This is a genomic window from Leptolyngbya sp. CCNP1308, from assembly GCF_034932455.1.
GTDB lineage: Bacteria > Cyanobacteriota > Cyanobacteriia > Phormidesmidales > Phormidesmidaceae > Nodosilinea.
On the sequence record NZ_JAYGIH010000079.1, the window covers coordinates 1 to 101,036 of the forward strand.

Sequence of the window (101,036 nt, forward strand, 5' to 3'; positions counted from 1 at the left end):
ACGCCCTCGACGAGTAAATACAGGATGGCGTTGAGAATCTCCCATAAATCCACGCTTCGCGGACGGCCACCGGGCTTGGCGGCGGGCAGTAAATCACTCAGAAGTTCGTACTGGGCTCGGGTTAAGTCGCTGGGGTAGTCTTTACTCATAGCCTCACTCCGGCGTTGCTGACATTCATCTGCAACCTACACGGAGTGAGCTTTTTTACTCAAGCCCTAACTTTTCAAACACCCTCTAAGCAATTCCGCAGCGGTAGTGGAAGAGATATTGCCGAACTGCCCGCGCAAACTTAGATTGATCAAATCGTTTAAAAACCACCTACGATCGCTGCAAAGCCAGCACCTGCTCTGAGGTCATGGGTTCGGCAGTCATGGTGTAAAGCACACCCTCCCGCACGGAGACAAGATTTAAGTAGTATTCGGCCTCGCCGGGCTTGCTGACGGCATACACCCGCACCCCCGAGTCAATCGATAACACTTCACCCGTGACGTTGCTCACGGTGTAGCCCTGGGACTCTAGCCGCGCTTGCAGATCGCCTGCGGCACTGCGCCAGCTGCTGCTGACGGGGCTTCGCCAGCAGTCGGCCAGCCCTTCACAGGCGGCCCGGGCACCATCTAAATGGGGAAAGTTGGCGTAGAGAGCGGGAGGTGGCGGTTCGTCGGCAGCAGAGGACTCGGGGGGGGTAAAAGGCGCAGGCTCGGGGGCCGCTGCCACGGGCTGAGGCTGGGATGGTGCCGCCTCAGACTGAGCGGTGGGAATAGGCGCAGTCGGGGCCTGGGGGGCAGTTTGGGGGGCAGGTGCAGCAGGCGCACTTGCCACAGGCGCTGCCGGAACGACGGCGGTCGGAGCCTCGACGGTAGACTTGGGAAGCACCGTGACGGCCACATCATCGAGTGGTGGCGACGCTTCGGCTAAATCTTCTACCAGCGCAGGGGTCTGGTTTGAGCTGGGCACGACCATGGCCAACAGGGCACCGTGGGCGGCGAGGGAAGCGATCGCACATATCGCCCCCAGCCAAGACCGCGATCGCCCCTTGGGTTGTGGCGCGGATTCTGGCGCGGGGCGGCTTAGGGAAAATGGTGGGGTAGTGAGTCTGGGAGTCATTGTCGAAAGGTTGCGATCGCAGATGCGGTTAAGCTAACAGGACTTATTCCTCATTGGTTATTCTAAAGCTATTTTTTCCTGGCCTCAAGCCCTTGTGGCCAGGGCAATGCTGCATTAGCAGAGGGGGCGACCTACGGCAAGGGTATTGAAACTATTTGCCCCAGTGCCCAGCTTAAATGCGGCATTATCAGGAGAAGGTCGCAATAAGCGATACAATGCAATCTGATTTCTAAACGTCTGAGGTTTCTCAGCGGTTTAATTTTTTTGAGGTAATGCCCTATGAAATTAGGAAGACGCGCATTTTTGGGGGCTAGTGCCGCCGCCACCGCCGTAGCCGCGGGCTATCTGCGCCAGCGCCCCGCCAGTGCCCAGTTTGGCTTTGGCCGTGGCCCCGTGGTCAATCTCTATTCTTCCCGCCACTATGACACCGACGACCAGCTCTACGATGGCTTCCGGGAAGCCACGGGCATTCGCGTCAACGTGGTTGAGGCCGAGGCCGACCAGCTGATCGAGCGCATCAAGAGCGAAGGGCAAAACAGCCCCGCCGACATTCTCATGACCGTCGATGCCGGTCGCCTGTGGCGCGCCGAGCAAGAAGACATGTTCCAGCCGGTCACCTCCTCGGTGCTGAGCGAGGCGATTCCCGAAAATCTGCGCCACCCCGACGGGCTGTGGTTTGGCCTCACCCAGCGGGCGCGGGTGATTGTCTACAACAAAGACACCGTAGACCCGTCTGAGCTATCGACCTACGAAGACCTGGCCGACCCCAAATGGCGCGGTCGCATTCTTGTGCGCAGCTCGACCAATATCTACAACCAGTCGCTGGTGGGCTCAATGATTGCCGCCCACGGGGCCGAAGAGACCGAAGAGTGGGCGCGGGGCCTGGTGGCCAACCTGGCCCGCGACCCCGAAGGGGGCGACACCGACCAAATCAAGGCCGCTGCCGCTGGGCTGGGCGACATTGCGATCGCCAACACCTACTACTTCGCCCGCCTGGTCAAGTCTGACAGTGCTGAAGACCAGGCGGTGGCCAACGCGCTAGGCGTGTTTTTCCCCAACCAGGGCGATGGCCCCAACGGGCGCGGCACCCATGTCAACATCAGCGGGGCTGGGGTAGTGAAGACAGCGCCAAATGCTGAGGCCGCTGTGCAGTTTCTAGAATACCTGGCCAGCCCCGAGGCCCAGGAGATTTTTGCCCAGAGCAACAACGAGTACCCCGTAGTTGAGGGTGTTGCGGTTGACTCGGTGGTGGCAGGCTTCGGCGAATTTAAAGCCGACCCCCTCAACGCCGCTGTCTTTGGCAGCAACAACCCCGAGGCCCTGCGCATCACCGATCGCGCCGGCTGGGCCTAAGGGGTCTCGCTTTAGGGGTCGGGTGCCTAGCTGTGTTCTGGAGGCTTGGCTTCTAGGTCAGCAGGCACCCGACTCCTAATAGAGGCTTTTTTAGATGCTTTTCTTGCACTTACCCTGGCTCAAGAAGGAAGACTTGCTCACCTAACGGCATCCTCCTTTTCATACACCTGAAACGACTTGCAGTCGGCTCTAGTCAGTCGAGCACCGCCTAGCAAAGACGAATATATTTCCATATAAGAATCTGACGGCGCCTCAAATAAAATACGCTCTTTTGCGTAGACAATGCGCTCAAAACGGCAAACGGCGGCATTCATAACGCGAATGACCTGAGTGTTGGCTGTATTGTTAATGTAGTAGCAGAGAATGAGCGGCAGATCTTGGGCTGACGATTCTGCTGTCAAAAGGGAAAGCATATAAGGCATATTTTTAGCGAATGTAGATTCGTGGATAAAAAATGGGCATTTAAAAACTGCCTACAACCGTCCCATAGAATCGTTTAACTAAACGTTCAATTTGTATGAGATGCATGAGAATGTATAAAAATTTAAGGCTGACCTAGATCACACCGCCCGCAAGTCGGTTTCATTGAGCAGTACGGTGGTTTCTCCGCCAATTCGGCCAAAATCGGGCTCTGGCCCCAGAGTCATCTCGACAATATAGGTCCAGGTCTCAGATTCGTACTTGAAGCTCTTTATAGAGCCTTCGCCACCCAAAAAGCATACGTACTGGGCATGGCAAAACTTAGGAGACCCGATAAATATCTCAGGCATAGGCATTGCCCCCATAATTTTGCTACACAGGCACGTTAGGTAATTTTATAGGGCGGCATCATCTCTAGAATCTAGGCCAAGCTAATTTCAGCAGTCTGGTGTTTTTCCCAAGTTTTATGATTAGCCACCCAATCTTGAATATGGGGCTGAAAAAACGTTTTCGATAGGTGAACTAAATTCCAGACTTCATCGACTAAAGATTCGACATCAAAGGGTTTTAGCAGATGAGATTCAGCATTGGCGATAAAATCTTGGGCAAAACTGGCTCGGCAGTAGGCAGAGGCAAGCAGAATAGGGATGATATGGCTACGACTTAGGGAAACAGCCCTGATCTGGTGAATCAATGGCCAAATGTCTTCATCCATAATTCTGATTTCGCAAACCAAAATATCTGGGGTGAAGCTATCTAGGAGGGTTAGGGCATCGGCAACAAATTCGGTGGTTGTTACCGTTGCACCGTAGCTCTCAAACAAAATTTTGCAGAGATACCGGCTATCGGCATCGTTATCTACCACAAAAATCTGCATATCTTTGAGAATAGCAGGGTTGGACAGAGGCTGATGTATGTTTGACATGTTAGTAGCACCGCTAAAATAACTGTCTGACTTGCAAAAACCGCTTTGAGACTCTGTCTAGACTAGGTCGTAAACGTAACGCTTCCCTCCAGGATGGGCATAGTTTGATAGCAATGACCACAGCGCCAGTACAGCTGGTTTGCCTGGATATGGCGCAGTAAAATATGCGAGCAGCAGGGGCATAACTGTCTGCCCCCTACGGCTCGTTTCTGATCGATTGAGCCGGGTTGCCAGCATTGTTGAAGCATAGAAAAAGCTGGCCGTACCGCTGTAAAAATCATAAAATCTGGATGCAAATTGCCTGTCGGTGGCTTACTGCAATGCCTGAATCAGGTAATCAAAGTAAGTGCCTACGTCACTGGCATCTTCTGCTGACAGCAGTGCCATGGTTACAGACTTCATGGCGCGCACGCTTTCGGCTACGGCCTCTAGGGGGGTGCCGAGAGAACTGTACATTTGGCGCACCCCAATGACGCCAATATTTTCAATGGGGGTTGTTTCTCCAGCCGCTACACCGTAGGTAACGAGGCGCAGGTAGTAGTCCATATCGCGGAGGCAAGTGGCGGTCATTTCGGTGCCGTAGGCGTTGCCGCCTGGGGCGACTAAGCTGGGGCGAGTTTTAAACAGCTGATTGGCAGCCTGCTTAATGATGCGATCGCGCCCTTCCCCCAGAGCCTTAACCAGTTGCAGGCGGCGATCGCCACTGGCCACAAAAAGTTTGATCTGATCGACCTCCCCAGGGGTGAGGTAGCGACAGTCGGCGTCGGCCTGGGTAATTAACGTTTGGATAATGCTCATTGGGATAATTAGCCATTGGGTTTCACGATCTTTGTCTTCACCTTAGAAAATCGCTGGTTTATTTCCTGAATGAATTGATTAAGTAAGATACGAAATGCAAGTCAGCCGAGGAAAAAGACGGCGCGATCGCCCCCAGTCATTTTGCAAGTCGAGGCTAGCTGCCCTGACTGCTGATGCCATCGGTTGTCCGCCCCGTCATTTCGTCAGGATGGATGCGGTAAAGGGCCATTTCCTCTGCCCGGCCCCAGGCGTCTATCCAGGTGCGATTAATGGCGGGCGACAGAGCTGGGTTGCGGGTTTTAACAAATTCCATCACGCGATCGATATCGCCCTGTTCTGTGATGTGCTCGGCCCGGCCTGTCACCGTAACGCTGCGCCAGTGCTGAAGGTTTTGGACATCTTCAACCTGCAAGCACACCTCTGGGTTGACATCCATATATTTAGTTTTCATCCCCACCGTGGTGAAGATATAAATAGCTGGCTCGTCAAAATAGTAGTGCATCGGCACCACGTAGGGATGCCCCTCAAGGGCGCAGCCTAGATGGCCATGGCCCACTTCTCGCAGCAGTTCATTGATCTCTTTTGTGCTCATCTCATCGATATCTAACACAGATTTTTTCCTTGATGATTACTTGATGATTAGAGGATTGGAGTCGATGCTTTATGCAGAGAGCATTAACCAAACGGCCCGGCTAATGACGGCCTCAATCGACGAGCGTAGGTTGGCAAAGCGAAGGAAAACTCCCGAGCATTCAGGCTAGTTCAGCCATGGGCCATTACAGTGCAGCGATCCCCGCCTGGGGTGCCCGCGCCTTTTCTAAAGAGAGCTGTGGTTTGCCCGTGTAAACCGAGTTGAGTAGCACATCAAGCACCAGGGCCTGGCGGGCGCTGGCAATGGCCCGGTGGGTAATCAACTCGCCCACATTGAGAATGACCTCATCCTGCTGACCCAAAATAACGCGGGTGACGGGCCGCCCCAGGGCATGTTTAATTTGCTGGTCTTCGATCGCCCGGGTGCTGCGCTGCTGAAGGGCAATGGTGGTCTCTTGCACCTGGCTCCAAAGGCTCCTAGCTCCAGCTTGGAACTGATCGGCGGCGGTGGTGCTCTGAAGGCGATCGCTCGCGGCAGTCATGGCGCTATCGGTGCGCTGGGCAGCACCGGCAGACAGCCCGACGGCCTCTAGCAGCAGGCGATCGCGGTGGTGAGCCTTGGCCCGGTCAATCACCTGGGGGGTGACAATTTGGCCCGGTGCCGCCAAGATTGAGCCCGCTTCGGTGCGCACCAGGTGCCGCACCCGCCTGCCCCGAGCCTGCTCGACGGTTAACCCAGCCACCGCCTGCTCAACCCGCGCCCCTAAGGGTACTGACCAACTGCCCCCAGCAGCTCGGTAGAGGTCATCTAAAACGCCAAGGGCTTCGGCAGCATCGGCAATTTCGTGGGTGATGGTTTGCCCTTGCAAGGCCAGCAGACTGCCGGTGGGGGTAATCACATCGCGCTCCAGAGTGCTGCCCGTGACGTAGGCTTTTTGCCCCGCCGGGTCGATAATGGCGTTGGTCAGCGTGTGGGTGGTGGCGCGGCTGAGGCCGTGAAGCTGAGTTTCGGCGACCGCGGCGGTTGCCAGAGCTTTTTCGCTGGCGTAGTGACCCAGATTTTGGAAGTGCTCGTTGGTGAGCTGGGCCGTCTCTTGGACGCGATCGCCCACAGTTTGACCCAGTTCTTGCAGGCGATCGCCCGTCACCTGGGCGCTGGATTGGACGCGATCGCTCACCGTCTGCATAGCCCCCCTCAACCCGCCCACCTGCTCTTCCATCAGCTGGGCCGTCTGGCTGGGCACAAAGGCCACATCGCGGCCAATCTTGAGGGTTTGGATGGCGGGCACAAAGGAGCGCCCCGAGTAGGCATCGGCAAACAGCCCCCCCGACACCTCGTAGCCCTCTACCTGGCCGGTAGTCTCATCAAAATAGAGGTCCACGATCACCCCCAGATTGCGGCCATCCAGGGTCAAAATGCGGGTGCCCCTGAGAATCGTGTTGTGGTCAAGGATTTGTCTGACGGCGGGGAGACAGCTATCCGGCCCGTTGGTCTCCCTACGCCAGTTTTTGACGATCGCCTCCTGGGAGGCAGTAATCACCGCATCGGTGCCGATCGCCTGCACATCGCTGAGCAGCAGCACCTGGGCAGGCCTAAACCAGCCCGCCTCCTGCACCAAAAACCCCAGCAGTTGATGGCTCTCTTGGTCAAAAATTAAGTCTTCAACCACGTCAAACTTTTTGCCATCGTCGTAGGAGACAACGGGCTTGCCGATAACGTCTCTACCTTTAAACATGATCTAAAAAATCCTTTTATTAAACGAACTATCTTTTCCCTGTTTGAAGAGGTGCCTTAGGGAAAATTTTGACTCAGGCAAAGCGGGGGATCGGATCTATTCCATGGGCTCCCTTGCTTGCGGCTAAAATTTGCCGTGGAGATCTCAGCTGTCCTCCCTAAAAAGGAGTGATGGCTGAGGCTAATCGATCTTGTCATTATTAAGCGGTAGAGAAGATCGCTCATTTAGCGATCGCTCTCCGCCAAAACTGGGTATCACGTCGATCACACCGAGGTATTCGAGCGACCCGGCAGCGGCGATCGCGGCGATCAAAACCAGCGTCACATACCAGCTATTATTTGACTGTTTCCCAATCAGGCGCGGCATAATTTTATCTCCATCAGCAGGGTCACGGTTGACGAATTTACTGATTTTGGTTACTGGTTAAATCATGCCGCAGCGACGATTGAACTGCGGTCTAAGCCAGGGTTTGAATCGGTTGATTTGTCTAAGAACGTAGCAATTTCCTTTAATTACCCTGCCATTCTCGGTCTTCCAGTTCGTTTTGGGGTAGCAGCAGGGTAGCCTCAATTTCCTGGCGAATGCTGGCCGTGACTTCGCAGTTGCTATTCAAACAATCCACCAGCAGCTGATTGGCGTCGTAGTAGCGCTTGAGCACCTGCTCTTGCTCAGGGCTAAACTGCCAGGGGTGATGAATGTTGCGGTACTGGGCAATGGAGTCTTTGAGTTGGTTAACCCAGGCTGGGTAGTTGTCTTGCCACCAGCTTTGCAGCCGCTCTTGGCCCTGGTGAGAGGCGGGCAGCTGGTCCTTGAGCTGTTGCAGCGATTTATAAAATCCAGCGTCGAGCACCATCACCAAAATGTTGTTGAGCGCCTCGCTACAGGCATTGGCGTAGGCAAAATCTTGGCTGTGGTCAATGGCAAACTCTAGCAGCAGGTTTTCTAGGGCCGCATCTAAAAAGATGCCCTGATCTAGGGTGCTGGCCAGGGCAAACTGGTCGGCGGTGTGGGGGCTTTGGGCCAGGGCTAGGTAAAACGCGCGGGTCGTAGCCAGCTTAGGCTCAGCGGGAATCGTCTGAGATTTTTGGCTGGCCCACATTAAAAAGTTTTGCAGATGGGGGTCTTGGGCCACCAGGGCATCAATTTCCTGCTTCATGAGCTGCACCAGGGAGTCGGCGCTGCGCAGCATGGCGGCGGTGAGCAAAAACACCTCGTGCCAGTGGGGGTCGGTAATGTGGCTAACTAGCCCGCCCAGAGCCTGCTCTAGGGCACTCAGGTTGTGGGTAGCAACGATCTTTCGCGCCGTCAGATATTCTTGAAACGCCAGATAAGAGAAGGAAAAAATGCCTCGGGCGCGCTCGATTAGCAGCCCGTGCTGGGCCTCGATCGCCTTGAGCATCGCCTCACTTTCTAGCTGAAGCTCCTCGGGTTCTAGGGTCGCCCCCGGCAAATTTTGGAGGTAATCTTCGATGTATTGTTCAATAATGCGCTGCTCAAAAAAGTACTGCCCCTGCTCAAAGGTGACGGCGGCTAGCTGACTCAGCAGCTTCATTTTTTGGGGCAGCAAAAACCCGCGATAGACATCGTCGCGCTCTACGCCTTTGGTTTCATCCCACTTGCCCAGCAGCAGATCTAGCCCCTGCTTATAAAACGCCGTGCGCTTGCTGGGAAACCGCCCTTCCCCCTGAAACACCCAGCAGGCGAGATGGAGAAAGAGCGGCGTGACCACCAGCTGGCGAAACTGCCAGTTTTCGGGCAGGTCGAGTCTGGCGACAAACTCTGCGGCCTGGGTTTGGCCCAGGGGTCTTGCGGTTCTGCCCAGGGCCACAAACCACTTTTGGGCAAAGGTGGCGATTTGAGCCTGGCTAAAGGGGGCGATTTCGACATCGGTAAAGCCCCGCAGCGCCAGCTTTTGGGCAGCGGTGCGGCAGGATACCACAAACCGATTGCGGTGATATTTGTCTGAAAAGGCGCGAATTTCGCGAATCACAGCGGTGATGTCCTGGTTGAGCACTTCATCCATGCCGTCCATTAGCACCAGCATGCGCCCCTCGTTCAGCAGGGTTTCCAGCTGGGCGGGGCTGGTGAGGCCAGCGGGAATCAGGCTCTGGTGAATGGTGTTAAACAGGCTGAAGTCATTCTGATGACGGCAGGCTTCGGCAAACTCTCGCAGGGCAATAAAGATGGGCACCTGCTCTGGGGCAAATTCGCCGTTGTTGCACTGCACGGCCAGGTGCTGCAAAAAGGTGGTTTTGCCCACCCCCGGCTTGCCCAGCACCCGCAGCTTGCCGTGGATTTTTACCGCCTCAAGGCCGGGTATTTGCGGGTAGTCAATATCTCCTAGCCCGACTCGGTCAAACTCGTTGGGGGCGAGGTTGTTGAGGTCGGTCACCTCGAGCCACTGCTGGTTGGCGACGGCTTCTAAAATATTGACATCCACATAGATGTCGTCAATGTTGACGGGGTGGCTGATGTCGAGCAGCTGCAGAATGCCGCACTGGTGCTGAATGGTGTCTCGGTGCTGCGATCGCACCTCATCCACCAGTTCATCTACGGTCATTGGGTGCGGCTCAAGGCTCTCGCCGGGGTCTAAAAAATCGGCGGGCGGATCTTTGGCAACCTCTCGCCACTCAATATCGAGCACCTGGCAAATTTCCATAAAAATCTGCCGGTCTACGGGCTGGCCGGTGAACAGTCGCCAAATTGGCTGTCGGGTCTTGAGGTTGACCTCAGCTGCTAGGTTGTCTTGGGTCCACCCCTTGAGGGCGAACGCGCGTTTGGCCCGCTGAATACCAGCGGGGGACGCCCGAAGTGATCGCTTGACCATGAAATAAACGGATTATCTTAAACGGCGGACAAAATTAAAAAGCAGGCATTTTATATGGGCATCATACTAACGCCTTTTGTTTGAATGCAAGGAGCGCTAGATAACAAATCTGAGCAGACCAGGCGCTTTAAACCGGCGTTGGCAACCTTGACTGGTCAAGCTCCACCCTCATCGGGCTGGGCGGGCTTGACCAGATATTTGGGCGACTCACCATAGCCCTGCCGGTAGTAAAACCGATGGGCCTGCTCCCGGCGGCTGTGGCAGTGCACTTCGATGCGATCGCACCCCCGCGCCTGGGCTAAAGCGCTGGCCGCCATTTCCAGCGCTGTGCCCACCCCCTGCCCCCGCGCCTCGGGGTCAACGCAAAAATAGCTGATGCGGCAAAAATCCCCCGGCAGCGCCAGCTGCGGAATAAAGTGCAGCGAGATGAACCCAATAACGGCATCCTGTTCCACAGCGACCAGCAGCGCGGCATCGGCATGGGTGAGCTGCCGCTGAAGACCTTGGGCAACAAACTCGGGGGTGACGGGGTAGTCGAGGGCGATGAGCAGGGCTGCGATCGCAACGCTGTCTGTCACCTCGCCGGGTCTAATCTGCATAGGCGATCGCGTTCGGCAACGCAATGCACAGGCTCTACTTTAGAGGCCACCACGACACCTTATCGCGGGTGGCCCCGTACACTTCCTTCAGCCCCTCGGGGTCAACCACCTGCACCTGGTCATTGGCCGCCTCGGCGGTTTTGCTGCTCTTGATATAGCCCGCCTTAGTCAGCCCCTTTAAGACCTGCTCGACGGTGCGGTGGTTGAGCTGGCAGGCGCGGGCAATTAGGTCGATGGGCAGGTCAAAGCAGTAGCTGGGGGTGCTGCCCCGACTCGGCTGGCTGCCCAGGCTGCGCTCTTGGTAGATCAAGGCCCGCAGCAGTGCCGCCACCGCCTGGGGGGGATAGGTGCTGCAATTGAGCAGGTGGTACTGAAACTTTTCGCGCAGCTCAAATAAAAGTGAGTAGCGATCGCGAAAGCTTTCATGCTGGTCGTACAGCGACTGCACCACCGCGATCGGCACCTTAATTACGTCAGTGGTTTTGTAGGCCTCCACCAGGCTAGGAAACGCCCGCACCACCGGCCCAAACCCCACCGGCAAATTGCGCATGCCAAAACAGGCCCCGGGGTAGGTCATGGCAATTACCCGGTCGAGCGGAGTGCTGCGCATGATTACCGGGCCGCCCTCAACCACCACGTAGAGATGTTCTAACCAGGTCTGCGGACGAAAGGCCGTATACACCGGCCGGTTAGAGTACAGCTTTTCCATGACCAAGACATCGGGATCTACCCCGTTGAGCAGGTCTTTACCCTCCATGCCCAGAAACAAAAAACTCTTCGTGGTCAAAGTTTCGACGGCATCGGTCGCCGAAACCTGGCCTTTTTGCCTTGCCATACTGCGCTACAGGTTCGTTACCCCGCCATTGTCCCTCGAAAATCACGCTTGCTCAAGAATTCTTGACTGCAATCTCAAACAACGTGCGATCGCATTGAACGCTGCAGCTACGGCACGGCTGAACTGACCGTGGCCTGTGGAACAGTGAACGAAAATTCCCACCATCCACCACCGCAAGGTTTAGGAGTTTTTGGGGGAAAGAAAATACCCCAGGTTAGGGGCGCAGGGCCTGCGCCATCGAGAAGCATCAAAATTCTCGGGTATTTTCGCTACCAAAATTGTTCTCAGTAGCCGTCGTCGGCCTCAGTGTTGAACCACAGATCGGCCTCTAGCTCCACCAAATCGAGCAGCGCCTCGTGAATCGTGCCCGCCCGGCCCTCAATCGCCAGGTCAAACCAGCCGTCCTCCTCGCCGTTGGCTCCTAGCAGGGCACCCAAAATATTCACCTTCAGCCCGTAGCGGTTGATCAGGTTAGAGATCACCGGGTCAGGGTGGCGCGCCTTCGGAATGCGGATTTTTACCTCGGTGTGAATCAGACTTTCAGGGTTCTTAAGGTGCAGAGCCTCAAGACCGTAGTCGGGAGAAACAGATGACATTGAGAACCTCCTGGAACGTAAGGTATGAGGTTTGGAGATTGGGCAATCGGTTTGATTGACCTCTTGCCATCAACCCTATGGATCAATGGCCCCGATGCTGAATGCCAGCACTGCGTTCTAGCAGATACTTCAGCACCAGGGTAACTACCGCCAAACAGGCCAGCAACAGGGCGGCGGTGTAGGCGGCCTGGGTGTTGTACTGCACGTGGGCTTCTTCAATAAACAGGGGCAGAGTTTGAGTTTTGCCCACAATATTGCCCGACACCACCGCCACCGCGCCAAACTCCCCCATAGCCCGGGCGTTGCAGAGAATCAAACCGTAGAGCAAGCTCCACTTAATCGACGGCAGCGTGACCCGCCAGAAGGTCTGCCAGGGGGTGGCCCCCAGGGTGGCGGCGGCCTCCTCTTGCTGGGTGCCCGCTTCTTCAAGGGCGGGCAGCACCTCGCGGGCAATAAAGGGCATGGTGACAAAAATAGTGGCCATCACAATCCCCGGCAGCGCAAAAATGATCTTGATACCGCTGGCATCGAGCAGTGGCCCAAACCAGCCCCGGTTGCCAAACAGCAGCACCAGCATCAGACCCGCCACCACGGGCGAGATCGAGAAGGGCAGGTCGATGATGCTGATTAGGAGCGATCGCCCCGGAAAATTTTTGTTAGCCAAAGACAGCGCCGCGCAGAGCCCAAACACCGTGTTCAGCGGCACCGTAATCGCCGTCGCAATCACCGTCAGCTTCACCGCATTCAAAAAGAACTTGCTGGTGAAGGTATCGACTAACCCAGGCAGCCCCGCCTTAAGCGCCTGAATAAACACGTTGAGAGCTGGCACCAGCAAAATCAGCGCCAGGTAGCCAAACACAAAGGCCACCAGCAGCCACTTACCCCACTGAAACCGCCTCGCATCCTGGGGCTTGGCCCCGGCGTCAATGGATTGCTTTAAGGACAAATCAGCCATAGAAGCGCCTCCCGCGAGCCTGAATCAGGTTAATCACCAACAACACCGCCAAAGAAATCAGCAGCAGCACCGTGCCAATCACCGTGGCCCCGGCGTAGTCAAACTGCTCTAGGCGCTGAATAATTAGCACTGGCGCAATTAAATCTTGAAAAGGAATATTGCCCGCAATAATCACCACCGAGCCGTACTCGCCCACCGCTCGCGAAAAGCCCATGGCCACCCCGGTGAGAATCGCAGGCATCAGCGGCGGCAAAATCACCCGCCAAAAGGTCTGCCACCGGGAAGCCCCCATCGACCAGGCAGCCTCTTCCATTTCCGACTCCAGATCTTGCAGCACCGGCTGCACCGTCCGCACCGCAAAGGGCAGCGAAATAAAGATCATCGCCACCAGCACCCCCAAGCGGGTGAAGGAAACCTTGATGCCAAAGGGTTCTAGAAAGCCGCCGATCGCGCCGTTGGTGCTGTAGATGGTCGAGAGGGTTAAACCGGCCACCGCCGTTGGCAGGGCAAAAGGCAGGTCGATGATGGCGTCTAAAAACCGCTTCCCCGGAAACTCGTAGCGCACCAGCACCCAGGCAATAATCAGTCCGGCAAAGCCGTTGATGATGCCCGCCACCAGCGCCGTAAAAAAGGTGACGTTGTAGGTCGAAATGGCCACTGGGTCAGTGGCAATGCGCCAAATCTCCGCCGGGTTGAGGGTCAGCGCCTTGAGCAGGAGGGCTGCGATCGGCAAAAACAAGAACAGAGTGAGATAGAGCCAAGTGACCCGCCAGGGCCAAGAGGCATGGAGAATTGGGTACCAGAAGCCCTGGAATGAAGGTGGCGATGAAGTCATGGGTGCAAAGAAAATAGGTCGATTGGTCAATCCCCAACAGTTCTCACCGCAGCCTTCTCTACAACAGGATCGGGCTGCGGTGAGGAGAGTCATCTACTTGCCGACCTTAGATTGAACCTGGTCAAAGATGGCTCCATCAGCAAAAAATTTTTGGTCGATTGCTTCCCAGCCGCCCAGGTCGGCAATGGTAAATAGGGTGGTAATTTTGGGGAACTGATCGGCATACTTTTCACCTACCAAGGGATCTGCTGGGCGGAAGCCCACCTTGGCAAATTCCGCTTGGGCTTCTGGGGTAAACAGAAACTCTACAAACGCCTCGGCCACCTCGCGGGTACCGTGCTTATCCACATTGGCATCGACCACGGCAATGGGGTTGTCAATGGAAATATTCACATCGGGAACGATGTAGGGCAGCTCTTCACCATTTTGGGCGGCCAGCAGCACCTCGTTTTCGTAGTTGATCAGCACATCGCCCTGGCCCCGAGTGAAAAACACGTCGGTGGATTCCCGCGCATCTTTGGGCAGCACCGGCACGTTCTGATAGATCTGGGTGACAAAGTCGAGGGCAGCAGCGTCATCGCTGCCGGTTTGGGTTAGAGAGCCCCAGGCCCCGAGAAAGTTCCACTTGGCTCCGCCGGAGGTTTTGGGGTTGGCGGTCACCACCTGCACGTCGTCGCGGGCCAGGTCTTCCCAATCCTGAATATTTTTGGGGTTGCCCTCGCGGGTCACAAGCACCGCCACCGACTTGTGCACGATCGCATTGTTGGGCGCTTCGCTTTCCCAGCCGGGTTCAATCAGGCCCCCCGCCTCAATTTTCTGGGTGTCTCCGGCCAGGGCCAAGGCGACCACATCGGCCTCCAGACCGTCGAGCACCGCCCGAGTTTGGGAACCTGAGCCCCCGTAGCTCTGGTTGAAGGTAACTTCTTGCCCGGTTTCGGCCTGCCACTGCTCGACAAATTTAGGAATGATTTGCTCGTAGGCGGCCTGGGTCACGGCATAGGAAACCAGGGTGAGTTCTACGGGGCCAGCGGCGGCGGTGGTCGCTTCGCTGTTGCTGGCTTCGGGGGAGGTGGTGCTACCGCAGGCGACCAGAGTGCCCGCCAGCCCCAAACCAGCCATAAACAAAACTGCCGATCGCCGCGAAATATAGCGTTGAGATGATGTCATGGGTAGCTCTCCAAAGAATCTCCGGTATCTCGATAGGGTTTTCGAGGATTACGCTTACGGACTGTATCACAAAATTTTTGACTTAGATTCAAAATGAAATCAAATTCATTTGCATATTTTATTTGAATCAGATCAGCCCGATTTTTGAATGAGTTGCATTTTTATTGAGGGTGGGGTAGCGTGATGTGACGCTGGATCTCGGTCGGTGGGCGATCGCCCCTAGAGAACTGAGGCACACCCTGCCCTGCCGCCTAGATTTAGGTTCAAGCTGATGGGAAAAGCAGCACCGCTTCGCTCAGCTTCGGTGCCGCGTCTTAGTTGAAGCACACTGTCGATTTTGGAAAACACCCGTGGGAATTCGAGTAGACAACGTTTCAAAACGGTTTGGGGATTTTCAGGCCCTTGAGCCCATCAATCTCGACATCAAGAGTGGTTCGCTAGTGGCCCTACTGGGGCCATCGGGGTCGGGTAAATCGACCCTGCTGCGGGTAATTGCCGGTTTAGAACAGCCCGATACCGGCAGAATCTACATTTCGGCCCAAGACGCCACCGACAAAACGGTGCAAGATCGCCAGGTGGGTTTTGTGTTTCAGCACTACGCGCTGTTTAAGCACCTGACGGTGCGCAAAAATGTGGCCTTTGCCCTAGAGCTGCAAAAGTGGCCAAAGGATCGCATCAAAAATCGGGTCGATACGCTGCTGGATCTAGTGCAGCTAGAGGGGTTGGGCGATCGCTATCCCTCCCAGCTCTCAGGCGGGCAGCGGCAGCGGGTGGCCCTGGCGCGGGCTCTCGCCGTTGAGCCCCAGGTGCTGCTGCTCGACGAGCCCTTCGGAGCCCTCGATGCCAAGGTGCGCAAAGACCTGCGCGCCTGGCTGCGCCGCCTCCACAACGATGTGCATGTCACCACCGTCTTCGTCACCCACGACCAGGAAGAGGCGATGGAAATTGCCGACGAAATCGTGGTGATGAGCCAGGGACGGGTCGAGCAAGTGGGCTCGTCGGCGGAGATTTACGAAAATCCCGCCACACCTTTTGTGATGAGCTTTATCGGCGCAGTCAACGTGCTCTCCCCCGACAGCACCTGGAAGTCGCTTCACCGCGACGCCCCCACCCATGGGGAGGTGTTTCTGCGGCCCCACGACATTGAGATCTTCACCGACCATAGCAATGGCAGCGTCGCCGCCACGGTGAACCACATCATTCACCTGGGCTGGACGATTCGCATCGAGCTTACCCTCGACAACGGCCATCCCATTACTGCCCACATCAACCGCGAGCAGTATCGCGATCTGGGCCTTGAGACGGGGCAAACGGTGTACCTGCGGGCCAAGCTGATTCGCAGCTTTGCCCCTGCGCCGGGCTATGCGCCGTCGGTAGCTTAGCACCGCAAAGACCGGCCTCAATCGGAGATTAAAGCCGCGAGGCGTCGAAGTTCACTCATTTGGTTGGCAGATTAAACGTTCGAACCTGCCAACGTTTTAGCGAGCATCCTAGCCTCTCTAACCTCTGAATAGACGTTAAGCCCGTTCAGCCCAGCGGTATACCAGCCGGGGAGCCTCAATATAGTGTCATAGTGGTTTTGGCGTTCCCGAGCCGGGGGCCAAGACGTAAGCAGGTAGGCGGGCAATGGGGTTAGCAGGTATAGATCTGGGGATGGCGGTCAGCGGGGTGGCGCAGCTAGCGTCGCCGGGGCCAATTATCTTTCAGCTGGGGCCATTGGCCATTCGCTGGTACGGGGTGCTAATTGCGATCGCCCTGGCTTTGGGCATTACCCTGGCCCAAAAGCTGGCCCAGCGGCGCGGGCTCGACCCCGATGCGATCGCCGACCTGTCGATCTGGCTGGTGCTGGGAGCCTTGCCCGCCGCCCGGCTCTACTACGTCGCCTTCGAGTGGGATCGCTACGCCGACAACCCGCTGAGTGCCTTCGCCATCTGGCAGGGGGGCATTGCCATCCACGGGGCGATCTTGGGCGGTATGCTGGCGGCGCTGCTGTTTGCCCGCCTGAATCGACTGTCGTTTTGGGCACTGGCAGACGTGGTGGCCCCGGCGCTGGTGCTGGGCCAGGCCATTGGTCGCTGGGGCAATTTCTTTAACTCCGAGGCCTTTGGCGGCCCGACCGATCTGCCCTGGCGAGTTTACATTCCCCCCGCCCAGCGCCCGCCAGGGCTAGGGGCGGTGGAATATTACCACCCCACCTTTCTTTACGAATCGCTGTGGAATTTGGGGGTGTTTGCCCTAGTGATGTGGCTGTTTTTTTGGGGTCTGCGCCATCCCAATCGCCTAAAGACAGGCACACTCTTTTTGGTCTACTTCGCCACCTACAGCCTGGGTCGCCTTTGGATCGAGGGCCTGCGCCTCGACAGCCTGATGCTGGGGCCGTTGCGCATTGCTCAGGTAGTGAGTCTGACGGGCATTGCGCTGGGGGTAGCTGGGCTGCTGTGGCTGTACGTGGGGCGGCGATCGCTGCCCGATGTGGTCAAAGGCGGCTAGGCCCCGATCGCGCTCGGGTAGAGTCGCTGAGCCTGTCGCTGCTTCAGCACCCCCACCAGGTGCTGGGTCGAGAAGGGCTTGAGAAAAATGTCTTGGGCAGGCACCAGGGAGCGCAGGTTGAAGCCACCGACGCAGTAATCCTGGGCCAGCACGATCACCTCAGACCGCCGCCGATCCACCGCCGCCACCAGGGGAATCAGATCGGCCTGAAAGTGGTCGGCATCGAGCAAAATCTGGTCGAAGGTGGCCTGCCGCATGGCCTCCACCACCGCGTGGGGGCTAGGGGCCACCGTGGGCCACCAGCCCTGACGGCACAGCGCTTTTTCGAGCAGGGCGGCCAGCCGCAGACGGTTGGCGGTGACCAAAATGCGGGGCGATCGCGGCCCTGGGCCATCACCAGTTAGCTGCCGATGGGGCACCAGGGCTAAGGTACGGCCTAGGTATGTCATAACTAAACCACCTCCTATGGGCAGACCTCGCGGTCTGCGGCGTTCTCCCCCAGTGTGCAAGCCAAAAGTAACACCAGGGTTTCGGCGGCAGCGCGCTAGGGGCTCTTGGGAAACTGGCGGGGCGGTGTCGCCAGCGGTAGCCGAATCTCAAACTGCGTGCCCACCTGGGGCTGGCTGCTCACCTGGATTTGCCCTCCGTGGAGGGCAATGATTTGCTGCACGATGGCCAGACCGAGGCCAACGCCGCCCGACTGGCGCGATCGCTCCGGGCTGACTCGGTAAAAGCGCTCAAAAATGTGGGGCAGGTCGGCAGCGGCAATGCCAATGCCCGAATCTTCTACGCGCAGCACGACCCAGCGGTGCTGCACTTCGCCGCGCAGGGCAACGGTGCCGCCCGCCGGGGTATAGCGCTGGGCATTGTCCAACAGATTGATCACCGCCTGGCGCAGCAGGTCGGGTTCGGCCCGCAGCCACAGGGGCGCGGGCGGCAGGGTGGCCGTAAAGGTGAAGTTTTGGGCCGCCATGGAAACGCTGTAGTCGGCCACCAGCGGGGTGAGGATGGCCACCAAATCGACGGGTGGCCCCACCTGCCAGGGCTGCTGACCCTGGTGGCGGGCCAAAAACAGCAGCCGTCCCACCAGGGTGCTCATGCCCTCGCCCACTTCAGAAATGGTTTGCAGGCAGGCGGTTTGCTCCTGGGGCGAGGTAGGCTCCATCAGGCCGAGTTGGGCGTGGCTGACGATCGCCGCCAATGGGGCACGCAGCTCGTGGGAAGCATCGGCGGTAAACTGCTGCAATCGCTTGTAGGCGGCGCGAATGGGCTGCATGGCCATGCCCCCTAGCCCCCAGCCCACGGCGGCGATCGCCCCCAGGGCCGCCGGTACCCCCAGGGCCAAAAACCAGCGCAGATTTTGCAGGGGCTGCACCACCGGGTCGAGCCCGACAGCCACCTGGAGATAGCCCAAAATTTGCCCATTGCGGTACACCGGCAGGGTGAGCTGCCGTAGCTGACGAGCTGAAGCCGGGTCTAAAACTGTCTGAAAACCCAGGTCATCCTCCAGCGTGGGCGGCGGGATTGGCCCCATAAACTGCATCAGGTTTTTTTCGGGGGTATACCAGCGGGCCATGACGATGCTGGTGTCGATGCGAATGGCGTCGCTGCCCAGCAGGGGCGCATCTTCGAGATCGATGCGGCGGCGGTCGCCGTGGCTGATTTCCTCGACCCCTGAGGAGATCACCTGGCCGGTGGCGTAGAGGGCCTGGTCGAAGGTGCGGAGGCGATCGCGGGCTTCGCGGGCGTAGAGCAACCCGGCAAACAGCACCAAAATGCCACCCATCGACAGGGTAAACCAGCGGGCCAAACTGAGGCGACTGCGCTCAAACATTGGGCTCCTGGGCGGGCTTGGCCAACCGATACCCCATGCCGTAGATGGTTTGCAGCCAGGCGTCAGCGCCCACGGTCTGCAATCGCTGGCGCAGCCGGTGTACCAGCATGGCCACCGCCTTGCTTTCGGGGGCCATATCCCAGGCCCATAGCGCCTGCTCGATCTGGTCGCGGGTCAGCACCTGTTGGGGATGGCGCAGCAGGTATTCCATCAGCTGAAACTCGCGCCCTGAGAGCTGCACCGAGCCCTGGGGGCAGTCCAAAATCAGGGTGTTGAGGTCGAGGACAAGATCGTCTAGGGTGAGGCGATCGCCCAGCCACAGCGGCGACCTGCGCCCCAAGGCCCGCACCCGCGCCAAGAATTCGCTGAGATTTACCGGCTTCACCAGGTAGTCGTCGGCCCCGGCATCGAGCCCCATAACCTTGTCTACGGTGGTGTCTTTGGCGGTGAGCAAAAGTACCGGAGCGGTCTTGCCCAGGCGACGGTAGCCCTGGCACAGCTCTAGGCCGCTCACCTGGGGCAGCATCCAGTCAAGCACCAGCAGATCGTAGGGGCGATCGCCCATCAGCGTTTGCGCCGTCAGACCATCCGCCACCGCATCGACCCGATGGTTGGCTTTCATCAATACCTGCTGAAGCGGGTGAAGCTGCGCCAGATCGTCTTCAACCAGTAGAATCTTCATCGAAGGCGGTTCTCCTGGGCCAGCCCGGTCGTCAAGTTACTTACTTTAAAGCCAGCCATGCCCCTGCACCACCTCCAGCGCTACCTGAAAATTGGCCTGGGGTTTGTCGCCCCTCTGGTGCTCACCGGTGGGGCGGTGTGGGGGGGCAGCGGTTGGTTCACCGGTCGCGTGCTGAGCCAAACCTACGGCGGCGATCGCCAGATCGACACCACCGGTGCCCAGCCCGTAACCGTCTCCTTTGATGTCACCGTGCTCGCCTTCGATGCCGAAATTGACCTCCAGTCTCAAGTGACCGAAATTAGCGTGCGCACCAGCGGCTCGTCGCTGCAAGAAATGGAGTTTGAGTACCCCCTGGTGGAGTATGCCGCCATCGAGCAAGCCCTAGCCGACGACCTGGGCCTCCAGCCCGCCGATGTGCGCGCCCTAATTCGCTACCGCATCGACTAGCTAAAAAAACACCCTGGAAATCTCGCTGAGATTTCCAGGGTGCAGTAGGGGAAGTGACGATTGACTAATGGCCAGGAACTACTGCGGTGGGGCACTGCCTTCAAGAGCGCAGCCGCCCGGCCCCCGGCCTCTTCCCATGTTGCTGCGCAGGGCCTCCTGGAGATCGGTTTCGCTGACGCCCAGTTCGGCGGCGGCGGCAGCCAGGTCAGGACGGGCGGGCGGTTCAGCGGGCAGGCCCAGAGCGGCTTTGAGGTCGGATTCACTGACGCCCAGCTGGGTGGCGGCGGTCGCCAGTCTTTGACCGCGATCGCCATCCCTGCCGCTGCGCAGAGCTTCCTGTAGATCAGTTTCACTCACCCCCAGCTCAGCGGCGGCGGTCGCCAGGTCAGGGCGCGACGGCGGTTCGGTAGGAATGCCCAGGGCGGCTCTCAGATCGGCTTCGCTTACGCCTAGATCGGCCGCCGCGTTGGCCAGCCCTTCCCCGTGACCTCGGCCCCGGCCCTCGGGCCGCTGACCGGGCTCGGTCGGGGTGGCTTCGGGCTGAGGGGGTTGACCCTGGGTGGTTTGGCTAAAGGCGGCCAGGCTCAGGCCGCCCACCAGGGCGGCGGCCAGGCCAGCGGTCAGTAGTGAACGATGCATTGCCATGGATAATTTGCTCCGGTGATTGAGGTTGACGATTTCTATTAAGCCTGGGCACTATGGCAAAACCATGGCCGCCAAATTACAGCTTTGTCATTTTTGCGAGCCCCTAGCGGTGCTAGGTTGTGAGCATCTATGAACGTTTTATTAGTCGAAGACGAGGCCAAAATTGCCAGTTTTGTGGCCCAGGGGCTGCAAGAACAGGGCTTTGTGGTGGATACCTGCCCCAACGGCACCGAAGGCTATGCCCTGGCCACCGATCGCACCTACGACGTGGTGCTGCTCGACATCATGGTGCCAGGGATGGATGGGTTGGCCATTCTCAAGGCGCTGCGGGGGGCGGGCTACGCCGTGCCGGTAATTTTAATCACCGCCCGCAACGAGCTAGATGATCGCCTGGCCGGGCTAAATCTGGGGGCCGACGACTACATCGCCAAGCCCTTTTATGTCGAAGAACTGGTGGCCCGCATGCACGCGGTGGTGCGGCGCAGCAGCGGCGAACGGCAGAATTTTTTGGCCGCTGGCCCCCTGCGCCTCGATCGCATCACCCGCGAAGTCACCTGCGGCGGGCAGCAGGTTGAGCTGACGGCGCGGGAGTTTAACCTGCTGGAATATTTGATGCGATCGCCCGGCCGAGTGCTAACCCGCACCCAAATTTTGGAGCATGTCTGGGGCTACGACTTTAACCCCAGCACCAACGTCGTCGATGTGGCCATTCAGCGGCTGCGCAAAAAGCTCGACCCCCTAGACGCTGCCCATTGGATCGAGAGCGTGCGCGGGGTGGGCTACCGCTTTCGCCCGCCAGCAGAGAGCACCCGAGGGGAACATCCGTGATGCGATCGCCGCTTCCCAAACTCTCCCTGCGGCTGCGGCTGGCGCTGTGGTCTGCGGCTTTAGCCGGGGGAGCGCTACTGGGGTTTGCGCTGCTGTCGAGCTGGCTGATCTACCAGGCCAAGCTCGACAGCCTCGACGCCCGCTTGGAGCGCATTACTCCCCTGGGTCGGCCCGGCGATCGCGGTGAACTGCCCGATCGCCCCGCCATCCCCCCCAACCCAGAATCAGCCCTGGCCCAAGACCTGGGCCTGCCCGCCGATGCCGAGGTAGGGCTGTTACTGGTGGGCCGCACGGGGGAAGTGGTTTACCAGTCGCCCCAGTGGCCCAGCGCGATCGCCCGGATTTCCCCAGGCCCCGACCCAACCCAGGGGCGGCGGGGGCCGCGTCGATTGATGACGGTGCGAACGCCCGACGGGCCTTGGCGCGTGGTGGTGCGGGCTACGCCTGTGGGTCAGCTGGCGATCGCCGCCAACCTCGACGCGCTCCGCCAGGAGATGGCGACCCTGCGACGTATCTACGCCCTCACCATCCCGGGGTTGCTGCTGGTGATTGGAGGCGGTGCCTGGGCGATCGCAGGTCAGGCGCTGCGGCCCGTGCGCCAGCTCAGCCAGAGTATTAACCAGGTGACGGCTCAGGGGCTGCACCAGCGGGTGCCCACCGACCCCGACCCCGAGTTTGCGCCGCTCATTGCCGCCTTCAACGCCATGCTAGAGCGGTTAGAGCGTAGCTTTCAGCAGGCGTCTCGCTTCAGCGGCGATGCCGCCCACGAGCTGAAGACGCCCCTCACTATTCTCCAGGGCGAGCTAGAGCGGGCCATTCAGCAGGTTGAAACCGGCTCGGCAGCCCAGCAAACCCTCAGCCAACTGCTCGACCAGGTGCGCCACCTGAGCGGCATTGTGCGCAAACTCCTGCTGCTGTCGCTGGCCGATGCCGGGCAGATGAGCATTCAGCGCCAGCCCGTCGATTTCAGCGCCCTGGTGCACGATCAGCTGGAGGATCTCTCCCTACTGGCCCCCGATCTGACGGTGACGGCTGAAATTGAGCCGGGGCTGGCGGTGATGGGCGATCGCGACCTGCTGGCCCAGCTAATCCAGAACCTGATCACCAACGCCGCCAAGTACAACCTGCCCCAGGGCTGGGTGCGGGTGGCCGTCAACCGGGTTGATTCCCAAGTGCAGCTCACATTGACCAACGCCACCACGCCCCTCACCGCCACCGAGGCCAGTCACCTGTTCGATCGCTTCTACCGGGGCGCGCCTGCCCGCGCCCATCAAACCGAAGGGCTGGGCCTCGGCCTCAGCCTGGCCCGCGAGATCGCCCGCGCCCACGGCGGCGATCTGGTGCTGGCCCCCAGCCCCGCAGGTGAAGCCCGATTTAACCTACACCTGCCTAATACCCAGTCCGCTGCCAAACTTAAAAATTAGGGATCCCCTGGGTTGGGTGCAACCCAGGGCAACTCAACAAATCCCGCCGCTGCTGGATTCCGCCAGTGCTTCACCCAGCCTACAAACCCAAGACTGGAGAAAGCGATCGGCGATCTTGCTCGAAGGAAAGAGAAATATTAGAGTTATGTAAACAACTGTTAACAAAGGTATAGACTAAATTAAGGAAAATACTTCACTATTGGCTTTACCTTGGGCCAGCGGTGGGTCGCCTTCGTCGTTGTCACTTTTCATGTTCTTACGGCAAGCCAGTATGAGACACGCGCTAAACATTTTAATCATTTGTGTAGTAAGCCTCTGCGCCTGGCTGCCTATGGCACCGGCCCTGGCCTACGACAACCCCGAGCTTTTGCCCGATACCCAGACCGCCATTATTGACCTGGCCAAGTCACTCAGCGCCCGCCAAGAAGAAAACCTCGACTCTAAACTCAACGACTTTGAAGCCGAAACCGGCTGGAAGCTGCGGGTGCTGACCCAGTACGACCAGACACCGGGCCGCGCCGTCAAAGACTTTTGGGGCTTAGACGATCGCAGCATTATGCTGGTGGCCGACCCGCGCGGCGGCAACCTGCTCAATTTCAGCGTGGGCGACGCCGTCTACGACCTGCTGCCCCGCACCTTTTGGATCGAGCTGCAAACCCGCTACGGCAACCAGTTCTTTGTGCGCGAAAACGGCGAAGACAACTCCATTCTCAGCGCCCTAGAATCCATCCAGGGCTGTTTGCGCCAGGGGGGCTGCTACGTGGTGCCCGGTCTGCCCCAAGAGCAGTGGGTGCTAACGCTAATCACCTCCGTCGTGGGCGGCGTGATCTGCGGTTTTGCCGCCCACCCCCGCAAGCCCGGTCAGGTGCTAGCCTGGCAATGGGTGCTGATTTTCTCGCCCCTGTGGGGAATTCTGTTCTTTGCCTTTGGTATTGGCCCGGTAGTGACCCGCACCAGCGACTGGCTACCCCTGACGCGTAACATTACGGGCTTTCTGATTGGTGCTTTAGTGGCCTACCTCACACCCATTCTGGGAAATCAGGCCTCCAATTCTGAGACTTAAAAGCGGCGACTCGACTTAGGTAACGCTACTTCATGCGAAGTGGGCATTGTTCTGAAGAATGATGCCCACTTCGCATGAATTACACCGGCTGTGCCGCCATCACGGCATTGACCGTTGACAGCAGCAGCCGGGGGTCGATGGGTTTGCTAACGCAGTCGTTGGCCCCGGCCTTAAAAGCCTGGGCCGTCTGGGCCGGGTTGTCTAGATCTACCAGCGCCAATATTTTTGGCCCCGACGAGCCTGACCCTTGGCGGAGCGTCGTAATAATGTCACAACCGTCGGCGCTGGCGAGGCTGAGGCTGGTAATCATGGCGGCGGGCTGAAGCAGTTCTACCTGGTCGAGCACCCGCGATCCGTCCACAATCCAAATCACCTGGTAGCCGGCAGCGGTGAGCATGTCGCAGATCACGCTGGCGGTTTCTTCGTTATCTTCAACCAGCACAATGCGCCCGACGATAGGCTCAGCCGTTGCCGCCTGATCGGGTTGTGGGGGGTTGGCCAGCCGCTGTAGCGGAATTCTGACCGTAAAGACTGAGCCCTTGCCGGCCTCTGAGCTGACTTTAATCGAGCCGCCGTGGAGCTCGACTAGCTGCTTGGTGAGGGCCAGCCCCAGGCCTGTCCCCGGATGCTCGCGCTGGAGCACATTTTCTAACTGCTGAAATTTTTCAAACAGCAACGACTGGGCGGCGGCAGAAATGCCAATGCCGGTGTCTTGAATTTGAAAGACGGCGTCGTTTTGCTCGCGCCGCACGCGCAGAATGACTTTGCCGCCCCCGTTGGTGAATTTGACGGCATTGCTGAGCAGGTTAGCGAGAATTTGCCGCACCCGCCGGGGGTCGGCAACAAAGGTGTCTTGACCGTTGGGCAGCTTGAGGTCGAGGGCAATGTCGATGTCGTTTTGGGCCGCATCGGTGCGAAAGGCATCGACGCTCTGACGAGATAGTGAGGTGAGAGAAAACTGCCGCACCTCTAGGGCGGTGCGCCCGGCCTCAATTTTTGACACGTCGAGAATGTCGTTAATGACGCGCAGCAGCTGCTCGCCGCTGGTCTGAATGGTGGAGAGGTAGTCGCGCTGGCGGGGGGTGAGCTCGCCCAGCGACCAGCGCAGCAGGGTGGCCGACATGCCAATGATGTAGGTGAGGGGGGTGCGTAGCTCGTGGCTCATGGTGGCCAAAAACTCGGTTTTGGCCCGGTTCGCAGCCTCGGCGGCCACCAGGGCATCCTTCAGGTCTTGGGTGCGTTCGACCACGCAAACCTCCAGATTTTGGGTTTGCCGCTGGAGCTGATGGTAGAGCTGGGCCTGGTTGATGGCGATCGCCAGGTGTTCGGCAATGTGCTGCAAAAACTCGGTTTCCCAGGGTTGCCACTGGCGCAGACTGTCGCACTGGTGCACAATCAGCAGTCCCCAGAGCTGCTGCCCCACCTGAATAGGGGCCACGGCCTTTGACTTGACCTGCATCTGCTTTAGAAAGGTCGCCATGCAGGGGGCATGGGGATAGGCGTGGGCCACATCGTCGATGGCGAGAGGTTTGCCGTGGCGGTAGCGCCGCTCTTGGTTGGGGTAGGCGGGATGATCGTGAAAGCAGAGATCTTCGGTGTAGTGGAGCACCGAGGGAAGGCGATCGCGCGATCGCGCCTCATAGGTGATGTAGCCCCTGGTGCCACCTTCCTGGGATGGACTGGGGGCAGCGCTATCCATCAGCTTTGTCGGGGCGATCGCGGCGGGGTCAAACTGGTAGATCAGCAGCCGGTCGGCCTGGAGAAACTGACGCACCTCGGCCACAGTGGTCTCTAAGATTTCATCCAATTCCAGGCTGCCCTGAATTTTGGTAATCACCTGGTTCAGCAGCAGGCGACGCTCTTGCTGCCGGTCGATTATGGTTTGGGTCGGCACCTCGGCAACGGCATCGCTATAGGCCTGGAGCCAGGCCAGCATAAACTGGCTGAGGGCATTTAACCCGGTGGGAGCCAGGGCGGGGGCCAGTCCCCGCTGATGCAAAAATGCCTCTACGGCCTCGGTTTCGGCGACTAGGCTGACTAAGGTGCGATCGCCCTCCTGAGAGTGCGCAGTCACCACAACCGAAAGCTCTGGCCCCAGCAGGCACCAAAAACTGCTGCCATCAGCGGTGTCGGCAGACAGATTTTCTTCGGTGAGCAGGGTCAGCTGCTGCTGCTGGCAATACTGACGCAAAAACTGCTCCAGCAAAACCAGAGCCGCCTTGGGCATGACTTGCTCAGTACCACGATCTATAGAGTCAGGCATCCTTACATTTTGAGGCCGAGGGCGCCCACTGCGGTGGTTTGAAACGGGGTATTGCCAAAGAAAGCCTTAAGGTTTGAAGCGTCCCCATGGCGGGGAGTTCCCCATGGTAGCTTTCGTTTTGGGCCGACCCTGACTTACGCTAGAGTTCCTTCAGATTTGCTGTTGCCCTGTTGTTGTCCTAGGGATTGCCCATGCATCGCTTAGCCGCTACCCCCGGCGGCTGGACGCCGGATACCGAGGGCGTCATTTTTGTCGAGCAAACCCCGGCCCCGCTGGTGTTTCTCACCGCTGCCGACACCGAAATTCAAAGCCTGACGCGGGCCAGTTTCCCACTCGATTTTCCGGCCTTGCGGGTGGCCAACTTGCTTCAGCTTCAGCAGCAGTTAGCGATCGACACCTATGCCGACGACGTGCTGCGCCACGCCCAGATCATCGTCGTGCGGCTGCTGGGAGGCCGTGCCTACTGGCCCTACGGCCTAGAAGTCGTTCGGGATGTGGCCATCGAAACCGGAGCCGCCCTGATTGTGCTGCCCGGCGACGATCGCCCCGCCCCGGATCTAATCAGCCATTCCACCGTGCCGCTGACGGTGGCCAACCAGCTCTGGCGCTACCTCAACGAAGGCGGCGTCGAGAATATGGCGCATGGGTTGATGTGGGTGTGCGATCGCATCCTCCACACCGCCTACCACCCCCCCGAGCCCCAACCCATTCCTAAAGTTGGAATCTATCCATCCCCATTCAAAATTCAAAATTCAAAATTCAAAATTGGTCTGATCTTCTACCGCGCCCACTACCTCGCGGGCAATACCGCCCCGATTGATGCCCTGTGCGTGGCGCTGGCAGAACGCAATTTGCACCCTGTGCCGGTATTTGTGTCATCCCTGCAAGATCCCGAAGTGCAGGAGGATTTGATCCGATTGCTGAAGCCCAAGCAGGGCCAAGGTATTGACGTACTGCTGAATACCACCAGCTTTTCGGTGGCCAAGCTGGACGGTGCCACGCCCAATTTAGATCTATGGGAAACCCTCGACGTGCCGGTGCTGCAAGTGATTCTCAGCGGCGGCACCAAAGCCGCCTGGGAAAGCCAGAGCCTGGGCCTCTCGCCCCGCGACATTGCTATGAATGTGGCCCTGCCCGAAGTCGATGGCCGCATCATCACCCGCGCGGTCTCGTTTAAATCGATTAACCAGCGCAGCGAGACGCTGGAAACCGATGTGGTGACCTATGAGCCGGTGCGCGATCGCATAGAATTTGTCGCCGACCTCGCCGCCCAGTGGGCCACCCTGCGCCGCACCCCGGTGGGCGATCGCCGCATCGCCCTCATCCTCGCCAACTACCCCAACCGCGATGGCCGCTTGGCAAATGGAGTCGGTTTAGATACGCCCCAGAGTGCGATCGAAGTTCTCCACGCCCTCGAAACCGCAGGCTACACCCTGGGCGACATTCCCACCGATGGCGACGACCTGATTCGCCAGCTCACCGCCGGGGTGACCAACGACCCCGAAGGCCACGATTTTCGCCAAATTCACCAATCCCTGCCCCTCGCCGACTACCGTCAACATTTTGAGACCCTGCCGGAGACAGTGCGCGCCGGTATGACAGACCGTTGGGGCGATGAGGCGGTGAGGAGATGGGGAGATGGGGAGTCAATCCAAAATTCAAAATTCAAAATTCAAAATTCTCCCCCCTCTAGATTCTCGATTCCCGGCCTCCAACTCGGCAACGTCTTCATCGGCATCCAGCCCAGTCGGGGCTACGACCTCGACCCCTCCCTCAACTACCACTCGCCCGATCTGGAGCCCACCCACGACTACCTGGCCTTTTATCTCTGGCTGAGGCATAGTTTCGGGGCGCAGGCGATCGTTCACCTGGGCAAGCACGGCAACCTGGAATGGCTGCCCGGCAAGGGCGTCGGCCTCTCGCAAAACTGCTACCCCGAGGCCATGTTTGGCCCCATGCCCCACCTGTACCCGTTTATCGTCAACGACCCCGGCGAAGGTTCCCAAGCCAAGCGCCGTGCCCAGGCAGTGATTCTCGACCACCTGACGCCACCGCTGACCCGCGCCGAACTCTATGGCCCCCTCGAAAAGCTTGAAGGACTGGTGGATGAATACTACGAAGCCCAGAGCCTAGATCCGAGTCGACTAAAGCTAATTGGCGATCGCATCCTCACCCTCCTCACCGAAACCAGCCTCCTCGCCGAAATCTCCCCATCCCCCACTTCCTCACCGTCCCCATCCCCCTCATCCCCACTCCCCACCCTCCTCCCCACCCTCGACACCTACCTCTGCGATCTAAAGGAAGCTCAGATTCGCGACGGCCTGCATATCTTTGGGCAGTGCCCCGATGGCCGCCAGCTGCGGGATTTGATCGTAGCGATCGCCCGCCACCCCGGCCCCGGCCGCCAGGGATTCACCCGCGCCATTGCCGAAACCTGGGGCCTCGACCTCGACCCCCTCACCGCTGACCCTGGAGAACCCTTCACCGGGTTGACCAACTGTCGAATTGTGGGGGATGCGATCGAGGCGATGGAGGAGGAAGCGTCTCGCTTAGTGAACGCCCTCCTACAATCATCACCCACTCACCCACTCACCCACTCGCTTCCCCCCCTCACCGCCGAACTCCACTGGATTCAGCACACCCTCATCCCCGCCCTGATCCGTACCACCGACGAGATCGCCAACTTGCTGGCGGGCCTCGACGGACACTATGTACCCAGCGGCCCCGCTGGAGCCCCCACCCGCAATCGCCCCGACGTGCTGCCCACCGGGCGTAATTTTTTCTCGGTGGATATTCGCGCCATCCCTACCGAAAGCGCTTGGGATGTGGGGCGGCGGGCGGCGGAAGTGCTGATCGAGCAGTACACCCAAGATCACGGCGACTACCCCCAAACCCTGGGCCTGTCGGTGTGGGGCACCTCTACTATGCGTACCGGTGGCGACGACATTGCCGAAGCCCTGGCACTAATGGGAGTGCGCCCGGTGTGGGATGGCCCCTCGCGGCGGGTGGTCGATTTTGAGGTGCTGCCGCTGTCGGCGATCGGGCGACCTCGGGTAGATGTCACCCTGCGGATTTCGGGCTTCTTTCGCGATGCTTTCCCCAATCTGATCGACCTGGTGGATCAGGCCGTAGCGGCGGTGGCGGCTTTAGATGAACCGCCGGAGCAAAATCCTTTGGCGGCGCGATCGCGCCAGGAGGCAGCTGAGTGGGTGAAGCAGGGGCTGACGGCAGAGCAGGCTGAGCTGCGATCGCGCTACCGCATTTTTGGCTCTAAGCCGGGGGCCTACGGAGCTGGCTTGCAGGGGCTAATTGAATCGCAAAACTGGACGACTGACGAAGACCTGGCCCGCGCCTACCTGAACTGGAGCGGCTACGCCTACGGTCGCAACGCCCAGGGCCACGCCATGCCCGAAGCCTTTGAGCAGCGGCTCAAGCATCTGCAAGTGGTGCTCCACAACCAGGACAACCGCGAGCACGATCTCTTGGATTCTGACGATTACTACCAATTTCAAGGGGGCATGACGGTGGCGGCCAGAACGCTCCAGGGGCAGCAGCCCGCCACCTACTTTGGCGACAACGCGGTAACGGCCAAGCCCAAGGTGCGATCGCTCGAAGCCGAAATTGCCAAGGTCTACCGCTCCCGCGTGGTCAACCCCAAGTGGATCGAGGGCGTCATGCGCCACGGCTATAAGGGAGCATTTGAGATGGCCGCCACCGTTGACTACCTGTTTGCCTACGACGCCACTGCCCACTGCGTTGCCGACCACATGTACGAAGGGGTGGCCCAGGCCTACGTGCTCGACCCAGCGGTGCAGGCTTTTGTGCAAAATTCAAATCCCTGGGCGCTGCGCGATATGGCCGAGCGCCTGCTCGAAGCCCACCAGCGTGGATTGTGGGCCACCGCCCCAGCGGCCATGCTAGACGCCCTTCGCCAAACAGCCAACCAGGCCGAAGGCGTGGTAGAGGCCCAGCAGTTCAACCCCGGGTTGCCTAGGGCAGACGCCTAGTCTCAAGGTTCTCACGACTATCGTTCACCGAGGCGCTGGCTTGCAATGATAGGGAAGAGGGTTAGTCACCCGCCCCCCCTATAAGGGCATGCTGGGCTAGTAGCTCACATCTACGGGGAATTATGGAAGGCGTCACATGATTGGGCAGCAGGTTAGTCAGATTCTTTGGGTTGGCAAACACCCAGAGGTAGCATCGTTGCCTGGTCTTGCGGCCTCCAACTTGACAATCATTGCCCTAGAGCAGGTGCAGGCGGCTTTGGCCTATCTGGCTGCTGGCCACCCTGTAGATGGCGTGCTGCTCGATCTAACTAACCCAACCACCGAGGGGCTAAATTCGTTCCAGGCTCTCCAGACCCAGGCTCCCAATCTGCCGATGATTGTGTTGGTCAGCCCAGCCCAGACCTCCCTGGGCCTAGAGGCTGTGCGGGCTGGGGCTGAAGATTATCTGATCAAAGGGCAAACCCCGATCGCTGAACTTTGGCGGGCCGTGGGCTGCGCCCTTGAGCGCCACCGTCGGCAACGGGCGATCGCCCCTACTCACTCCCCCAAAAACGATCTAGACACCGTGGCCTGGCAAAACCAGCGCTACCAAAAGATTTTTCAGGATATGCCGGTTTCCCTGTGGGAAGAAGACTGGTCGGCGGTTATGGCCCTCGTGCGCGATCTACAACGCCAGGGCATCACTGACTTTGCCACCTACATTGACCAGCACCCCGAATTTGTCACCCTAGCCATGCAGCGGGTGCAAATTCTAGACATCAATCAGACCACCCTAGACATTTTCAAAGCACAGACCAAAACCGACATTCTCGGCTCCCTAGAGACGGTGTTTTCGACCTTCGATACCATGCCGGGGTTTACAGCAGAGCTGACGGCTTTTTGCCTGGGCAAACCGACGTTTGAGACCGAAAAAGTCATGCGTACGGTGACTGGAGAGCTGATTCATGCCTGGGTAAAGACCACATTTCCTGACTGGCAAAGCGGGTCTAGCCAGGTGCTGGTCAGCCTGCTCGATATTAGCGAACGGGTGCAGCTAGAAGCTGAACGCAGACAGGCAGAGATGCTGTTAACCACCCGCATTCGTCAGCAGGAGGCAGTGGCTCAGCTGGGGTTGGCGGCCACGGGGGCCGACCGGCTGGAGCCGATCTTGCAGCAGGCCACGGAGCAGGTGGCGGCAGTGCTAGACGTAGAATTTTGCACCATTTTAGAACTGACGGAGGATGGTAGCCAGCTCCAGCTGGTGGCCGGGGTGGGCTGGCATCCCGACAGTATAGACACCGTGACTATACCGATTGATCAGGCGTCACAATCGAGGCTGACGCTGCGATCGCCCGATCCCATTTACGTCACTGACATGAGTCAAGAAACCCGCTTTAGCGCCACCCCTGTGCTCAACGACTACGGCATTGTCAGCGGCATGAGCGTGGCCATTCGCGTGCAGGGCGAGCCTTGGGGGGTGTTAGGAGCCCACTCTCGCCATCCCCGGCAGTTTTCGACCGACGATACCTACTTTGTGCAGTCGGTGGCGGCCCTGCTGGCCCTGGTGATTGAGCGGGTGGCCACCCAGGCGGCCCTGGAAGAAAGCCATCAGCAAATGCAAACTGCCCAGCGAATCGCGGCCCTGGGCGGCTGGGAGTACGACATGGTCAACGATCGCCTGTGTTGGTCAGAGGCCTGCAAACAGGCGGCGGGGATTGCCCCCGAGCAGGCGATGCTGACCTGCGACGACTTTTTGCGCCACATTCACCCCGACGACCTGGAAATGGTCTTGGGGCAGTTTGAGCAGGCCAGCCGCGATGGTCAGAGACCGGCCCCTCAGGGCCATCGCACCCCCTTAGACTACGAGCATCGCTGGATCTGCCCCAGCGGCGAGGTGCGCCACCTGCACCAGCGGGGCGAAATCATCCATGATGCCAGCGGCCATCCCCTGCGCGTCGTCGGCACCCTGCAAAATGTGACAGAGCGCGCCCGCCTCGAAACCGTTCGCCGCGAAATTGAAACTACGCTGCGCCAGCAGGCCACCCTGCTGATCAATGCCGAACGTATTAGTCAAATGGGGAGCTGGTCTACGGATGTAGCCAACAATCGCTTGGTCTGGTCGATGGGCACCTATCGGCTGTTTGGCCTTCCCCCCGACCATCAAATCGAAAACTTTGAGCAGTTCTTGGAGCGGGTACTGCCCGAAGATCGACCCAAACTGCTGGCCGCCCAGCGCCAAGCTGAGGAATCGACCGGCATTGTGGAGGCAGAATACCGCATTCGCCGCCCCGACGGAGAGATTCGCTGGCTGGCAGAACGGGGCAACGTGGACTATGACGCCGCTGGTCGCCCCATCAGGCGCTCGGGCATGGTGATGGATATAACGGCTCAAAAAGCCGCCGAGGCGACTCTGCGGGCCAGCGAAGAACGGTTTCGGCTGGTGGCTAGGGCTACCAACGACGCCATTTGGGACTGGGACATTGTCGCCAATACCACCTGGCGCGGCGAGGGCTTCAAAACCCTGTTTGGCTACAGCGATGCCGACCTCAAGGCTCCAAGCGACTGGTGGCACAACCGCCTGCACCCAGAAGATAGGCACCAAGTGCTGGCTTCATTACAGACGGCTCTAGAAGGCGATGCCACCATCTGGAAAGAGGAATACCGCTTTCGCCGCCCAGACAGCAGCTATGCCTACGTGATGAATCGCAGCCATATCATTCGCAATGCCCAGGGGCAGGCGATACGCATCATTGGCGGCGTACTCAACCTAACCGAGCAAAAGAATTTAGAGGCTCAACTGCTGCAAAGCCAAAAAATGGAGGCGATTGGCCAGCTTACCGGCGGTATGGCCCACGACTTTAACAATCTGCTGACGGTGATTTTGGGCAACGCTGATCTACTGGTAGAACAATTGGATTCCCATCCCTCCATGCGATCGCTAGCCGATATGATCGCCGTAGCCGCCCAGCGGGGGGCCGACCTCACCCAGCGGCTGCTCAGCTTTGCCCGCCGCCAAACCCTCGACTCCCAACCTGTAGATGTCAACCAGCTGATTGCCTCCATGCACGGCCTGCTGCGCCGCACCCTAGGGGAACAGATTGAGGTGCGCTGTAGCTGCGATGACCACCTGTGGCCCGCCCTGGTAGATGCCGCCCAGCTAGAGAGCGCCCTGCTCAATTTATGCATTAATGCCCGCGACGCCATGGACGGGGCAGGCTGCCTTACCCTAACTACGGCCCAGGTAAACGTTGCCCCCGAGGACGGCGATCGCCCCGACGACCTGCACCCCGGCGACTACGTTATGGTCACGGTGTCAGACACCGGGGTGGGCATGGCAACCGATCTGCTGAGCCGAGCGTTTGAACCCTTTTTTACCACCAAAGCTAAAGACAAGGGCACCGGGCTGGGGCTGAGCATGGTGTACAGTTTCGTGTGTCAGTCTAACGGCCATATCATCATTGACTCTGAGCCGGGGGTGGGCACAACGGTGCGGCTCTATTTGCCCCGCTGCGGCGATCGCCAAAGACTGGCGCTAGAGGGCGATACTCAACCCGAAGCCGTCATCCCTGGGGGTGACTCAGAGCTGATCTTGCTGGTCGAAGACAACACCCTGGTGCGAGACTACGCCCGGCAGCAGATCGAAAGTTTGGGCTACCGAGTCTTGGTCGCCGAAACCGGCCCGACGGCCCTAGAGATGCTTCAGCAGCAGCCTGAGATCGACCTGCTGTTTACCGACGTGCTTATGCCCGGCGGCCTCAATGGCCGAGAGCTGGCCGCCGCCGCCCACCGGCTGCGGCCCCATCTGCGGGTGCTGTACACCTCCGGTTATTCCGAAAATATCTTGACCCATCGGGAGGGGCCAGAGGCCGAGATACCACTGCTGCACAAACCCTACCAGCGAGCCGAACTGGCCCATAAAATCCGTCAGGCTCTCACCGATGGCTAACCAAGGGATATTTTCTCGCCGTACCGCCATGACATTCCGACTGCCCACTCTCTCACCTCGCCTGGCCAAAGGGTTTGCCCTCGCCGGACTGGCGGTGGTGTTTGCCACCGATTTTGTGACACCTCTGGGGTTTGGCCACGCTAGCCTATACCTGCTGTTTGTGGCAGCGGCGGGCTTCTCTCGCAGCGATCGCTGGGTGGTGATGGTTACCCTCGCCAGCCTGGGCCTAGCGGTGGCGGGCTTTTTTGTGTCGCCGCCGCCCTTGACAGACGTTGACCTCCTCTACCTGATTGTCATTCGGTTGGGAGCAGCCTTGGCGATCGCCACAACCGGCAGCCTTACCCTAGTAGTCTTGCGGTACATCAAGCAGGTACATGATTCGCAGCAGGCGCTTAGCGACACCTACGAGACCCTCAGGTCGCAGCAGACCCTGCTGCAAATCGCCAGCGAAATCGGCCGCTTTGGGGGCTGGCTGTTACTCCTCGATAGCCCTGCTGTGATCTGGTCTGAAGAGGTGTGCCGCATCCACGAGGTAGAGCCAGGCTTTGCCCCCGCTCTGGCCCAGGCCATTGAGTTCTACCCACCTGAATACCGCGATCGCGTTACCACCGCCGTTACCAACTGTATCGAAACCGGCCGGCCCTTTGACGAAGAGCTGCAAATTATCACCGCCCGCCAGCGTCGGGTGTGGGTGCGCTCCATTGGCCAGCCCGTGCGCAACGACCAGGGGGAAATTGTGGCCATCCAGGGAGCCTTCCAAGACATCAGCGCCCAAAAGCAGGCCGAGGAATCCCTAGAGCGCAGCGAGCAGCGGTTTCGCCAGCTGGCCGACGCCATGCCCCTGATCGTATGGACCGCCGAACCCGACGGCACCGTTGACTACGCCAGCCAGGCCCTGCGGGTTTACACTGGCGTCCTTGAACCCAAACCCCACTCCAGCCGCACCTGGTTGACGCTGCTGCATCCCGACGATCGCACCCCCTGCCTGGCGGAGTGGAAGGCAGCGGTGCAAACCACCAGCCCTTACCGCTTTGAGTTTCGTCTGCGGCGCTACGACGGCGACTACCGCTGGCACCTGGTGCAGGCTGTCCCCATTCGCGACGACGCTGGCACCACAGTCAAGTGGTACGGTACCGCCACCGAAATCCACGAGCAAAAACAGCTTGAACGCGAGGCTCGCCGAATAGCCGATCGCTTTAACACCACCCTAGAGAGCATCACCGACGCCTTTTTTACCCTCGATCACGAGTGGCGCTTCACCTTTATCAACCGCCAGGCCGAGCGGCTTCTGCAGCGCCAGCGGGCCGATCTGCTAGGTAAAAGCGTGTGGGATGAGTTTCCGCACGCGGTGGGTGGCGTGTTTGAGCAGCAGTACGAACGAGCCATTGAGGAGGGGCAAGCGGTCGAATTTCGAGAATTTTATCCGGCCCTAAACAGTTGGTTTGACGTGCGGGCCTACCCCTCCAGCGAGGGGTTGGCCGTGTATTTTCAAGATGTCAGCGATCGCATTGTCCTAGAAGAGCAGCTGCAACAGTCCCAGCGGCTAGAGTCGGTGGGCCAGCTCACGGGCGGCATTGCCCACGACTTCAACAACCTGCTGACCGTGATTTTGGGCAACGCCGAGCTGCTCACCGAAATGCTCGACCCCGACCCCCGCCTCCAGCCCCTAGCGGCCATGATTGGCAGCGCCGCCCAGCGCGGGGCCGAGCTCACCCAGCGGCTGTTGGCCTTTGCCCGTCGCCAGGCCCTCGACCCTGAGGCCGTGGATGTCAACCGGCTCATTGCTGCCATCGATGGACTGCTGCGCCGCACCCTGGGCGAACACATTGAGATTGAGATCGTGCGCCGAGCCGGACTGTGGCCCGCCCTGGTTGACCCCGCCCAGCTCGAAAGCGCCCTGCTCAACCTCTGCCTCAACGCCCGTGACGCCATGGTTGAGGGGGGGCGGCTCACCCTCGAAACCGCCAATACCCGCCTCAGCCAAGACTATGCCGACCAGCATGTGGAGGTGGTGCCGGGGCAGTACGTCATGGTGGCAGTATCAGACACGGGCCTCGGCATTGCCTCCGAAAATTTGGAGCGGGTGTTTGAGCCCTTTTTTACCACCAAAGAAACCGGCAAGGGTACTGGCCTGGGGCTGAGCATGGTCTATGGGTTTGTCAAGCAGTCAGGGGGCCACATTCAGATCTACTCTGAGCTAGGCCAGGGCACCACCATCAAAATGTACCTGCCCCGCTTTTGGGGCGACACCGAGCCTCAGTCCCAACCGGTAGAGCGCGCCGTAGTGGGGGGCTCAGAGCTGATTTTGCTGGTCGAAGACGAAGAGCTAGTGCGCCGCTATGCCCACGACCAACTGGTGAATCTGGGCTACCGGGTGCTGGTGGCCACCGACGGCCATGCCGCCCTGGCCCTGGTGCGCCAGCGCGACGACATCGACCTGCTGTTTACCGATATCGTCATGCCCGGCGGCCTGAGCGGGCGCGAACTAGCCGACCTGGCGCGACAGCTCAGACCGGGTTTAAACGTGCTCTACACCTCGGGCTATACCGAAAATGCGATCGTCCACCACGGCCGGTTAGACCCTGGGGTGCAGCTCTTGAGCAAGCCCTACGGCAGAACCGAACTCTCCCACAAGATTCGCGATGCGCTAGACGCCCCGCCCCGCCCATGACCCAACCCGCCTTGCCCATTTCAGAGCAGCTGCGGCTGCAAGTGCTGCGATCGCACTACCTGCTCGACACCCCTGCCGAGACCGCCTATAACGACCTGGTGCAGCTGGCGGCCCACCTGTGCCAGGTGCCCATGGCCGTCATCAACCTAATCGACGAGCACCGCCAGTGGTCTAAAGCCGCCGCGGGCCTAGAGCGGTTCGAAAGCCCCCGCAACATCTCCTTTTGCACCCACGTGGTCGATGGCGATGCCCCCCTGGTGGTGCCCGACACCCACCAAGATGCCCGCTTTGCCGACAATCCCTTTGTGGTGGGGCCGCCCCACCTGCGCTTCTACGCGGGGCTGCCGCTCAGGTCGCCCCTGGGGGTAACCCTGGGCACCCTGGCGGTGTTTGACCGGGTGCCCCGCACACTCACCGCCGAGCAAATGACCCTGCTAGAGGCCCTGGCCCGGCAGGTGATGGCCCAGCTAGAGCTGCGGTTTGAGCGCATTCACCATCGCCTTACCGCCCTGCGCCTGGCCGTAGCCCAGCGGTTTAGCCAGATGAACACCTGGCAGTTTTACATCGACGAAAACCGCCTGCTCTGGACCGAGGGCATCTACCACCTCACCGGCCTGAGCGCCGACCGCTTTGACGAAACCCTAGAGGCCTTTGTGGCGCTGGTGCACCCCGGCGATCGCGACGCGGTCACCGCCGCCCTGATCCAGGCGGTGCAGGGCCAGCCCCTTGACCTAGAGCACCGGCTGGTGCGCCCCGACGGCGAGGTGCGCCAGGTGCGACTCCAGGGCCAGAGCTTTGCTGGCGACAGTGCCTTTGCCCCCCTGCTGGTGGGCACCCTGCAAGACCTCACCGCCGTCAAGCAGGCCCAGGCTCAGCAGCAGGCCCAGCAGCAAGCGCTGCGCTACGCCCACGACACCCTCAGCTTTCACATCAACAACTCCCCCCTGGCCGTGGTGGAGTGGGACTGGGCCTTTCGGGTCAGCCACTGGTCGCCCCAGGCCGCCGCCCTGTTTGGCTGGAGCGAAGCCGAGGTGCGGGGGCAGCACCCCGGCGACTGGCCCTTTGTCTACCCCGACGACGCCCCCGCCGTGGAGCAAGTGATGGCCCAGCTGCTCTACGGCGAGACCTGGCGCAACGTCAGCCGCAACCGCAACCTGACCCGCGACGGCGCGGTAGTGCACTGCGAGTGGTACAACTCGGCGCGGCTCGACGACGACGGCAACCTGGTCTCAATTTTTTCGCTGGTGCTCGATGTCACCGAGCGGGTGCAGGCAGAACAGGCGATCGCCGCTGGTCTGGCCCGCGAGCAGGCGGCTGGGGCCACCCTGCGGCTGCGCAGCCGTGAGCTACAGCAGGCCAACCAGCAGCTGCAAGAGAGTCGCACCCTGGCCCGCATTGGCGGGCGGCTGGGCCGACTGGGGGGCTGGGCCGCCGATATTGGCCACAACCAGGTGTACTGGTCAGAGGAAATCTTTCACATTCTCGACTGGTCGAACGACAATGTTCCTCCCCTAGAAGACTCCCTCGACCTGTATACCCCCGAGCACCGGGAGCGAGTGAGCGCCGCCCTGGCCGCCTGCGCCCAAGCGGGCACCCCCTTTGACCTAGAACTCGAGCTGTACACCGCCACCGGGCGACGATTTTGGGCCAGAGCCATCGGTGAGGCCGAGCGCAACGCCGATGGCGACATTGTGCGGGTAATCGGGGCGTTTCAAGATATTTCGGCCCAAAAGCAGGCCGAGTCGGCCCTAGAGCGGTTTGCCACCCGCCTGCGCACCACCCTCGAAAGCATGACCGATGCCTTCTACCTGCTGGACGACCAGTGGCGCTTTACTTACCTCAACACCGAGGCCGAGCGGGTGCTGCTGCGGCAGCCCGGAGAGCTGATCGGCCGAGTAGTGTGGGAAACCTTTCCCGAGGCGCAAGAGTCTCAGATCTACAGCGAATATCACCAGGCGGTGCGCGACAATCAGTCGCGGCATTTTGAGACCTACTACGAGCCGCTGCACGAGTGGTTCGACGTCAATGCCTACCCCTCCCCCGATGGTCTGGCGGTGTACTTTCGGGTGATTAGCGATCGCATTGCCCTCGAAGACCGGCTGCGCCAGTCCCAGCGTCTAGAATCCCTGGGGCAGCTCACCGGCGGCGTAGCCCATGACTTTAACAACCTGCTCACCGTGATTATGGGCAATGCCGAACTGCTGGCCGAAACCCTCACCCCCGACTCGGCCCTGCGCCCCCTGGCCGAGATGGTCAGCAGCGCCGCCCAGCGCGGGGCCGAGCTTACCCAGCGGCTGCTGGCCTTTGCCCGCCGCCAGGCCCTCGACCCCAAACCCGTTGACGTCAACCAGCTGATTGCCACCATGACTGACCTGATGTGCCGCACCCTGGGCGAGCACATCGAAGTGGTGAGACTGCCCGCAGACGATCTGTGGCCCGCCCTGGTTGACCCCGCCCAGCTCGAAAACGCCTTGCTCAACCTCTGTCTCAACGCCCGCGATGCCATGGCCCCAGGCGGCGAACTCACCCTTGAGACCAGCAACGTCTATCTCGACCAAGACTACGCCGACCAGCATGGGGAGGCGCAGCCCGGCGAGTACGTGCTGGTGGCCGTCTCCGACAATGGCGTCGGCATTGCCCCAGATCACCTACCCCACGTATTTGAGCCCTTTTTTACCACTAAAGAGACAGGCAAGGGTACCGGGTTAGGGCTTAGCATGGCGTATGGCTTTGCCAAGCAGTCCAACGGCCACATTACGATTTATTCGGAATTGGGGCATGGCACTACTATCAGGCTGTATCTACCGAGATATTTCGGTAATCAAGAAGACGTACCCGAGAACATAGTAATGACAGCCTCTGCCAGTGGCCAAGAGAATATTCTCTTGGTCGAAGACGATGACTTGGTACGTAGCTACGTGCAAAACCAGCTAGAACAACTGGGCTATCGAGTGACAGTGGCCAGCAGTGGCCCAATCGCCCTTGAGATAATTCAGCAGCAGGCTGAAATTGATTTACTATTTACCGATGTGATTATGCCCGGCGGCATGAGTGGCCGAGAACTGGCCGATGCCGCCCGACGACTGCGCCCCGACCTCAAGATTCTCTATACATCGGGCTATTCAGAGCAGGCCATTGTTCACCACGGTCGCCTCGACCCCGGCGTTAAGCTGTTGAGCAAGCCCTACCGCCGTGCCGATCTGGCCCAAAAACTTCGCGACGTGCTAGATGAGGAAGCCTGATTGGGCAGGCTTAGGGGTATGTAGACAGGCGATAGCAGGATCATGGGGACAGGTCACCTCAAAAGCGGTAACGGATGAGCGATCGCCGGCTGTTGATTTTAGACGATGACCCCATGACGGGGGAGACGATTCAGCGGATTGCTGAATTTGCCGGGCTGGAGGTGCATTTTACCCCCGACCCAGGCCGTTTTTTTGTGCTGCTCGACGAGTGGCACCCCACCCACATTGCCCTCGACCTGGTGATGCCCACCATGGATGGGGTGCAGGTGATGGCCCGGCTGGCCAAGCTATCGTGCCGGGCCAAAATCATCATCACCAGCGGCGTGGGCAGCCGCGTGCTCGATGCTGCCGGGCGCTCGGCGGCCGAGCACGGCCTCGACATTGCCGGAGTGCTGGCCAAACCCTTTTCGCCCAGCCAGCTGCGGGAGATGCTGCTGGGTCACATCACCACTGCGCCACCGCCGCCAGCGGCCCTCGCTGCCGCCCCGGCTGAGCCACCGGAGATGACGCTGGCCGATCTGCGCCAGGCCCTCGATCGCCAGGAGTTTGTGCTGGCCTACCAGCCCAAGGTGCTCTGCACCACGGGCGAACTAGCCGGGGTTGAGGCGCTGGTGCGGTGGGCTCACCCCAGCTATGGCCTGCTGCCACCGGGACGGTTTATTCCCCTGGCGGAGAGCTGCGATTTAATCGACCCCCTCACCGACCAGGTAATCGATCAGGCCCTGGCCTGGTTTGGGCCGCTCTGCGCTGGGGCCACCCAGCTGTCGCCCGCGATCGCCGATCACCTTATGCTGTCGGTGAATATTTCGGCCCGCACCTTGACCAACGGGGCGCTGTTTGAGCGCGTTCAGGCGCGCTGCCAGGCCCATCGTGTGGATCCTGCCCGGCTGATCTTTGAACTCACCGAAACCAGCGCCATGGATGACCCCGTGGCCTCCCTCGATCTGCTCACCCGGCTGCGAATGATTGGCTTTCACCTGTCGATCGATGACTTTGGCACCGGGTTTTCGTCGATGCTCCAGCTGGTGCGGCTGCCCTTTTCCGAAATTAAGGTTGACAAGTCCTTTGTGATGACGGCCATGACCTCCCCCGAGTCGCGCACGGTGGTCAAATTTATTGTCGATCTGGGCCACAGCCTGGGGCTGCGCTGCACCGCCGAAGGGGTTGAAGACGCCGAAACCCTCGCCTATCTCACCGCCATAGGCTGCGATCTGGCCCAGGGGTACCACATTGCCCGCCCCCTATCTGGCCACGATTTCTGGCCCTGGCTGGCCGCCCGCTCCCACCAGATCGCCAGCCTCTGAGGGAAGCTCGGGCCATATAGGCAAGCTTAAAGTTTGGGCAGAGAATATCTCCCCGCTGTTTTCCTGCGCCCACTAATCCCAGGCCGCTAAACTACAGCCCATTAACTACAGACTGTGAAGCTCTAGGCCGCATCGATCGCCCCCCCGATTTGTAAGGGCATCATAAAGAATGCATTCAAACTTACACATTTGCATGCAAATCGTCACACGGGCCCAAGATGAATGATTCCACTGGCGATGTTGAACGGCTGGCGGCGGTGCAGCGATATCACACTCTAGACACGCCGCCGGATGCGGCCTTTGACCGCATAACCGCCCTCGCAGCTCGCCTGTTTCAGGTGCCCATTGCACTGATTACGGTGGTGGATCGCGATCGCATCTGGTTTAAGTCGCGCCACGGGCTGGCCATAGAACAGATCGATCGCGAGCCAGGGCTGTGCGCCTCGGCAATTTTGCAGGGCGAGGTCTATACCATTGCCGACGCCCGCCAAGACCCGCGCACGCTGACCAATTCCCTGGTGCGGGGCGAGTTTGGCCTCAGGTTTTACGCCGCCGCCCCCCTCACCACCCAGGATGGCTATAACCTCGGCACCCTGTGCATTATCGATCGCCAGCCCCGCCGGTTCACCGCTGACGAAGCCCAAACCCTAGCCGATCTAGCTGCCGTGGTGATGGATCAGCTGGAGCTGAGGCAGCTCAACCAGTCGCTAGAGGCCAGTTCGGCCGATCGCAACGCCGAACTGGCCGATCGCAACGCCGAGCTAGAGGCCAGCAACCAGGCCCTACACCTGAGCAACCAGCGCTTTCGCAACGCCTTTGACTACGCCGGCATCGGCATGGCTCTGACCAGCCTGGAGGGCCACTGGCTAGAGGTCAATCCCGCCCTCTGTGAAATCACCGGCTACACCGAGGCTGAACTGCTGATCACCGATTTTCAGTCCCTCACTCACCCCGACGATCTAGAGACTGATCTAGATCTCATGGGGCAGGTCATCCGGCGCGACATTCGCCACTACCATCTCGAAAAGCGCTATCGCCACAAGCAGGGCCACTGGACCTGGATTATGCTCAGCTGCTCTTTGGTGTGCGACCTCCAGCAAACGCCCCTGTATTTTGTGTCTCAAATTCAGGATATCAACGATCGCAAGCAGTCAGAAATCGCCCTACACAAAAGCCAAGCCATGCTGCTAGAGGCCCAGAAGATCGGCCACATTGGCAGTTGGGAATACGATGTCACCACCCAAAAAGTGACCTGGTCAGCCGAAAAATTTCGCATTTTGGGGCGCGATCCCACCCTGGGGGCACCCAGCTTCGACGAACTGCTGCGGCTCTACCATCCCGAGGATGGCGATCGGCTGCGCGCGATGGTGGAGCACACCTTGACCACCGGCGAGCCCTACAGCATGCGGCTCAAATGCACCCGCAGCGATGGGGAAACTCGCTACCTCGACGATCGCGGCCAGGCGGAGCGCAACGCTGAGGGCGACATCGTGCGCTTGTTTGGCATTGCCCAAGATATTACCGATCGCGTGCAGGCCGAGGGCGAACTGCGCGAGATGAGCACCGCTCTAGCCCATGCCGTAGAAGGCATTTCTCGACTCGATGCGACCGGGCACTATACCAGTGTCAATCAGGCCTACGCTGCCATGGTGGGCTACACCCCCGACGAACTCGTGGGCCAGCCCTGGGCAATTACCGTCCATCCCGACGATCTAGAACAGGTTGTCCAGGCCTATGAGCAGATGCTGGCCGAGGGCCAGGTCAACGTCGAAGCTCGGGGAGTCCGCAAAGATGGCTCGATTTTCCATAAGCAGCTGTTTATGGTGCTGGCCTACGACGACCAGAGCCACGGCCACTACTGTTTTATGAAAGACATCACTGAAAAAGCGCGGCTTGAGGCCGACCGCAAGCAGGCCGAATTGGCCCTTAGGCAAGAGCTTCAGCGCCTGTCTAAGGTCGTTGAAACGCAGCAGGAGGTGACTCTGCTCAACCCCCACCTACAGCTGGTGATGGCGGTGATTGTTGAACGGGCCTTGCAGCTCACCCGCGCCGATGGGGTCGCCGTAGAGCTGTTAGAGGGCAAAGAGCTGGTGTGCCAGGCCGCTGGCGGCATCGCCCAGGCCCATCGGGGCTGGCGGCTGCCCGTAGCCGATAGCCTGAGCGGGCGCTGCCTGACGGAAAACCAGGTGCTGTACTGTGCCGATGGCGATCGCGATCGGCGGGTCAATCGATCTTTGGCGGAGACCCTGGGGCTGCGATCGATAGTGGTGGTTCCCCTCACCGCTCAAACCGAGCCGGTCGGCGTGATCAAGGTGTTTTCGACCCAGGCCTTCGCCTTTACCGAGTCCGATCGGCAGACCCTTCAGCTGATGGCGGGGCTGCTGGCCGCCAGCCTGCACCTGGCCCGAGAATTTGAGGCCAAAACCACCCTGCTGCAAGACCTGCAAGACAGTGAAGAGCGCTATCGTTCGGTGGTGGCAGCGCTGTCGGAGGGGGTCGCCGTGGTGCGGGCCGATGGCACCCTGCTGACCTGCAATGCCAGCGCGGCCAAGATTGTGGGCCTGCAAAGCTGGCAGATCGTGGGGCGATCGCTGGCCGACATGACCCTAAGCTTCATTCAGGACGATGGTTCCCCCTGCCCCGACGACGACCACCCGGCGTGGATCACCCTGCGCACTGGGCAGCCCGTCAACAATCGGTTGCTGGGCCTAGTCAAGCCCCACGGCACCACCTGGATTTCCTGCAATACTCGCCCGCTGCAGCACCCAGACGACCCCTTGCCCTACGCGGTGGTGCTGTCGTTTACCGATATTACCGAGCTGAGGCGATCGGAGGTGGCGGCCCTGCGGCGACGGGCCGAGCAGGAGCGGCTGCTGAGCGAGATCGCCCAGCGCATTCGCCAAACCCTCGATTTGGAGGCCATTCTCACCACCACCGTCACCGAGGTGCAGCAGTTTCTCCGCACCGACCGGGTGATGATCTATCGGTTTGAAGCCGATGGCAGCGGCACGGTAATTGCCGAGGCGGTCACGGCGGGGCCGCCCGCCCTGCTGGGGCGAAAGCTCCAGACCGCCGCCGATACCACCTACCTGGGGGGCTATCTGCGAGGCGAGGTCAGAGCCTGTGCCGACATTCAAACCGAGGAGGCGGTGCCCTGTCCGATGGATCGCCTCACCCAGGCTCAGGCCAAGGTGCTGGTGCCGATTGTGCAGGGCAATAGCCTGTGGGGTATGCTGCTGGCCTACCACAGCCAGAGCCCCCGCCCCTGGGAAGCCTCTGAGCTAGATGTGCTGAAGCGACTGGCCACTCAGCTGGCGATCGCGATTCAGCAGTCGCAGCTGTACCAGCACGTTCAAACGGTCAACCGCCAACTCGAACACCTGGCCACCCACGACGGCCTCACCCAGCTGGCCAACCGCCGCAGCTTTGATATTCACCTTCAGCAGGAGTGGGCCCGCCTGCTGCGGATTCAGGCTCCCCTGAGTCTGATTTTGTGCGACATTGACCACTTCAAACCCTACAACGACACCTACGGCCATCCGGCGGGGGATGTGTGTTTGCAGCAGGTGGCCCAGACCCTAGAGCAGGTGGTTCAGCGCCCCGCCGACATGGTGGCTCGCTACGGCGGCGAAGAGTTTGCCCTGGTGCTGCCCAACACCGACCAGGCCGGGGCCGAGGCGATCGCCCGCACCATTCAGCAGGCTCTGGTGGATCTGGCCCTATTCCACGGAGCCTCGCCCCTGGGCCAGCGCCTCACCCTCAGCCTGGGTATTGCCAGCGTCATTCCAACGGCAGATCAGAAAGCTCAAACCCTAATCGACCAGGCCGATGCTGCGCTCTACAGCGCCAAGCAGCGGGGGCGCGATCGCTACTGCGTCGCCCCCGCCGTCCTGTAGCGGTCAAGCCGGGTAAACCTTGTTCAAGCACATCCAGAGATTGCTTTATTAGGGAACGCTAACAATATAACTGACCCGTATTTTTTGGGTTTCGCTTCGTTTACTACATTCCATAACCCAACCCGGCCCGGCCCATGCCCGTTAACTCTGTGTTTCCGTTGTCTAAGGCCATTAACCCGCAGCCGCTGGTGCTGGCGGGCGATACCGCCATGCCCACTGTGCTCGCCACTATGCAGCAGCGGGGCAGCAGCTATGTGCTGGTGACTAGCCCCCAGCACCACCCCATCGGCCTGTTCACCGAACGCGACCTGGTGCACCTGACCGCCACCAAGCAGCCCCTGGCCGACCTCACCCTGGCCCAGGCGATGACGCCCAACCCGGTGGTTTTGGCCGACACCGAGCTGGTCAACATTCTGACGGTGGTGACCTACATGCACCACCATCGGGTGCGGCATTTGCCCATTGTCTCGGCCCAGGGCACCCTGACGGGCATCATTACCCACGAGAATATTCGCCAACTGCTTCAGCCCGTTGACCTGCTGCGGCTGCGGCGCGTCGAGGAGGTGATGGTGCAGCAGGTGCACTGTGCCAGCCCCACCCTGTCGGCGTTGGAGCTGGCCAAAACCCTCGATCAGCATCGCATTAGCTGTCTGGTTATTACCGAAACCGGAGAGCCCGGCACCCCGCCCATTGGCATCGTCACCGAGCGCGATCTTCTGCGACTGCAAGATAGCCAGTCACCGCTGGCTGACTGGACGGCGGCTGAGATCATGCAGTCGCCGGTACTGCGAATTGAGCCCCAGGCGTCGCTGTGGCAGGCCCATCAGCAGATGCAGGGGCATGGGGTGCTCCGGTTGGCGGTAGTCAATGCCCAAGACCAACTGGTAGGGCTGCTCACTCCCACCAGCCTGCTCCAGGGGGTCGATCTGGCCGAAACCGAGGTCACCATTGAGACCCTGCAACGCATTGTGGCCGATCGCACCCTCGGCCTGGCCCAGGCCAATCAAACCCTGCAAAAGCAGGTAGAAGAACGCCGCCGAGCCAAGGCGGCCCTGCAAGATCAAATTGACCGCGAGCGCCTGGTCAACCACATCGTCCAGCACATTCGCCAATCGCTGAATCTAGACGACATTCTGCAAACCACCGTCACCGAGGCGCAGCAATTTTTAAAGGCAGAGCAGGCGTTTATCTACCAGTTTGAGCAGACTGCCGTGGGGCATATTGCAGTAGAAGGCACCAGCGATCGCTGCCCTCAACTCCAGGGGCAGGCTGAGATCGAGGCAGTGCTGCGACAGATCGACCCGGCGTTTTACCAGACGGGCCGCCTGCACTCGATTCCAGACTTGCAGGGCACCCGGCTGCCGAGTGCCGATCTCCAGCTGTTTCGCCGCCTGCCCATGCGATCGCTGGTGGTGGCCCCGATTATTACCAAAGAGACCCCTTGGGGGCTGCTGATTCTCAACCAGTGCTCTACCCCCCGGCGCTGGGAAAAACGGGAGATCGATCTGCTCAAGCAGCTGGCGAACCAGGTGGGCATTGCCATCCAGCAGGCGGAACTCTATGCCCAGCTCGAAACCGCTAACGCCCGTCTAGAGCACCTGGCCCAGGTCGATGGCCTTACCGAGGTGGCCAATCGCCGCTGCTTTGACGAACACCTGAGCCAAGAATGGCGGCGAATGCGGCGCGATCGCACCCCGCTAAGCCTAATTTTGTGCGATATTGACCACTTTAAGCTCTATAACGACACCTACGGCCACCCAGCGGGCGATATCTGCCTAAAACAAGTCGCCCAAGCCCTGGCCCAGATAGTCAAGCGCCCCGCCGATCTGGTGGCCCGCTACGGCGGCGAAGAGTTTGCCGTGGTGCTACCCGGCACCGACATCGGCGGGGCCGCCACGGTGGCTGCTGCCATCCAGCAGGCCATTGCCCAGCTCGGCCTCGTCCACGAGGCATCGCCTACCCGGCCCTACGTCACCCTCAGCCTGGGAGTCGCCTGCACCGTACCCAACTCAGACCCATCGCCCCAGGCGCTGATTGACCAGGCCGATCGGGCGCTTTACGGGGCTAAGCAGCAGGGGCGCGATTGCTACCAGGTGTTTGTCGCGCCAGACACCAATCGTGACGTTCCATCACAGTTTTGCCCCAGCATGCCCAACCGTTGCATCCATGAAGCCCTCTAAGTAGAGTTCTCTGTTAACCTTCTGGAACGTCCAACTGCCCTGTAATGTCTACCTGCGGCCATGGTTGAATCTATCCCCTCGCCAGACAGCAGCATGACTGAGCCGTCCCCAGAACTCGATTGCACGGCGGTGCTTGAAACCCTCGATCAGGGTCTGGTGGTGTGCGATCGCCACCAAACCATTACCCTGATCAACGCCGCCGCCCGCCGCCTGCTGGGCCTGGGGGCTGGCGAACTGACCGCCGCTGGGCTGACTGAGGCGGTGAGCATTTATATACCGGGCGATCGCACGCCGCTGCCCAGCGATCGCCTGCCCCTGTGGCGCGGGCTAGGGGGCGAAACCCTGGGCGATCTGGAGCTGGCGATCGTGCATCCGGGGGGCGATCGCTACCTGGTGCTGGCCAACAGTCACCCCCTGCTCGATAACCGCGGCCAACCCCTGGGGGCGGTCATGGGCCTCTACGACATCACCCAGCGCTATCGGGCCGAAACCGCCCTGCGGGCCAGCAATCAGGGCCTCCGCACCCAGGCCCAGCAGCGCATGGAAGACTTGCAGGCCGTCAATCTTCAGCTCCAGCAGGCCGAAGCTACCCTGCGCCTCTTCTACGACCTGCCGTTTTTGGGCATGGGCATTATTGCCGCCGACGCCCAGACCTGGGTGCGCTTCAACGATTACCTCTGCGACATGCTGGGCTACAGCCGCGACGAGATGCAGCAGCAGATCTGGACGGATCTCACCCACCCCGACGATCGGCCACTCGCCCTCGACCAGGTCGCCCAACTTTCGGCCAGCACCGTCGATAGCAGCGTTCTCGAAACCCGTTTTGTGCGCAAAGACGGCCTGATCGTCTACACGTCTTTAGAGATTAGGGTCATTCTAAAAGACGATGGCAGCACCGACTTTTTTGTCACCACCATCAAAGACATCACCGAGCGCAAGCTAGCCGAAACCGCCCTGATGGAGAGCGAATCTCGCTTTCGCGCCACCTTTGAGCAGGCAGCGGTGGGCATCGCCCACGTCGCCCCCGATGGCCTGCTGCTGTGGCTCAACCCCGCCCTGGGTGAGATTCTTGGCTACCCCCAGTACGAACTCATTGGAGAATCGTTCCAGGAGACGATTTACCCCGACGACCGAGCCGACAACCAGCGCTACCTCGACGGCATGCTGCAGGGCCAGCGCCAGAGCTACTCCTGGCAGCAGCGCCACCTCTGCCAAGATGGCCGCTCAATTTGGGCCAATCTGACGGTGTCGCTGGTGCGCGACTCGATGCAGCAGCCCAAATACTTCATCGTGGTGCTGCAAGACATCACCCTGGCCAAGCAGGCCGAAACCACCCTTCAGCAGTACGCCCACCGCCTGCGGGGGCTGCACGATATGGATCGGGCCATTCTCACCAACTTTGAGCCCCAGGATATTGCCCAGTCTGCCCTGCTGCTGCTCAGCCAGCTGCTCAGCTGCCCCCAGGGCATCGTCGCGCTGTTTAACCAAGACATCCGGCTGGGCGAAATTTTGGCCAACACCAGCGGCTCCACCCCGACCGCCGCCCCGCTATTTCCCCACCGGCTGGTGCTACCCATAGAGGATTTTGTCTTGGCCCAGAGTGCCCCCCCCACCTCGGTTTTTCGGGTGCAAAGCCCTGAGCAGCTGACCTCGCCCCCGGCCATTTTGCAGCGGTTTACGGCGACCCCGGTACAGTCGGTGATGGCGATTCCCCTGGTGGCCAATGGGGATGTGATCGGCGAGATTACCCTGACCTCGCCGCACCCGGCCCACTTTAGCAACGACCACGAGGAAATCGCTCGGGAGGTGGCCGACCACCTGGCCATTGCCCTACAAAATGCTCGCCTGTTTGAGCAGGTCAGGCACGATCGCGCCCGCCTGCACGCCCTCTCTAGCCAACTGCTGGAGGCCCAAGAAACCGAGCGCCGCTTTTTGGCCCACGAGCTGCACGACGAGGTGGGCCAAGCTCTCACCGCTGTCAAGCTCAACCTGCACCGCCTCGATCGCATCGCGGACAACCCCAAGGCCAGTGAACCCCTGCAAGACTGCCTCTCGATTGTCGATGGGGCACTCCAGCAGGTGCGCAACCTCTCCCTTGACCTGCGACCCTCGATGCTCGACGACCTGGGGCTAGTGCCCGCCCTGCGCTGGTACATTAACCGCCACGCCGATCGCACCGGCCTACAAGTAACCCTGGTGTGCGACCCGCCCCCCGAGGGGCTACCGACCTCCACCGAAACCGCCTGCTTTCGCATCGTGCAAGAGGCGCTGACCAACATTGCCCGCCACGCCCAAGCCCAAACCGTCACCATCACCCTAGAGCAGACCGACCGCACGCTGCACCTCTCGATTCAAGACGACGGCGTGGGGTTTGATCTAGAGGCCATTGGCCGGGCCAAAACCGAGGGCACCAGCCTGGGTCTGCTGGGCATGGAGGAACGGGGTCTGCTGATCGGCGGCCAACTCACCATTACCTCGGCACCGGGAGAGGGGACGCAGATTTCGCTGCGGGTGCCGATCCGGGATTAGGGGCCGGGGAGCGGATTAGCAAGTTAAAAGGTTGGAACGTTGGCGGGTTGGAACGCTCCAACCTGCCAACGTTCCAGCCTCCCGATCGCAATCCAACCCGTCCCGATTACTCCAGCATCTCCAGGTTTCGGACGCCGCCCTGGTCGGCGCTGGTGGCTAGCAGGGCGTAGGCTTTCAGGGCGGCGGTGACCCGACGCTGGCGGGGCTGGGCGGGCTTCCAGGCGGCTTTGCCCTTGGCTTCCATGGCCACCCGGCGGTTGGCCAGTTCTTCCGCCGAGATATCCACGTTGATGGTGCGGTTGGGGATGTCGATCAGGATGCGATCGCCCTCTTCCACCAGGGCAATATTGCCCCCCGCCGCCGCCTCCGGCGAGGCGTGGCCAATGGAGAGGCCCGAGGTGCCGCCCGAGAAACGTCCGTCGGTGAGCAGGGCGCAGACCTTGCCCAAGCCCTTAGATTTGAGGTAGCTGGTGGGGTAGAGCATTTCCTGCATACCCGGCCCGCCCTTCGGCCCCTCGTAGCGAATGATCACCACGTCGCCCGCCTGCACTCGGTCGTTGAGAATGCCGTTGACCGCCGCATCCTGACTCTCAAAGATGCGGGCGGTGCCCTCAAATACGTGAATGCTCTCGTCTACCCCGGCGGTTTTGACGATGCAGCCGCGCTCGGCCAGGTTGCCGTAGAGCACCGCCAGACCGCCCTCGGCGCTGTAGGCGTGCTCGACGCTGCGAATGCAGCCTTTCTCGCGATCCAAATCCAGCGAGGGCCAGCGGGTCGATTGGCTAAAGGCCTGCTGGGTGGGAATGCCCGCCGGGCCAGCCTTAAAGAAGGTGTGGACGGCTTCGTCGTCGGTGCGGAGAACATCCCAGCGATCGAGGGAGGCTTTCATCGTGGGGCTGTGGACGGTGGGCACATCGGTGTGCAGCAGTCTCGCCCGATCCAGCTCGCCGAGGATAGCGGGAATGCCGCCCGCCCGGTGCACGTCCTCCACGTGGTAGTCGGGGATGTTGGGGGCGACTTTGCAGAACTGGGGCACCTGGCGCGACAGGCGATCGATGTCGGTGAGGGTAAAGTTGACCTCGGCCTCGTGGGCCGCCGCCAGCAGGTGCAAAATCGTGTTGGTGGAGCCGCCCATGGCGATATCCAGCATCATCGCGTTCTCAAAGGCTTTGAAGCTGGCGATCGCGCGGGGCAGCACCGACTCGTCGCCCTGCTCGTAGTAGCGGCGGGTGATGTCAACAATGGTGCGGGCGGCGGTGAGGAACAGATCTTTGCGGTCGAAGTGGGTGGCCAGGGTGGTGCCGTTGCCCGGCAGCGACAGGCCGATCGCCTCGGTGAGGCAGTTCATCGAGTTGGCGGTGAACATGCCCGAGCAGGAGCCGCAGGTGGGGCAGGCGGAGCGCTCGTACTCGTCGGCCACCTCGTCGCTGATGCTGCTGTCGGCGGCCACCACCATGGCATCCACCAGATCGAGCTTGTGCTCGGAGAGCTTGGTCTTGCCCGCTTCCATCGGGCCGCCCGAGACAAACACGGCGGGAATGTTGAGCCGCAGGGCCGCCATCAGCATGCCCGGGGTAATTTTGTCGCAGTTGGAAATGCAGACCAGGGCATCGGCGCAGTGGGCGTTGACCATGTACTCCACCGAGTCGGCGATGATCTCGCGGGAGGGCAGGCTGTAGAGCATGCCGTCGTGGCCCATGGCAATGCCGTCATCGACGGCAATGGTGTTGAATTCTTTGGCGACGCCGCCAGCGGCCTCGATCTCGCGGCACACCAGCTGACCCAGATCCTTGAGGTGCACGTGGCCGGGCACAAACTGGGTAAAGGAGTTGGCCACCGCAATGATGGGCTTCTCAAAGTCTTCGGTTTGCATGCCAGTGGCCCGCCAGAGGGCGCGAGCCCCGGCCATGTTGCGTCCGTGGGTGGAGGTTTTCGAGCGATAGGTCGGCATGGCACATTCTAGTTATCTAAAGGATTGTCTATGGTCTGGCTTTAGACGTAGCAGGATGGAGCGAGGCCATAAACCGCATAACTACCATAGCCGACTATACGGGTGAATTTACGGTGCGATCATTAGCCCCGCCAGCGGGTGAGGATTGACCTAGTGCGAGGCGATCGGGGGGCGGATTTTTGCTGTTTAACCCAGGATTGAGAGAAAACAGCAAAAATCTAGATGCTCAGAGGGCGGATGAAGGGCTTACTCTATGAGCACGATTTTGGTCATAATCACCATCCAGAACATCTTCTACGGAGAGGTTGCGCCACTGCTCAAACAGGTGGGTGGGAATGCCGGGGGTGGAGTAGGGCCAGAGTTTCGCCATAGAATTGCCGGGAATAGCACTGGCTCTATTATGTCGGGGGACGGAGGGGGCGATCGCCGTAGAGGACGTTTCGCTACTGCCGACGACTTCAATGAAGGACATCAAGCAGAAATTTTCTCTTTAATAACAAGCCAAAATTCTCATGCGTCGCCTTCAGCTTTCTGAGCGTAAAAAGCTCCGTGGAATCCCGCGTCGACTTCGCTCCTTATCCAAATGGGCAGAACAATTTGGTGGTTGTTATTATCCCAGGAGCGCAGCAGAAGAAAATTACATTCACTGGAAAATTCCAGTGAATTCGAGCTTGGCCAATCCGCCCCACACAAACAAGAGAACACAGGCACAGTGTATGTCTCACATGCTACGAGCGGCGGATCTTCTGTCCCAGTCCCTACCAAAAGACTACAGCAGCTATTACAGAGTTACCTGTCTTTTTACGCTTCCCTGGATGTTTAGCAGCGAATTAACCATTTTTTACAATCCAGAATACTATCTACGTTTTTTTGGTGAGCGTCATGAGCTGGAACCAAGAAAGCTATCGCTAGAATATGGCTTTACGGTTCCAAACGGCTTTGTAGAGCGGGGGTTTCTTGTAAAAGACGAAGCAGCACGAATAGATGAAGAATGGTGGTGCATAGGGCAACCGATTTAAAGAGGTGGCACCCTCAATACACCCACCGTTATTGATATCTAAACCAACCTCTCTCCTCGGCTAACTTATGAAAACCTTCTACCATCACGAGTTTGTTGTGCCAACTGAGGTCGTCGATCGCAACGGCCATGTCAACAATGTCGCCTACGTGCAGTGGATGCAGGATGTCGCAGTTGCCCATGCCACCAGCGCGGGCTGCACTGCCGAGACTCGCGCCCTCGGGGCCACCTGGGTAGCCCGATCGCACCAAATCACCTACCTGCGCCCGGCCTTTGGGGGCGATCGCCTGCGCCTCACCACCTGGGTTACCACCCTGCGCAAGGCCCGCAGCACCCGCCAGTACAAATTTTTGCGCCTCAGCGACGACACCGTACTGGCAACGGGCGCGACCGACTGGGTCTTTGTCGATGCCGTTACCCATCGCCCCCGCACCATTCCCGCCTCAGTATCGGGCTGTTTTGAGCTGGTAGACGCCCCAGACGATCGGTAGCCCTGGACTACCGCAGCCGCTGTTTGAGCCAAAAATCGAGCATCGGTAGGGCAATTCGGTAGCCAAACTGGGGGCCATAGATCAGACCCTTTTGCTCCAGGCTGGTGAGCGCCCCCTGCAAGCCGCCGCCCCGCGAGAGCTGGTGTTTTTTGATGTAAGCGCTAGCCTGGGGGCTATCGGTGGGGTCGAGGGCCAGGCTTTCGAGCACGCGGGCCTGGGTGGGGGGCAGCAGCAGCAACAGGGCTTCAAAGGTAACGGCCATATCCTGTACCAGGGCCAGCATGGTGCTGTGTACCTGGTGCGCCTGAATCAGCCCTGGCTTTGGCGAGGCGATCGCAGTGCAGTTCTGCCAGAGTCGCTGGGCCAAGGTTATCGCATCTTTCATGTGGCCCTGCACGTAGCCCAAAAACAGCTCCAGCGCCTGGCTTTCGGGGTCAAACTTGAGGCCCGCCGTGGCCAGGGTGCCAATCACCCAGGGTTGCAGGTCGCGATCGCTCAGGGGAGTAAGGGCAATCACCGGCAGATGGCTGGCGATCATCCAAGGTTCGGCCACCGTGGCAATCAGGGCGTAGCTGACCCGGCTCTGGCGCTCAATCTCCTGGCGTAGATGACTTTCCCACTTGCCCTGGCGATCCCACGAGCGCATGTGGGGAAAGTTGTGAAACATAATCACCACCTGGCAGTCAAGCCATTCCGCCAAATATTGGGGCAGCGCCAGCAAGCCCTCAAACAGGGGCCACTCTTTGCCCAGAGTCTTGGGCCAGACTAGCCGCGCCTCAGCCCCCAGGGTCTGATCGACGCTCAGGGGCTGATTTAGGCTCCACTGCTGAATTTGGGCAATATCTCCCGGCTCTGAGAATGCCCCCATAATGCCGTCGGCCAAAAAACGCAGAAACTGGCCCGCATTGCGGCAGCGCAGCAGATCGATTTCGAGGCAGCGCGATTTCTCCTGGCGGGCGGCATTGCGAATCAGGGTGCGGCGACCAATGCCCGGCACGCCAATCACCACAAAATCGCTGTCTGCACGCAGCAGGGCACAGACCTGCTCCAGCTCGCTTTCTCGGCAAATCAGCGACTGGGGCACAAACGGATTGATCATTTTGACGCTGGCACTATTTGTTAGTGCTATAAATGAGAGCTAGGCACTGTTGAATAGTAGCATCCCCATTTTTTGAGGTAATTCACATCCGTGGCCCACAGTACTCTCTCCCCCCAAGGCGCGCCCACGCCGGCACCCGCCACCCTCTGGCACACCCTCAGCCCCGAGCGGGCGATCGCGCTATTAGAAACCAGCCCCCAAGGGCTTAGCCCCAGCGAAGCTGAACATCGCCAGCAGGTCTACGGCCCCAACGAGCTTCAGGAGGGAGCCACCCGCAGCCCCTGGGAAATTTTGTGGGACCAGTTCAAAAACATCATGCTGCTGATGCTGATCGCGGTGGCCCTGGTGTCGCTGGTGCTCGATCTGCGCCAGGGGGGCTTTCCTAAGGATGCGATCGCAATTTTTGCCATTGTGCTGCTCAACGGTCTGCTGGGCTACCTACAGGAGAGCAAAGCCGAAAAAGCCCTGGCCGCCCTCAAGAACATGACCTCCTCCCAGGTGCGCACCATTCGCCAGGGCCAGGAGCAGGAGATCGATGCCAAAGCCCTGGTGCCGGGCGATGTGGTGCTGCTTGAGGCGGGCGTACAGGTGCCCGCCGATGGCCGTCTGCTCAGTGCCGCCAATTTGCAGGTGCGCGAAGCCGCCCTGACGGGTGAAGCCGAGGCGGTGATCAAACAGCCGGAGATTCTTTTAGAGGATGAGTCTGCCCTGGGCGATCGCCTCAATCTGGTCTATCAGGGCACCGAAGTATTGCAGGGACGCGGCACCGTGCTGGTCACCCAAACGGGCATGACCACAGAGCTGGGCCGCATCGCCACCCTGATTCAATCAGTGGAGTCTGAGCCGACTCCCCTCCAGCAGCGCATGGCTCAGCTAGGGAATGTGCTGGTGACGGGGTCACTGGTGCTGGTGGCTCTGGTAGTAGCGGCGGGGCTGCTGCGTACCGGCGACCTCAGCCTGTTCGACGAGCTGCTAGAAGTCTCCCTCAGCATGGCTGTGGCTGTGGTGCCGGAAGGACTGCCCGCCGTTATCACCGTCACCCTAGCGCTGGGTACCCAGCGCATGGTGCGCCGCCACGCCCTGATTCGCAAACTGCCTGCGGTCGAAACTCTAGGCTCGGTCACCACCATTTGCTCCGATAAGACCGGCACCCTGACCCAAAACAAAATGGTGGTGCAGCAGGTCAAAACCGTGGCTCACCAGTACGAGATCACGGGCGAAGGCTACGCTCCGGTAGGAAACCTTCTAGAAAATGGGGCGGCGATCGCCCCCCAGGCCGACCCCGCTCTCCAGGCGCTGCTGATGGCCTGCGCCCTGTGCAACGACGCCACCCTCAGCCAGTCAGGCAGCATTTGGACGCTGCTGGGCGACCCCACCGAGGGAGCGCTGCTGGCTGTAGCGGGCAAGGGTGGGTTTGATCAAGCGATGCTGGGGCAAGGGTGCGATCGCATTGGCGAAGTGCCATTCACCTCAGAGCGCAAGCGCATGAGCGTCTTTTTGCAGGCTCATAGCGATGCCGCCTGGCCCCTGACCCCTCAGGTCATGTTCACCAAAGGCTCCGCCGAACTGGTGCTAGAGCGCTGTAGCACCAGCCAGGGCGAGGAGCAGCCCGAGCCGCTCACCGACGCTCAGCGGCGGTCTATTCTGGCCCAAAACGACGCCATGGCGGCCAGCGGGCTGCGGGTGCTGGGCTTTGCCATGAAGCCGACGAACGTAGCCAATCCCAACGGCAACCTAGAACCCGAGGAGCAGAACCTAATCTGGCTCGGCCTGGTAGGCATGCTGGATGCCCCGCGTCCCGAGGTACGTGCTGCTGTCATCGACTGTCGGCGAGCCGGCATTCGCCCGGTGATGATTACCGGCGACCATCCGCTGACTGCTAGGGCGATCGCCGAAACTCTAGGCATTGCCCAACCCGGCGACACCATTCTGACCGGGCGCGAGCTGACTCACCTTTCCAGTGAAGAACTGGAGCAAACCGTTCCCCACGTCAGCGTCTACGCCCGCGTCGCCCCCGAGCACAAGCTGCGCATCGTGCAGGCCCTGCAAAAGCAGGGCGAATTTGTCGCCATGACCGGCGACGGCGTCAACGATGCCCCCGCCCTCAAACAGGCCGACATTGGCATTGCCATGGGCATCACCGGCACCGACGTCAGCAAAGAGGCCAGCGACATGGTGCTGCTCGACGACAACTTTGCCACCATCGTCGCCGCCACCGAAGAGGGCCGCGTGGTCTACGACAACATTCGCCGCTTCATTAAATACATCCTAGGCAGCAACATCGGCGAAGTGCTCACCATTGCCGCCGCCCCCATCATGGGTCTGGGCGGCGTACCCCTCTCGCCCCTGCAAATTCTGTGGATGAACCTGGTCACCGACGGCGTGCCCGCCCTGGCCCTGGCCATGGAGCCCGCCGAACCCAATGTCATGCAGCGCCCGCCCCACAACCCCCGCGAGAGCATCTTCGCTCGCGGCCTTGGCAGCTATATGGTGCGAGTGGGCATTTTGCTGGCGGTGCTAACCATTGGCCTGATGGGCTGGGCCTACCGCTACACCACCGCCCCTGGCTACCCCGGCCACCCCGACACCTGGAAGACCATGGTGTTTACCACCCTCTGCCTGGCTCAGATGGGCCATGCCCTGGCGGCTCGCTCAGACACTCGCTTAACGGCCCAGCTCAATCCTTTGTCAAATCCTTATGTGTGGGGTGCGGTTTTGCTCACCACCGGCCTGCAAGTGTTGTTACTGTATGTTCCCCCTCTGGCCCAGTTTTTTGGGCTGCATCCGCTATCGGCTATGGAACTAGCGATTTGCTTTGGCTTCAGCGCCCTGATGTTTACCTGGCTGGAGGCAGAAAAACTGGTGATTCAGCTGGCGCTACGGCGCAAGCAGCCCGGGCTGCCCAAGGTGTCTAAAAGTGCTCTTTAATATCCCACCCTCACCACCGCTATGGATTCTGACTCTCCCCAGCCCCGCTTTTCCCAAGAAATTAAAGCCCTGCTAGAGCGCGTTGCCCAGCAGCCGCTGACCCTGGCCCACGTCCTGAGCGAAACCGCTGAGCGGGGCTTTTGCCTGGTGATTGGGCTGCTGGTGCTGCCGTTCCTGTTCCCGATGCCGCCGGGGTTTACCACCATTTTGGGGTCGGCCTGCCTGCTGCTGTCGCTACAGATGGCGGTGGGACGGCGATCGCCCTGGCTGCCCCACCGAGTAGCCCAGTTTCAGTTTCCGTCGGTGCTGGCCAAAACAGTGCTCGGCAACCTCAAGCGGGTGACGCGAGTGACCGAGCGGTTTGTGCGGCCCCGCCTACCCGGGCTAGCCAACAGCCCTTCAGTCTGGCACATCAACGGCGTCTGCATCAGCTGGCTGACGCTATTGCTGATGAGCCCGATCCCCATGACCAATCCCATCCCCACGGTCGGCATTTTGATCTTTGTAGTGGCCACCCTCGAAGCCGATGGGGTGATGATGATTTTGGGCTACGTGGCCACGGGGTTAATTACGGGCACCTTTGGCCTGGCAGGGTATCTGCTGTGGCGATCGCCCGAACTGCTTCAGAACTGGTTTCAACGATAGGGCTGCATCCGACTGAATTCTTTAAAGACCTCACAAAAAAAAGCCCTTTGGTAACCAAAGGGCTTTTTTACGGCGTTTGTGGGTCAAAAAGCAGTCTAAATCAGCTTCAGCTCTGGGTACTGAGCAATCAGCTCATCGCTGCTGAGAGTTTCCCCAGACTGCTGAGGCGTCCAGAGGACTTCCACCGCCAGCAGGTTTTCGCCGGAGACTGCACCAACTTGGCTAAGCGCCTGGCGCAGGTCAGCGGAGGAGTAGATATCGGGCAGATCGAGCTTGCCCTGGGTCGCCACAACGACAGTGGCCAGAATGTATTCCCCAGGGGCTTGGTCGGTGTTGCCCGTCAGCATCGCCTTAGGCTCAGCCTGGGTGAGCTGATTGTTGACGTTAGAAAGGGTTTCGGCGCTAAATCGGCTGCGGGCCGAGAGCGTGTAGCGGTTAAACTCTTGCTCGGCACTGAGCAGACGGGTTTGCTTGTCTTCACTGGCGGCGTAGGCCCAGTAGTCGGGGTGGCGCAGCAGAGCCAGGGTAGTCTCTTGGAGGAGCTTGGCCAGCCCTTGAGAGGTGCCAGTGTCGGCGGTGGTGGCCAGGCGGTTGAGGTCATCTTGCAATTCGCGGGCTGCAGCGAGTAAGCCGACCTGGAGTTTTGCGATCGCTACCGGCGGGTTACTGCCACCCACAGGAGCGCCATACTCGTCGTCAGAGGTCGCGCCCCGCAGGCCGCGCACTACCACGTTGGCGATCGCAATGAAAATCAGTAGCGTAAACAACCCGCCAAACCCACCGCCGATGCCAATAAAAGGAAACAGGAAGGGCATGCCAAAGCCGCCGCCAGGATAATAGCCGCCACCACCACCGGGGGCATAGGTGCGTGGGGTCGGGCTCATGCGTGGGGCCGGAGCCCGAAAGCTACCGCCCCCCATGCGCCCACCCGCTGCGGCCCAGGCCCCATCGGCGGTGCCAAACACCAAAACCACGGCCAAGACCACAGCCATCAGCGGCTTCAAAAATGGCTTAAGGCGTTGAAAAAGTTGTTTAACCATCGCGTAAAACCGGAGTGCTTTATGTCTTTAATGTAACGCGAACTGCTGCCGCTGCCTGGTAAAAACAGAGCAATCTAACGGCGGAAACCCGTACCTACAGGCCTTAACCGCCTCCAACAATGGTGACGATCTCTAGCCTGTCATTGGGGCGCAGGTGAGTGGTTTCCCACAGCTGGCGATGGAGAATTTCGCCGTTGTACTCTACCGCCACCAAGCGCGGGTTCAAACCCAACGATTCTAAAAAACTGGGCAGCAGCGTGCCAGGCGCGCAGGGCTGAGATTCGCCATTGACGAGAAGATAGAAATTGTCGGCGGTAGGGTCGAGCATGGGAGACGTCGCGCAGAGGGATTGAATCTTATGGCCCAATACCTTACACCTTCAACCCCGTCGAATAAGTCTCCCCACCAGACTGGCGTAGGGCTAACCAATGGGGGCGATGACGGTGTGAAAGGTGCGGCGGTGGTTAGTTTGGGCCGCAAAGTATTGGGCAATCAGCGTGGGGTTTTCGGCCTCGATCAGCGCCCGCACGATCGCCACCCGTGCGGCACCAGCCTGGAGCACTTCGCTCAAATTTTCGGTATTGATGCCGCCGATCGCATACCAGGGTACGGTGGCATGCTCGGCGGCGTAGCGCACGTAGTCGAGGCCAGCGGCGGCTTTGTCGGGTTTGGTGGGGGTGGCATAGACCGGGCCAACGCCAATGTAGTCGGCCCCTTCGGCGATCGCCCGCTGCATTTCGTCAGGGTTAGTAGTCGAGCGGCCAATGATGCGCTGACTGCCCAAGAGCTGGCGGGCGGTGGCAATGGGCAGATCGGTTTGGCCTAGGTGCACGCCGTCGGCCTCCACAGCTAGGGCGATATCGATGCGATCGTTCACCAGAAATAGCGCCCCGTAGCGATGGCACAGATCCTTCAGCTTGTGGGCCAGTTCCAGGCGCAGGTGGTCGTCGGTATCTTTATCGCGGTATTGCACCAGGGCAATGCCCCCTTGCAGCGCGGCTTCGACGATGGGTAATAGGCGATCGCAGGGCGAGGTCACCAGGTAAGTCAATCCCTGGCGCAGCCGCTGGAGGCGATGCCCGCCCAGAATTTCGCTCTCCAGCGTGTAAACCTGATAGCGCATGGCTTTGGCCCCAGCCGCCAAGTCAGCGCGGTAGAGCTTGCCGTATTCTTCTAACGCCCGCAGGGCCTCTTGCACCCGGCAAAAGTTGGCTTGCAGCACCGCTGTAATGCTGGTGCGCTCAGCCTCTTGGGGGTGGGTAAGGGCCGTGCCAGGGTCACCGGGGGTATCGCGGCACAGGCGCAGCTCCGGGGCATGCCACTGGGCCAAAGTCTGGCGCAGGTGCTTGAGCTGATCCGTTTGACCCGAGTTATTCAGCCCAAAGCGGCACCATTCTTCAATAATCCGCAGCCCCTCCCGCGCCCGGTCGAGGTTGGCATCGAGAATGCGGTAAACGGCGGCATCGGCACCATTGGGCAGCACTGGCAGCCCGGTCAACTCCGGCATGGAAACACTGGGGGCAAAGAACCTCCACATCCTAGCAGGGAAGGAGCGGGCGATCGCGTTACTAAGGCGCTACTTCTGGGGCTGCAAAATCTCCTGAATGCCTTCCACCGCTGGATCAGAACGCCAGACGTCGAAAGCCTTCCAGGCCACAAAGCCAAAGGCCAGCAGCGCCAAAATAGTCACTAGCGCTGAAAAAAACCGCGTGATCGGGGTACCAGTATCGAGGCGCATAAACCACTCCCTGAAAACCAATGAAGAGCAGAAAGAGGTAGATTGTCAGTGCAATATCCTGTCCTAGCAGGATCCCTATACTCTCTTATATACCCTAAACATCGTATTTTCATAACGCCTGCTTAGAAGAAGGCTCAACCCGAGGAATCCAGTACAGCAGCTAGGATTTTTCGGCAGGAGCAACGCGCTTTTTGAGCGAGTCGAAGCGGCGGCGGGCCGTGGAGTTTTTGGGTTCTAGGGCCAAGGCGGTTTTGTACATCTCTAGAGCCTGGGTGGTGAGCTGCTTGCGCTCGTAGCTGTGGCCCAGGTTATTGAGGGCGGTGACGTACTCGGGCGAAATTTTGAGCGCTTCCTTGTAGTTGCGAATGGCCAAGTCGTACTGGTCTTGGGCAAAGTAGGAATAGCCCAGGGCGTTGTAGACTACGGCGGCGTTTTCAGCTTCGTCATCCCCCAGCTGCTTAATCGCCTGCTGGAGGTAGAGGGCTGCCTGGGTATAGAGCTTTTTGTCAAGCAAAAGACTGCCCAGTTCGTAATATTCCTGGGCGGTGCCCTTTTCTTTGGTGAGCCGTGATTGGAGCCGCCCCAGAGTGCTTTCGATGCGGCGGGTCTTGATTACCTGGCGCACCACAAAAAAGGCGGCAACGCTCAGCAACGCCAGCAGAATACCTAGATAAATAAGGAGCAGGTTGCTGTTTTCCATGCGGTCTTGATCTGCACTTGAGAACTAACCTATCTTGCCATGGCTAGGGCAACCCCCAGAAGGTAGTCCGGTCTTCTAGCCAGCCGCTGTGATGCCAATCGATGACAGTCTGGCTGACTAGGGTACGCAACTCGGTGTACTGGGTGCCCTTGGGCAGGGCGATCGCCAGGGGTTCTGCCGAGAGCAGGCTAGGCACCAGGTAATAGCCGCTGTGGGCCTGCTGCCACCCGGTTAACACAGTTAGATCTCCAGCAAAGCCGTCAATTTGGCCCGTGCTGAGGCGGCTAAAGGCATCTTGATAGCTGGACAGGGGAGTGAGGGTCGCCAGGGGCAGCAGATAGCGCACCACGGCTACAGTACTGGCCCCCTGAAGCACCCCCAGCCGTCGGCGCTGGAGATCGCTTAGGCTCTGCACCTGAGAATCGCGCACTAGCACGGCGGATCCGTCAAGGTAGTAGGGAGGGCTGAAACTCACCAGTCGCTGGCGACCGGAGGTCAGGGTGATGCCTGCGATCGCCACATCAGCCCGATCGTCTAGCACCGCCGGAATGCGATCGCCGTTGGGCACCACCACAAACTCGACCGCCGCCGGATCCGCAAAAATTGCCGCCGCCAGCCCGTAGGCCAGGTCAATTTCTAGGCCAACCAGATCGCCCTCGCGATCGCGAAAGCTCAGGGGCTGCCAGCCCTCGCGCACCGCCACCACCAGGTGCCCACGGGCGCGAATTGTATCGAGATCCGCAGCAAAAACTGGGAGCGCAGCTAGCTGTGCCCCCAGTGCTAAACCAAACCCAAGCCAGTTCGATGCCATGGTGCGGCCGTGTCTAAACTTACGACTGCCCCTGCTTTCTGGGCCAATCCCTAAGATTGGTTGGCAACTTCAACCACTTTTGCAAACCCATTGGGGTCGAGTACGGCCATCTGGGCCAGCATTTTGCGGTTGATATCGATATTGGCTTTCTTGAGCTGGCCAATGAGCTGGCTGTAGCTCAGACCGTGCATGCGAGAAGCCGCATTGATGCGGGTAATCCACAGGCGGCGAAAATCGCGCTTCCGGTTGCGGCGATCGCGGTAGGCGTACCGCAGCGCCTTCATCACCTGCTGGTTGGCCGTGCGAAACAGCTTAGAGTGCGACCCTCTAAACCCTTTGGCTAGCTTGAGAATTTTGTTGCGGCGCTTGCGTGCTACGTTGCCGCGCTTGACACGTGCCATGACTGTTTAACCCTTGGAACTATTAAAGTTTTAAAATGACCGCTAACAGACTGATAACTCCCTACTTAGAGGTAGGGCAGCATTAGCTCCACGTTGGGAGCGTCTTCTTCCGACACTAAGGCAATCTTAGACAGCCGAGAGCGACGTTCAGCATTTTTGTGCTGCAACATGTGATTCTTGAACGCCTTGCGACGCATGATTTTGCCGCTGCCACTGCGACGAAAGCGCTTAGCGGCAGCTTTGCGAGACTTAAGCTTGGGCATGGTTACCACAATTTCGACACAGTCTTTGACTATATCACGAGTCGCCCATAACGGCAGTATGAAAATCTAGATATAGCGTGATAGCCTTAGGCCCGTTCCTCAGGGCATCCATTTACCGGTCAGAATCAGGTGGCACCAAACTTTTTTGTTTGTAGGGTTGTCAAGGTTACACACTTATCGCTAAGATAAGCTTCGCGAGTAATCCTCAGTAGCTCAGTGGTAGAGCGGTCGGCTGTTAACCGATTGGTCGTAGGTTCGAATCCTACCTGGGGAGTTTTAGAACAGCCTGAAGGCTTGATTTGATAGTCTCTGTCTCCATGGCATCCCTGAAGCGCTCTAGGGATGGGGATTTTGGGGAATGCTAGAACCCGAAGAAAAGCTCCAGCTCAGAGAGCTGCACCTATTTCCTCAGGAAAATTTAAGGGTTCTGCTTATAATTTATCGAGGAATTGTATTATTCCGACACGGCTCTTTACGTTTGGATGCTAGGCTACTCAAAGCTTTATGACTGGTCTCTAGCTGAGTCGGTGCTGTTTTCGGGTTGTCAAGTTTAGTTGGTAATGCCTCGTATTCTCGTCATTGATGATGATGCTGCGATCGCGGAGCTTGTTTCCGTCAATTTGGAAATGGCAGGCTACGACGTCAATCAGGCAGGGGATGGCGTTAAAGGCCAGGCCCTAGCGGTGCAGCTTTTGCCAGACCTGATCATGCTCGATCTGATGCTGCCCAAGGTGGATGGGCTCACTGTATGTCAGCGCCTGCGCCGCGATCGCCGCACCGCCGACATTCCGGTGCTGATGCTCACGGCTCTCTCGCAGACCCAAGATAAAGTCGATGGCTTTAACGCCGGGGCCGACGACTACCTCACCAAACCCTTTGAGCTAGATGAAATGCTGGCTCGGGTTCGCGCCCTGCTGCGTCGCACCGATCGCATCCCCCAAGCAGCTAAGCACAGCGAAATTCTCAACTACGGCCCCCTCACCCTAATTCCTGAGCGCTACGAGGCGATTTGGTTTGACGGCACGGTCAAGCTGACCCACTTGGAGTTTGAGCTGCTACACTGCCTGCTCCAGCGCCACGGCCAGACCGTATCCCCCAGCCAGATCTTGCAGGAAGTTTGGGGCTACGAACCCAACGACGATATCGAAACCATTCGCGTGCACGTGCGGCACCTGCGCACCAAGCTAGAGCCCGATCCCCGGCATCCTAAATTTATTAAGACTGTCTACGGGGCTGGCTATTGCTTAGAGCTGCCCGCCGTCGCGGTAGAGTAGGGCCAATTCGAGGGATAGTAGCTGCTCAGGCCGCTCGTATATCTCGTATATAACTCGTATATAAATAGACAAATAGACGCTAAAAGCAGAGAGACTCGAAATCTCTCTTGCTTTTAGGTTTAGTTTAGGGACGATACCGAATCCCAGGGGACGGTAGGGGAAACACCGTTTGCCCCTGCGGCACTGCCTTTTTTCTAGCGCTCAGCCCTACTAGTCAGCGGAGAACTGAATGGTGCCGCTGTCAAAGGCCAGGTCTACAAACAGATTGCCATCCTGGAAGAAGTAGGAGCCGGAGTTCCCCAGAGCCTGCACAAATTCGTTGCCAATCGACCCTTCAGGGCAGGCGGCCATAGTGGTTGCAATGGGCGAGACTTGGAGAGTGCGATCGTCGGTGGTAAAATCGGCGCGGCCCCGGTTACAGTCGGCCCTCACCAGCAGGGAGCCATCCTCTAAAAATTCGGCGGTGTAGTGATCAGGCTGATCGGCGACTAGCAGCGTACCATCGCTGAACTGAATTTGCTGAAGCTTCCACAGGGTGCCGACCAGAGCGGGGGTAGGCGTGCCCGAAAACTTCATGGTGCCGCTGTCAAACTTCAGATCAATAAAGAGATCCTCGTTCTGGAAGAAGTAGAAACTAGCGTTGTTCATCGCCTGCAAAAACTGGGGGCTGATGCTGCCCTCGGGGCAGGCGGCTAGAGTGGTTGGCCCCAGAGAGACCGTAATGCGCCCGTCGGCCAACTCGGTAAATTGGCCGATCGCCCGATTGCAGTCGGCTTTGACGAACACCTGCCCGTCTTCAGCAAATTCTGCTGTGTAGTTTTGCGGCGGATTTGCCGTCAGCAGCGTGCCGTCGCTCATTTGAATTTGCTGGAGTTCCCAAATGCTGCCCGTGAGGGGGGGCACACCGGGGCCGGTGGAAGGAGATACACAGGCAGTAGCGCCCAAGATAACCGTAGAGGCTGCCGCTAGTACCGCAGCGGAGCGAGATGAAAACATAAAATCACCCAACGTTTGTAATGAATCAGTGGTGGCGATTAAGCCCTATAGCTGGAACTGGCGACAGGACATTGCTCTGATAACTTTGCCAGCTTTGCCAGAATTTGCGGCCCCGACAATTTTGCAGCCCTGACTTTTGATAAATCAGTTTGGCTCGAAACCATTTGGATAACACCCTAGTTTAAGAGGGCTACAAGCCCCATAATAATTGCAATATCGTTCGAAGAAGGTCAACGCCTAGACCGCAAAGTCCATAATTGTTAACGTTGTTCTCCCTCGGCTGGGGCTGGTTGAGAACAGCCAAAAGTATCCTATAAATTTCATATTTTTGCTGGTGCTTATATGGATGGTCAAAACATTTTTGATAGGCCACTTAATGGAGATCGGAGATCCAGCAGTCCTTTAAAGCAGTTGCCCGCCTCGCTTACGCGAGGCGGGCAACCTTGAATTGGGCAGGCCTCAACGGCCAATCATGTGAGGGGTTCTATCGCTTGCTAAACCACTTAGCGGCGATCGCACCTACCGCCGCCCCCACTAGCGGATTACTGAAGAACTTGAGAATAGTGGGCTGGTCGGCCAGCACATCCTGAAAGACATCGGGGTGGTTGTGGTAGGCAAAAGCCGCCAGCTTGGTGACATCGTCCTCATTCATGCGGCTGGCGTGGTGGGTAGATAGGCCCAGCTGCTTCTCTAGGTCGCGATCGCTGAGGCCTCGCCCTTTTAAGTGCTTGAACAGATCGCGGGCCACATCATCGCGCTCTTTGGGCTTGATTTGGGCGATCGCCTTGCGCAATTCTGGCTCCATCTCTGTGGTGGGAATGCGATCGGGGTGAAACCCTCGCCCCATTAGCTCCCGGCGCTCGTCGCGAGACGAACGGTTGGCGAAGTCGTCAAAATTAGCGTACTCGCGATCGGGCTGGGTGGCCTTGGCGTCGATATCTTCGGCATTGCCACCGGCCAGATCATTCATGATCTGACGCTTATAGTCTTTGCTGCTAGTCATAGTCAAAATCTCCGAGTTTTTGGAATTTTTGGTTTTGTTCTGAGCGGGTTGCCTTGGCAGCGTCCTAAAGCTAAGGGAAGCGGCGGCTGGCAAAGTAACCCGTACTCCAGCGGTTCAGCCGTACGGCAAGGCGCAATACCTTGAGAGTTCTGCCTACTGGTACTCAACCTGGCGAGTCGTATCGTCGTAGTTGGCGGTTAAAATCAGCTCTTTGTCAGGTGCATAGACCAGCACGCTTAGATCGCGGTTGGGGAATTTTTTGTGGAACCCCTGCACCAGCGACTGGGCCAGGGTTTTTACCTCACGAGGCTCAACGTCGGGCGAGATCACCACGCCAAGCTTGTCGTTGTCGCGCACAAAGGCGTCGCTCACCAGCCCTCTAGCAGTTTGCATCACCCACCGGCCATAGCTTTCGCCGCTGGCGGTGTCGCCCCGCTCAAGCTGGCTGTAGGCAGCGGTTGGGGATAGCCTAGTTGCCGAACTGGTTGTAGTAGCGCTACCACAGGCACTGGTAGTGAGCATAATCACTCCCAGGCACAGAGCAATCACGCTAAGCCGAATAGACTTCAAAAAATTCACGATTTTTCCCTCAACAAATACGGTATTACAGCGATTTCAGCCATGGGTTTAGCCCTTGGCAAAGGCAATGCTTGGGCCGAACCAATTCTTTTCAGCGGCTATGGCTCCAGTGGGTTGGAGGCATGGGGCAATCCCGTTGCCGGAGGTAGATCAGTTGCTTGGCGAGAGGCTCCGTGGGGATAGCGATCATCCGACGGATGATCGACCTGGTTATAAGGGTTGTCTCGGCCAGGGGCAACGCCAGCGGTTCCGTCAAAGGTGGCATTAGGAGAACCACTCGTGACGGCAGGGGCATCAGCCGGAACCTGATAAACTCCCCAATCTTCAATGCCAGCAGCTTTTAAGGTGCGCTCTGCCCGAGCAATTTCGGGTTCAGTGTCTTTGAGCATTACCAGGTACTCGCCCTGAGCCACGCGATCGCGGTAGCGTTTGGCCCGGTGCTCTGGAATGCCCAGCCCGATCAGGGCACCCACCAAGCCACCAGCAGCAGCCCCAGCCGCGCCGCCAATTAGGGCAGATATCGCTACGGCGGCCTCACCAGCCAGCACAGCGGGGCCAATGCCGGGGATTACTAGCGTGCCCAGGCCCACTAGCAGGCCTGTGACTCCGCCCAGAACGCCCCCAGTCACTGCACCAACGGCACCGGCTGTATTAGCCTGGGTGCTGACTTCCGATTTGACCTCGATGCCAGCGATCGCGCTCTGCCGGTCTGAGTCCTTTGCGATCACTGACACATGATCCATTGCAAAGCCCGAGTCGCTGAGAGTCTGTAGAGCCGATGCCGTCTTGGGGCGATCGGAAAAGACACCTACTGCTCGTCTGTGTTGCGAAGCCATACTGTGCTTCCTCCTTAATTATGCGAACCCAGCAGCTATGACAAAGCTGGCGATCGCGGCGTTACTTATCGTTGTAACGGGCGGAGCAGGCTATCCTAATCGCCCATTGGAGGGATCAAAAGTCGTAGAAAGGAGGAGATCCCCATAGCCCAAAAAAGAATAGGGGGACTACGGAAATTCCCTGCGCTGCACGAATCTGAGTCGTTTGACTGCCGTCTGCCGAAGCCTGATTAAATTGCTGAACCACACAAAGACGGCTAGGTATACTTCAAGTACGGCGCGATTCAGCCCTGAAGGGAGCAATCGCCCAGGGTTTTCCTACTGAGCCTGTCTCCAACTTGTTCTAAACCAATTTTGGAAACCGTTATGCCCCACGTCTGGCCGCAGCTCACCCTCGACGATTGGCAAGACACTTGCACCACGCTCCACCTGTGGACTCAGATTGTGGGCAAAATTCGCCTGGTGCAAACGCCCTGGATCAACCACTCCTGGCATGTGCCGCTGTATTTAACCGCGCGGGGTCTGACTACAGGGACCATTCCCACCGCTGATCAGATCTTTCAGATTGACTTCGACTTTTTTGACCAGCAGCTGCGCATCGCCACCAGCGAGGGCCGCGTGGGCACGGTCGAACTCCGGCCCCGCACGGTGGCAGACTTTTACCAGGCAGTGATGGCTGCCCTAGCCGAACTGGATATTGCCATTCGCATCCACACTACCCCTAACGAAATTCCTGACGCGATTCCCTTTGAGCAAGACGACATCCATGGGGCCTACGATGGCGAGGCGGCCCAGCGGTTTTGGCAGGTGCTCTTGCAGTGCGATCGCGTCTTTCGGGAGTTTCGCTCCCACTTTTCCGGTAAGGTGAGTCCGGTGCATTTTTTCTGGGGCAGTTTTGACTTGGCGGTGACGCGGTTTTCAGGCCGGTCTGCGCCAGATCATCCCGGTGGTATACCTAACTTACCCGACGATGTCGCCAAAGAAGCCTACTGCCAAGAGGTCAGCAGCGCTGGGTTTTGGCCTGGGGCAGGGTTAGGCTACCCCGCCTTTTACTCCTACGCCTACCCAGTGCCGGAGGGCTTTAAAGACGCGCCGGTTCAGCCCGCAGCCGCCTTCTTCCACAACGACTTGGGGGAATTCATCTTGCCCTATGACGCCGTGCGCGAGGCCGCTGACCCTGACCAGGCGTTGCTGAGCTTTCTCCACAGTACCTATCGAGCCGCCGCCGATTTAGCCGACTGGAATACCGCCGCGCTACAGCAGACCTGGTTCAAATAGTTGGGTTGGGGCGATCGCACAGTGCATCAAACAGCAACCCAGTTTCCCAGCCTGTGGGATTCCTTCATCGCTTAGTATTTGATGCGATCGCGATCCTTATCCGGCGCGGCGTGCTTGGCCACAAAGTCGATAATCTTGCCCGCCACATCGATATCGGTGGCTTTTTCAATGCCTTCAAGGCCCGGCGACGAGTTCACCTCCATCACCACCGGGCCGTGGTTAGAGCGCAGCAGGTCAACCCCAGCCACCCGCAGGCCCATGGCCTTGGCGGCGCGAATGGCGGTGCTGCGCTCTTCGGGGGTGAGGCGCACCTTGGCCGCCGACCCGCCCCGGTGCAGGTTCGAGCGAAATTCCCCCGGTGCCCCCTGGCGCTTCATGGCGGCCACCACCTTGTCGCCAATCACAAAGCAGCGAATATCCATGCCGCCCGCTTCTTTGATAAACTCCTGCACCAGAATGTTGGCGTCGAGGCCGCGAAAGGCCTCAATCACAGACTTGGCCGCCTGCTGGGTTTCGGCCAGCACCACCCCAATGCCCTGGGTGCCCTCCAGCAGCTTGATCACCAGGGGCGCACCGCCGACGATATCCACCAGACCATCGATATCTTTGGTGGAGTGGGCAAAGCCCGTCACCGGCAGGCCAATGCCCCGGCGGGCCATGATCTGGAGCGACCTGAGCTTGTCGCGCGATCGGGAAATCGCCATCGAGGTGTTGGCCGTAAACACCCCCATGATCTCAAACTGGCGCACCACCGCCGTGCCGTAGAACGTGTTCGACGCCCCAATGCGGGGAATCACCGCGTCAATGTCGATTAGAGGCTGGCTTTGGTACATCACCTTGGGCTGGTGGGAGGTGATATTCATGTAGCAGCGCAGGTGGTCAATCACCTGTATTTCATGGCCGCGTTCTTCCCCTGCTTCCTTCAGCCGCCGGGTCGAGTAGAGGGTGGCATCCCTGGATAAAATCGCAATTTTCATAGCGCCTCAGGAGTCATCCTTGGGGATAGTGCTTAGGGGTAATCATGGGCCAAACGGGCCTATTTAGAAAGGGGGTCGGGGAGCGGTTGCAGGTACGATCGCCCCGGGTCTACCAGATAGCGACGGCGCACTGCCTGCCGCCCCAGCAGCAGGCGAAAGCCCATCTCGTCGCGGTTTGTCAGCGTCAGCTCAATCGCCCACACCACACCGCCCACCTGTACCAGGGTTTCAACCACCGGGCGGAGCTCTGCCTGACCGCCCGAGTTGCGCACTTCGCGCTCGTCTAAAAGAGCGGCCTCGGCCGTCACAACGTAGTCGTCATTGCGCTGAATGGGGTGAGCCTGAAAGCGCACCATAGACCGGCCCGCCTGCTCAAACCGCTCCACTGCAAAGGCGTGGAGGGCCGAGGATCGCGCCCCGGTATCAATTTTAGCCTTAATGGCATGAACCCCCAGGGTCGGCAGGGCTACCCACTCTCGCCAGCCAATAATTGCAGCCGTCGTAGCACCAGAACTCATACCACCTCTGAGAGCATAACAGGACAGGGGACGGTTGTAAGCCTAGGGGCTAACCGCCGGGGGGGGCGGGCTGAGGGGCGCATCGGGGAGCGGAGTAGCGGCGGGAGGTGGCTCGGCAGGGTTCTCGGGCGCATCCTGCTCGGGGGTGAGCGTAGTCACCAGGCTCAGCAGGTAGGGCTCACCCCCCAGCGCATCGGCAAAGGCGGGGGTGAGAACGGGCTGAAACCGCTGATCGCCCGCCAGGGTGAGCTTAAAGTAGGCCAGCCCCAGCACCTGCATGTACTCCCAGACTAGCTCGGGACGCAGCCCAATGAGTTCCGGCGGAATGGGCAGCGGCTGGTTGCCCTGGGCGATATCACCGATGGTCGAAAAGTGGGTACCCCGGTTGATCAGCAGCAGGTAGCGATCGCGGGCAGTCAGCCAGGTAAAGGGCTCAATCTGCTCAGGGAAGGCCGGAGCCACGGTATCGGCGGTGCCCGCCACCACCATAATGGGCACCTCGATCTGGCCGTAGCCGGTAGGGCCAAACAGAGCGCTGCCGATGGGGTTCATCACAAACACCGACTTAACGCGGGGATCGCCCAGGCCACTGCCCGGATTGCCCAGCCGCGCCGCCTGACACTGCAACAGCAGCGACGGATTGAACGACAGCGTACCGGGCGGGCACGCCGTCGCCAACCCCGCCTGATCAAAGCTGGCCCCCGTCAGCGCCAGGGCTGTATAGCCCCCAAACGACTGACCCATGATCCCCACCCGGTCTAAATCGAGCCGCCCGCGAATGGGGGAAGGGCTCTGGTTTAACCGATCCAGCGTGTTGAGGGTGAGGGATACATCCCGGGGCCGCCGCAAAAACTCTTCGTCCTGCACCACCGCGTCGGAGAGACCCGCCAGCAGAGCGTAGAGCTGCTGATCGTTGCTGCCGGGGTGCTCCAGGGTGGCCACCGCAATTCCCCCTGTGGCCATGTATTCCGCCAGGTAGTTGTAGCTGTTGATGGTACCCCCCAGTCCGTGGGAGATCACCACCAGGGGAAACCCTTCAGCCGGTACCCCCCGCTGCCCAGGCAGCACCTCGGGCAGGTAGAGCTGGGCCGGGCTGGGCAGACCGGGCACCACCACCTGAATGCGATCGATGCCGTACTGGCGCTCGCTCTGCACCAGTTGCAGCAGGGCCTCGGCGTCCACCGGGTTGGCAGCGGCTTTGGCGGTGGCGATCGCCTGCACCTGGGCAAAGGCCGCCTGCGACTGCAAAATCGCCTGGTTGACCTCCTGGGCGATCGCCAGCCCCTCGGCCAGGTCAATGCGCATTGCCTCGGTGGGATAGGTCTTGAGCACATTGACCAGGGTAAAATCGGCCTCGGGGTCGGCGGCGGCCAAAATCAGCGCCCCCCGCAGAGCCTGCACGTTGGCCTGGCGCACCGGGGTTTGCACCACCCGACCAATCTGCTCTAGCAGCAGTATGCCTTGCTCGGTGTAGAGAAACTGAGCCACCGCCACCGAACTCAGCGACACCGGAGTGCTTAGCGCCTCTTGGATTTGGCTGAGCTGCTCGTCAGAGATCTGTAGCTGCCGTCGGTAGATTTGCAGCTGGGGGGTGAGTTCGCCCGTGGTCGCAAACCGCTCCAGGTCGGCAATGGGAATGGAGCGCTGCAAAATTCCAAAAGTGACAATCAAATTTTCGGCGGTGTGGCCGGGGAGCGCCGTGGCCAGCGCCCCCAGCAGTCCCAGCGCCCAGGCCAGGCCAAGCCGCCGCCAGGGGCGCGCAATTTTCACAAAAGAAAGCATGGAGACGGGGCCGTTGCAGGTCACGATACGCAAAAAAGCCGCTAGGGGAGCGTAGCCACAGAATGGTCTGTAATGTGGTCGAGCAGCCCTTCACAGGCATCTAGCAGGAGATCGATGACGTAGGTAAACCCCTCGGGGCCACCGTAGTAAGGGTCAGGAACATCTTTGTCGGGGTGGGTGCGGCAAAAGTCGCACATCAGCCGCACTTTGTCGCGGTGCTGGCCAGCGGGGTCGAGGGCCACAATATCGCGATAGTTCTGGCGATCCATCGCCAAAATATAGTCGAAGTGGTCGAAGTCAAAGAGGTCGAACTGACGAGCCCGGCCCACTAAATCAATGCCGTAGGCCTTGGCGGCCTGGGTCATGCGGCGATCGGGGGCGCTGCCCACGTGGTAGCTGGCGGTGCCCGCCGAATCGCACACCACCTGATGGCCAAAGGCCGGCCCCTCAGGGCCATCGCCCAGCTGCCGCTGCTCAATCAGGTGGTTCATGATGTTTTCTGCCGAGGGCGACCTACAGATATTACCCAGGCAGACAAATAAAAGGCGGGTGGTCATGGCATCGGGGGGCTACATGCCGGGCAGGTTGAGGCCGCCGGTGAGCACCTCCATGCGATCGCGCATGGTGGCTGTCGATTTTTCGTAGGCGTCTTTCATCGCCGTGGCCACCAGGTCAGAGAGTACCTCGGCCCCTTCATTGAGAGCTTCGGGGGCAATGGTCACATTCTTGGGCTCTTGGTTGCCGCTCATGGTGACCTTGACCAGACCACCGCCCGACTCACCTTCAATCTCCATCTGCTCCAGCTCTTCTTGCAGCTGCTTGGCCCCCTCTTGAATCTGCTGGGCTTTTTTGAAGGCCTCGGTAAGCTCCTTCATCTTGCCTAACCCAAACCCAAATCCTTGACCTTGTGACATGGAGTTTCTCTCGAACGTACAGCGCGCTGGCGGCTTTAATCTTACAGTACCAATCAGCTATACGATTCTAGCGCCCAGCGGCAAGTCTTTGAATTTAAGTAGGGTTATCTACCCTTGGCCAGGGGTTAGCCCAAATCGTACGCTCTATATATAGATTGCTTCCGGTAGCCCACCGGGGAATCGCCAAGTTGCTCACCTTAGGGCTAAGCGTATAACCATGGGATTTTTTGATTCAGAAATTGTCCAGCAAGAGGCTATGCAGCTGTTTCAGGATTATCAATCGCTGGTGCAGCTAGGGAGCGGCTACGGCAAGTTCGACCGCGAGGGCAAGAAGATGTACATCGCCCAGATGGAAGCCATGATGGAGCGCTACCACATTTTTATGAAGCGCTTTGAGCTATCCGAAGACTTTCAGGCCCAAATGACCGTCGAACAGCTCAAGACCCAGCTAGGCCAGTTTGGCATGACCCCCGATATGATGTTTCAGCAGATGCAGCAGACCCTGGAGCGCATGAAGGCCGAGATTGAGACGTAGAGCTAGATGCTATCGCTTCTGTAGCTGTAGACTTTCTGCCGAGACATTTCCCCTAAAAGCGTTTGAACGTTGAAACGTTTGAACGTTTTTAAGATGTTCTAACCAGCGCAACTACGGCAACTCAATCTTTTAGAAAGAGGCAGGCGCATCCAACCCTCTCGTCAGGGATGCTGCTCAGAGAAATTATCCACGCGAAGTACGGTTAGCATGCGCGATCGCCCCGACGACAAAGAGTTAGCCGCCGTCCAGAGCCAGGTGCAGCCCTACCGCCAGCGCATCGACGGACTGTTGTTCTACCGTTCGGTGTTTGACCAACCTGTGGGCACTGCCTTTCTAGCGCTGCTAAACGCTCTGGAATCTGGCGAGTCAGCCCTCAGCCTGCGGGCTTACGGAGCCTGGTTTAAGGCGCTGGCCACCAGTGAGGCCCGCTGGAGCGACTACCTACTGCGGCAAATCGCTTACGCCGAGAATCCGTTTACGCTTCAGGCCCAGCGCACAGATTTTGCCCATTTACCCGCCGCCCTGGTGGAGGCAGCCCGCCATGATTTAGGCACGCTTCAAGCGCTCTACCAGCTCAGCAGCGATACCGTTGCAGGGTGGGTGCAGGCGATCGCCCAAACCCCCGCAGCCCCGATCGCCTGGGCGGTGGACGAGACACCCCCACCGCCGCTGGTACTTCCCGACGACGCACCCTGGGCCGATGCCGTGGCATCCCTAGCGCACCACTATCGCCGCCACGGCTCCGGGCTGCTGGCCCAGTACCGCGCCTTTACCTGGCACCAGGGCCAGCTCTGCGGCATTGCCGACCCCGACCCCATTCGACTGGGGAACCTCACTGCCTACGACTACCCCCGGCAGCAGCTAGTGCAAAATACCCTGGCGCTGCTCAAGGGCTACCCGGCGCTCAACGTGCTGCTCTACGGCAGTCGCGGCGTGGGCAAATCTTCCCTGGTCAAAGCCCTAGTGAATGAGTACGCCGACCAGGGGCTGCGGCTGGTGGAGGTGGCCAAGGCCGATCTGCGAGCCCTGCCGCAGATTGTGGGTGAGGTAAGAGCATGCCCTCAGAAATTCATTATCTTCGTCGATGACCTCTCCTTTGAGGAGGACGACGACACTTTTAAAGCGCTCAAGGTAGTGCTGGAGGGCAGCACCACCGCCCGCCCCGCCAACGTGGTGGTCTACGCCACCTCCAACCGCCGCCACTTGGTGCGCGAATACTTTAGCGATCGCCCCAGACCCAGCGACCAAGACGAAGTGCAGTCGTGGGATACGATGCAGGAAAAGCTCTCTTTTAGCGATCGCTTTGGCCTCACCCTCACCTTCGAACCCGCCGACCAGCCGACCTACCTGGCCATTGTCCATCACCTGGCCCAGCAGGCCGACATTGCCCTCACTGAAGATGACCTCACCGCCCGCGCCCTACAGTGGGCCACCCGCCACAACGGGCGATCGGGCCGCACAGCGCGGCAGTTTATCGACTGGCTCACCGCCGATTTGGGTTTGGCGGAGCGATCGCCCTAGAGCCTGATCAAATCAAAAATCTAAGGATCTTGTAGGTTGGGTGAAACGCAGTGCACCCCAACAGCGGTAAGTTGGGTTGGATGTCGCTTCGCTCTACCCAACCTACGAAATCCACTGGGGCTGAGTGCCCCATCCACTCCTCACCCCCGCTTTGGACTCTAACTAGGGGCAGGCACTCCATAGAGTTCTTCGATCAGCGCCAGATCCCAGTAGGAAGCTTCGATTTTGTGGCCGTCGAGGTCGCGCACAAAGCAGCCATAGTAGGGCTCGCCGTAGTCGGGGCGGGGGCCGGGCGGGCCGTCGTCCTGGGCTCCGGCGGCGATCGCCGCCTCGTAGAAAGCATGCACCGATGCTTTGGTGGGGGCAATAAACCCGATATGGGTGCCGTTACCCACGGTGGCGGTCTGGTTGTCGTGGGGCACCCCAACCCAAAACTCGGGATAGACTTTGCCGTAGGCGATCGCCCCGGGGTGCTCCATAATGCGCTTGCAGCCCAGGGTGGGCAAAATGCGATCGTAAAAGGCTACGGCCTTTTCAAAGTTGTTGGTGCCCAGGGAAATGTGAGACAGAATGCTCGGGCTATCGGTTGTCATGGGAAAACCTTAGAGTTCTGCGGGGGCAGATCACCATAATAGTTCAGGCATACTAACCTCTTCCCAGAGTTAATTAACGTTGAAGGTTTAGCCGGGACAGCAATCGGCGATGGCCCTCTGGGCCGGTCTTTAAACCATCTCATCGTATCCCTGGCCCACAAACTGGATCAGGCAAAAGCCGTTGCCAAAGGGATCCGCCATGGGCGCGATTTTTCCCCAAACGGTCTGCTGAATGGGTGACTCTTGCCGCGCGCCCCCCTCAACGGCGCGGTTAGCCGTGGCTTCGATGTCTTCTACGACAAAATCCAAATGTACGGGAGTCCAGTGGCGATCAAATCGGCGCAGTTCGGCAGTCTGCGGCGACGCCTGGGAACCCGCTTCTTTTTGCAGCAGAAAGATGCTCGATGGGCCGCCCACCAGTTCAACAATGGTGTCGCCCAGACGGCGACCTGGCCTGAGGTCAAAGGTACGGGTGTAAAACCGTTCCGCAGCGGCGAGATCGTTGACGTCTATGTTGATCAAAACGTCCATCGCTGGGTGCCTCACAGACGGATTGGATGCATCCTACCCCAGCGAGGTTGGCTCTGTCCTGGGCTCTGGTTTCAAATTTGCCAGAGATTTAGCCAGGTTGTGCCGGGCCGGGCCTTCCAGCCGCGATCGAAAAAATCTTAGGGCAAAAATTGAGGGCCGGGCTAGAAAAGCGGCAATCACCTCGGCCCGCTTTTGGCGAAATACAGCCTCGGGCACCCAGGCATACTCCTGGCGAATCTGCGCTTCGTACTGGGCGAAGCGGCCCGGTGCCGCCCCCAAAATGGCCAGATCGCTGTCTAACACAAGAAGGCTATCATCCAAACCGGGAGCAGTATGGTGCTTGGTAGCCAGAATCATGGCGTGAACCGTCTGCTGAAGCACCGGCCCGCCGCCCGCCCGGTCAATCACCTGCGCCGCCCAGGCGGCACTCTGCACTTCGTTGTCAACGCGGCGGGTGTCGTAGATGGCGTCGTGAAACCAGAGGGCAAGCTCCACGGCTCCAGGACTTTTGGCCAAATTGTGAGCGCGGTCAAACCAGCTAAAGCATTCGCTGAGGTGGCACAGGGTGTGGTAGGCCCGGTGGGGTTCTGAGTAGCGATCGCACAGCCCATCCCACACAGGCGGCTTGGGCTCGGGCAGCGCTAGCCGCTGCCAGGTGAGCGACCATCGCGATCGCAGATCTAGCTTCTTGGGATGGAAAGGGTCAGGGATGGCGATCTATCCTCCAGAGAACTTGCCTGAGGCCGGTTTATGCCGTGGGGCTATACCCAAGCTAGAGTCTACTGAAAAGACGGACAACAACCCTATGTGGCCCCCTTAATTCCGCAATATTGACGGACTTTGAAGACTTTGGCCCTCTCAAAATTGATAGGCCAGTCATGCCTACGCTAAGCAACCCCCATCGAAAAAGGGGAAGCGATCGCAGCCAATGCGATCGCTTCCCCTTTAAAGCCTAAATTAGCTCAGTTCTAGCGCTTTTCGGTGCCTTGGTTGGGCGCACCCTCGGGGCCTGCATTGCTGCTGCCGCCTTCGGGCTGGGCTTCTTGCTTGCCATCGCCGGCTTCATACATACCGGTGTGGCGCTGGCTTTCGTCAATGGGGGTGTTATACCCATCGCTAGAGTCGGTAGATTTCTTCTTTTGTTCGCTTTCGGTGTTAGCCATAGTGGCGTTCTCCCAAGTAGGTTATGCATGCATATTAGTCAGTCCAGCCCCTCAATCTGATCTTCCTAGGGGTAGGGGTAGAGCAACCCGTTAGAGATAGATCGAGGGGAGAGAGCCAGGGAGTGGTGGGTGTCTGCCACCCCAAACCTGTTACCCCAAGCCGATTTGACCTGGCAAAATCTTTTGGTGGGCTGAGTTTCTAGGTCGTTTGAGCCCTACAGCAGCCCCCGATAGCGAATAAACAGCAGAGTGATCGCCCATGACCCCAAGGCGACCTTAAGGGCCACCAAAATATTCATAACTGGAATAATGCCGCCGCTCAGCAGGGTGCCAAACTGGCCGGGGGGTAGCTCTACTCCCACCAGGGTAAACACCGCCAGCGCAATGAACACCAGCACCGACACCTTCTCCCAGGTGGCGGCGTGCCAACGTTCGTAGATCGCCTGCATCCACTCTGGTGAGGGAGCGGTGATGGCGATTAGACCGATCGCTGTGCCCCCGGCCACCCCCGCCGCAAATCCGCCGCCGGGGCTGAGGTGGCCGCGAATCGCCAGCTCGATGCCCACCAGCGCCGCAATGGTGGCCCCCAGCCGGGCCAGCACAATGGAAGGCTCGTCGTCAAAGCTGTAGAACGATGCCGTAGGGGTCTCATCGGCCAGCAGGTACTTGGCCCCCATAATGGCGATGGTAAACACCACCACCTCAAAGATGGTGTCGTAAAGACGATTGCGAAAGATAATGCCCGAGACAGCGTTGGGTACATTGCTCTCGGCTACGATCGCCCCAGCAATATCCACCTCGGCCCCTGCCACCGGGTCGGGCAAGATCAGCATTTTGACAAACAGCAGCAGACCCGCCGCCAGATACACCCACTTCATAGCTGCTCCTCTAAGACTGGGGGTTTGCTTGGGGAGGCGCGATCGCCCCCGTACACGCTAATGTCAGCCATCACAGGCGGCAGCTCGACGGTCAAAATCTCATAGAGGCGCGGCACGCGAATGCTGATCTGGTAAGGGGGCTGGCTCAGGGAGCTAGCTGGGTAGATAGGCCCATCCTCTGACTTTTCCCCATGACCCATGACCTGCCTTTCCACCCTCAGACAGGTGGCGTGAATGGCCTTATCGGCGAGGCCCTGCCGCAGTGCCGCACTGTCGGCGTAGGGCACCAGCTCTAGACGCAGCTGGTAGCGCTTTAGCATGGCCCGCAGGTAGTCGAGCAGCGGCTGCCACTGCAAGCTATCTTTCACCCCTTCGCCCTCCAGTACCCCCAGGCGCATCACCAGGGACGATCGCACCGCCACCGCGTAGAGGGTGATCGCCAACATGGTGCCCACCAGGGCCTCAGTTAGGGCCACATCGGCCCCGCCCAGCATGGCGTAGACCAGGGCGGCGATCGCCCCCAAAATGCCCCGCATCACCAATGCCTGGTAGGGGTTTTGCTGCACAATTACCATCACTGCCGCCAGGGGCAGCAGCAGCATAATCGCGTAGACGTAGTTATCCGTATTATCCGTCATAGCTGCTGTCCTCCGTCGAGCAGTAGGCCAGCACGTAGCCCAGCACCGTATTCCAAATTGCCAGGGAGATCAGCGCCAGCACCAGCAGCGGCCACTCATGGGGAATGCGCAGCAGCAGCCCGACGACGATCGCCATCGACCCGAGGGTATCGGCCACCGACAGCCCATGGAGCTTGTAGAGCACCGACCGATGCCCCAGCAGTGGCCAGGTGCCCCAAAACCAAAACACTAGGCCGAGAACAATACAGATATAGCTGAGAAAATTGATCATGCTAACTCTTCCGCTTAAGACTTTCCGTGTAATGGAATTTTTATACTGATCAAAGGCTTTCGGAGGATCACCCCTGTCCCCCTTACTAAGAGAATGTTTGAAAAGTCCTATTTCTTGTAGCAAAAGTGGAGATCCCCCTAAATCCCCCTTAAAAAGGGGGACTTTTACCCCCCTTTTTAAGGGGGGTAGGGGGGATCGGCAGGTGACTAAAACTACAGCAAATCACTTTTCAAACGCCCTCTAAGGGGTATAAGGAAGGCATTTGTTACGGCAAAAAGTTGGGGAAATCGATTCCATCCCAAACCACATTTCACACCATAAAACAGCACCAGAACTATCCCTCCATCACATCATTGACCCGCTTGATAATGTGGGCCAGCAGCATCAGTGACGCGTTGCCCACGCTGAGAATCAACACCCCCACCACGCCAATCATCCAGTCGTCTTGCAGCACGGCGATCACCAAAATCATTACCGAGGTTTTGGTGGCAATGCTGGCAAAGGCCAGCATCCGCTGCCAAATATCCTCATCGCGAAAGGCCTCTACCATGGGGATCAGCAGGGCCAAAATCATGGCAATCAGTACCAGGGTCATGGGGTTTCCTCCCGCTGAATACGGTGCACTTCGTACCAGCCCTGCTGGCGATAGCGCTGCACAATGGTTTTTGGGGTAAAGGTAATCAGAAAAATATCTAAAAAGATCAGGCTGGGCGATCGCCGGGGTTTGGCCCGGTTGACGGTGACCACCTCGTAGCGGTGGGGCCAGAGCATAATTTCAAAAGCCTCTTTATAGGCCTGGGGAATCGCGACCACCACCTCCCCTAGGGTGCGCAGCCAGTCTCGCAGCCGCCCCACATTGGTGGCCCCCCGGGGCAGCAGCAGCGCCACCGCCACCCCCATAAGACTGTTGGCCCAGCTAATATCAGCGGTGAGCAAAAACCAAATGGTCAATCGCAAAATCAGGTTTAAGTAGCCCGTCATGCCAGCGCTATCCCCAATAACACCATAGCCATCACCCCCATCATGCCGATCAGGTGTTCAAAGTCTTCTAGAACTTTAGGCAGCTTGAGCACCGTTCGGTGAAACACCGTCAGATAGGCCAGCCAGCCCAGGGCAATAATCGCCAGGGGTTTGGCAATATTGGCCAGGGTATAGGCATCGTAGTAGGCCACGTTGGCCACCACCAGCCCCGCCAACAGCAAAATTACCGCTGGCCAAAACCCCGGTTTGACGGCCAAATCTGGGGATAAGTTTGGAGTCGAATTTGTAGCCGAGTCTTTGAGCAAGCTCTGGGCCGGGGCGTGGGGCAGAAAAATAAACTTAGCAAAGGAAATTGCTGTGCCCAAGGCGGCAATATTCATGGCAATGCCCTGCCAGGGCAGCAGGTTCTTCATAGTCAGCACCTTGGCCCCAAAGCCCGAGAGCAGCGGAAAGCCCGAGATCGAAAAGCTGGCGATTACCAGGGCTACCCAGATTTGAGTCGGAATAGGGCGATCGTGCAGCTCTTTAAAGCTGCGGCTGGGCAGGGTGCCCGCCGTTAAAAACAGGGCCGCCTTGACTAGACCGTGGGTAAGGGCATAAAACCCGCCTACCTCGGGGGCCGCCAGCACAAAGCCCATCTGCGACACGGTGTGAAAGGCCAGCATGCGCTTGGTGTCTTTTTCAAACACGGCGTAGACCACCCCTAGCAGCGCAGTACAAGCGCCAAAAATACGCACAATGGGGTCTAGCTCTTCGAGCATCATGGCGCAGCGCACCAGGGGAAACACCCCCGCCTTAATCACCACCCCCGACATCAGCGCTGACACCGGAGTCTCAGATTCGGAGTGGGTGAGGGGCAGCCATAGCCCCGAGACAAAAATGCCTCCCTTGGTCAGCAGTCCCACAAAAATCAGGGCCAAAGCCTCGACTGGGGCACCCGCCAGCGCCCCAAAGGCAAAGGACTGGTTAGCCTGGTACACCAGCGCTGCCCCCATCAGGTAAAACAGCATGGCGGTGTTGCTGACAAACAGGTAGCGCAGGCCCACCCAAAGGCTGCGATCGCTCCTGGGGTAGGTAATCAGCAAAAACGTCGCAATGCCGATCACCTCCAGCGCCACGTACAGGCTGATCAAATCGGCACAAATAAAAGCCGCATTGACGCTGCCGTGAAGAATGATCGCCTGGGTATAGAAGAAGGTTGTCCGACCGCTGTGCCAGCAGTAGAACACTACCGCCGCCGTCACTAGGGCATTGGTGAGAATAAAAAAAGCGCTGAGGTCGTCGGCCAGCAGGGTAACGCCAAAGCTGTCGAGCAAGCGCAGCTCCACGGGGGCGGGCTGCCTAAACAGCACCGTGGCATAGGCCACCGACACCAGGGTGACTGCCAGGGTCAGCACCCGCCCCGCCCCTGGCAGTAGATAGATACTAAACCCGACAAACAAGGGCAGTGCTAGCCAGACAACCGTCCAGAGGGTCATGGGCGGTACTCCTCCTCAATGGCCTGGGTCTCTAGGGTGGGGTTGTCGCGGGCCAGCTTCATTACCCCTACCAACATCAGTGCCTGAATCGAAAAGCCAATCACGATCGCCGTCAAAATCACCGCCTGAGGCACCGGGTCAGCGTAGTCGCCCCCAGGCAGACCCGCCAAAATCGGCGTATGTACCCCGGTTCTAGCAGCCACCAGCACAAATAGGGCGATCACCCCGGTGCTCATAACATCCATGGCAATAATTTTCATCACCAGGTTTTCTTTGAAAATAATGCCGAAGAAACCCAGCAAAATCGTGGCGTAAACGCAGGCGTGGAGCATAGATCGGGAGGGGATGAGGGAGGTGAGAGAGTTGGGGAAGGTGAGGAGATGGGGAATGGCCCCTAGGCTGATTGCAGAGGCTAAAAGGCTAGTTTGCAGAACAGAGGTTTAAACCGATGATCGATCAGTCCTTTCCGTGAGGTGAAGGACGGCGGAACGTCTTTCTCGTAGGCCGGAGGACGTGCGGAGCCGGGGGTCTGGGGCCAGCGAAATGGCTCCAGCGGTAGATCTGGCTTTTACCCCCAACTGTGCGCCGCAAAACTAACTACAAAATTAACCCGACCAAAGACTAAAGTGGTTTCAGAAAACATTCTCCCCGGTGGTGGGCAGTGCCCACCCTACAGCGACTGCGATCGCTAGCTCAAAGCGGGGATATCTTTTCTCAGGAACCGCCTAAGACGCCGCATCAGCGGGTTCGGGGATAGCCTCCGCCACGATCGCCCCCGCCTCACTCCCCTTAAACGCAATCCGCAAAAACGGCGGTGCCAAAAACGTCGTAGCAATCACCATAATGATAATCGCCGCCTCCAACGGCTTCGTCAGCACCCCGCTAGCCGAGCCAATGCCCGCAAATACCAGCCCCACCTCACCGCGCGGCACCATACCAATGCCGATCGCCAGCTTATTCAGCGGCTGACCAAAGGCCGTCCAGCCCGTGATCACCTTGCCCACGATCGCCACCGCCAGCAAAAACACCGCAATCACCAGCCCTTCTCGGTTAGCGGCCACAGCCGGGTTCAGCACCCCCAGGTCGGCCTTCGCCCCCACCGTAACAAAGAAAATCGGCACCAGAATGTCGGCGATGGGCATAATCTGGCGATCGAGTTCCCGGCGCTTGTCGGTTTCATCCAGCACCAGGCCCGCCGCAAAGGCCCCCAAAATCGCCTCCAGGTGAATCACGTTGGCCAGAAAGGCCATCAAAAAGGCAAAGGTAATCGCCGGAATCACCAGGTTGCCTCGGGTTTGTAGTTTGTCGGCGATCGCCACAAACGAGCTGTTAAAAAACTTGCCTAAGAAAATTGCCCCCAGTAAAAACCCCGTGGCGCTGGCAATCAGATACAGCACATTGATCACATCGACTTCGCCGGTCTTGGCCAGACTGGCCACCACCGCCAGCACAATAATCCCCAGCACATCGTCAATCACCGCCGCGCCGACAATAATCTGCCCCTCCGCCGACTTCAGCTGGCCAATCTCCGACAGCACCTTCGAGGTAATGCCAATACTGGTCGCCGTCAGCGCCGCCCCGGCAAAAATCGCCGGAATCGTCGGCACCTGAAACAGCAGCATCAGCCCCGCCGTCCCCATGGTGAAAGGGGCCACCACCCCCACCACCGCCACGATCGCCGCCTGGTAGCCCACCTTTTGCAGCTCCCGCAGGTCAGACTCCAGGCCAATCTCAAACAGCAGAATGATCACCCCCAGCTCCGCCAGCACCGAGATCACCTCGCTCTGGCTGCGGAACACCACCGCCACCGTCTCGGGGGTGAGTCCGCCCAGCCACTGCAACAGCCCCATCAGCTGAGAATCGGCGGCGGTGGCCCCGCTCTCGGGAAACATGATCAAATGCAGGGCCGACACCCCAACTACTACCCCGGCCACCAGTTCACCCAAAACCGGCGGCAGGTCGAGCAGCTTAGATAGCTCGCCGCCCAGCTTGCTGGCGATATAGATCACCACTAGGCTTAGCAGCACTCCGGCCAACACCATTGGTTCAGTATCAGCCTCTGGGGTGGCTGCAACCAGAGGCACAAGCCCAGGCAAGGCTGAACCAGGCAGCCAAGTAAATGCAGAAACAACGTCCGATATCATTGATACCTCCCAATCCAATCCAGACTCTAGAAACCAACCCTAGTAGAGTGGGCATTGCCCACCAGACCCTCAGAAAAATTCCCTCCCCCTTTGGGCAAGCCCCATTGAGCCAGCCCCAGGACAACACCAGCAGATAGCATTCAGCACCGAGCGTTCAAACCTAAAAGCAGATTCCGGTATACGGCAGCCCTTGCAGAGGGGCGTTCCCGGTCAGTCGGGCCTGGCCTGCTTGCCAAGTGGCCATCTGAGCGATCTACACCGAAATCTGGTGCGTTTACAACGTCGCCGTACCAGGCTCAACCGCAATGCGAGGCGGTTCTACACCATCTTTGATAGCCAGGAGCCGCAGTGCTGTTCTCAGGGCGTCGGTGCGGGTTTCAGCCAGCTGCTCTGCGGGAACGAACTCCAGCGTTCCCAACTTTTCAAGCCGCTTCAGGGTCTTGCCCCGCGCCCCGGCCAAAACAACGGGCCGCCCGTCATCGATCGCGTCTTGAATGGCACTTTCCAAGGCCAGGGCCGACGTTACCCCCAGATGAGGCACATCCTGCAAATCGATAATCAGGACGTCGTGGGCATCCATCGCCGTATGCTCTTGGGAAATCGCCCGAGCTACGCCAAAGATCATCGGGCCGCTGAGGTGAAACAACAGCACCCGGCCATCGGCCTGGTCGATCAGCGCCTTGTCTTCGGCGGTCATGGGTACATCTTCGTCAAAGTCGGTAATCGCCTTCACCTGATCAGACTGGAGCTTGCTGAGCCGCTCAATGGTGAGCACGTTGGCAATAAACACACCCACACCCACCGCCACAATCAGGTCGACAAACACCGTCAAAAACATGACGCCGTACATAATGGCGGTGCCCTTCCACGAGACCTGGTGAGCCCGCTTCAAAAAGCTCCAGTCGAGAATGTCGAAACCGACCTTGACCGCAATCCCCGCCAGCACCGCTAGGGGAATTGCCCTGGTCAGCGGTGCCGCCCACAGCACCACCACCAGCAGAATCCCGGCCCGCACCAGACCCGACAGCGCCGTGCGCCCTCCAGCCTGAATGTTGACCACCGTGCCCATGGTGGCCCCGGCCCCCGGCATGCCGCCAAACAGGCCCGACATCAGGTTGCCGATACCCTGGCCGATCAATTCTTTATTCGAGTCGTGCTGGGTGCGGGTGATGCTGTCGGCAATCATCGCCGTCAGCAGGGCGTCAATACAGCCCAGCATGCCCAGCACCAGACCATCCACCAGCATGATCCGCAGCTGATCGGCGCTGAACATGGGCAACTGCAAATTTGGCAACCCGGTGGGAATTTCGCCAATCAGCCGCAGTTCGGCCCCGGAAAACACTGTCAGGGCCAGCAGGGTACCGGCGACCAGCACCAGCAGTTGGGGCGGCACCCAGCGACTAAACCGCTTGGGCATCAGAAACAACACCGCCAGGGCAAAGGCACCCAGGGCCACCTCCGCCGGATCGAGGCTGCCCACCATCTGGGGCAGATTGGTGAGGGTGCCCACCACTCCGCCCTTGGGGGTAGCGTGGCCCAAAAATGGCCCCAGCTGCAAGATGATCAAAATCACCCCAATGCCCGACATAAAGCCCGAAATTACCGGGTAGGGCATGAGGGTGACGTAGCGCCCCAGCTTGAGAACCCCAAAGATAATTTGAAAAAACCCGGCCAGCATAACCACGGTAAACGCCATGGCCATGCCGTTTTCAGGGTCTGCCGCAAATAGCTGAGCAATGACGGCGGTAAATACCACGGTCATAGGGCCAGTGGGTTCTGAAATCAGCGTCGGCGTGCCCCCAAACAGCGCCGCAAAGAAACCAATAATTACCGCTCCGTAGAGACCCGAGGCGGCCCCGGCCCCCGAAGCTACGCCAAAGGCCAGGGCCATTGGCAGGGCAATTACCGCAGCGGTAACACCCCCAAATAGGTCTCCGCGCACGTTGCGAAAGTTAATACGATTTGTGATGCCCATCGCCAGCACCTATCTTCCTTTATTGACCTGGATAAATGAAAAAGATTTTGGTATCGATAAAAGTCTATGGATAAAACAATAGCATTTCCGTTTTAGAAAACAATCCCGTGAGTAATTGGTTTTTCTAATCGCCGTGAAAAGTTGAGCTATGGCTAGAACCCAGGGGTCTTCTAAGTGGTCAACCGAAACGCTTTGGCTGGCCGCAGAAGCCTCCTGGGTTCTGGTCTTGTCGATGCTTTGGCTTAGGGGAAGCTAGGCGGCGGCGATCGCCTTTTTGCGCGGGAACCAGTGCTTGAGCTGCACGGTGGCCAGGGCAGTGACCAGGGTGCCCGCTGCGATCGCCACCACATACAGCCCGGCATTCTCCACTGCATTGGGAATGGCCAGCACAAACACGCCGCCGTGGGGGGCGCGCAGGGCACAGCCAAAGGCCATCGACAGCGCCCCGGTCACCGCCGACCCGGCAACGCAGGCGGGGATAATCCGCAGGGGGTCATTGGCCGCAAAGGGAATTGCGCCTTCGGTAATAAAGGAAATCCCCAGCACCGAGGCCACCTTGCCCGCCTCCTGCTCCGCCTGGTTGAAGTGCTTTTTAGACACAAACGTCGCCAGGGCCAACCCCAAAGGCGGCGTCATGCCCGCTGCCATCACCGCCGCCATCGGCGCGTAGATGTTGGTGGCCAGCAGCCCCACCGCAAAGGTATAGGCAGCTTTGTTCACCGGGCCACCCATATCTACTGCCATCATTGCGCCGAGAATCAGCCCCAGCAGCACAGCGTTGGTGCCGCTCAGCCCCTCCAGGTAGGTGGCCATGCTCTCCATAATCAGGCGCACCGGGGTGCCAAACACATAGACCAGCAGCAGCCCCACCACCAACGTCGCCAGCAGCGGGATCACCAGCACCGGCTTGAGCCCTTCAAAGTTGGCGGGTAGGTTGACCTTGTCGCGCACAAACTTGGCGACATAACCAGCGAGAAAGCCCGAGAGAATGCCGCCGAGAAAACCCATACCCAAGTTGGCAGCCAGCATACCGCCGATCAGACCAGGGGCAATACCAGGGCGATCGGCAATGGAAAAAGCGATAAAGCCCGACAGCACTGGCACAATCAGCGCAAAGGCCGCGCCGCCGCCAATCTGCATCAGCGCGTCGCCAAAGCTGCCCTCTTCAGGGTTAATGCCAAACACAAAGGAGAGGGCAATGATCAGCCCGCCCGCCACAATCACGGGCAGCATGTAGCTCACCCCGGTAAGCAGGTGCTTGTAGGGGCCCGAGCGACTTTCAGAGCGATCGGCCTTAGCCCGGTTCACCTCGTCCACATAGCTGCCTGAGCCACTACTGCCTCCCCCAGCCACAGGGGCATCCATCGCCGCCGTCACCACGTCGGCCCCATTATGAATAGCGGCTTTAGTCGAGGTTTCATACAGACGCTTACCGCCAAAGCGAGACAGATCCACATGGGTATCAGCGGCCACGATTACTGCATTGGCGCGGGCAATTTCCTCATCGGTGAGCGCATTCTGCGACCCCACAGAACCCTGGGTTTCGACCTTAATGTCGTGGCCCAGCTTAGCGGCTCCCTGCTTCAGGGCTTCAGCGGCCATAAAGGTGTGGGCAATGCCCGTCGGACAGGAGGTAATACCAACGAAGAATTTGCTGGCCGGAGCGGCTACAGCTTCAGTCTCAGCGCTTGGCAGATCCCCCGGCAGCGGGTCGTGGGGGTGGGGCGTAGTCTTAATCGACCCCAGGCTGGGAATGTGCCCCACCAGGGCCACAGCGCTTTGAATCACCATTTCGGTGTTGCGAATGACCTCGCTGGTGGAGACGGCGTAGACGGGTTTGCCCGAGAAGCGATCGCGCTCCACCGCCCCGTCGGCCCCCACAATCACCACATCGGCCTGTTGGATATCGTCGAGGCTGAGGGCCGTGACCACCGCGCCCCCCTGGGCCTCGGTCACAATCTCGTGGCCCATCGCCTGGGCGGTGCGTTTGAGGGCCTCTGCCGCCATCTGGGTATGGGCCTCACCAGCAGTACTGGCGGTAACGGCAACAATTTTGGTCATAGGTTTCCTAATGGTCTGTGAATACCTGATTCAAAAGCTTTTTCAGGAAGCGTAGGGTGGGCATTGCCCACCTTCTAGCTGTGGCAATAGTCCCTAGTTCATGTGGGTAGGGCTGTGCTGCCCCTAGGTGAATGGTGGGCAATGCCCACCCTACGAAATGGGAGGATCACCTCACCTCCTGTACGGTGACTAAGTGCCGCATGGCGTGAATCTGTTCCATGGGCGGCAGTCGCGGGCCAATCTGGCCCAGCGCCCCCATCGAGAAGGCCGTCGCCAGGGTCGCACAGGCCCGCAGCGATTCGCCGCCCAGCAATCCTGCCACCGTGCCCGCCACCATGGCATCCCCCGCACCGACGGTGCTTTTGATCTCAACCGCTGGAGGCTGGGCGTGGAAGGCTTGAGTGCGATCGATAAACAGCGCCCCCTCACTCCCCATCGACACCACTACGTACCGAATGCCCGATTCAATCAGCTCACGGGCAGCGGTAACAATCGCACCGTGGCTTTCCAATCGAGTGTTCAGCACCTCCTCCAGTTCCACCCGGTTGGGCTTGATCAGATCAGGTTTGGCGGGCAGACCAAACCGCAGCGCGTCGCCGCTGGTGTCGAGAATCACGGTTTTGCCCTGGGCTTTGAGGGGGCCGATCAGCTCGTCATAGATGTCGTTAGACAGCCCCGCTGGCACACTGCCGGAAAAGACAAACCAGTCACAGCTCCCGGTCAGGGCGTGGACAACATTTCGCAGACCATCGACATCCTGGTGGGTGGGCGATTGGCCGGGGTAATTGATGTCGGTGACTTGGCCCTGGGCCTCGTCCACAATCTTGATGTTGACGCGGGTTTCACCGGGCAGATTGACGAAGTGGTCGTCGATGCCCTTTTGGTGAAACAGCGTCTTAAACAGGGCGCTATTCTCCCGCCCTAAAAAGCCCGTGACGCTGACCTTGTGGCCTGCCTCGGCCAAAAAGGAAGCCACATTCACACCTTTGCCGCCTGCGTCGTCCTGCTTCCAATCGACCCGGTTTACCGCATCGGCCCGAAAGTTGGGAATCGAGACGGTCTGATCGATTGCAGGATTCAGCGTCACCGTAGCAATCCGTTGCGCTTTGGGGGGGTGGGTCATAGCGCCCTCACCTCCTCGGCGGTGCGACAGGCGATCGCCCTTTGAGCCAGCCGCTTCATCTGCTTCATCGACGCGCCCCGCAGCCGCGCTTTAACTTTCGGAATGCTGGGAATATCCATGCTCAGCTCTTTCACCCCCAGCCCGGCGAGAATCATAGCGCCCTGGGCATCACCAGCTAATCCACCGCAGACGCCGACCCACTTGCCCGCCAGTTTGGCCCCCTGCACGGTTTGATAGATCGCCCGCAGCACGGCGGGGTGCAGGGCATCGGCCTGCTTCGCCAGGGTAGGGTGGCCCCGATCCATTGCCAAGAGGTACTGAGTCAAATCATTGGTGCCCACCGAGAAGAAATCGACCTCCTGGGCAAATTCCGCCGCCATCAGCACGGCGCTGGGCACCTCCACCATCATGCCAATTTCGACTGGGGGGCCGTCGATCGCCGCCCGTACCGACTCCAGCACCGTCTTGGCGGCGCGAATGTCCTCCAGCGTGGCGATCATCGGGAACATGACGCGGATGTAGCCGCCGCGAGCCGCCCGCAGAATGGCGCGTAGCTGGGTTTCAAACAGGTCGGTGCGCTCCAGACAGAGGCGAATGCCGCGAATACCGAGGAAGGGGTTTTCTTCGGCAGGCTGGTTCAGGTAAGGGACGTGCTTATCACCGCCAATATCCAGCGTGCGGACGATCAGCGGCAGGCCGTTGAGGGCATCGGTCATCTGGCGAAGCGCGTCGTACTGTTCCTCTTCACTGGGGGGCGCACTGCGGTTGAGAAACAAAAACTCCGTCCGCAGCAGCCCCACCCCTTCGCCCCCAGCGTTTACGGCGGGGACGGCTTCCGTTGGCCCGCCGATGTTGGCGACTACTTCTATGCGGTGGCCATCGGTGGTGATGGCGGGCTGGAACCGGGTTTGCTGCTCGACATCGCGGAGCTGGGCGCGCTCCGCCTGGGCTTGCTTCGCCTTCGCCAAATCCGCCTCGGTCGGGTTGGCGTAGAGCTGGCCCTTGTCGCCATCGAGAATGGCGATCGCCCCCTCCGGCAGATCGAGAATCCCAGTTCCAGCCCCAGCAATAGCGGGAATGTTGAGCGATCGCGCAATGATTGCCGTGTGCGACGTCGCCCCACCCGCCGCCGTGCAGAATCCCTGAATCTTCTCTGGATCCAGCCCGGCGGTATCTGAAGGTGTCAGGTCGTCAGCAATCAAAATCACGGGATGATCCGGTAGGCCTAGCCCCGCATCACCCCCACCCACCAGCCGCGCCAGCACCCGCTGGCCCACATCCCGCACATCCGCCGCCCGGCCCGACAAGATCGGATCGGCTAACGCCTCTAGCTCCTTCGCCTTGGTTTCGATCACCTGCTGCCAGGCCCAGGGGGCACTGTGGTTGGGCGGAATCTGATTTAGCGCCTCCTGCTGAAGCTCTGGATCGGCCAAAAACTCCCGGTGGGCCTGAAAGATCGCGGCCTTGGCCTTACCAGACCGCTCTTTAATAGTGGTGTAGAGGTCAGTCAGATCGGCGTCGGCAGCGGCGATCGCAGCCCTCAGACGATCTTGCTCTGCGGCAGAATCTGCCGCCGTTTCGGCAAACTCTAGCTCGGTGCGGTGGAACCGGTGCAGGGGCGCGATCGCCAGCCCTGGGGATGCCGCCACCCCAGACAGAGCGCGACTCTCCAACTCCAGCGCCGGCAGTTCTAAGACGACAGTGGCGGCTTCTTCCTCTTCTTCTAGTCCGTCCTCTACCGCCTGCTGCAACGCATTCAGCGCCTGGGTCGCATCGCTGCCCTTGGCCAAAACCCGCACTACCCCATCCTTCTCGACGCCCAGTTTCAGCAGCGACATCAGGCTTTTGCCATTGGCCACCTGGTCGCCGTAGCGGACTCGCACCTCGGCACTAAAGGATTTCGCCAAATCCGCAAACACCGTTGCGGGGCGAGCGTGCAGACCCGTAGGCGCGTCGATGGTGACATCCACAAACTGGTCAAAGCCATCGGTATCCAGAGTTTTGATAGCGGTAGACTGGCCGGTGAGGCGATCGCATATCACCTGAGCGTCCTCCGTCTCCACCAGCGCCTGCACCGCCGCCGGGTCGTCCAGCACGTGGGTCAGGTTGGTGAGAATCTGCAAGTGCTCATCAGACTTCGCCGCAATGCCCACCACCAGCCGCACTACCTCCCCCGGGTTCCACTCCACCCCGGCAGGAATTTGCAGCACCGCAATGCCCGTCGTCACAATCAGGTCGCGCTTAGCAGGCTGCCCGTGGGGAATAGCAATACTGTTGCCGAGGTAGGTGTTGGCCTGGGTCTCCCGCGCTAGCATACTGTCGACATAGCCTGCCTGAATACGACCACTGGCAACCAGCAGTTCTCCCGCCTGACGAATCGCATCTTCTTTACTGCGGGCAGTGGCCTTAAGCCGCACATCCTGCGGTGTTAGGTTAATCATTCAGCAATCTCTCGTTGAGATAATTAAGCAAACGCAAACGCACAAAACCAGCCCAGAATTCTGACATTTCCTGGCTAGAGATCAACAATTATGGGGCGTTTCTCCTATGCCTTAATTGTTCAAGACTGAAGGAAATCTAGGGAGGGTTTGTCATATTTCCTTAGACATCGCTTAAAGTTTTGTAGCGAATCTGGACGACCAAGCTAGATTTACATCTCGCAACATATTGAGGCAAACCGTTAGATCTGCCTCCTAATTTGACGTAGTATTCAGGCTTAGAAAACCCCCATGGCTCTGGGGTCATCTGCAAATTGTATCCCTGCATACAGTACACATTGAGAGAGAATTTTATAAGTGAGCTGATTGAAAGTCACGGTAGAACTGGCTCTTGCCGAGCTGTCTTATCCCGCTGAACCAAATCGAGTACATCAAGCGTTAAACTGCGGCCTTACCTATGCAAGACGTACAACTAGAACCAGTACTCACCCGTGAAACAGTGCCCGAAGAGCTTCAAGTCGAGGCAAAGGGAGTTTCTCTGCGAGATGTTACAAAAAGCTACGGCTCGTTTGCTGCCGTTCAAAATATTACCCTCGATATTCCCGCCGGATCATACACCTGCTTATTAGGCCCCAGTGGCTGTGGCAAAACCACCACCATGCGCATGATTGCGGGTCACGAAGCTATTTCTAAAGGCGACATCTACATCGGCGAGACGCGCATCAACGATATTCCAGCCACCCAGCGCAACACGGCAATGATGTTTCAAAACTACGCGCTGTTTCCCCACAAAACCGTGTGGGACAACGTCGATTTTGGCCTCAAAATGCGCGGCATGACCATCGACGAACGGCGCAAGCGGGTCGGCGAAATGCTAGAGGTGGTAGGGCTGACTCAGTTTAGCGATCGCAAACCCGCCCAGCTCAGCGGTGGCCAGCAGCAGCGGGTCGCCCTCGCCCGCGCCCTCGTCACCCGCCCCCAGGTGCTCATGCTCGACGAGCCCCTCAGCGCCCTCGACGAATCGCTCCGGGTCAAAACCCGTGGCGAGCTGCGCAAGCTCCAGCGCCAGTTCGGTATGACCTTCCTTCAAGTCACCCACAACCAGGACGAGGCCTACTCCCTCTCCGATCAAATTGTGGTAATGGATCACGGCCGTGTCGATCAAGTCGGCACCCCTGCCGAGATCTTCTCTAAGCCCCTGTCAAAATTTGTGGCCCGCTTTACCGGCGACAACAACATCTTTCCGGGCACCGTCACCAGTGCCGTGCAAGACACCAATGGCCAGCTCATCCAGCTCGACGTCCCCTCCCTGGGCACCCTGCTGTGCCTTGGCGACTACGCCCAGGTGGGTTCTGAAGCCGCCTGCTGCATTCGCGCCGACCTGATGCAGATTAAATCTCTGACCGATGCCGAAACCTCCGTCTGCGGCCCGGCCACCAACCGCCTCACCGCCCGCATTACCGCCGTCGAGTTTACCGGCTACGTCACCCGCGTCTCCCTGGTGCTCGAGCGCAGCGGCATGGAAGTACTGTACAAAGCCCGGACCCCTGACTGGCTCACCACCACCTTTGAAGAAGGGCAGGTGGTAGTACTCGACTGGGCCGCCGCCGACTGCGTCTATCTGCCCCACTAGCTCTGGGCCAGATATTCCCAGCATTCTCCTCCCACTCTTTTCCAACCATTCGTTGTTACTGAACTGCTAACCATGGGTAAGTTTTCTCGCCGCCAAGTGATTCGCACCAGCCTCGCCGCTGGCGCTTTTCTGACCGCCACCCGCTGTGCCGCCCCCTCAGGCACCCCCAACAACCCGGCCCCCGGCCCCCAGGTCAACACTAACCAAACCAAAGATGTCACCCTGCGGCTGATTGGCACCGGCGTCTCGCAAATCAACGATATTCGCGACAAAGCCCAAGAAGATCTGGGCTTTAAGTTCGACATGCGGGCGCTGAGCACGGAAGAAAACAACCAAATCGCCATCACCCAGCCGGGCCAGTACGACATCTTCGACGGGGAATATTTCAGCCTGCCCCTGGTAGTGCCCTCGGGCAACCTGCAACCCATTGATATCAAGCGCATCACCAACTACGACCAAATCGTTTCCTTCTTTAGAACCGGCGAATTTAAGGGCATGCCGGTCGAAACCTCCCAGGGTACCGCCCCCTTCCGCGTGCAGTACCTCACCGGACCCGACTCCAGCGAGTTTTCGGCTACCCCCACCGACTACGCCACCCTGATTCCCTTCCAGTACAACGCCGACACCCTGGGCTACCGCCCCGACCTGGTGGGCCGCACCATCGAGAGCTGGGGTGAGCTGTTCAACCCCGAATTCAGGGGCAAAACCTCCATTCTCGACATTCCTCAAATCGGCATTATGGATGCGGCCATGGTTGCCGAAGCCCTTGGCCTGATGACCTTTGCCGACAAAGGCAACATGACCCGCGCCGAAATCGACCAGATTATCGAAATCCTCAAGGAGCAAAAGGCAAACGGTCAGTTCCGTGCTTTTTGGAAGACCTTTGACGAGTCGGTCAACCTGATGAACTCGGGCGAGGTCGTGCTGCAATCGATGTGGTCGCCTGCCGTTACAGCCGTACAGTCCCAGGGTACCGAGTGCATCTACGCCCCCCTCAAAGAGGGCTACCGGGGCTGGGGTGGCGGCATTGGCCTCTCCAAAAATCTGGAGGGCGTTAACCTCGACGCCGCCTACGAGTACATCAACTGGATGCTCGACGGCTGGGTAGGCGCATTCCTCGGACGCCAGGGCTACTACAGCGCTGCCCCCGAGACCGCCCGCAAGTTTATGTCTACCGCCGAGTGGGATTTCTGGTACGAAGGCAAGCCCGCCGCCGAAGACATCGTTGACCCCTTCGGCAAAACCCTGGCCAAGTCCGGTGTCACCCGCGACGGCGGCTCCTTTGACGAGCGCTTCGGCAATATCGTCTGCTGGAACTCAACGATGGAAGAAAACACCTACCTGGTGCAAAAGTGGAATGAGTTTATTGCGTCGTAAATAAATAGTTTCAGGGCTGAGATTGCCTCAGCAATCTCAGCCCTGAAACTCTAACTAAAATACCTACCAACCCCCATGTCTGAAACCTGGAAAGCCCTCAAGCCCTACGCGCTGATTACGCCGCAGACACTGGTGTTTCTGCTATTTTTAGTGTTCCCCATCGTGATGATTGGGGTGGTGAGTTTTTGGGAGTTTAACGGCTACTCGATGACTCCGGCCTTTACCCTCGATAACTATCGGGGTATTTTGACCGATGTTACGTTTAAGACCTACCTAAATACCTTTAAGTTCTTGGCTTTGACATGGCTAGGGACGCTGTTAATTGGCTACCCGGTGGCCTATTTTTTGGCGTTCCATGTGCCGAAGCTGGAGTGGCAGATTCTGCTATTTCTGGTGTGTACCATTCCGTTTTGGACGTCGAATATTATCCGCATGATTTCCTGGGTGCCGCTGTTGGGGCGAGAGGGATTGGTCAACCAGGCACTGATGGGCATTGGTCTGACCCAGGAACCGCTACAGTTTTTGCTGTTCTCAGACTTTGCGGTGGTGCTGGGGATGGTGCACCTGTACATCATCTTTATGATTGCGCCGATCTTCAACAGCTTGATGCGAATCGAGCGCTCCTTAGTAACCGCCGCCGAGGACCTCGGAGCGTCAGGTTTCCAAACCTTTAAAGAGGTAATTTTGCCGCTGTCGGCACCGGGGATTGCGATCGGCTCTATTTTTATCGTCACGTTGATTATGGGCGAGTTTGTCACCGTTCGCCTAATGGGAGGGGGGCAGTCGGCCTCCGTTGGCAAGCTAATTCAGACCCAGATCGGCAGTTTGCAGTATCCTTTAGCGGCGGCGAATGCGATCGTGCTGCTGGCGGTGACAATGCTGATCATCATCTCAATTCTGCGGGTTTTAGATATTCGTAAGGAGCTGTAGGTGGAAGTAGATTTTCTTCTGGCTGAGATAGAGATCCCTCCGGGTTTCTCGCTGCTAAAGATTCACCTTGGCCCCCTCTTATGAAGGGGCAGCGGGGATTCTCAAAAGCATTTCTTGTATAGAACATCTAAATTCCAGCGAACCGCAGGGTGGGCACAGCCCACTATTCCACCCCTGAGAACCACCCATGAAAAAGCAGTCCCTTTCGTTCTACTTGCTTCTCGCCTTCTTCTGCCTGTTCGTGCTGTTTCTCTACGGCCCGATGATTACCATTTTTATGCTTTCCATGCAGGGGCCGGAGGGCGGGTTGACCTTCCCTATGCGGGGCTTTAGCTTCTATTGGCTGGGGCAGGTGTTTCAAGAGCAGCGGGTGGGCAATTTTATTGAGCCGTTTGTGCGATCGCTCCTCCTCGGTGTTGCCGTCATGGCCATTACGATTACGGCTTCGGTGCTCGCCAGCATGGGTTTTCGCCAGCGATTCAAGGGGTCTACGGTGATTTTTTATATGACCATCGCCAGCCTGATCGTGCCGAGCATTTTGGTTTCCCTGGGCATTGGCGTGGTGTTTCAGGTGATGGGCTGGCCCACCAACTGGTTTACCTCGGGCTTAGGGGCTCACCTCACCTGGACACTACCGATCGCATTCTTGATCATGCTGGGCATTTTCAATCGCTTCAATCCTTCCTACGAAGAAGCGGCCCGCGACCTGGGCGCTAACGATTCTAAAACCTTTTGGGAAATCGTGATGCCGCTGATTGCCCCCAGCCTTTTGGGCGTTGGCCTGCTGACATTTACCCTCTCCTACGACGAGTTTACCCGCACGTCGTTGGTATCGGGCCAGCGCAACACTCTGCCGCTTGAAATCTTCGGCATGACCACCAACGTCACGTCACCCGCCCTCTACGCCCTGGGTACCTTGACGACCATTTTTTCAGCTTCGCTGATTCTGATTGCCTTCTTTGCCTACAACGCCGTAGTCAGACGCCAGCAGGGCAAGGCCTAGACTAGGTTACAAAAGTTGCGGCTCCGCTCCCATCCTTTGCCAACAACCGTAGGATGGGCCAATGGACAGAGATTCTTTTTTGGCCCTGCTGCGGCAGCACCGGGCGATCGCCGTCATCCGCGCCCCCGATTTGAATCGGGGGCTGGCCATGGCAGAAGCCGCTGCCGCCGGCGGTATTCATCTGATCGAGATTACCTGGAATAGCTTTCATCCTGGGGACTTGGTCAGCAAGCTCAGGCACCGATTGCCCCACTGCTGTATCGGCGTTGGCACTACTCTATCTAAAATCGATCTGCAAAATGCCGTTGAAGCGGGGGCACAATTTTGCTTTTGCCCACACACCGATCTAGCCATTACTCAGCTGGCCCAGAGGGCTGAGATTCCCGTTGTGCCTGGGGCGCTGACGCCTAACGAAGTGGTCACCGCCTGGCAGGCTGGTGCAACAGCCGTTAAGGTATTTCCGGTTAGCGCCGTGGGTGGTGCTAGCTATATCCGCAGCCTTCAGGGGCCGCTGGCTCACATTCCCCTCATTCCTACTGGGGGGGTAACGGTTGATAATGCCGGGGATCTGCTGAAGGCGGGAGCGATCGCGGTGGGTCTCTCCACGGGCCTATTTCCCCCAGTGGCGGTGGAGGGACAACACTGGGCGACCATTAAGACCCTGGCCCAGCAGCTAGTCGATACCGTGGCCAGTTTAGACCCCTCAACCTAACTGCCCAGTTTAAAGGCCTCAACGCTGAGGGCATAGATGGCTCCAACCTTGAAGCTGTTGATACAGTCAAGCCAAACTGGTTTGGGCACCGTTTTGACCAGGGCTGGATCGCGCCAGCGACGACTGTACACAAGCCAGCTAATCAGCTCTGCCCCCAGCACTAGAAATGCCGAGACAACCGTATCTTGGATGGCGGCCTGGCCGGCGATCGCCGCCAGGGACACCGCAAAAAAGTAGCCCAGCAGCAGGCTAATTAACACCAGCGAAACCCGCCGCCAGGGGTTAATCAGCCACAGACTGAGCTGATCGCCTAGATCGTCAACAAGGGTACTTAAACGGGTGCGCTGCATGGGTTAACCCCTCAAAAGGCCTCTGCGATCTCTAAACCACGGGTCAATAGCAGTTCACTACGCCGCCAAGTCCTAAAACTCAACTCGACAGGCGGGATGAAGTCCGCCCTGACGACAGACATACTCTAGCTGCTCGCCCTCTAGGTTCAGCGTCTTGGAAAAGTCTACTCCCTCCAGGGCTGCGGTGGTCTCTGGCGCAGCGATCGTCGTCACAAAAGCATCACCGGGCGATCGCTCTGCCATAAAAAACCGCGCTCCAGCTAGATTTACCCCATCCAAATTCGCCCTTGCCAATACCGTTCCCTCTAGGTTGGCCCCCTCCAGGTTGGCCCCCTCCAGATTGGCATGGGTCAAATTAGCCCCCTGTAACTCGCCATTGCTTAAGTTAGCCTGCCGCAGGTCAGCGGCCGTTAAATCCGCCTCGTTCAAGTTGGCGTCAGTCAAATCCGCCTGGGTCAGATCCGCAGAGACCAGCATTGCCCCTGCCAGGTAAGCCTGCCGCAGGCGAGCGTTTACCAGCCTGGCCTGGGTCAGGTTAGCATCGGTCAGATCAGCCCCCACCAAGCTGGTACCGTTGAAATTGCCGTGGCTTACATCCGCCGCAATCAACCACGCGCTGCTGGCGTTGGCCCCAGAAAAGTCGGCGTAGGCCGCCAGGGAATTACTCAGGTTGGCCCGCAGCAGGCTGGTGTTGCGAAAAACCGCGTGGCGTAGATGAGCCGCTACTAGGCTAGCTTCCGTCAGGTCTGAGCCACTAAAATCAGTAGTCCAGTCATCAAACGTGTCGGGGCGGCCATCAGCCCCGGGGTCAAAAAATTTGGCCTTGCGAAACCGCGCCCCAAAGAGCACCCCATTGCGCCAGACAATGCCCGCTAGATGCTGCTGCTCTAGCATCAGGGTAAAGGCATCAGGGCTTTCGATCACGTAGCTTAAATTAGTGCCGCTCAGGTCAACCTGGTTGAGGTTACCGCTGTGCAGCACCAAGATTTTATTCAGGGTGCGCTTGACCGTGCGCTGCCGCAGCTGCGGAATCAGCCGTTGCTCTAAAGGCAGTGCCATCAGATCATTAGCCAGAGCCAAATTGAGTCGCTGCAGGTGAGGAATAGCCGGTGGCCCCAGGGTGACTAAAGCCTGCTGCAATGTGTCAAGCAGATCAGGGTCACCGGTCTGAGCCAGCATATCTACCAACAGGGGTATAGCGCGGGCATCTTGGCTGCTGGCTAAAGCCAGAGCAGCCGCCTGGCGATCGCTGAATGACGCGGCATTGCGGCTGAGGTTTTCCACTAAAGCCAAAAATAGCGCATCCCTGTCTCGCTCTGCAGATGGCAGTCGTCGATCTAGCCACAGCCCCCCCAGACCGCCTAGCAAAACCACCCCAGCTAAAACACCCAGAACAGGCCAATGCCGTCGCCAGCCCTGTGGCCCCAACACCTCCGCTGCCTCGGCTGGAGAAAGCACAATGGCCGTCAGACCACCATATTCTTCCGTAGTCAACCCCACTAACGGTGTCGTCAGAGCTGCAGAAGCCCCTTCTCTAAAGGAATGATGACTCTGACCATCAGCCTCAGGCAGATACCGAATCGGCACCTGCCCTCCCCGCAACAGCACAACCCGAGTGCCCGCTAGAGAATCGTACCAGGTCAACCGCAAACGACTAGTCTGCCCGATGGCCCCCGCCCCCAGTCCACAGACGATCGCCAGCCCCCCTAACCACGACAAACTGGGAAACGCACCGCTACCGAGCCACAGGCCATAGGCTACCACCACGGGCACACCCCAACGCCCCAGCTCCCGCACTAAAGTTGTCTGGATGCCGGGGACCGATCGATCGATCGCCACAACCTGCAGACCCAGCCAGGCCTTCGGCCAGGTTTTACCCCGGTTAGACAGGCTATACAGTTGGCTGCCAACAAAGGCTATCGGCAGCACCAAGGTACCAAACCACAATACATTCGTCAGAAGAGGCACATCAGTAATTAGCCGCTGACGCGACAGGCCTAATGGGCGAGCAAGCCCCCTCTGAACCCCTGCCACTGCAGGGTTTACGGGCATCCCCGTCGTAGCAGAAGATCGCCGTACCGCCTCTCCCAGTCCCCAAGGTAACGCAACAGTACTCACCAACAGCCCAACTTCCAGTCCCCAGGCTGCCAAACGTCTCAGGGATAAACTGCGGGCTGCCGACAATTGCTCCCGCACTCGCGCAGCAGAGACCTGGGCTGAAATCGGCTGAGAGCGAGAGGTCTGTGCCATGGAGAACCCGAAACGATTCAAACTCTGAACTTACCAGGGCTGCCGAGCGATCGCCACCAGATCAGCAGACCTTAGTTTTCCAGCATAATTGCCCTTCGATAATAGCGAAAGCCTTCCATCCCAGCAGCTCTTAACCCCAAATGTTCTCCCAGCATTTCAAGCATTTAGATAGAACATAGGCACCTTGAGATCTGGCACATTTACTGTCACACCTTCCTGTATCTCTGGATACTATAAAGCTATAGGAAAAACGCTCCTAAACGAGGAGGACACGCCATGAAAACTCTGATTAAACTTTTTACTCTGCCCGTCGCCGCTCTCACCTTGGCTCTGGGTACAGGCGTGGCTTCAGCTCAGCCCGTCGCCCAAACCCCTCTCAGCCAGCCAGTGCAAGCCAGTGGCTCTGTTAACCCTAGTCGTCCCTCTAACTGTGGTGCTCTAGGTGACGGCGCAGTGCAAATCTTGCAAGTTAATCAAGACTTTGCCGCCGTTGATATTGCTGTCAGCGGCACAAGCGGCCTTACCTTGCTCATTCAAGGCAACAACGGCTTTAGCGAATGCCACACTGGCGGTGGTGGAGCTATTAACGCCCCAGGGTTGCTAAACCAAGGCACCTACTCTTTTTTCATTGGCAACAGTAACCAGACTCCTACTAGCTATAACCTCACCATCAGCGAAAACTAATTAACCGCTGTATGCCATAAAACCTCCTCGTCTGAGCCAAATCAGTTGGCTCAGACGAGACTTTTACAACTGAGAGTTACATCCTCGTCAAGAACATAGGAGCTGCCTTTCCCCTACTGTCTCTATCGCTATAGGTCATAGAACAGTATTCAAGCTCGAAGCAAATGCTTTGATAAGACTGCCTCCAGCCAATGTAGCTAATCATTTCACCAACACGTAAAAGATTACACTTTCACAGAAGCTTAAAGCAAATGCTCAGTCAAGACAGCGCCGAGGCAACCTCTAAGAGTATTAAGTCAAATAATTTTCCTTAAACGAACCCCCCTCTACTTCTTAGAGTAGAGGGGGGTTCGT

At 59.1% G+C, this 101,036-nt stretch carries 88 protein-coding genes and 1 tRNA gene; 30 read left to right on the forward strand and 59 right to left on the reverse strand.

Annotation, left to right across the window (positions count from 1 at the left end; all coding sequences use genetic code 11):
- On the reverse strand, positions 1-149 hold a 149-nt coding region (locus VB780_RS23625), incomplete at its 3' end, for a transposase (protein WP_323353722.1).
- A 169-nt stretch (positions 150-318) separates the two neighbouring features.
- Positions 319-1,104 (reverse strand): hypothetical protein, encoded by a 786-nt coding sequence (locus VB780_RS23630; protein ID WP_323353638.1) that lies wholly within the window; start codon positions 1,102-1,104, stop codon positions 319-321.
- Between the two features lie 279 nt (positions 1,105-1,383).
- Between VB780_RS23630 and VB780_RS23635 the strand changes: the two genes are divergently transcribed.
- Complete coding sequence (locus tag VB780_RS23635) at positions 1,384-2,457, forward strand: Fe(3+) ABC transporter substrate-binding protein (RefSeq protein ID WP_323353639.1); 1,074 nt, start codon at positions 1,384-1,386, stop codon at positions 2,455-2,457.
- Positions 2,458-2,594: 137 nt separating this feature from the next.
- Here VB780_RS23635 and VB780_RS23640 read toward each other — a convergent pair whose 3' ends face one another.
- From VB780_RS23640 to VB780_RS23705, 14 genes are all read right to left on the reverse strand, one after another.
- Positions 2,595-2,870 carry a DUF1830 domain-containing protein gene (locus VB780_RS23640; RefSeq protein WP_323353640.1) on the reverse strand — a complete coding sequence of 92 codons (276 nt, stop codon included), beginning with the start codon at positions 2,868-2,870 and terminating at the stop codon, positions 2,595-2,597.
- Positions 2,871-3,017: 147 nt separating this feature from the next.
- Positions 3,018-3,227 carry a hypothetical protein gene (locus VB780_RS23645; RefSeq protein ID WP_323353641.1) on the reverse strand — a complete coding sequence of 70 codons (210 nt, stop codon included), beginning with the start codon at positions 3,225-3,227 and terminating at the stop codon, positions 3,018-3,020.
- A gap of 71 nt (positions 3,228-3,298) precedes the next feature.
- The gene (locus VB780_RS23650) at positions 3,299-3,754 is read right to left on the reverse strand and encodes a response regulator (protein WP_323353642.1); all 456 of its coding nucleotides are present in this window, start codon (positions 3,752-3,754) and stop codon (positions 3,299-3,301) included.
- 360 nt (positions 3,755-4,114) lie between these two features.
- Complete coding sequence (locus tag VB780_RS23655; protein ID WP_323353643.1) at positions 4,115-4,600, reverse strand: allophycocyanin; 486 nt, start codon at positions 4,598-4,600, stop codon at positions 4,115-4,117.
- Between the two features lie 154 nt (positions 4,601-4,754).
- Positions 4,755-5,192 carry a pyridoxamine 5'-phosphate oxidase family protein gene (locus VB780_RS23660; RefSeq protein WP_323353644.1) on the reverse strand — a complete coding sequence of 146 codons (438 nt, stop codon included), beginning with the start codon at positions 5,190-5,192 and terminating at the stop codon, positions 4,755-4,757.
- Between the two features lie 184 nt (positions 5,193-5,376).
- Positions 5,377-6,927, reverse strand: a complete 1,551-nt coding sequence (locus VB780_RS23665; protein ID WP_323353645.1) for a PRC-barrel domain-containing protein — start codon at positions 6,925-6,927, stop codon at positions 5,377-5,379.
- Between the two features lie 180 nt (positions 6,928-7,107).
- On the reverse strand, positions 7,108-7,293 hold the full coding sequence (locus VB780_RS23670) for a hypothetical protein (RefSeq protein WP_323353646.1): 186 nt from the start codon (positions 7,291-7,293) through the stop codon (positions 7,108-7,110).
- 142 nt (positions 7,294-7,435) lie between these two features.
- Positions 7,436-9,754, reverse strand: coding sequence for an NACHT domain-containing NTPase (locus VB780_RS23675; protein WP_323353647.1), 2,319 nt, complete (start codon positions 9,752-9,754; stop codon positions 7,436-7,438).
- 155 nt (positions 9,755-9,909) lie between these two features.
- Positions 9,910-10,353 carry a GNAT family N-acetyltransferase gene (locus VB780_RS23680; RefSeq protein WP_323353648.1) on the reverse strand — a complete coding sequence of 148 codons (444 nt, stop codon included), beginning with the start codon at positions 10,351-10,353 and terminating at the stop codon, positions 9,910-9,912.
- A 34-nt stretch (positions 10,354-10,387) separates the two neighbouring features.
- The gene (locus tag VB780_RS23685; RefSeq protein WP_323353649.1) at positions 10,388-11,188 is read right to left on the reverse strand and encodes a Crp/Fnr family transcriptional regulator; all 801 of its coding nucleotides are present in this window, start codon (positions 11,186-11,188) and stop codon (positions 10,388-10,390) included.
- A 284-nt stretch (positions 11,189-11,472) separates the two neighbouring features.
- Positions 11,473-11,784, reverse strand: coding sequence for an NIL domain-containing protein (locus tag VB780_RS23690; RefSeq protein WP_323353650.1), 312 nt, complete (start codon positions 11,782-11,784; stop codon positions 11,473-11,475).
- 82 nt (positions 11,785-11,866) lie between these two features.
- A complete protein-coding gene (gene cysW / locus VB780_RS23695) occupies positions 11,867-12,739 on the reverse strand; it encodes a sulfate ABC transporter permease subunit CysW (RefSeq protein WP_323353651.1) in 873 nt (290 codons plus the stop codon).
- Positions 12,732-13,574, reverse strand: coding sequence for a sulfate ABC transporter permease subunit CysT (gene cysT / locus VB780_RS23700; protein ID WP_323353652.1), 843 nt, complete (start codon positions 13,572-13,574; stop codon positions 12,732-12,734). The genes cysW and cysT overlap by 8 nt, the downstream gene beginning before the upstream one ends.
- 93 nt (positions 13,575-13,667) lie before the next feature.
- Positions 13,668-14,741 carry a sulfate ABC transporter substrate-binding protein gene (locus VB780_RS23705; RefSeq protein WP_323353653.1) on the reverse strand — a complete coding sequence of 358 codons (1,074 nt, stop codon included), beginning with the start codon at positions 14,739-14,741 and terminating at the stop codon, positions 13,668-13,670.
- 350 nt (positions 14,742-15,091) lie between these two features.
- Here VB780_RS23705 and VB780_RS23710 point away from each other — a divergent pair, with 350 nt between their 5' ends.
- Positions 15,092-16,123, forward strand: coding sequence for a sulfate/molybdate ABC transporter ATP-binding protein (locus VB780_RS23710; RefSeq protein ID WP_323353654.1), 1,032 nt, complete (start codon positions 15,092-15,094; stop codon positions 16,121-16,123).
- 244 nt (positions 16,124-16,367) lie between these two features.
- The gene (gene lgt / locus VB780_RS23715; RefSeq protein ID WP_323353655.1) at positions 16,368-17,231 is read left to right on the forward strand and encodes a prolipoprotein diacylglyceryl transferase; all 864 of its coding nucleotides are present in this window, start codon (positions 16,368-16,370) and stop codon (positions 17,229-17,231) included.
- Here the strand turns inward: lgt and VB780_RS23720 are convergent.
- The 3 genes from VB780_RS23720 to VB780_RS23730 form a co-directional block, all read right to left on the reverse strand.
- Positions 17,228-17,680, reverse strand: coding sequence for a hypothetical protein (locus VB780_RS23720; protein ID WP_323353656.1), 453 nt, complete (start codon positions 17,678-17,680; stop codon positions 17,228-17,230). The two genes, lgt and VB780_RS23720, sit on opposite strands and share 4 nt — an antisense overlap.
- A 95-nt stretch (positions 17,681-17,775) precedes the next feature.
- The gene (locus tag VB780_RS23725) at positions 17,776-19,065 is read right to left on the reverse strand and encodes a HAMP domain-containing sensor histidine kinase (RefSeq protein ID WP_323353657.1); all 1,290 of its coding nucleotides are present in this window, start codon (positions 19,063-19,065) and stop codon (positions 17,776-17,778) included.
- Entirely contained in the window at positions 19,058-19,747 is a 690-nt protein-coding gene (locus tag VB780_RS23730) for a response regulator transcription factor (RefSeq protein WP_323353658.1), read from the reverse strand. Before VB780_RS23730 ends, VB780_RS23725 begins: the two co-directional genes overlap by 8 nt.
- A gap of 57 nt (positions 19,748-19,804) precedes the next feature.
- Between VB780_RS23730 and VB780_RS23735 the strand changes: the two genes are divergently transcribed.
- Entirely contained in the window at positions 19,805-20,194 is a 390-nt protein-coding gene (locus VB780_RS23735; RefSeq protein WP_323353659.1) for a hypothetical protein, read from the forward strand.
- Between the two features lie 78 nt (positions 20,195-20,272).
- Here the strand turns inward: VB780_RS23735 and VB780_RS23740 are convergent, their stop codons facing one another.
- The gene (locus tag VB780_RS23740; RefSeq protein ID WP_323353660.1) at positions 20,273-20,839 is read right to left on the reverse strand and encodes a hypothetical protein; all 567 of its coding nucleotides are present in this window, start codon (positions 20,837-20,839) and stop codon (positions 20,273-20,275) included.
- A gap of 129 nt (positions 20,840-20,968) precedes the next feature.
- Between VB780_RS23740 and VB780_RS23745 the strand changes: the two genes are divergently transcribed.
- From VB780_RS23745 to VB780_RS23755, 3 genes are all read left to right on the forward strand, one after another.
- Positions 20,969-21,667, forward strand: coding sequence for a response regulator transcription factor (locus VB780_RS23745; RefSeq protein WP_323353661.1), 699 nt, complete (start codon positions 20,969-20,971; stop codon positions 21,665-21,667).
- Positions 21,667-23,091, forward strand: coding sequence for an ATP-binding protein (locus VB780_RS23750; protein WP_323353662.1), 1,425 nt, complete (start codon positions 21,667-21,669; stop codon positions 23,089-23,091). Before VB780_RS23745 ends, VB780_RS23750 begins: the two co-directional genes overlap by 1 nt.
- 271 nt (positions 23,092-23,362) lie before the next feature.
- A complete protein-coding gene (locus tag VB780_RS23755) occupies positions 23,363-24,154 on the forward strand; it encodes a TPM domain-containing protein (RefSeq protein WP_323353663.1) in 792 nt (263 codons plus the stop codon).
- Positions 24,155-24,233: 79 nt separating this feature from the next.
- Here VB780_RS23755 and VB780_RS23760 read toward each other — a convergent pair whose 3' ends face one another.
- Entirely contained in the window at positions 24,234-26,381 is a 2,148-nt protein-coding gene (locus VB780_RS23760) for an ATP-binding protein (protein WP_323353664.1), read from the reverse strand.
- 227 nt (positions 26,382-26,608) lie between these two features.
- Between VB780_RS23760 and cobN the strand changes: the two genes are divergently transcribed.
- From cobN to VB780_RS23800, 8 genes are all read left to right on the forward strand, one after another.
- Positions 26,609-30,424, forward strand: coding sequence for a cobaltochelatase subunit CobN (cobN, locus tag VB780_RS23765; RefSeq protein WP_323353665.1), 3,816 nt, complete (start codon positions 26,609-26,611; stop codon positions 30,422-30,424).
- A gap of 196 nt (positions 30,425-30,620) precedes the next feature.
- Positions 30,621-34,349, forward strand: a complete 3,729-nt coding sequence (locus tag VB780_RS23770) for a PAS domain-containing protein (RefSeq protein ID WP_323353666.1) — start codon at positions 30,621-30,623, stop codon at positions 34,347-34,349.
- 28 nt (positions 34,350-34,377) lie between these two features.
- Positions 34,378-37,020 (forward strand): hybrid sensor histidine kinase/response regulator, encoded by a 2,643-nt coding sequence (locus VB780_RS23775; protein ID WP_323353667.1) that lies wholly within the window; start codon positions 34,378-34,380, stop codon positions 37,018-37,020.
- The gene (locus VB780_RS23780; protein ID WP_323353668.1) at positions 37,017-40,262 is read left to right on the forward strand and encodes a PAS domain S-box protein; all 3,246 of its coding nucleotides are present in this window, start codon (positions 37,017-37,019) and stop codon (positions 40,260-40,262) included. The genes VB780_RS23775 and VB780_RS23780 overlap by 4 nt, the downstream gene beginning before the upstream one ends.
- A 74-nt stretch (positions 40,263-40,336) precedes the next feature.
- Positions 40,337-41,566, forward strand: coding sequence for an EAL domain-containing response regulator (locus tag VB780_RS23785; RefSeq protein WP_323353669.1), 1,230 nt, complete (start codon positions 40,337-40,339; stop codon positions 41,564-41,566).
- 218 nt (positions 41,567-41,784) lie between these two features.
- Positions 41,785-45,462 (forward strand): PAS domain S-box protein, encoded by a 3,678-nt coding sequence (locus VB780_RS23790; RefSeq protein ID WP_323353670.1) that lies wholly within the window; start codon positions 41,785-41,787, stop codon positions 45,460-45,462.
- Positions 45,463-45,596: 134 nt separating this feature from the next.
- Positions 45,597-47,642 carry a diguanylate cyclase domain-containing protein gene (locus VB780_RS23795; protein ID WP_323353671.1) on the forward strand — a complete coding sequence of 682 codons (2,046 nt, stop codon included), beginning with the start codon at positions 45,597-45,599 and terminating at the stop codon, positions 47,640-47,642.
- A gap of 60 nt (positions 47,643-47,702) precedes the next feature.
- Positions 47,703-50,171, forward strand: coding sequence for a PAS domain S-box protein (locus VB780_RS23800; protein ID WP_323353672.1), 2,469 nt, complete (start codon positions 47,703-47,705; stop codon positions 50,169-50,171).
- A gap of 106 nt (positions 50,172-50,277) precedes the next feature.
- On the opposite strand, the gene ilvD is transcribed toward VB780_RS23800, so the two are convergent.
- Both ilvD and VB780_RS23810 read right to left on the reverse strand, forming a co-directional pair.
- Entirely contained in the window at positions 50,278-52,122 is a 1,845-nt protein-coding gene (gene ilvD / locus VB780_RS23805) for a dihydroxy-acid dehydratase (protein WP_323353673.1), read from the reverse strand.
- Positions 52,123-52,348: 226 nt separating this feature from the next.
- Positions 52,349-52,594 carry a hypothetical protein gene (locus tag VB780_RS23810; protein ID WP_323353674.1) on the reverse strand — a complete coding sequence of 82 codons (246 nt, stop codon included), beginning with the start codon at positions 52,592-52,594 and terminating at the stop codon, positions 52,349-52,351.
- A gap of 40 nt (positions 52,595-52,634) precedes the next feature.
- Between VB780_RS23810 and VB780_RS23815 the strand changes: the two genes are divergently transcribed.
- Together VB780_RS23815 and VB780_RS23820 are read left to right on the forward strand one after the other, a co-directional pair.
- The gene (locus tag VB780_RS23815; RefSeq protein ID WP_323353675.1) at positions 52,635-53,141 is read left to right on the forward strand and encodes a DUF3916 domain-containing protein; all 507 of its coding nucleotides are present in this window, start codon (positions 52,635-52,637) and stop codon (positions 53,139-53,141) included.
- A gap of 67 nt (positions 53,142-53,208) precedes the next feature.
- Positions 53,209-53,631: a thioesterase family protein gene (locus VB780_RS23820; RefSeq protein ID WP_323353676.1), complete on the forward strand. Its 423-nt coding sequence runs from the start codon at positions 53,209-53,211 to the stop codon at positions 53,629-53,631.
- Between the two features lie 7 nt (positions 53,632-53,638).
- Here VB780_RS23820 and VB780_RS23825 read toward each other — a convergent pair whose 3' ends face one another.
- Positions 53,639-54,730, reverse strand: coding sequence for an ATP-binding protein (locus VB780_RS23825; RefSeq protein ID WP_323353677.1), 1,092 nt, complete (start codon positions 54,728-54,730; stop codon positions 53,639-53,641).
- A 90-nt stretch (positions 54,731-54,820) separates the two neighbouring features.
- Here VB780_RS23825 and VB780_RS23830 point away from each other — a divergent pair, with 90 nt between their 5' ends.
- Together VB780_RS23830 and VB780_RS23835 are read left to right on the forward strand one after the other, a co-directional pair.
- On the forward strand, positions 54,821-57,658 hold the full coding sequence (locus VB780_RS23830; protein ID WP_323353678.1) for a cation-translocating P-type ATPase: 2,838 nt from the start codon (positions 54,821-54,823) through the stop codon (positions 57,656-57,658).
- A 21-nt stretch (positions 57,659-57,679) separates the two neighbouring features.
- Positions 57,680-58,303, forward strand: coding sequence for an exopolysaccharide biosynthesis protein (locus VB780_RS23835; protein ID WP_323353679.1), 624 nt, complete (start codon positions 57,680-57,682; stop codon positions 58,301-58,303).
- 95 nt (positions 58,304-58,398) lie between these two features.
- On the opposite strand, the gene VB780_RS23840 is transcribed toward VB780_RS23835, so the two are convergent.
- The 8 genes from VB780_RS23840 to rpmI form a co-directional block, all read right to left on the reverse strand.
- Positions 58,399-59,343: a DUF1517 domain-containing protein gene (locus VB780_RS23840; RefSeq protein WP_323353680.1), complete on the reverse strand. Its 945-nt coding sequence runs from the start codon at positions 59,341-59,343 to the stop codon at positions 58,399-58,401.
- A 103-nt stretch (positions 59,344-59,446) separates the two neighbouring features.
- Positions 59,447-59,671: a sulfur carrier protein ThiS gene (gene thiS, locus VB780_RS23845; RefSeq protein ID WP_323353681.1), complete on the reverse strand. Its 225-nt coding sequence runs from the start codon at positions 59,669-59,671 to the stop codon at positions 59,447-59,449.
- A gap of 93 nt (positions 59,672-59,764) precedes the next feature.
- The gene (locus tag VB780_RS23850) at positions 59,765-60,850 is read right to left on the reverse strand and encodes a thiamine phosphate synthase (protein ID WP_323353682.1); all 1,086 of its coding nucleotides are present in this window, start codon (positions 60,848-60,850) and stop codon (positions 59,765-59,767) included.
- A 69-nt stretch (positions 60,851-60,919) separates the two neighbouring features.
- Positions 60,920-61,081, reverse strand: a complete 162-nt coding sequence (locus VB780_RS23855) for a hypothetical protein (RefSeq protein WP_323353683.1) — start codon at positions 61,079-61,081, stop codon at positions 60,920-60,922.
- Between the two features lie 160 nt (positions 61,082-61,241).
- Positions 61,242-61,781 carry a tetratricopeptide repeat protein gene (locus VB780_RS23860; RefSeq protein WP_323353684.1) on the reverse strand — a complete coding sequence of 180 codons (540 nt, stop codon included), beginning with the start codon at positions 61,779-61,781 and terminating at the stop codon, positions 61,242-61,244.
- A 43-nt stretch (positions 61,782-61,824) separates the two neighbouring features.
- Positions 61,825-62,592 carry a transporter substrate-binding domain-containing protein gene (locus tag VB780_RS23865; protein WP_323353685.1) on the reverse strand — a complete coding sequence of 256 codons (768 nt, stop codon included), beginning with the start codon at positions 62,590-62,592 and terminating at the stop codon, positions 61,825-61,827.
- Between the two features lie 50 nt (positions 62,593-62,642).
- On the reverse strand, positions 62,643-62,993 hold the full coding sequence (rplT, locus tag VB780_RS23870) for a 50S ribosomal protein L20 (protein ID WP_073609259.1): 351 nt from the start codon (positions 62,991-62,993) through the stop codon (positions 62,643-62,645).
- 65 nt (positions 62,994-63,058) lie between these two features.
- Positions 63,059-63,256 (reverse strand): 50S ribosomal protein L35, encoded by a 198-nt coding sequence (rpmI, locus tag VB780_RS23875; protein ID WP_073609358.1) that lies wholly within the window; start codon positions 63,254-63,256, stop codon positions 63,059-63,061.
- 202 nt (positions 63,257-63,458) lie between these two features.
- Here rpmI and VB780_RS23880 point away from each other — a divergent pair.
- Positions 63,459-63,530 (forward strand) — tRNA-Asn (locus tag VB780_RS23880).
- Positions 63,531-63,816: 286 nt separating this feature from the next.
- Positions 63,817-64,530 carry a response regulator transcription factor gene (locus tag VB780_RS23885; RefSeq protein WP_323353686.1) on the forward strand — a complete coding sequence of 238 codons (714 nt, stop codon included), beginning with the start codon at positions 63,817-63,819 and terminating at the stop codon, positions 64,528-64,530.
- Between the two features lie 210 nt (positions 64,531-64,740).
- Here VB780_RS23885 and VB780_RS23890 read toward each other — a convergent pair whose 3' ends face one another.
- From VB780_RS23890 to VB780_RS23905, 4 genes are all read right to left on the reverse strand, one after another.
- The gene (locus VB780_RS23890; protein ID WP_323353687.1) at positions 64,741-65,526 is read right to left on the reverse strand and encodes an META domain-containing protein; all 786 of its coding nucleotides are present in this window, start codon (positions 65,524-65,526) and stop codon (positions 64,741-64,743) included.
- Between the two features lie 484 nt (positions 65,527-66,010).
- Positions 66,011-66,529, reverse strand: a complete 519-nt coding sequence (locus VB780_RS23895) for a hypothetical protein (RefSeq protein ID WP_323353688.1) — start codon at positions 66,527-66,529, stop codon at positions 66,011-66,013.
- 153 nt (positions 66,530-66,682) lie between these two features.
- On the reverse strand, positions 66,683-67,051 hold the full coding sequence (locus VB780_RS23900; RefSeq protein WP_323353689.1) for a hypothetical protein: 369 nt from the start codon (positions 67,049-67,051) through the stop codon (positions 66,683-66,685).
- Positions 67,052-67,206: 155 nt separating this feature from the next.
- Complete coding sequence (locus VB780_RS23905; protein ID WP_323353690.1) at positions 67,207-67,944, reverse strand: general stress protein; 738 nt, start codon at positions 67,942-67,944, stop codon at positions 67,207-67,209.
- A 366-nt stretch (positions 67,945-68,310) separates the two neighbouring features.
- Between VB780_RS23905 and VB780_RS23910 the strand changes: the two genes are divergently transcribed.
- Complete coding sequence (locus tag VB780_RS23910) at positions 68,311-69,222, forward strand: DUF5996 family protein (protein WP_323353691.1); 912 nt, start codon at positions 68,311-68,313, stop codon at positions 69,220-69,222.
- A 71-nt stretch (positions 69,223-69,293) separates the two neighbouring features.
- On the opposite strand, the gene rimK is transcribed toward VB780_RS23910, so the two are convergent.
- Genes rimK through VB780_RS23935 form a run of 5 tightly spaced genes read right to left on the reverse strand, consistent with a single transcriptional unit; the run spans position 69,294 to position 73,413 of the window.
- Positions 69,294-70,199: a 30S ribosomal protein S6--L-glutamate ligase gene (rimK, locus tag VB780_RS23915; protein ID WP_323353692.1), complete on the reverse strand. Its 906-nt coding sequence runs from the start codon at positions 70,197-70,199 to the stop codon at positions 69,294-69,296.
- Between the two features lie 59 nt (positions 70,200-70,258).
- Positions 70,259-70,717: an ATP-dependent zinc protease gene (locus VB780_RS23920; RefSeq protein WP_323353693.1), complete on the reverse strand. Its 459-nt coding sequence runs from the start codon at positions 70,715-70,717 to the stop codon at positions 70,259-70,261.
- Positions 70,718-70,759: 42 nt separating this feature from the next.
- Entirely contained in the window at positions 70,760-72,499 is a 1,740-nt protein-coding gene (locus VB780_RS23925) for an alpha/beta hydrolase (protein ID WP_323353694.1), read from the reverse strand.
- A 41-nt stretch (positions 72,500-72,540) separates the two neighbouring features.
- Positions 72,541-73,056, reverse strand: a complete 516-nt coding sequence (locus VB780_RS23930; protein WP_323353695.1) for a low molecular weight protein-tyrosine-phosphatase — start codon at positions 73,054-73,056, stop codon at positions 72,541-72,543.
- 12 nt (positions 73,057-73,068) lie between these two features.
- Positions 73,069-73,413 carry a YbaB/EbfC family nucleoid-associated protein gene (locus VB780_RS23935; protein WP_323353696.1) on the reverse strand — a complete coding sequence of 115 codons (345 nt, stop codon included), beginning with the start codon at positions 73,411-73,413 and terminating at the stop codon, positions 73,069-73,071.
- Positions 73,414-73,630: 217 nt separating this feature from the next.
- On the opposite strand from VB780_RS23935, the gene VB780_RS23940 reads away from it, so the two are divergent.
- Together VB780_RS23940 and VB780_RS23945 are read left to right on the forward strand one after the other, a co-directional pair.
- Positions 73,631-73,948: a DUF1825 family protein gene (locus tag VB780_RS23940; RefSeq protein WP_323353697.1), complete on the forward strand. Its 318-nt coding sequence runs from the start codon at positions 73,631-73,633 to the stop codon at positions 73,946-73,948.
- Between the two features lie 207 nt (positions 73,949-74,155).
- The gene (locus VB780_RS23945; protein WP_323353698.1) at positions 74,156-75,469 is read left to right on the forward strand and encodes an ATP-binding protein; all 1,314 of its coding nucleotides are present in this window, start codon (positions 74,156-74,158) and stop codon (positions 75,467-75,469) included.
- Positions 75,470-75,627: 158 nt separating this feature from the next.
- Here VB780_RS23945 and VB780_RS23950 read toward each other — a convergent pair whose 3' ends face one another.
- The 16 genes from VB780_RS23950 to ptsP all read right to left on the reverse strand — a co-directional run bounded on the left by VB780_RS23950 (position 75,628) and on the right by ptsP (position 91,746).
- A complete protein-coding gene (locus VB780_RS23950; RefSeq protein ID WP_323353699.1) occupies positions 75,628-76,062 on the reverse strand; it encodes a VOC family protein in 435 nt (144 codons plus the stop codon).
- Between the two features lie 129 nt (positions 76,063-76,191).
- The gene (locus tag VB780_RS23955; protein ID WP_323353700.1) at positions 76,192-76,593 is read right to left on the reverse strand and encodes a VOC family protein; all 402 of its coding nucleotides are present in this window, start codon (positions 76,591-76,593) and stop codon (positions 76,192-76,194) included.
- 33 nt (positions 76,594-76,626) lie between these two features.
- Positions 76,627-77,211, reverse strand: coding sequence for a hypothetical protein (locus VB780_RS23960; protein ID WP_323353701.1), 585 nt, complete (start codon positions 77,209-77,211; stop codon positions 76,627-76,629).
- A 350-nt stretch (positions 77,212-77,561) separates the two neighbouring features.
- Positions 77,562-77,756: a hypothetical protein gene (locus VB780_RS23965; RefSeq protein ID WP_323353702.1), complete on the reverse strand. Its 195-nt coding sequence runs from the start codon at positions 77,754-77,756 to the stop codon at positions 77,562-77,564.
- Positions 77,757-77,971: 215 nt separating this feature from the next.
- The gene (locus tag VB780_RS23970) at positions 77,972-78,634 is read right to left on the reverse strand and encodes a Na(+)/H(+) antiporter subunit B (RefSeq protein WP_323353703.1); all 663 of its coding nucleotides are present in this window, start codon (positions 78,632-78,634) and stop codon (positions 77,972-77,974) included.
- Positions 78,631-79,272, reverse strand: a complete 642-nt coding sequence (locus tag VB780_RS23975; RefSeq protein ID WP_323353704.1) for a DUF4040 domain-containing protein — start codon at positions 79,270-79,272, stop codon at positions 78,631-78,633. Before VB780_RS23975 ends, VB780_RS23970 begins: the two co-directional genes overlap by 4 nt.
- Positions 79,262-79,543 (reverse strand): monovalent cation/H(+) antiporter subunit G, encoded by a 282-nt coding sequence (locus VB780_RS23980; protein WP_323353705.1) that lies wholly within the window; start codon positions 79,541-79,543, stop codon positions 79,262-79,264. Before VB780_RS23980 ends, VB780_RS23975 begins: the two co-directional genes overlap by 11 nt.
- A 334-nt stretch (positions 79,544-79,877) precedes the next feature.
- Complete coding sequence (locus tag VB780_RS23985; protein ID WP_323353706.1) at positions 79,878-80,138, reverse strand: hypothetical protein; 261 nt, start codon at positions 80,136-80,138, stop codon at positions 79,878-79,880.
- Positions 80,135-80,524 (reverse strand): cation:proton antiporter, encoded by a 390-nt coding sequence (locus tag VB780_RS23990; RefSeq protein ID WP_323353707.1) that lies wholly within the window; start codon positions 80,522-80,524, stop codon positions 80,135-80,137. Before VB780_RS23990 ends, VB780_RS23985 begins: the two co-directional genes overlap by 4 nt.
- Entirely contained in the window at positions 80,521-82,002 is a 1,482-nt protein-coding gene (locus VB780_RS23995) for a cation:proton antiporter (RefSeq protein WP_323353708.1), read from the reverse strand. Before VB780_RS23995 ends, VB780_RS23990 begins: the two co-directional genes overlap by 4 nt.
- Positions 81,999-82,334, reverse strand: a complete 336-nt coding sequence (locus tag VB780_RS24000) for a cation:proton antiporter subunit C (protein ID WP_323353709.1) — start codon at positions 82,332-82,334, stop codon at positions 81,999-82,001. The genes VB780_RS23995 and VB780_RS24000 overlap by 4 nt, the downstream gene beginning before the upstream one ends.
- A gap of 393 nt (positions 82,335-82,727) precedes the next feature.
- Positions 82,728-84,044, reverse strand: coding sequence for a cation:proton antiporter (locus VB780_RS24005; RefSeq protein WP_323353723.1), 1,317 nt, complete (start codon positions 84,042-84,044; stop codon positions 82,728-82,730).
- Between the two features lie 376 nt (positions 84,045-84,420).
- On the reverse strand, positions 84,421-86,121 hold the full coding sequence (locus VB780_RS24010) for a SulP family inorganic anion transporter (RefSeq protein WP_323353710.1): 1,701 nt from the start codon (positions 86,119-86,121) through the stop codon (positions 84,421-84,423).
- Positions 86,122-86,373: 252 nt separating this feature from the next.
- The gene (locus VB780_RS24015) at positions 86,374-88,182 is read right to left on the reverse strand and encodes a PTS fructose-like transporter subunit IIB (RefSeq protein ID WP_323353711.1); all 1,809 of its coding nucleotides are present in this window, start codon (positions 88,180-88,182) and stop codon (positions 86,374-86,376) included.
- Between the two features lie 166 nt (positions 88,183-88,348).
- On the reverse strand, positions 88,349-89,305 hold the full coding sequence (gene pfkB, locus VB780_RS24020) for a 1-phosphofructokinase (protein WP_323353712.1): 957 nt from the start codon (positions 89,303-89,305) through the stop codon (positions 88,349-88,351).
- Positions 89,302-91,746, reverse strand: a complete 2,445-nt coding sequence (ptsP, locus tag VB780_RS24025; RefSeq protein ID WP_323353713.1) for a phosphoenolpyruvate--protein phosphotransferase — start codon at positions 91,744-91,746, stop codon at positions 89,302-89,304. Before ptsP ends, pfkB begins: the two co-directional genes overlap by 4 nt.
- A 454-nt stretch (positions 91,747-92,200) precedes the next feature.
- Between ptsP and VB780_RS24030 the strand changes: the two genes are divergently transcribed.
- From VB780_RS24030 to VB780_RS24050, 5 genes are all read left to right on the forward strand, one after another.
- Complete coding sequence (locus tag VB780_RS24030) at positions 92,201-93,376, forward strand: ABC transporter ATP-binding protein (protein WP_323353714.1); 1,176 nt, start codon at positions 92,201-92,203, stop codon at positions 93,374-93,376.
- A 72-nt stretch (positions 93,377-93,448) separates the two neighbouring features.
- Positions 93,449-94,753, forward strand: a complete 1,305-nt coding sequence (locus VB780_RS24035; protein WP_323353715.1) for an ABC transporter substrate-binding protein — start codon at positions 93,449-93,451, stop codon at positions 94,751-94,753.
- A gap of 75 nt (positions 94,754-94,828) precedes the next feature.
- Positions 94,829-95,683 (forward strand): ABC transporter permease, encoded by an 855-nt coding sequence (locus VB780_RS24040; RefSeq protein ID WP_323353716.1) that lies wholly within the window; start codon positions 94,829-94,831, stop codon positions 95,681-95,683.
- A gap of 187 nt (positions 95,684-95,870) precedes the next feature.
- Positions 95,871-96,686 carry an ABC transporter permease gene (locus tag VB780_RS24045; protein WP_323353717.1) on the forward strand — a complete coding sequence of 272 codons (816 nt, stop codon included), beginning with the start codon at positions 95,871-95,873 and terminating at the stop codon, positions 96,684-96,686.
- Between the two features lie 61 nt (positions 96,687-96,747).
- Positions 96,748-97,398 carry a bifunctional 4-hydroxy-2-oxoglutarate aldolase/2-dehydro-3-deoxy-phosphogluconate aldolase gene (locus tag VB780_RS24050; protein ID WP_323353718.1) on the forward strand — a complete coding sequence of 217 codons (651 nt, stop codon included), beginning with the start codon at positions 96,748-96,750 and terminating at the stop codon, positions 97,396-97,398.
- Here the strand turns inward: VB780_RS24050 and VB780_RS24055 are convergent.
- Both VB780_RS24055 and VB780_RS24060 read right to left on the reverse strand, forming a co-directional pair.
- Entirely contained in the window at positions 97,395-97,748 is a 354-nt protein-coding gene (locus VB780_RS24055) for a DUF565 domain-containing protein (protein WP_323353719.1), read from the reverse strand. The two genes, VB780_RS24050 and VB780_RS24055, sit on opposite strands and share 4 nt — an antisense overlap.
- 72 nt (positions 97,749-97,820) lie before the next feature.
- Positions 97,821-99,998 carry a pentapeptide repeat-containing protein gene (locus VB780_RS24060; RefSeq protein WP_323353720.1) on the reverse strand — a complete coding sequence of 726 codons (2,178 nt, stop codon included), beginning with the start codon at positions 99,996-99,998 and terminating at the stop codon, positions 97,821-97,823.
- Between the two features lie 276 nt (positions 99,999-100,274).
- Between VB780_RS24060 and VB780_RS24065 the strand changes: the two genes are divergently transcribed.
- On the forward strand, positions 100,275-100,682 hold the full coding sequence (locus tag VB780_RS24065) for a hypothetical protein (RefSeq protein ID WP_323353721.1): 408 nt from the start codon (positions 100,275-100,277) through the stop codon (positions 100,680-100,682).
- Positions 100,683-101,036 lie beyond the last annotated feature (354 nt).

What these genes read in the sequence shown, in the direction of transcription:
- VB780_RS23760 (WP_323353664.1), bottom strand. Translation starts at nt 26,381, where the DNA reads ATGCCCAAGGCGGCTCTGGTTTTGCTGGAGCAGTTTTTGCGTCAGTAT.
- VB780_RS23850 (WP_323353682.1), bottom strand. Translation starts at nt 60,850, where the DNA reads ATGCCGGAGTTGACCGGGCTGCCAGTGCTGCCCAATGGTGCCGATGCC.
- VB780_RS23820 (WP_323353676.1), top strand. Translation starts at nt 53,209, where the DNA reads ATGAAAACCTTCTACCATCACGAGTTTGTTGTGCCAACTGAGGTCGTC.
- cysT (WP_323353652.1), bottom strand. Translation starts at nt 13,574, where the DNA reads ATGACTTCATCGCCACCTTCATTCCAGGGCTTCTGGTACCCAATTCTC.
- VB780_RS23980 (WP_323353705.1), bottom strand. Translation starts at nt 79,543, where the DNA reads ATGATCAATTTTCTCAGCTATATCTGTATTGTTCTCGGCCTAGTGTTT.
- VB780_RS23905 (WP_323353690.1), bottom strand. Translation starts at nt 67,944, where the DNA reads ATGGCTTCGCAACACAGACGAGCAGTAGGTGTCTTTTCCGATCGCCCC.
- VB780_RS23945 (WP_323353698.1), top strand. Translation starts at nt 74,156, where the DNA reads ATGCGCGATCGCCCCGACGACAAAGAGTTAGCCGCCGTCCAGAGCCAG.
- VB780_RS23630 (WP_323353638.1), bottom strand. Translation starts at nt 1,104, where the DNA reads ATGACTCCCAGACTCACTACCCCACCATTTTCCCTAAGCCGCCCCGCG.
- VB780_RS23950 (WP_323353699.1), bottom strand. Translation starts at nt 76,062, where the DNA reads ATGACAACCGATAGCCCGAGCATTCTGTCTCACATTTCCCTGGGCACC.
- VB780_RS23925 (WP_323353694.1), bottom strand. Translation starts at nt 72,499, where the DNA reads ATGCTTTCTTTTGTGAAAATTGCGCGCCCCTGGCGGCGGCTTGGCCTG.
- VB780_RS23840 (WP_323353680.1), bottom strand. Translation starts at nt 59,343, where the DNA reads ATGGTTAAACAACTTTTTCAACGCCTTAAGCCATTTTTGAAGCCGCTG.
- VB780_RS23810 (WP_323353674.1), bottom strand. Translation starts at nt 52,594, where the DNA reads ATGTCCTTCATTGAAGTCGTCGGCAGTAGCGAAACGTCCTCTACGGCG.
- VB780_RS23995 (WP_323353708.1), bottom strand. Translation starts at nt 82,002, where the DNA reads ATGACCCTCTGGACGGTTGTCTGGCTAGCACTGCCCTTGTTTGTCGGG.
- pfkB (WP_323353712.1), bottom strand. Translation starts at nt 89,305, where the DNA reads ATGACCCACCCCCCCAAAGCGCAACGGATTGCTACGGTGACGCTGAAT.
- VB780_RS23755 (WP_323353663.1), top strand. Translation starts at nt 23,363, where the DNA reads ATGAGACACGCGCTAAACATTTTAATCATTTGTGTAGTAAGCCTCTGC.
- VB780_RS23910 (WP_323353691.1), top strand. Translation starts at nt 68,311, where the DNA reads ATGCCCCACGTCTGGCCGCAGCTCACCCTCGACGATTGGCAAGACACT.
- VB780_RS23920 (WP_323353693.1), bottom strand. Translation starts at nt 70,717, where the DNA reads ATGAGTTCTGGTGCTACGACGGCTGCAATTATTGGCTGGCGAGAGTGG.
- VB780_RS23655 (WP_323353643.1), bottom strand. Translation starts at nt 4,600, where the DNA reads ATGAGCATTATCCAAACGTTAATTACCCAGGCCGACGCCGACTGTCGC.
- VB780_RS23730 (WP_323353658.1), bottom strand. Translation starts at nt 19,747, where the DNA reads ATGAAGATTCTACTGGTTGAAGACGATCTGGCGCAGCTTCACCCGCTT.
- rpmI (WP_073609358.1), bottom strand. Translation starts at nt 63,256, where the DNA reads ATGCCCAAGCTTAAGTCTCGCAAAGCTGCCGCTAAGCGCTTTCGTCGC.
- VB780_RS23990 (WP_323353707.1), bottom strand. Translation starts at nt 80,524, where the DNA reads ATGACGGGCTACTTAAACCTGATTTTGCGATTGACCATTTGGTTTTTG.
- VB780_RS23745 (WP_323353661.1), top strand. Translation starts at nt 20,969, where the DNA reads ATGAACGTTTTATTAGTCGAAGACGAGGCCAAAATTGCCAGTTTTGTG.
- VB780_RS24015 (WP_323353711.1), bottom strand. Translation starts at nt 88,182, where the DNA reads ATGACCAAAATTGTTGCCGTTACCGCCAGTACTGCTGGTGAGGCCCAT.
- VB780_RS23885 (WP_323353686.1), top strand. Translation starts at nt 63,817, where the DNA reads ATGCCTCGTATTCTCGTCATTGATGATGATGCTGCGATCGCGGAGCTT.
- VB780_RS23865 (WP_323353685.1), bottom strand. Translation starts at nt 62,592, where the DNA reads ATGGCATCGAACTGGCTTGGGTTTGGTTTAGCACTGGGGGCACAGCTA.
- VB780_RS24060 (WP_323353720.1), bottom strand. Translation starts at nt 99,998, where the DNA reads ATGGCACAGACCTCTCGCTCTCAGCCGATTTCAGCCCAGGTCTCTGCT.
- VB780_RS23740 (WP_323353660.1), bottom strand. Translation starts at nt 20,839, where the DNA reads ATGGCAATGCATCGTTCACTACTGACCGCTGGCCTGGCCGCCGCCCTG.
- VB780_RS23855 (WP_323353683.1), bottom strand. Translation starts at nt 61,081, where the DNA reads ATGCGCCTCGATACTGGTACCCCGATCACGCGGTTTTTTTCAGCGCTA.
- VB780_RS23635 (WP_323353639.1), top strand. Translation starts at nt 1,384, where the DNA reads ATGAAATTAGGAAGACGCGCATTTTTGGGGGCTAGTGCCGCCGCCACC.
- lgt (WP_323353655.1), top strand. Translation starts at nt 16,368, where the DNA reads ATGGGGTTAGCAGGTATAGATCTGGGGATGGCGGTCAGCGGGGTGGCG.
- VB780_RS23965 (WP_323353702.1), bottom strand. Translation starts at nt 77,756, where the DNA reads ATGGCTAACACCGAAAGCGAACAAAAGAAGAAATCTACCGACTCTAGC.
- VB780_RS23895 (WP_323353688.1), bottom strand. Translation starts at nt 66,529, where the DNA reads ATGACTAGCAGCAAAGACTATAAGCGTCAGATCATGAATGATCTGGCC.
- VB780_RS23800 (WP_323353672.1), top strand. Translation starts at nt 47,703, where the DNA reads ATGGTTGAATCTATCCCCTCGCCAGACAGCAGCATGACTGAGCCGTCC.
- VB780_RS23685 (WP_323353649.1), bottom strand. Translation starts at nt 11,188, where the DNA reads ATGGCAAGGCAAAAAGGCCAGGTTTCGGCGACCGATGCCGTCGAAACT.
- VB780_RS23985 (WP_323353706.1), bottom strand. Translation starts at nt 80,138, where the DNA reads ATGACCCTGGTACTGATTGCCATGATTTTGGCCCTGCTGATCCCCATG.
- VB780_RS23860 (WP_323353684.1), bottom strand. Translation starts at nt 61,781, where the DNA reads ATGGAAAACAGCAACCTGCTCCTTATTTATCTAGGTATTCTGCTGGCG.
- VB780_RS23955 (WP_323353700.1), bottom strand. Translation starts at nt 76,593, where the DNA reads ATGGACGTTTTGATCAACATAGACGTCAACGATCTCGCCGCTGCGGAA.
- VB780_RS23750 (WP_323353662.1), top strand. Translation starts at nt 21,667, where the DNA reads ATGCGATCGCCGCTTCCCAAACTCTCCCTGCGGCTGCGGCTGGCGCTG.
- cysW (WP_323353651.1), bottom strand. Translation starts at nt 12,739, where the DNA reads ATGGCTGATTTGTCCTTAAAGCAATCCATTGACGCCGGGGCCAAGCCC.
- VB780_RS23705 (WP_323353653.1), bottom strand. Translation starts at nt 14,741, where the DNA reads ATGACATCATCTCAACGCTATATTTCGCGGCGATCGGCAGTTTTGTTT.
- ptsP (WP_323353713.1), bottom strand. Translation starts at nt 91,746, where the DNA reads ATGATTAACCTAACACCGCAGGATGTGCGGCTTAAGGCCACTGCCCGC.
- VB780_RS24010 (WP_323353710.1), bottom strand. Translation starts at nt 86,121, where the DNA reads ATGGGCATCACAAATCGTATTAACTTTCGCAACGTGCGCGGAGACCTA.
- VB780_RS23935 (WP_323353696.1), bottom strand. Translation starts at nt 73,413, where the DNA reads ATGTCACAAGGTCAAGGATTTGGGTTTGGGTTAGGCAAGATGAAGGAG.
- VB780_RS24005 (WP_323353723.1), bottom strand. Translation starts at nt 84,044, where the DNA reads ATGGTGTTGGCCGGAGTGCTGCTAAGCCTAGTGGTGATCTATATCGCC.
- VB780_RS23680 (WP_323353648.1), bottom strand. Translation starts at nt 10,353, where the DNA reads ATGCAGATTAGACCCGGCGAGGTGACAGACAGCGTTGCGATCGCAGCC.
- VB780_RS23970 (WP_323353703.1), bottom strand. Translation starts at nt 78,634, where the DNA reads ATGAAGTGGGTGTATCTGGCGGCGGGTCTGCTGCTGTTTGTCAAAATG.
- VB780_RS23825 (WP_323353677.1), bottom strand. Translation starts at nt 54,730, where the DNA reads ATGATCAATCCGTTTGTGCCCCAGTCGCTGATTTGCCGAGAAAGCGAG.
- VB780_RS23665 (WP_323353645.1), bottom strand. Translation starts at nt 6,927, where the DNA reads ATGTTTAAAGGTAGAGACGTTATCGGCAAGCCCGTTGTCTCCTACGAC.
- rplT (WP_073609259.1), bottom strand. Translation starts at nt 62,993, where the DNA reads ATGGCACGTGTCAAGCGCGGCAACGTAGCACGCAAGCGCCGCAACAAA.
- ilvD (WP_323353673.1), bottom strand. Translation starts at nt 52,122, where the DNA reads ATGCCGACCTATCGCTCGAAAACCTCCACCCACGGACGCAACATGGCC.
- VB780_RS24030 (WP_323353714.1), top strand. Translation starts at nt 92,201, where the DNA reads ATGCAAGACGTACAACTAGAACCAGTACTCACCCGTGAAACAGTGCCC.
- VB780_RS23890 (WP_323353687.1), bottom strand. Translation starts at nt 65,526, where the DNA reads ATGTTTTCATCTCGCTCCGCTGCGGTACTAGCGGCAGCCTCTACGGTT.
- VB780_RS23645 (WP_323353641.1), bottom strand. Translation starts at nt 3,227, where the DNA reads ATGCCTGAGATATTTATCGGGTCTCCTAAGTTTTGCCATGCCCAGTAC.
- VB780_RS23650 (WP_323353642.1), bottom strand. Translation starts at nt 3,754, where the DNA reads ATGCAGATTTTTGTGGTAGATAACGATGCCGATAGCCGGTATCTCTGC.
- VB780_RS23930 (WP_323353695.1), bottom strand. Translation starts at nt 73,056, where the DNA reads ATGACCACCCGCCTTTTATTTGTCTGCCTGGGTAATATCTGTAGGTCG.
- VB780_RS23790 (WP_323353670.1), top strand. Translation starts at nt 41,785, where the DNA reads ATGAATGATTCCACTGGCGATGTTGAACGGCTGGCGGCGGTGCAGCGA.
- VB780_RS23675 (WP_323353647.1), bottom strand. Translation starts at nt 9,754, where the DNA reads ATGGTCAAGCGATCACTTCGGGCGTCCCCCGCTGGTATTCAGCGGGCC.
- VB780_RS23795 (WP_323353671.1), top strand. Translation starts at nt 45,597, where the DNA reads ATGCCCGTTAACTCTGTGTTTCCGTTGTCTAAGGCCATTAACCCGCAG.
- VB780_RS24050 (WP_323353718.1), top strand. Translation starts at nt 96,748, where the DNA reads ATGGACAGAGATTCTTTTTTGGCCCTGCTGCGGCAGCACCGGGCGATC.
- VB780_RS23815 (WP_323353675.1), top strand. Translation starts at nt 52,635, where the DNA reads ATGCGTCGCCTTCAGCTTTCTGAGCGTAAAAAGCTCCGTGGAATCCCG.
- VB780_RS23640 (WP_323353640.1), bottom strand. Translation starts at nt 2,870, where the DNA reads ATGCTTTCCCTTTTGACAGCAGAATCGTCAGCCCAAGATCTGCCGCTC.
- VB780_RS23900 (WP_323353689.1), bottom strand. Translation starts at nt 67,051, where the DNA reads ATGCTCACTACCAGTGCCTGTGGTAGCGCTACTACAACCAGTTCGGCA.
- VB780_RS24040 (WP_323353716.1), top strand. Translation starts at nt 94,829, where the DNA reads ATGTCTGAAACCTGGAAAGCCCTCAAGCCCTACGCGCTGATTACGCCG.
- VB780_RS23975 (WP_323353704.1), bottom strand. Translation starts at nt 79,272, where the DNA reads ATGACGGATAATACGGATAACTACGTCTACGCGATTATGCTGCTGCTG.
- VB780_RS23735 (WP_323353659.1), top strand. Translation starts at nt 19,805, where the DNA reads ATGCCCCTGCACCACCTCCAGCGCTACCTGAAAATTGGCCTGGGGTTT.
- VB780_RS24045 (WP_323353717.1), top strand. Translation starts at nt 95,871, where the DNA reads ATGAAAAAGCAGTCCCTTTCGTTCTACTTGCTTCTCGCCTTCTTCTGC.
- VB780_RS24035 (WP_323353715.1), top strand. Translation starts at nt 93,449, where the DNA reads ATGGGTAAGTTTTCTCGCCGCCAAGTGATTCGCACCAGCCTCGCCGCT.
- VB780_RS24065 (WP_323353721.1), top strand. Translation starts at nt 100,275, where the DNA reads ATGAAAACTCTGATTAAACTTTTTACTCTGCCCGTCGCCGCTCTCACC.
- VB780_RS23940 (WP_323353697.1), top strand. Translation starts at nt 73,631, where the DNA reads ATGGGATTTTTTGATTCAGAAATTGTCCAGCAAGAGGCTATGCAGCTG.
- VB780_RS23670 (WP_323353646.1), bottom strand. Translation starts at nt 7,293, where the DNA reads ATGCCGCGCCTGATTGGGAAACAGTCAAATAATAGCTGGTATGTGACG.
- VB780_RS23780 (WP_323353668.1), top strand. Translation starts at nt 37,017, where the DNA reads ATGACCCAACCCGCCTTGCCCATTTCAGAGCAGCTGCGGCTGCAAGTG.
- VB780_RS23720 (WP_323353656.1), bottom strand. Translation starts at nt 17,680, where the DNA reads ATGACATACCTAGGCCGTACCTTAGCCCTGGTGCCCCATCGGCAGCTA.
- rimK (WP_323353692.1), bottom strand. Translation starts at nt 70,199, where the DNA reads ATGAAAATTGCGATTTTATCCAGGGATGCCACCCTCTACTCGACCCGG.
- thiS (WP_323353681.1), bottom strand. Translation starts at nt 59,671, where the DNA reads ATGCTCGACCCTACCGCCGACAATTTCTATCTTCTCGTCAATGGCGAA.
- cobN (WP_323353665.1), top strand. Translation starts at nt 26,609, where the DNA reads ATGCATCGCTTAGCCGCTACCCCCGGCGGCTGGACGCCGGATACCGAG.
- VB780_RS23660 (WP_323353644.1), bottom strand. Translation starts at nt 5,192, where the DNA reads ATGAGCACAAAAGAGATCAATGAACTGCTGCGAGAAGTGGGCCATGGC.
- VB780_RS23785 (WP_323353669.1), top strand. Translation starts at nt 40,337, where the DNA reads ATGAGCGATCGCCGGCTGTTGATTTTAGACGATGACCCCATGACGGGG.
- VB780_RS23690 (WP_323353650.1), bottom strand. Translation starts at nt 11,784, where the DNA reads ATGTCATCTGTTTCTCCCGACTACGGTCTTGAGGCTCTGCACCTTAAG.
- VB780_RS23725 (WP_323353657.1), bottom strand. Translation starts at nt 19,065, where the DNA reads ATGTTTGAGCGCAGTCGCCTCAGTTTGGCCCGCTGGTTTACCCTGTCG.
- VB780_RS24000 (WP_323353709.1), bottom strand. Translation starts at nt 82,334, where the DNA reads ATGCTCCACGCCTGCGTTTACGCCACGATTTTGCTGGGTTTCTTCGGC.
- VB780_RS23835 (WP_323353679.1), top strand. Translation starts at nt 57,680, where the DNA reads ATGGATTCTGACTCTCCCCAGCCCCGCTTTTCCCAAGAAATTAAAGCC.
- VB780_RS23775 (WP_323353667.1), top strand. Translation starts at nt 34,378, where the DNA reads ATGACATTCCGACTGCCCACTCTCTCACCTCGCCTGGCCAAAGGGTTT.
- VB780_RS24055 (WP_323353719.1), bottom strand. Translation starts at nt 97,748, where the DNA reads ATGCAGCGCACCCGTTTAAGTACCCTTGTTGACGATCTAGGCGATCAG.